The 115,343-nt window shown below is 53.2% G+C and carries 104 protein-coding genes, 1 tRNA gene and 1 pseudogene (1 of these 106 running past the window's edge); 56 read left to right on the top strand and 50 right to left on the bottom strand.

Going from position 1 to position 115,343, the window contains the following annotated elements; all coding sequences use genetic code 11:
• From nusB to CIK92_RS06480, 11 genes are all read left to right on the top strand, one after another.
• Positions 1 to 64, top strand: the 3' end of a protein-coding gene (nusB, locus tag CIK92_RS06530) for a transcription antitermination factor NusB (protein WP_094385929.1). It extends 890 nt beyond the left edge of the window; only the last 64 of its 954 coding nucleotides appear in the window; the start codon falls outside the window, past its left edge; its stop codon occupies positions 62 to 64.
• 46 nt (positions 65 to 110) lie between these two features.
• A complete protein-coding gene (gene yajC / locus CIK92_RS06525) occupies positions 111 to 431 on the top strand; it encodes a preprotein translocase subunit YajC (RefSeq protein WP_094388541.1) in 321 nt (106 codons plus the stop codon).
• A gap of 21 nt (positions 432 to 452) precedes the next feature.
• Positions 453 to 1,409, top strand: coding sequence for a YbbR-like domain-containing protein (locus tag CIK92_RS06520; RefSeq protein WP_254046016.1), 957 nt, complete (start codon positions 453 to 455; stop codon positions 1,407 to 1,409).
• Positions 1,406 to 1,972 (top strand): dephospho-CoA kinase, encoded by a 567-nt coding sequence (gene coaE / locus CIK92_RS06515; protein WP_094388540.1) that lies wholly within the window; start codon positions 1,406 to 1,408, stop codon positions 1,970 to 1,972. Before CIK92_RS06520 ends, coaE begins: the two co-directional genes overlap by 4 nt.
• Positions 1,973 to 1,980: 8 nt before the next feature.
• Positions 1,981 to 2,418, top strand: a complete 438-nt coding sequence (locus tag CIK92_RS06510) for a DUF5606 domain-containing protein (RefSeq protein ID WP_022310795.1) — start codon at positions 1,981 to 1,983, stop codon at positions 2,416 to 2,418.
• 88 nt (positions 2,419 to 2,506) lie between these two features.
• A complete protein-coding gene (locus CIK92_RS06505; protein ID WP_254046015.1) occupies positions 2,507 to 3,592 on the top strand; it encodes a TlpA disulfide reductase family protein in 1,086 nt (361 codons plus the stop codon).
• Positions 3,593 to 3,840: 248 nt separating this feature from the next.
• A complete protein-coding gene (gene rlmN, locus CIK92_RS06500; protein ID WP_094385933.1) occupies positions 3,841 to 4,884 on the top strand; it encodes a 23S rRNA (adenine(2503)-C(2))-methyltransferase RlmN in 1,044 nt (347 codons plus the stop codon).
• Between the two features lie 21 nt (positions 4,885 to 4,905).
• The gene (locus tag CIK92_RS06495; RefSeq protein WP_094388539.1) at positions 4,906 to 6,009 is read left to right on the top strand and encodes a PdxA family protein; all 1,104 of its coding nucleotides are present in this window, start codon (positions 4,906 to 4,908) and stop codon (positions 6,007 to 6,009) included.
• Between the two features lie 3 nt (positions 6,010 to 6,012).
• Positions 6,013 to 7,014, top strand: coding sequence for a lysylphosphatidylglycerol synthase transmembrane domain-containing protein (locus CIK92_RS06490; RefSeq protein WP_094385938.1), 1,002 nt, complete (start codon positions 6,013 to 6,015; stop codon positions 7,012 to 7,014).
• Positions 7,015 to 7,087: 73 nt separating this feature from the next.
• Positions 7,088 to 7,906 (top strand): Nif3-like dinuclear metal center hexameric protein, encoded by an 819-nt coding sequence (locus CIK92_RS06485; RefSeq protein ID WP_094388538.1) that lies wholly within the window; start codon positions 7,088 to 7,090, stop codon positions 7,904 to 7,906.
• Positions 7,907 to 7,913: 7 nt separating this feature from the next.
• The gene (locus CIK92_RS06480; RefSeq protein ID WP_094388537.1) at positions 7,914 to 8,729 is read left to right on the top strand and encodes a zinc ribbon domain-containing protein; all 816 of its coding nucleotides are present in this window, start codon (positions 7,914 to 7,916) and stop codon (positions 8,727 to 8,729) included.
• A gap of 223 nt (positions 8,730 to 8,952) precedes the next feature.
• Here the strand turns inward: CIK92_RS06480 and CIK92_RS06475 are convergent.
• The 3 genes and pseudogenes from CIK92_RS06475 to CIK92_RS06465 all read right to left on the bottom strand — a co-directional run.
• A pseudogene (locus CIK92_RS06475) lies at positions 8,953 to 9,675 on the bottom strand (TolC family protein); the annotation flags it as partial.
• A 97-nt stretch (positions 9,676 to 9,772) separates the two neighbouring features.
• A complete protein-coding gene (locus tag CIK92_RS14190) occupies positions 9,773 to 9,901 on the bottom strand; it encodes a hypothetical protein (protein ID WP_256387330.1) in 129 nt (42 codons plus the stop codon).
• 170 nt (positions 9,902 to 10,071) lie between these two features.
• The gene (locus tag CIK92_RS06465; protein WP_094388535.1) at positions 10,072 to 10,518 is read right to left on the bottom strand and encodes a type I restriction enzyme HsdR N-terminal domain-containing protein; all 447 of its coding nucleotides are present in this window, start codon (positions 10,516 to 10,518) and stop codon (positions 10,072 to 10,074) included.
• Positions 10,519 to 10,802: 284 nt separating this feature from the next.
• Between CIK92_RS06465 and holA the strand changes: the two genes are divergently transcribed.
• The 6 genes from holA (at position 10,803) to glmM (ending at position 17,338) form a co-directional block, all read left to right on the top strand.
• Positions 10,803 to 11,825: a DNA polymerase III subunit delta gene (holA, locus tag CIK92_RS06460; RefSeq protein ID WP_094388534.1), complete on the top strand. Its 1,023-nt coding sequence runs from the start codon at positions 10,803 to 10,805 to the stop codon at positions 11,823 to 11,825.
• Between the two features lie 870 nt (positions 11,826 to 12,695).
• A complete protein-coding gene (locus CIK92_RS06450) occupies positions 12,696 to 13,145 on the top strand; it encodes a helix-turn-helix domain-containing protein (protein WP_094388532.1) in 450 nt (149 codons plus the stop codon).
• Positions 13,146 to 13,263: 118 nt separating this feature from the next.
• Complete coding sequence (locus CIK92_RS06445) at positions 13,264 to 14,040, top strand: dihydroorotate dehydrogenase electron transfer subunit (protein ID WP_022310778.1); 777 nt, start codon at positions 13,264 to 13,266, stop codon at positions 14,038 to 14,040.
• Entirely contained in the window at positions 14,028 to 14,939 is a 912-nt protein-coding gene (locus CIK92_RS06440; protein WP_022310777.1) for a dihydroorotate dehydrogenase, read from the top strand. Before CIK92_RS06445 ends, CIK92_RS06440 begins: the two co-directional genes overlap by 13 nt.
• 361 nt (positions 14,940 to 15,300) lie before the next feature.
• Complete coding sequence (locus tag CIK92_RS06435; RefSeq protein ID WP_022310776.1) at positions 15,301 to 15,939, top strand: DUF4827 domain-containing protein; 639 nt, start codon at positions 15,301 to 15,303, stop codon at positions 15,937 to 15,939.
• 13 nt (positions 15,940 to 15,952) lie between these two features.
• Positions 15,953 to 17,338: a phosphoglucosamine mutase gene (glmM, locus tag CIK92_RS06430; protein WP_094388531.1), complete on the top strand. Its 1,386-nt coding sequence runs from the start codon at positions 15,953 to 15,955 to the stop codon at positions 17,336 to 17,338.
• Positions 17,339 to 17,557: 219 nt separating this feature from the next.
• Here glmM and CIK92_RS06425 read toward each other — a convergent pair whose 3' ends face one another.
• On the bottom strand, positions 17,558 to 19,012 hold the full coding sequence (locus CIK92_RS06425; RefSeq protein ID WP_094388530.1) for an aminoacyl-histidine dipeptidase: 1,455 nt from the start codon (positions 19,010 to 19,012) through the stop codon (positions 17,558 to 17,560).
• Positions 19,013 to 19,101: 89 nt separating this feature from the next.
• On the opposite strand from CIK92_RS06425, the gene CIK92_RS06420 reads away from it, so the two are divergent.
• The 4 genes from CIK92_RS06420 to CIK92_RS06405 all read left to right on the top strand — a co-directional run bounded on the left by CIK92_RS06420 (position 19,102) and on the right by CIK92_RS06405 (position 21,461).
• A complete protein-coding gene (locus tag CIK92_RS06420; protein WP_022310773.1) occupies positions 19,102 to 19,296 on the top strand; it encodes a hypothetical protein in 195 nt (64 codons plus the stop codon).
• Positions 19,297 to 19,343: 47 nt separating this feature from the next.
• The gene (locus tag CIK92_RS06415) at positions 19,344 to 19,955 is read left to right on the top strand and encodes an OmpH family outer membrane protein (protein ID WP_094388529.1); all 612 of its coding nucleotides are present in this window, start codon (positions 19,344 to 19,346) and stop codon (positions 19,953 to 19,955) included.
• Positions 19,956 to 20,092: 137 nt separating this feature from the next.
• Positions 20,093 to 20,740, top strand: a complete 648-nt coding sequence (gene nth / locus CIK92_RS06410) for an endonuclease III (RefSeq protein WP_022310771.1) — start codon at positions 20,093 to 20,095, stop codon at positions 20,738 to 20,740.
• A gap of 10 nt (positions 20,741 to 20,750) precedes the next feature.
• A complete protein-coding gene (locus tag CIK92_RS06405) occupies positions 20,751 to 21,461 on the top strand; it encodes a DUF2461 domain-containing protein (RefSeq protein ID WP_094388528.1) in 711 nt (236 codons plus the stop codon).
• 77 nt (positions 21,462 to 21,538) lie between these two features.
• Here CIK92_RS06405 and CIK92_RS06400 read toward each other — a convergent pair whose 3' ends face one another.
• Both CIK92_RS06400 and coaW read right to left on the bottom strand, forming a co-directional pair.
• Positions 21,539 to 22,450: an endonuclease/exonuclease/phosphatase family protein gene (locus tag CIK92_RS06400; RefSeq protein ID WP_094388527.1), complete on the bottom strand. Its 912-nt coding sequence runs from the start codon at positions 22,448 to 22,450 to the stop codon at positions 21,539 to 21,541.
• 22 nt (positions 22,451 to 22,472) lie between these two features.
• Positions 22,473 to 23,312 (bottom strand): type II pantothenate kinase, encoded by an 840-nt coding sequence (gene coaW, locus CIK92_RS06395; RefSeq protein WP_094388526.1) that lies wholly within the window; start codon positions 23,310 to 23,312, stop codon positions 22,473 to 22,475.
• A 253-nt stretch (positions 23,313 to 23,565) separates the two neighbouring features.
• Here coaW and CIK92_RS06390 point away from each other — a divergent pair, with 253 nt between their 5' ends.
• The 3 genes from CIK92_RS06390 to CIK92_RS06380 all read left to right on the top strand — a co-directional run bounded on the left by CIK92_RS06390 (position 23,566) and on the right by CIK92_RS06380 (position 27,276).
• Positions 23,566 to 25,830, top strand: a complete 2,265-nt coding sequence (locus CIK92_RS06390) for an inorganic phosphate transporter (RefSeq protein WP_094385967.1) — start codon at positions 23,566 to 23,568, stop codon at positions 25,828 to 25,830.
• A 134-nt stretch (positions 25,831 to 25,964) separates the two neighbouring features.
• The gene (locus CIK92_RS06385; RefSeq protein WP_254046014.1) at positions 25,965 to 26,660 is read left to right on the top strand and encodes a DUF4230 domain-containing protein; all 696 of its coding nucleotides are present in this window, start codon (positions 25,965 to 25,967) and stop codon (positions 26,658 to 26,660) included.
• Positions 26,641 to 27,276 (top strand): DUF4230 domain-containing protein, encoded by a 636-nt coding sequence (locus tag CIK92_RS06380; protein ID WP_254046013.1) that lies wholly within the window; start codon positions 26,641 to 26,643, stop codon positions 27,274 to 27,276. The genes CIK92_RS06385 and CIK92_RS06380 overlap by 20 nt, the downstream gene beginning before the upstream one ends.
• A 43-nt stretch (positions 27,277 to 27,319) precedes the next feature.
• Here the strand turns inward: CIK92_RS06380 and CIK92_RS06375 are convergent, their stop codons facing one another.
• On the bottom strand, positions 27,320 to 27,955 hold the full coding sequence (locus CIK92_RS06375; RefSeq protein WP_094388525.1) for a response regulator transcription factor: 636 nt from the start codon (positions 27,953 to 27,955) through the stop codon (positions 27,320 to 27,322).
• Positions 27,956 to 27,969: 14 nt separating this feature from the next.
• On the bottom strand, positions 27,970 to 30,528 hold the full coding sequence (locus tag CIK92_RS06370; protein ID WP_173823807.1) for a DUF5686 and carboxypeptidase-like regulatory domain-containing protein: 2,559 nt from the start codon (positions 30,526 to 30,528) through the stop codon (positions 27,970 to 27,972).
• 130 nt (positions 30,529 to 30,658) lie between these two features.
• On the opposite strand from CIK92_RS06370, the gene CIK92_RS06365 reads away from it, so the two are divergent.
• Genes CIK92_RS06365 through CIK92_RS06350 form a run of 4 tightly spaced genes read left to right on the top strand, consistent with a single transcriptional unit; the run spans position 30,659 to position 33,043 of the window.
• Complete coding sequence (locus tag CIK92_RS06365; RefSeq protein ID WP_173823809.1) at positions 30,659 to 31,129, top strand: phosphatidylglycerophosphatase A; 471 nt, start codon at positions 30,659 to 30,661, stop codon at positions 31,127 to 31,129.
• Positions 31,126 to 31,539, top strand: coding sequence for a GtrA family protein (locus CIK92_RS06360; protein ID WP_254046012.1), 414 nt, complete (start codon positions 31,126 to 31,128; stop codon positions 31,537 to 31,539). The genes CIK92_RS06365 and CIK92_RS06360 overlap by 4 nt, the downstream gene beginning before the upstream one ends.
• 4 nt (positions 31,540 to 31,543) lie before the next feature.
• Entirely contained in the window at positions 31,544 to 32,200 is a 657-nt protein-coding gene (locus tag CIK92_RS06355) for a CDP-alcohol phosphatidyltransferase family protein (RefSeq protein ID WP_094385973.1), read from the top strand.
• A 6-nt stretch (positions 32,201 to 32,206) separates the two neighbouring features.
• Positions 32,207 to 33,043, top strand: coding sequence for a phosphatase PAP2 family protein (locus tag CIK92_RS06350; RefSeq protein ID WP_094388524.1), 837 nt, complete (start codon positions 32,207 to 32,209; stop codon positions 33,041 to 33,043).
• A gap of 71 nt (positions 33,044 to 33,114) precedes the next feature.
• Here CIK92_RS06350 and CIK92_RS06345 read toward each other — a convergent pair whose 3' ends face one another.
• From CIK92_RS06345 to CIK92_RS06330, 4 genes are all read right to left on the bottom strand, one after another.
• Entirely contained in the window at positions 33,115 to 33,870 is a 756-nt protein-coding gene (locus CIK92_RS06345) for a head GIN domain-containing protein (RefSeq protein WP_158214749.1), read from the bottom strand.
• Between the two features lie 77 nt (positions 33,871 to 33,947).
• Positions 33,948 to 35,984, bottom strand: a complete 2,037-nt coding sequence (locus tag CIK92_RS14035) for a GH25 family lysozyme (RefSeq protein WP_254046011.1) — start codon at positions 35,982 to 35,984, stop codon at positions 33,948 to 33,950.
• Positions 35,985 to 36,027: 43 nt separating this feature from the next.
• Entirely contained in the window at positions 36,028 to 36,411 is a 384-nt protein-coding gene (locus tag CIK92_RS06335; RefSeq protein WP_144289359.1) for a hypothetical protein, read from the bottom strand.
• 168 nt (positions 36,412 to 36,579) lie between these two features.
• Positions 36,580 to 37,020 (bottom strand): hypothetical protein, encoded by a 441-nt coding sequence (locus CIK92_RS06330; protein ID WP_022310755.1) that lies wholly within the window; start codon positions 37,018 to 37,020, stop codon positions 36,580 to 36,582.
• A gap of 289 nt (positions 37,021 to 37,309) precedes the next feature.
• Here CIK92_RS06330 and CIK92_RS06325 point away from each other — a divergent pair, with 289 nt between their 5' ends.
• Genes CIK92_RS06325 through galE form a run of 8 tightly spaced genes read left to right on the top strand, consistent with a single transcriptional unit; the run spans position 37,310 to position 43,841 of the window.
• A complete protein-coding gene (locus CIK92_RS06325; RefSeq protein ID WP_158214748.1) occupies positions 37,310 to 37,762 on the top strand; it encodes a SoxR reducing system RseC family protein in 453 nt (150 codons plus the stop codon).
• Positions 37,763 to 37,767: 5 nt separating this feature from the next.
• Positions 37,768 to 38,616 (top strand): RnfABCDGE type electron transport complex subunit B, encoded by an 849-nt coding sequence (locus CIK92_RS06320; protein WP_094388573.1) that lies wholly within the window; start codon positions 37,768 to 37,770, stop codon positions 38,614 to 38,616.
• Positions 38,613 to 39,965, top strand: coding sequence for an electron transport complex subunit RsxC (gene rsxC / locus CIK92_RS06315; RefSeq protein ID WP_094388521.1), 1,353 nt, complete (start codon positions 38,613 to 38,615; stop codon positions 39,963 to 39,965). The genes CIK92_RS06320 and rsxC overlap by 4 nt, the downstream gene beginning before the upstream one ends.
• A gap of 4 nt (positions 39,966 to 39,969) precedes the next feature.
• Entirely contained in the window at positions 39,970 to 40,965 is a 996-nt protein-coding gene (locus CIK92_RS06310) for an RnfABCDGE type electron transport complex subunit D (protein ID WP_094388520.1), read from the top strand.
• Positions 40,962 to 41,567, top strand: a complete 606-nt coding sequence (locus CIK92_RS06305; protein WP_094388519.1) for an RnfABCDGE type electron transport complex subunit G — start codon at positions 40,962 to 40,964, stop codon at positions 41,565 to 41,567. The genes CIK92_RS06310 and CIK92_RS06305 overlap by 4 nt, the downstream gene beginning before the upstream one ends.
• Positions 41,568 to 41,573: 6 nt before the next feature.
• Positions 41,574 to 42,158, top strand: a complete 585-nt coding sequence (gene rsxE, locus CIK92_RS06300; protein ID WP_022310748.1) for an electron transport complex subunit RsxE — start codon at positions 41,574 to 41,576, stop codon at positions 42,156 to 42,158.
• Between the two features lie 3 nt (positions 42,159 to 42,161).
• Entirely contained in the window at positions 42,162 to 42,764 is a 603-nt protein-coding gene (rsxA, locus tag CIK92_RS06295; protein ID WP_022310747.1) for an electron transport complex subunit RsxA, read from the top strand.
• A gap of 39 nt (positions 42,765 to 42,803) precedes the next feature.
• Positions 42,804 to 43,841: a UDP-glucose 4-epimerase GalE gene (galE, locus tag CIK92_RS06290; protein ID WP_022310746.1), complete on the top strand. Its 1,038-nt coding sequence runs from the start codon at positions 42,804 to 42,806 to the stop codon at positions 43,839 to 43,841.
• Positions 43,842 to 44,091: 250 nt separating this feature from the next.
• On the opposite strand, the gene CIK92_RS06285 is transcribed toward galE, so the two are convergent.
• Positions 44,092 to 44,625: a 30S ribosomal protein S16 gene (locus tag CIK92_RS06285; RefSeq protein ID WP_022310745.1), complete on the bottom strand. Its 534-nt coding sequence runs from the start codon at positions 44,623 to 44,625 to the stop codon at positions 44,092 to 44,094.
• 384 nt (positions 44,626 to 45,009) lie between these two features.
• Here CIK92_RS06285 and htpG point away from each other — a divergent pair, with 384 nt between their 5' ends.
• From htpG to CIK92_RS06265, 3 genes are all read left to right on the top strand, one after another.
• Positions 45,010 to 47,064: a molecular chaperone HtpG gene (htpG, locus tag CIK92_RS06275; RefSeq protein ID WP_094388517.1), complete on the top strand. Its 2,055-nt coding sequence runs from the start codon at positions 45,010 to 45,012 to the stop codon at positions 47,062 to 47,064.
• Positions 47,065 to 47,393: 329 nt separating this feature from the next.
• Positions 47,394 to 47,470: transfer RNA gene (locus CIK92_RS06270), tRNA-Arg, on the top strand.
• A gap of 186 nt (positions 47,471 to 47,656) precedes the next feature.
• A complete protein-coding gene (locus CIK92_RS06265) occupies positions 47,657 to 49,075 on the top strand; it encodes an alpha-L-fucosidase (protein ID WP_094388516.1) in 1,419 nt (472 codons plus the stop codon).
• Here the strand turns inward: CIK92_RS06265 and CIK92_RS06260 are convergent.
• Positions 49,072 to 50,406 (bottom strand): NADP-specific glutamate dehydrogenase, encoded by a 1,335-nt coding sequence (locus CIK92_RS06260; RefSeq protein ID WP_094385996.1) that lies wholly within the window; start codon positions 50,404 to 50,406, stop codon positions 49,072 to 49,074. The genes CIK92_RS06265 and CIK92_RS06260 overlap by 4 nt on opposite strands.
• 210 nt (positions 50,407 to 50,616) lie before the next feature.
• Positions 50,617 to 51,003 (bottom strand): L-rhamnose mutarotase, encoded by a 387-nt coding sequence (locus CIK92_RS06255; RefSeq protein WP_094385998.1) that lies wholly within the window; start codon positions 51,001 to 51,003, stop codon positions 50,617 to 50,619.
• Between the two features lie 492 nt (positions 51,004 to 51,495).
• Between CIK92_RS06255 and CIK92_RS06250 the strand changes: the two genes are divergently transcribed.
• Complete coding sequence (locus tag CIK92_RS06250; protein ID WP_094388515.1) at positions 51,496 to 52,980, top strand: alkaline phosphatase family protein; 1,485 nt, start codon at positions 51,496 to 51,498, stop codon at positions 52,978 to 52,980.
• A 446-nt stretch (positions 52,981 to 53,426) separates the two neighbouring features.
• On the opposite strand, the gene rbr is transcribed toward CIK92_RS06250, so the two are convergent.
• Positions 53,427 to 53,969 carry a rubrerythrin gene (gene rbr, locus CIK92_RS06245; protein WP_094388572.1) on the bottom strand — a complete coding sequence of 181 codons (543 nt, stop codon included), beginning with the start codon at positions 53,967 to 53,969 and terminating at the stop codon, positions 53,427 to 53,429.
• A 172-nt stretch (positions 53,970 to 54,141) separates the two neighbouring features.
• On the opposite strand from rbr, the gene CIK92_RS06240 reads away from it, so the two are divergent.
• Positions 54,142 to 55,068: a hydrogen peroxide-inducible genes activator gene (locus CIK92_RS06240; protein WP_022310737.1), complete on the top strand. Its 927-nt coding sequence runs from the start codon at positions 54,142 to 54,144 to the stop codon at positions 55,066 to 55,068.
• Between the two features lie 159 nt (positions 55,069 to 55,227).
• Here CIK92_RS06240 and CIK92_RS13750 read toward each other — a convergent pair whose 3' ends face one another.
• The gene (locus CIK92_RS13750) at positions 55,228 to 55,383 is read right to left on the bottom strand and encodes a hypothetical protein (protein WP_158214747.1); all 156 of its coding nucleotides are present in this window, start codon (positions 55,381 to 55,383) and stop codon (positions 55,228 to 55,230) included.
• A gap of 177 nt (positions 55,384 to 55,560) precedes the next feature.
• On the opposite strand from CIK92_RS13750, the gene CIK92_RS06230 reads away from it, so the two are divergent.
• Together CIK92_RS06230 and CIK92_RS06225 are read left to right on the top strand one after the other, a co-directional pair.
• On the top strand, positions 55,561 to 56,421 hold the full coding sequence (locus CIK92_RS06230) for a formylglycine-generating enzyme family protein (protein ID WP_094388514.1): 861 nt from the start codon (positions 55,561 to 55,563) through the stop codon (positions 56,419 to 56,421).
• 19 nt (positions 56,422 to 56,440) lie between these two features.
• A complete protein-coding gene (locus CIK92_RS06225; protein WP_094388513.1) occupies positions 56,441 to 56,791 on the top strand; it encodes a hypothetical protein in 351 nt (116 codons plus the stop codon).
• 6 nt (positions 56,792 to 56,797) lie between these two features.
• Here the strand turns inward: CIK92_RS06225 and hemW are convergent, their stop codons facing one another.
• Positions 56,798 to 57,901, bottom strand: a complete 1,104-nt coding sequence (hemW, locus tag CIK92_RS06220; protein ID WP_094388512.1) for a radical SAM family heme chaperone HemW — start codon at positions 57,899 to 57,901, stop codon at positions 56,798 to 56,800.
• A 161-nt stretch (positions 57,902 to 58,062) separates the two neighbouring features.
• Between hemW and CIK92_RS06215 the strand changes: the two genes are divergently transcribed.
• From CIK92_RS06215 to CIK92_RS06205, 3 genes are all read left to right on the top strand, one after another.
• Positions 58,063 to 60,225, top strand: a complete 2,163-nt coding sequence (locus CIK92_RS06215) for a translation factor GTPase family protein (RefSeq protein ID WP_094388511.1) — start codon at positions 58,063 to 58,065, stop codon at positions 60,223 to 60,225.
• A 191-nt stretch (positions 60,226 to 60,416) separates the two neighbouring features.
• Positions 60,417 to 61,976, top strand: a complete 1,560-nt coding sequence (locus CIK92_RS06210; protein ID WP_094388510.1) for a sensor histidine kinase KdpD — start codon at positions 60,417 to 60,419, stop codon at positions 61,974 to 61,976.
• A 54-nt stretch (positions 61,977 to 62,030) separates the two neighbouring features.
• Positions 62,031 to 62,729 (top strand): response regulator transcription factor, encoded by a 699-nt coding sequence (locus tag CIK92_RS06205; protein ID WP_022310730.1) that lies wholly within the window; start codon positions 62,031 to 62,033, stop codon positions 62,727 to 62,729.
• 123 nt (positions 62,730 to 62,852) lie between these two features.
• Here CIK92_RS06205 and aroC read toward each other — a convergent pair whose 3' ends face one another.
• Together aroC and CIK92_RS06195 are read right to left on the bottom strand one after the other, a co-directional pair.
• Complete coding sequence (aroC, locus tag CIK92_RS06200; protein WP_094388509.1) at positions 62,853 to 63,926, bottom strand: chorismate synthase; 1,074 nt, start codon at positions 63,924 to 63,926, stop codon at positions 62,853 to 62,855.
• 31 nt (positions 63,927 to 63,957) lie between these two features.
• A complete protein-coding gene (locus tag CIK92_RS06195) occupies positions 63,958 to 64,608 on the bottom strand; it encodes a peptidylprolyl isomerase (RefSeq protein WP_022310728.1) in 651 nt (216 codons plus the stop codon).
• A gap of 126 nt (positions 64,609 to 64,734) precedes the next feature.
• Here CIK92_RS06195 and CIK92_RS06190 point away from each other — a divergent pair, with 126 nt between their 5' ends.
• Positions 64,735 to 66,891: a S8 family serine peptidase gene (locus tag CIK92_RS06190; protein WP_094388508.1), complete on the top strand. Its 2,157-nt coding sequence runs from the start codon at positions 64,735 to 64,737 to the stop codon at positions 66,889 to 66,891.
• A gap of 77 nt (positions 66,892 to 66,968) precedes the next feature.
• On the opposite strand, the gene CIK92_RS06185 is transcribed toward CIK92_RS06190, so the two are convergent.
• The gene (locus CIK92_RS06185; RefSeq protein WP_158214746.1) at positions 66,969 to 67,190 is read right to left on the bottom strand and encodes a hypothetical protein; all 222 of its coding nucleotides are present in this window, start codon (positions 67,188 to 67,190) and stop codon (positions 66,969 to 66,971) included.
• Between the two features lie 153 nt (positions 67,191 to 67,343).
• On the opposite strand from CIK92_RS06185, the gene CIK92_RS06180 reads away from it, so the two are divergent.
• Both CIK92_RS06180 and CIK92_RS06175 read left to right on the top strand, forming a co-directional pair.
• Positions 67,344 to 68,219: a M48 family metallopeptidase gene (locus CIK92_RS06180; protein WP_094388506.1), complete on the top strand. Its 876-nt coding sequence runs from the start codon at positions 67,344 to 67,346 to the stop codon at positions 68,217 to 68,219.
• 33 nt (positions 68,220 to 68,252) lie between these two features.
• Complete coding sequence (locus CIK92_RS06175) at positions 68,253 to 68,711, top strand: MaoC family dehydratase (protein WP_022310725.1); 459 nt, start codon at positions 68,253 to 68,255, stop codon at positions 68,709 to 68,711.
• 415 nt (positions 68,712 to 69,126) lie between these two features.
• Here CIK92_RS06175 and CIK92_RS06170 read toward each other — a convergent pair whose 3' ends face one another.
• Complete coding sequence (locus CIK92_RS06170) at positions 69,127 to 70,281, bottom strand: IS110 family transposase (protein ID WP_094384706.1); 1,155 nt, start codon at positions 70,279 to 70,281, stop codon at positions 69,127 to 69,129.
• A 234-nt stretch (positions 70,282 to 70,515) separates the two neighbouring features.
• Between CIK92_RS06170 and CIK92_RS06165 the strand changes: the two genes are divergently transcribed.
• Both CIK92_RS06165 and CIK92_RS06160 read left to right on the top strand, forming a co-directional pair.
• Positions 70,516 to 71,574 (top strand): OmpA family protein, encoded by a 1,059-nt coding sequence (locus CIK92_RS06165; protein WP_094388505.1) that lies wholly within the window; start codon positions 70,516 to 70,518, stop codon positions 71,572 to 71,574.
• A 90-nt stretch (positions 71,575 to 71,664) separates the two neighbouring features.
• Positions 71,665 to 72,432 carry an acyl-[acyl-carrier-protein] thioesterase gene (locus CIK92_RS06160; protein ID WP_094388571.1) on the top strand — a complete coding sequence of 256 codons (768 nt, stop codon included), beginning with the start codon at positions 71,665 to 71,667 and terminating at the stop codon, positions 72,430 to 72,432.
• A 9-nt stretch (positions 72,433 to 72,441) separates the two neighbouring features.
• Here CIK92_RS06160 and CIK92_RS06155 read toward each other — a convergent pair whose 3' ends face one another.
• The 18 genes from CIK92_RS06155 to CIK92_RS06075 form a co-directional block, all read right to left on the bottom strand.
• Positions 72,442 to 74,343 carry an ATP-dependent DNA helicase RecQ gene (locus CIK92_RS06155; protein WP_094388504.1) on the bottom strand — a complete coding sequence of 634 codons (1,902 nt, stop codon included), beginning with the start codon at positions 74,341 to 74,343 and terminating at the stop codon, positions 72,442 to 72,444.
• Positions 74,330 to 76,060, bottom strand: coding sequence for a single-stranded-DNA-specific exonuclease RecJ (gene recJ / locus CIK92_RS06150; protein ID WP_022310721.1), 1,731 nt, complete (start codon positions 76,058 to 76,060; stop codon positions 74,330 to 74,332). Before recJ ends, CIK92_RS06155 begins: the two co-directional genes overlap by 14 nt.
• Before the next feature lie 152 nt (positions 76,061 to 76,212).
• Positions 76,213 to 77,418, bottom strand: a complete 1,206-nt coding sequence (locus CIK92_RS06145) for an aminopeptidase C (RefSeq protein WP_094388503.1) — start codon at positions 77,416 to 77,418, stop codon at positions 76,213 to 76,215.
• A gap of 26 nt (positions 77,419 to 77,444) precedes the next feature.
• Positions 77,445 to 78,851 (bottom strand): aminopeptidase P family protein, encoded by a 1,407-nt coding sequence (locus tag CIK92_RS06140; RefSeq protein ID WP_094388502.1) that lies wholly within the window; start codon positions 78,849 to 78,851, stop codon positions 77,445 to 77,447.
• A gap of 665 nt (positions 78,852 to 79,516) precedes the next feature.
• A complete protein-coding gene (locus CIK92_RS13390; protein ID WP_144289358.1) occupies positions 79,517 to 79,738 on the bottom strand; it encodes a hypothetical protein in 222 nt (73 codons plus the stop codon).
• Positions 79,739 to 80,667: 929 nt separating this feature from the next.
• Complete coding sequence (locus CIK92_RS06130; protein ID WP_094388500.1) at positions 80,668 to 81,597, bottom strand: Abi family protein; 930 nt, start codon at positions 81,595 to 81,597, stop codon at positions 80,668 to 80,670.
• Positions 81,598 to 82,063: 466 nt separating this feature from the next.
• Positions 82,064 to 82,219, bottom strand: a complete 156-nt coding sequence (locus tag CIK92_RS13745) for a hypothetical protein (protein WP_158214745.1) — start codon at positions 82,217 to 82,219, stop codon at positions 82,064 to 82,066.
• Positions 82,220 to 83,444: 1,225 nt separating this feature from the next.
• Positions 83,445 to 84,335: a patatin family protein gene (locus CIK92_RS06125; RefSeq protein ID WP_094388570.1), complete on the bottom strand. Its 891-nt coding sequence runs from the start codon at positions 84,333 to 84,335 to the stop codon at positions 83,445 to 83,447.
• An 80-nt stretch (positions 84,336 to 84,415) separates the two neighbouring features.
• Positions 84,416 to 85,219 carry an RNA methyltransferase gene (locus tag CIK92_RS06120; protein WP_094386860.1) on the bottom strand — a complete coding sequence of 268 codons (804 nt, stop codon included), beginning with the start codon at positions 85,217 to 85,219 and terminating at the stop codon, positions 84,416 to 84,418.
• Positions 85,220 to 85,241: 22 nt separating this feature from the next.
• Entirely contained in the window at positions 85,242 to 86,570 is a 1,329-nt protein-coding gene (locus tag CIK92_RS06115) for a TolC family protein (RefSeq protein ID WP_094388499.1), read from the bottom strand.
• Between the two features lie 22 nt (positions 86,571 to 86,592).
• Positions 86,593 to 87,711, bottom strand: coding sequence for an efflux RND transporter periplasmic adaptor subunit (locus tag CIK92_RS06110; protein WP_094388498.1), 1,119 nt, complete (start codon positions 87,709 to 87,711; stop codon positions 86,593 to 86,595).
• A gap of 40 nt (positions 87,712 to 87,751) precedes the next feature.
• Entirely contained in the window at positions 87,752 to 88,999 is a 1,248-nt protein-coding gene (locus CIK92_RS06105; protein WP_094388497.1) for an ABC transporter permease, read from the bottom strand.
• A gap of 31 nt (positions 89,000 to 89,030) precedes the next feature.
• Positions 89,031 to 90,290 (bottom strand): ABC transporter permease, encoded by a 1,260-nt coding sequence (locus CIK92_RS06100; protein WP_094388496.1) that lies wholly within the window; start codon positions 90,288 to 90,290, stop codon positions 89,031 to 89,033.
• Positions 90,291 to 90,306: 16 nt separating this feature from the next.
• Complete coding sequence (locus CIK92_RS06095) at positions 90,307 to 91,017, bottom strand: ABC transporter ATP-binding protein (protein ID WP_094388495.1); 711 nt, start codon at positions 91,015 to 91,017, stop codon at positions 90,307 to 90,309.
• A 25-nt stretch (positions 91,018 to 91,042) separates the two neighbouring features.
• Complete coding sequence (locus CIK92_RS06090) at positions 91,043 to 91,405, bottom strand: GntR family transcriptional regulator (RefSeq protein ID WP_094388494.1); 363 nt, start codon at positions 91,403 to 91,405, stop codon at positions 91,043 to 91,045.
• Positions 91,406 to 91,418: 13 nt separating this feature from the next.
• Positions 91,419 to 92,234 (bottom strand): hypothetical protein, encoded by an 816-nt coding sequence (locus CIK92_RS06085; RefSeq protein ID WP_144007686.1) that lies wholly within the window; start codon positions 92,232 to 92,234, stop codon positions 91,419 to 91,421.
• 10 nt (positions 92,235 to 92,244) lie between these two features.
• Positions 92,245 to 93,087 (bottom strand): hypothetical protein, encoded by an 843-nt coding sequence (locus CIK92_RS06080; protein WP_144289357.1) that lies wholly within the window; start codon positions 93,085 to 93,087, stop codon positions 92,245 to 92,247.
• Positions 93,088 to 93,103: 16 nt separating this feature from the next.
• Complete coding sequence (locus CIK92_RS06075; RefSeq protein ID WP_022310217.1) at positions 93,104 to 93,928, bottom strand: ATP-binding cassette domain-containing protein; 825 nt, start codon at positions 93,926 to 93,928, stop codon at positions 93,104 to 93,106.
• Between the two features lie 78 nt (positions 93,929 to 94,006).
• Here CIK92_RS06075 and CIK92_RS13740 point away from each other — a divergent pair, with 78 nt between their 5' ends.
• A complete protein-coding gene (locus tag CIK92_RS13740; RefSeq protein ID WP_158214744.1) occupies positions 94,007 to 94,354 on the top strand; it encodes a hypothetical protein in 348 nt (115 codons plus the stop codon).
• A gap of 308 nt (positions 94,355 to 94,662) precedes the next feature.
• Here CIK92_RS13740 and pgk read toward each other — a convergent pair whose 3' ends face one another.
• A complete protein-coding gene (pgk, locus tag CIK92_RS06070) occupies positions 94,663 to 95,913 on the bottom strand; it encodes a phosphoglycerate kinase (protein WP_094388491.1) in 1,251 nt (416 codons plus the stop codon).
• A gap of 205 nt (positions 95,914 to 96,118) precedes the next feature.
• On the opposite strand from pgk, the gene queC reads away from it, so the two are divergent.
• Positions 96,119 to 96,778, top strand: a complete 660-nt coding sequence (gene queC / locus CIK92_RS06065; RefSeq protein WP_094387121.1) for a 7-cyano-7-deazaguanine synthase QueC — start codon at positions 96,119 to 96,121, stop codon at positions 96,776 to 96,778.
• 88 nt (positions 96,779 to 96,866) lie between these two features.
• Here queC and radA read toward each other — a convergent pair whose 3' ends face one another.
• Positions 96,867 to 98,270 carry a DNA repair protein RadA gene (gene radA, locus CIK92_RS06060; protein ID WP_022310212.1) on the bottom strand — a complete coding sequence of 468 codons (1,404 nt, stop codon included), beginning with the start codon at positions 98,268 to 98,270 and terminating at the stop codon, positions 96,867 to 96,869.
• Between the two features lie 94 nt (positions 98,271 to 98,364).
• On the opposite strand from radA, the gene CIK92_RS06055 reads away from it, so the two are divergent.
• Both CIK92_RS06055 and CIK92_RS06050 read left to right on the top strand, forming a co-directional pair.
• Positions 98,365 to 99,246, top strand: coding sequence for an ABC transporter substrate-binding protein (locus CIK92_RS06055; RefSeq protein WP_094388490.1), 882 nt, complete (start codon positions 98,365 to 98,367; stop codon positions 99,244 to 99,246).
• A gap of 25 nt (positions 99,247 to 99,271) precedes the next feature.
• Positions 99,272 to 101,503 carry a M48 family metallopeptidase gene (locus CIK92_RS06050; RefSeq protein ID WP_094388489.1) on the top strand — a complete coding sequence of 744 codons (2,232 nt, stop codon included), beginning with the start codon at positions 99,272 to 99,274 and terminating at the stop codon, positions 101,501 to 101,503.
• Between the two features lie 78 nt (positions 101,504 to 101,581).
• On the opposite strand, the gene thrA is transcribed toward CIK92_RS06050, so the two are convergent.
• From thrA to CIK92_RS06030, 4 genes are all read right to left on the bottom strand, one after another.
• Positions 101,582 to 104,017, bottom strand: a complete 2,436-nt coding sequence (gene thrA / locus CIK92_RS06045; RefSeq protein ID WP_094388488.1) for a bifunctional aspartate kinase/homoserine dehydrogenase I — start codon at positions 104,015 to 104,017, stop codon at positions 101,582 to 101,584.
• A 218-nt stretch (positions 104,018 to 104,235) separates the two neighbouring features.
• Positions 104,236 to 106,218 carry a transcription termination factor Rho gene (gene rho, locus CIK92_RS06040; protein WP_094388487.1) on the bottom strand — a complete coding sequence of 661 codons (1,983 nt, stop codon included), beginning with the start codon at positions 106,216 to 106,218 and terminating at the stop codon, positions 104,236 to 104,238.
• A gap of 166 nt (positions 106,219 to 106,384) precedes the next feature.
• A complete protein-coding gene (rpsA, locus tag CIK92_RS06035; protein WP_094387117.1) occupies positions 106,385 to 108,154 on the bottom strand; it encodes a 30S ribosomal protein S1 in 1,770 nt (589 codons plus the stop codon).
• Between the two features lie 248 nt (positions 108,155 to 108,402).
• Positions 108,403 to 108,798, bottom strand: a complete 396-nt coding sequence (locus tag CIK92_RS06030; RefSeq protein ID WP_094387122.1) for an FKBP-type peptidyl-prolyl cis-trans isomerase — start codon at positions 108,796 to 108,798, stop codon at positions 108,403 to 108,405.
• A gap of 321 nt (positions 108,799 to 109,119) precedes the next feature.
• Between CIK92_RS06030 and CIK92_RS06025 the strand changes: the two genes are divergently transcribed.
• Positions 109,120 to 110,421: an NCS2 family permease gene (locus CIK92_RS06025; protein ID WP_022310204.1), complete on the top strand. Its 1,302-nt coding sequence runs from the start codon at positions 109,120 to 109,122 to the stop codon at positions 110,419 to 110,421.
• Between the two features lie 34 nt (positions 110,422 to 110,455).
• On the opposite strand, the gene CIK92_RS06020 is transcribed toward CIK92_RS06025, so the two are convergent.
• The 4 genes from CIK92_RS06020 to CIK92_RS06005 all read right to left on the bottom strand — a co-directional run bounded on the left by CIK92_RS06020 (position 110,456) and on the right by CIK92_RS06005 (position 114,956).
• Positions 110,456 to 110,887 carry a BT0820 family HAD-type phosphatase gene (locus CIK92_RS06020; protein ID WP_094388486.1) on the bottom strand — a complete coding sequence of 144 codons (432 nt, stop codon included), beginning with the start codon at positions 110,885 to 110,887 and terminating at the stop codon, positions 110,456 to 110,458.
• 64 nt (positions 110,888 to 110,951) lie between these two features.
• Positions 110,952 to 113,456 carry a tyrosine-protein kinase gene (locus CIK92_RS06015; RefSeq protein ID WP_094388485.1) on the bottom strand — a complete coding sequence of 835 codons (2,505 nt, stop codon included), beginning with the start codon at positions 113,454 to 113,456 and terminating at the stop codon, positions 110,952 to 110,954.
• A 13-nt stretch (positions 113,457 to 113,469) separates the two neighbouring features.
• Positions 113,470 to 114,342 (bottom strand): glucose-1-phosphate thymidylyltransferase RfbA, encoded by an 873-nt coding sequence (gene rfbA / locus CIK92_RS06010; RefSeq protein WP_094387115.1) that lies wholly within the window; start codon positions 114,340 to 114,342, stop codon positions 113,470 to 113,472.
• A gap of 14 nt (positions 114,343 to 114,356) precedes the next feature.
• Positions 114,357 to 114,956 carry a sugar transferase gene (locus tag CIK92_RS06005; RefSeq protein ID WP_336385642.1) on the bottom strand — a complete coding sequence of 200 codons (600 nt, stop codon included), beginning with the start codon at positions 114,954 to 114,956 and terminating at the stop codon, positions 114,357 to 114,359.
• Positions 114,957 to 115,343: the final 387 nt, after the last annotated feature.

Genomic DNA, 115,343 nt, shown 5'->3' with positions numbered 1-115,343 from the left:
TCTGGTCAATACCGGCAAGCTGCTCAAGCCCATTGAGCCTGCCCATCGCAATGGTGGCAAATAATAATAGAAGAATAGTAACAACAATCAAAACATAAAAATAGACTAATATGAGTACACTTATCTTAGCTGCCCAGGGCCAAGGCGCCGGAGGCGGTATGGGAATGATTATTGTGTTGATAGCCATGTTTGTAATCATGTGGCTGTTTATGATTCGCCCACAGCAGAAGAAGCAGAAAGAAATACGCAACTTCCAGAACTCGCTGCAGGCCGGCGACCACGTGGTAACCGGTGGTGGCATTTATGGCACAGTAAAGAATATCAATCTGGAGAAGAATACGGTAGAGGTAGAGATTGCCCGCGGCGTGAACATCGTAGTCGATAAGAGCTATGTATTCGCCGATGCCAATTCTCCCATGCGCCAGGCATAAATGACGAACCTGAACCGTAATATGGCACATGTCAAGAACTTCTTGTTCGGTTTCGTCAACAAGGAGTTCTTGATTTTTTTGTTCTTTCTCGCGCTCAGCGGCACATTCTGGCTGCTGATGACGCTCAACGAGAGCTATGAGAAAGAACTCAAGATTCCCGTGTACCTTACCAATATACCCAAGAACGTAATCATCACGTCTCAGAGCACAGACTCTATCACGGTAACGGTAAGGGACAAGGGATTCTCCCTCTTGGCCTATATGACCAACAAGCAGAAACCCATCAACTTCAATTTCGAGGCGTCGGCCAACAAAGTGGCTGGCAAGGGCGTCATCACCTCGGGCGACATGATCAAGGCAGCATTCAACCAGCTGTTTGGCTCGTCGCGCGTCACTGGTGTGAAGCCCGACCGCATCGAGTATTTCTTCAATTATGGCGAGTCCAAACTTGTTCCGGTCAAGCTGGTAGGAAAGATTGAGCCCGAGAAGGCTTACTATCTTGCCGGCAAGAAGGTGATGCCCGAAAAGGTGACCGTGTATGCCCGCAAGGACATGCTCGACAGCATCAAGTATGTCACCACCGCCGATCTGAACATCGTCAATTTCAATGATACCGTAGAGCGGGTGGTGGAGTTGAAGCAGGTCAAGGGAGTCAAGACAGTGCCGGCGACGGTCAAGATAGTGCTCTATCCCGATATCCTCACCGAGCAGACCATAGAGGTGCCCATCACGGCAGTCAATATGCCCGAGGGCAAGGTGCTGCGAACATTCCCCTCCAAGGTCAGGGTGAGATTTTCCATCGGAGCCAGCATGTACCGCAATGTCAAGGCCGACCAGTTCAAGGTGGTGGCCGACTACAACGAGCTGCAGGCCCATCCGCAAGACAAGTGCATGCTCCATCTCAAGGCTTATCCTCACAACGTGTCACGATGCCATCTGGTCAGCCAGAAGGTTGACTATCTCATCGAACAGCAATGAAAATAGCCATCACAGGAGGTATAGGAGCCGGCAAGTCCTATGTGTGCCAGCGGCTTAGAGCCCGTGGCATCGCCGTCTACGACTGCGACAGCGCCGCCAAGAGGCTCATGGCAGAGTCTCAAGCTATCCGCGAAGGACTTATCTCTCTGGTGGGCCCCGATGTCTATAGCCAGGGACAGCTCCGCAAGGATGTGCTGACAGAGTTTCTGCTCCAGAGCGAGGCCAACAAGCAGGCGGTCAATGATGTGGTTCATCCCGCTGTGGCTGAAGACTTCATGGCTTCGGGCTACGACTGGCTCGAGAGCGCCATACTCTTCGACAGCGGATTTGACAGACGCATAGCGTTCGACCATGTGATATGCGTCACCGCTCCAGAGTCCCTGAGAGTGGAGCGCATCATGGCGCGCGACCATGTGAGCCGCGACAGAGCACTCGAGTGGATACGCCGGCAGATGCCCCAGCAGCGTATGGTCGAGTTGAGCCACTATGTTATCGTCAACGACGGTGTGCAGGATATAGACATTCAAATCAGTCAGATTAATAATAATATAAACAGATTATAAAGAAAACAATGGAAACAATTCTTTCGATTTCAGGCAAGCCAGGTCTCTACAAGCTGGTTTCGCGTGGTAAAATGAACTTGATAGTAGAAACCCTTGACGACGCTCACCGTCGTATGCCGGCTTTTGCCACCGACCGCGTGACCAGTCTGGCCGATATAGCCATGTACACCGATGCCGAGGATATCCCTCTGTGGCAGGTGCTCAAGAATGTAGGCGAGAAGGAGCAGAGCAAGCCTTGCTCTATCCATTACAAGAAGGCCACAAGCAAGGAGCTTCGTGCCTATTTTGCCGAGGTGCTGCCCTCTTACGATGAGGAGCGTGTACACGACAGCGATATCCGCAAGCTCATCCAGTGGTATGATATCCTCGTCAACAACGGCATCACCGATTTCGAGGCCGTGCTCGCTCCCACCGAGGGCGACAACGTGGATGACCGCGCCGAGTAAAGATGTATATATATAATAAGGTGTATCTCTCGCCTGTAGGCTGAGGGGCGCACCTTATTTAGTTTTAATCAATAGGAGGAAAACAACAATGAGAAAAATCATGATCACCCTCGTGGCTGCTTTTGCATGCACTGTAGCAGCTATGGCACAGGATGTAGAGTTCAAGGTTTCAGGCGTAGTGCCCCAGGGCACCGTCAAGGCAATGGCCGGCGAGTATGGCCGTGGCAAGACGATTTATACCGACAGCGTATGCGCAGGTGGCAAGTTCGCCATCGCCGGCAAGGCGCCCAAGGATGCCATCGTCGCTGTGGCAGTCTTCACCAAGGACGACCGCAACCTGATGTTCTTCATCAACGATGGCACTCCGCTCGCACTCGACTATACCAAGAACGAGTACAAGGGCTCTGCCCTCAACGAGCGTGTTGCCGCATTCTGGGTTTATATGAATGACTGTATGTCCAAGCAGTACAGCATGGATCGCGAACTGAAGGCTGGCAAGGCCACTCCCGAGCGCCAGAAGGAGCTGGAGGCCGAGTTGAAGCGTCTTGACAATGAGAGCAATGAGGTAATCTATAAGTTCTATCGCGACAACCGCGACAATGTGCTGCCTGCCGTCATCGGCTTGGAGTATTTCTACTCGTTCGACTACGACCATCTCAAGGAGTTCTGCGACCCCGCCACCGCTTATTTCAACCATCCCGCTATGATGCAGGCCAAGAGCAAGCTGGCTGGACTCGAGAAGCGCCGTACCGGTCTTACCTTCCACGACCTCACCATGCAGGATATGGACGGCAAGACTGTCAAACTGAGCCAGTGGGTTGGTCAGGGCCAGTATGTACTGGTAGACTTCTGGGCATCATGGTGTGGTCCATGCCGCCGCGAGATGCCTACCGTGGTAGAGGCTTACAATCGCTACCATGCCAGCAAGGGCTTCAATGTCGTAGGAGTTTCGTTCGACGACAAGCTCGACCGTTGGAAGGACGGCGTCAAGCAGTTGGGTATGGCTTGGCCTCAGATGTCAGACCTCAAGGGCTGGAAGTGTGCTGCCAACGAGGTCTATGGCGTAAGCTCCATTCCGAGCAATGTGCTCGTTGACCCCCAGGGCAAGATTGTGGCTTCCGACCTGCGTGGCAAGGAACTGCTGAACAAGCTCAAGGAAATCTACGGCGAATAACCATTCGTCACTACCGATAGCGTCAAGGGCGTGCCGGCGACAGAGAGTCATCTGTCTGCGGCACGCCCTTTGTCGTGGCAGCGGGGCGGTGTCCTGCAGCTATGGCAAACGCACGAGATAGTGAGACCCTTGCCTCTGGCGCCAGCCCCAAAGTCATCACGTTGGCGCCAGCGACGATAAAAAACAGCGCGCTTGCTTTGTTTTCTCTTTGGTTTGTAGTAACTTTGCATCATTAATTAATTACAGATATGGAAATGACCAAGACACCTCTTCTCGGCATGACCCTCTTGGAGCTCAAGGAAGTGGCTCGAGCATTGGGGATGCCTGCTTTTGCCGGCGGACAGATGGCCAAGTGGCTCTATCAGCGTCAGGTGAAAAGCATAGACGAGATGACAGATATATCCAAGGCCAACAGACAGAAGCTGGCCGAGGCCTACGAGATAGGAGCCCGTGCGCCCATCGACGAGCAGCGCTCGGTCGACGGCACAGTCAAGTATCTCTTCCCCACAGCCGAAGGCAAGTTTGTGGAGACGGTATATATTCCCGACCACGACCGCGCCACGCTCTGCGTGTCGTCACAGGTGGGATGCAAGATGAACTGTCTGTTCTGCCAGACGGGCAAGCAGGGCTTCGAGGGAAGCCTTACTGCCACCGATATACTCAACCAGATATACTCGCTGCCCGAGCACGACACGCTGACCAACATCGTGTTTATGGGCCAGGGCGAACCGATGGACAATCTCGACAATGTGCTGAGAGCCACCCAGGTGCTCACCGCCGACTACGGTTATGCCTGGAGCCCCAAGCGCATCACGGTGTCTTCGGTGGGAGTGCGCAACAAGCTGAAGCGCTTCATCGAGGAGAGCGACTGCCATGTGGCGATAAGCCTGCATGCGCCTACCCACGAGTTGCGCAGCCAGCTGATGCCTGCCGAGCGGGGTATGGGCATCGAAGAGGTCGTTGAGCTGCTGCGCAACTACGACTTCTCCCATCAGCGCCGCCTCTCGTTCGAGTATATCGTCTTTGACGGAGTCAACGACAGCATCGAGCATGCCCAGCAGATTATCACGCTGCTCAAGGGGCTCGACTGCCGCATCAACCTTATCCGCTTCCACCAGATACCCGAGGTCAACCTGCGGGGAGTCGACGACTCGCGCATGGAGGCGTTCAGAGACTATCTTACCGGCCACGGCGTGTTTACCACCATCCGTGCCAGCCGCGGACAGGACATCTATGCCGCCTGCGGACTGCTGAGTACCTCGAAGAAGATAGAAGAGATAAGGCACGAGTAGACACATATTAATATTATATATATGAACGACAACAGACGAATCCGTGTGGCCATCACCCACGGCGATACCAATGGTATCGGATACGAACTTATTTTTAGAACCTTTGCAGAGCCAGAGATGCTCGAGCTCTGCACCCCCATTATCTATGGGTCGCCCAAGGCAGCCGCCTTCCACCGCAAGGCCCTCGGCCTGGAGCCCACGGGCTATGCCGTGATAAGCCATGCCGGTGAAGCCAAGGACGGCAGGGTAAACCTGGTGGCTGTGACCAACGATGAAATCAAGGTCGATCTGGGTACACCGAGCGAAGAGGCGGGTCATGCTGCGCTGATGGCGCTCGACAAGGCGATGGTAGACTATAACGACCACCTCTTCGACGTGCTGGTGACAGCCCCCGTGAGCGCTGAGAGCATGAAGCGCGCCGGGTTGGACTTCCGCGGACAGATGCACTACGTAGCCGAGTGTTTCGCCGAGCATGCCCAGGCGATGAACATTCTCGTCAACGGCCGTATGCGCATCGGACTCATGACCGACAATGTGGCTGTCAAGGACATAGCCAACGCCATAACCCGCGAGACGCTGACAGAGACTATCAAGAACTTTGCCCAGACGCTGAAGCGCGATTATCGCATCTCCAATCCACGTGTGGCAGTGCTGGCCCTCAATCCCGAGCCCAGTACCGAAGAGAAGGAGACCATCAAGCCCGTCATCGAGGCGCTGGCTGAGCAGAAGGTCAATGCCTTTGGACCCTATACCGCCAACCACTTCTTCAGCAACAGCATGTACGACTACTTCGACGGCATCCTGGCCATGTATCACGACCAGGGTATGGCGCCATTCCTGGCACAGACGCCTGAAGGTGGGGTAGAGATAGCTTCCGGCTTGCCACTGGTGTGTGTGCAGCCCTTGCAGGATGCGTCGTTCGACATCGCAGGCAAGAACGAGGCCGATGAAACCGCTCTGCGCCAGGCTATCTATCTGGCCATCGATACCTATCGCAACCGCGCCATGTACGACGAGCCGCTTGCCAATCCGCTCCCCAAGCTCTATCACGAGAAGCGTGATGAGAGCGAGAAGGTAAGATTTGCCATTCCCAAGAAGCACGAGAACAGCGGCGCTGACAAGTAGAAGATGAAGAGCAGATACAAGAACGCCTTCCTGGTCTTTGGACTGGTGGTGCTGGCCGTGATGGTGTCACAGTTGGACTTTGCCGAAGTGTGGCGCGGACTGCAGCGGGCAGGCTACTGGTTTCCAGTGATTTTGGTATTATGGGCGTTGCTGTATCTGCTTAATACCGCCTCTTGGCTTACCATCATCCGCAGTCAGCAGGGCGACAGCCGCAATGTCAAGTTTGCCTGGCTCTACAAGCTCACCGTGTCTGGGTTTGCCCTCAACTACGCTACGCCTGGCGGACTGATGGGTGGCGAGCCCTATCGCATCATGGAACTGGCACCGAGGATAGGCACAGAGCGCGCCTCGTCGTCGGTGATACTCTACGCCATGACCCACATCTTCAGCCATCTCTGCTTCTGGCTGCTGTCGGTGGTGCTCTTTGTAGCCCTTTACCCCGTAGACCTGCCCATGGCCATCATGCTGGCGGCGGTCACTGCGGGATGCGGACTGGGCATCTGGTTCTTTCTCAGCGGTTATCGCCGTGGACTGGCCAACAGGCTGATGGCGCTCCTGCGTCACATACCGCTGCTCAAGTCGAGGGTAGGGCGGTTTGTCGAGACCCACAAGACCCAGCTCGACGCCATCGACATGCAGATAACGGCTCTCCACGGCCAGCGTCCGGCGTCATTCATACTGGCGGTAAGCCTTGAGCTGGCTTGCCGCATACTTTCTGCGCTCGAAATCTACTTCATCCTGCTCGTCCTCACGCCGTCGGTGAGTTATGGAGCCTGCATCCTGATACTGGCATTTACCTCGCTGCTTGCCAATCTGCTCTTTTTCATGCCCTTGCAGCTTGGTGGACGCGAGGGAGGATTCCTGCTCTCGACCACAGGTCTGGGCATGACCGCCAATGCCGCCATCTTTGTGGCGCTGCTGGTGCGTCTGCGCGAACTGGTGTGGACTGGCATCGGACTGATGCTCATCAAGGTGGCAGAGGGCAGGAAAAATAGTTATAAATAGTTAAAGCGCTATGAAAAAGCGCTTTATTCCATAAGAAATCACTAACTTTGTACTCTAAATATTACGATTTAGCGTGAAAATTATAGAAGTGGTTAATGCCCTTGAACGATTCGCGCCTCTGCCTTTGCAGGAAGACTATGACAATGCCGGCTTGCAAATAGGATTGACAGAAGCGGAGATTTCAGGGGCTTTATTGTGTCTTGACGTGACCGAAGAGACCGTGGATGAGGCCATCCGCAAGGGCTGCAACCTCATCGTGTCGCATCACCCGCTCATCTTCCGCCGGCTGCGGCGTATAGCGGGCGAAGATATGGTGCAACGCGTTGTGGCTAAGGCTATTGTCAATCACATTGTCATCGTGTCGATGCACACCAATATGGATGCCGCACAGGGCGGAGTCAACTTTAAGATTGCCGAGAAGATGGGGCTCAGCCACGTAGGTTTCATCGGCAAGACCCGCCAGGCCGAGGCTCATGGCGCATCGGCAGATGCCGACGCCATGGTGGCAGGTGGCGAGGGCGTGATGGGAGAGTGGGACGAGCCTATGGCTGCCGACGATTTCATCCAGATGCTCAAGCAGACATTCGGCGTAGAGTGCGTCATGGCCAACCAGTTGCTGCGCAGGCCCATACGCAAGGTTGCGCTGTGTGGCGGTGCCGGCGCGTTCATGCTCGACGAGGCCATAGCCCGCGGTGCCGATGCCTTTGTCACAGGCGAGATGAGCTATCACCAGTATTTCGGCCACGAGCAGGAGATACAGATTGCCGTCATAGGGCACTATCAGAGCGAACAGTTTACGACAGAAATATTCAAAACAATCATAGAGGAGCAGTGTGAGGGTGTGAAATGCGAAATTTCGGCCATCGACACCAATCCCATCATTTATTTTTAATACGATTATGGTAAAAAAATCACCTACTGAATTGACCGTAGAGGAGAAGCTGCAGGCGCTCTATCAGCTGCAGGTTACTCTGTCGGCTATCGACGAGAAGCGCGCATTGCGCGGTGAGTTGCCTCTGGAAGTACAGGACTTGGCCGACGAACTCGAAGGTCTCAAGACCCGTGTGGAGAAAATCGAAGGCGACATCAATGAGTTCCAGAGTGCCGTGACTGCCAAGAAGGGCGAAATAGCCAAGGCACAGGCAGGTATCGAAAGATACAAGGAGCAGCTCAACGACGTGAAGAACAACCGTGAGTATGACACGCTGACCAAGGAAATTGAATTCCAGTCGCTCGAGGTGGAACTCTGTAACAAGAAGATAAAGGATGCCATCATTCGCATCGACGAGAAGAAGAAGGAACTCGAGCAGACCAAGGAAATCATCGCCGACCGCACTGAGGCACTGGCTGAAAAGCGTGGCGAGCTCGACGAAATCATGCAGGAAACTCGCGACGACGAGGAGAAACTCAAGGCCAGAGCCCGCGAGCTCGAGGCTAAGATTGAGCCCCGTCTGCTGGCAAGTTTCAAGCGCATCCGCAAGAGTGCCCGTAACGGTCTTGGTATCACCGTAGAGCAGCGTGATGCCTGTGGCGGTTGCAACAACAAGATTCCACCACAGCGCCAGATAGATATCAAGATGCACAAGAAGATTATCGTATGCGAATATTGCGGTCGTATCATGATTGACAGCGAACTCGCAGGCATCAAGAAGGATGTGGAGGAAAAGCCCAAGAAGCGCGCTACCCGTAAGAAGAAGACCGATGACGCAGAGTAATCTCCTGTCGTCATTCATAACCATAACAATCCCTATCCGCAAGCAGCAGATAGGGATTTTTTGTACACTCAGCAGCATTATCTGACGGGAAATACCCTGGGTAAGCCCAATTCTTTAGCAGACAGCAATAGTGATGGGCATACCTGATGAAATATCAAAGCCGTTTCAGACTGATTGCTGAAACGGCTTTGAAGATATTTGGAGTTTTGATGATTTCCCTAAACTACCATCCACCACCCAGTGCCTTATACATCTTGACCATGGTGATTTGCTTGTCGCGGATGGCATTGCTCAGTCCTATCTGGGCATCGAAGTAACTACGCTGGGCGTCGAGCACATCCAAGTAGCCAATGACACCGTTGATGTACTGCAACTGCGCCAGTTCCATAGTAGCCTTTGAGGAGCGTTCCAGCTCGCGGCGCGACTCGTAGATTTCCTTGATTTTATTGAACTCAACGATGGCGTTGCGGGCATCCTTGAAAGCACTGAGCACAGCTTTTTCGTATCCATAGCAGGCCTGCTCGTAGGCTGCTTTCTGCGCTTTCAGCATGGCGCGGTTCTTGCCCATAGCGAAAAGCGGACCCAGCAGGTTGGCGCCGAGGTAGTGAATGGGCGACTTGAAGAAGTCTGACATTTGCTTGCTCTCCAACCCGTAATTGGCTGTGAGGGTGATGCGTGGAAAGAGGTTGGTAAATGCCATACCCACGGCAGCGTTGCTGGCAATTAGGCGTTGCTCGGCTTCACGCACATCGGGGCGCCGTTCCAGCAGAGTGGAGGGGAGACCCACTGGCAGTGACTCGGGCAACTTCACTTCTTCGGGAAGAATGGAGCGGTGTATTACCTGCGGATATTCGCCAGCCAAGAAGGCGATGTCGTTCTCCTTGACAGAAATCTTACGCTCTAACTCGGGCACCAATGTGGCTGTACGGGCGTATTCCACCTCTGCGCTGCAGGGGATGACCTTTGTGCTGCTGGAGATGACCTTTGTGCTGCTGGAGATGACCTTTGCGTTGCTGGAGATGACCTCTGCGCTGCGGGAGATGCTATGCAGTGATGTTGGAGGTCAGTTTGGTGGGTATGGAGATGATACTCTGTGGCGCTGGGATGATAGCTGCCGGCTCGTGTCGGACGGCACGGATGCGCGTCTTGTCCGATGCGGACACACGTTTCATACGATGCGGACTCACGTGCCTTACGATGCGCGTCGGCCATGACCATCACGGCGACGCTGTCTTAGTCCTCCGACTTGGGCAATGTCATTACGCGTTTTTGGGGCTTGGTTGGCGCGGTAATGGAGATAAAAACTGTCAAGAAAAATTACCGCTGTTTTCTTGCCGTTTTGTCATAAATTTTCATAATTGGGAATGTCTTCAAAGAAGACGTACTTCTGGCTGTCTGAATCCAGCTTGCAGCAGTAATGGGAGAGGCCGTTGCTCACCACCAGATAGTCGGCTTTGAGCAACAGGTTGTAGGCAAAGATCTGGTCAAAGGTCTGCTGGGTTATCTTGATGTGCGGGGCTTTGTACTCGACAATCATGCGTGGGCTGAGTTGGGTGGAGTAGAGCACGCTGTCGGCCCGCAGCGTCTTGGAGCCAATCTTCAGCTTGACCTCGTTGGCAAGCAGCGAGGCAGGGTAGCCCTTGGACTCTATTAAATAATGTATAAAGTGCTGCCGTACCCACTCTTCGGGAGTGAGCGCTACATATTTGCGGCGCAGAATGTCAAAGATGGTGGGCTGGGTGGGCGTTCCTCCCATGCGTACATCAAAAGGGGGCAGATTTAATTGCATATTATCTGATTTTTTAATGGTTTGTAGAGTGGTAAACGGGGAAAAAAAACAATTTGTTTTGTATTGCGCCCGATTTACATTACCTTTGTAGGTGAATGAGAGGGCTCGCGCTTTCATACAAAGGTAGTGTAAACCTGTGGAAATAACAAACAAATCGGTTGATTTATTTTCGGGGCGACGACTGCTGGACAAGAAAGCCGAAAAGCTGGGCTCTACGATAGCACAATCATTAACGACGCTGCCGGGTGCTGCCATGCGCCTTGTGGGGTCAGAAACAACCGATTATGGCAGTAAAAGAAACAGGAATCACTTATGAAGCCGTGATGCGCGACCTGGTGGCGCAGAATTTCGCGCCTGTCTATCTCTTGATGGGGGATGAACCCTATTTTATAGACAAAATCTCGGCGTATATCGAGGAACATGCGCTGCAGCCCGAAGAGAAAGACTTCAATCAGGTGGTGGCGTTCGGCTCGGATATCACCGCTCCGCAGGTGGTCGACTTGGCCCGCGAATTTCCGCTGATGGCTTCGCGTCGCGTGGTCATCATCAAGGAAGCGCAGGGCATGAAGAGTGGCGACGGACTGGAGAAGTATCTTGCAGCCCCGGTGTCTTCGACCGTCCTGGTGCTTTGCTACAAGGGTGGCAAAGCCGACAGGGGAGTGGTCGCCAAGGCCAAAGCCAAGGGTGTGGTCTTTGAGAGCAAAAAGAAGCGCGACTACGAGTTGCCGGCATTTGTCGAAGGATATGTCAAAATGCAGAAGGCGGTCATCGACCACAAAGCGGCTGAGATGATAGCCGACCATGTGGGCTCCGATTTGGCACGCCTCACCTCAGAGGTAGACAAGGTACTCATCTCTCTTCCCGAGGACAACCGGCAGATTACTCCGGAAGTGGTGGAGGAACAAATTGGCATCAGCAAAGATTTCAACATCTTCGAATTGAAAAATGCGGTGGTCGCCAAGGATGTTTTCAAGGCCAACCAGATTATGAATTATTTTGACAATAATCCCAAGGCTGGTTCGCTGTATGCAGTCGTGCCTCTGCTCTTTAATTATTTCCAAAATCTGATGATTGCCTTCTATGCTCCCGAGCGAACCAATGAAAATTCGGTGGCGTCGTTCTTGGGATTGAAGTCTCCCTGGGCGGCAAAAGAGTACATCTCTGGCATGCGCAATTACAATGCGATGAAGGTAATGCAGATTATCCACATGATAAAAAGTGTCGATGCAAGGAGCAAAGGTTTGGGCAATGTTTCGGCTACGGCTTCCGATTTGGCCAAAGAACTTCTGTTCTTCATAATGCACTGATTTCCGTTTTTTCATACCATCATTATAGCATCAAAAATGGGGCTTCGGCCCCCTTTTTGATGCCTTTTTTGACCGTTTTTGCCACTATTTCGCCCTGAAAACGCGGTTTTTGGACTTTTCTGGGCCGTTTTTCGCAAGTTTTGAAACCACTATTTTTTAGCCTTAAATGGCTGAAAATTATCTATTTAGGCAGAAATACCCTCAAAAATACTCGCATATTTGCAAACGAGCTGGACAATGGCTCGAAATATGCGATTTATTTGATTTTTTCGGTCATCAGGGTGGTCGCAAAGGTTGTCTTAACTTTTATTATCATATTGATTTGTAAATCTAAAAACATAAACTAAACAGCGGAAGTTAATGAATTTACATTTGAACATTATAATATTTATTACAAAGAACATCACGGGTGATTTAGATATGAATATTAATATGTAAAACATTCACAACTACAAACCTAACGCATATTTATGCGCCGCCAAAAATCAGCGCAAAACCTATGAAAAACAACGATTATTTGCGATATATTAAATCATTTTATGCCAAAAGGCGCCTTTACTATGCACCGAAACCGCATTAAGCGCTGATTTAGATGCATATATTAAGATGTATCATACTGAGAACCAATCTAAAGACAGTATTTGTTCAAGTGAATTACATGTATGTAAATATGGGAGTTAATATAGATTTATGAATATTAATTCCGGCATCAACAAAGATAAATCATATTTCAATAATCTTAATTTCTGATTTAATAATCACAATCATAAAATATCCTTTACTTTTGTTGTTTGTTCTAAAAAAATGCTTTAACTTTGTAAAACGTATAAAAATGGCCATTTTTGGCCCTCTTAAACCCATTAACAGAAAATGAAGGACAGAATTAAGCAGATTATGGAAGCCCAGAGGTTGACCCAACAGGAGTTTGCCAACACCCTCGAGTTGTCTCCCGCCACCCTCAGCAGCATCTTCAATGGTCGTACCAACCCTACCCTTAACATTGTCGACGCGATAAAGAAAAAGTTTCCTGCCATCTCTACCGACTGGTTGATGTTTGGCAGTGGTTCGATGTATGGAGACCATTCCGGCGACATTGCCCAGGGCCATGACTCCGCTCCCGATGGCGGTGAACAGGTTATCGATTTCGGTGACGCTCCTCAAACGGCTCCCACCCCATCGGCTGTCAATCGTGCCCCACAGCAGGGTCAACAGCCCACTGCTGTAGTGATGAAAAATATTTACAAAACACAACGCAATATCACCGAAATTCGCATCTTCTACGATGACCAGACCTGGGAAACTTTTGTACCCAAAAAGTGATTATTCGCAAAATAATAAGTAATTTTGCAACATATAATTATATGTACGCGCGTGAGACGCCTGACGGCGTCTTCACGTGTCATCATCAAATTGCAGTGTTACTTATAAAACTCTATTTATGAAGAAGGCTTGCTTGGACTTGACCGTAAGTTCCATCGACCACCTCAACGAGAAGTACGTACTCATCAAGTTGACTTCTCAGGACGCCATGCCGCCTATGGCGCCTGGTCAGTTTGTCGAGGTGAAGGTAGAAAAGTCTCCCAATACTTTTCTGCGTCGTCCTATATCCATTCACAATTTTGATGCCGAGACCAACGAACTTTGGCTCCTTGTCGCCCGTATTGGCGACGGTACCCGCCAGATGGGCGAGCTCCATGTCGGCGATACCCTCAACTGTGTCCTTCCTTTGGGCAATGGCTTCACCATGCCCGACACTGCCGACAAGCGTCTGCTTCTGGTTGGCGGCGGCGTGGGTGTGGCCCCTCTGCTCTATTTCGGAGCCGAGATAAAGAAGATGGGCGGCCGTCCCTCGTTCCTTCTTGGCGCTCGCACCAAGACCGACCTGCTCCAGTTGGAGCTTTTCGAGGCGCTGGGCGATGTCTATGTCACCACCGAAGACGGCAGCTATGGTGAGCGCGGATTTGTCACCAATCACTCGGTGCTGCAGACCACGCATTTCGACCAGATATCCTGCTGTGGTCCCAAGCCGATGATGAAGGCTGTAGCCGCCTATGCCACCAAGCACGACGTAAGCTGCGAGGTGTCGTTGGAGAATATGATGGCCTGTGGTCTGGGTGCTTGTCTGTGCTGTGTAGAGAAGACTATTGAGGGCAATTTGTGTGTATGTAAAGATGGTCCGGTGTTAAATATTAAGAAACTGTTATGGCAAGTCTAAATGTAAAGATAAATAACCTGGAACTCTCCAACCCGGTAATGACCGCATCGGGCACTTTCGGGTATGGATTGGAGTTTGCCGACCTCGTGCCTCTGCATGAGATTGGCGGCATTATCGTCAAAGGAACCACCCTGCGTCCACGCGAGGGCAACGACTATCCCCGTATGGCCGAAGTCGCTTCGGGTATGCTCAACTGTGTGGGTCTGCAGAACAAGGGTGTCGATTATTTTTGCTCCCACATCTATCCGCAGATTAAGGATATCGACACGCGGATGATTGTCAACGTCAGCGGCAGTACGCCAGAAGACTATGCCGAGTGTGCCGCCCGCATCGACGCCCTCGACAAGATACCTGCCATCGAGCTCAATATCTCTTGCCCCAATGTCAAGGACGGTGGAATGGCCTTCGGCGTGACTTGCGCCGGCGCCACGAGTGTGGTCAAGGCCGTGCGTGAGCGTTATCACAAGACGCTCATCGTAAAGCTATCGCCCAATGTGACCGATATTGCCGAGATAGCCCGTGCCTGTGAGGCTGAAGGCGCCGACAGCGTGTCGCTCATCAATACTCTCATGGGTATGGCCATCGACACCGAGCGCCGTTGCCCCAAGCTGAGTATCGGTACCGGCGGACTGAGCGGTCCTGCCGTCAAGCCTGTTGCCCTGCGCATGGTGTGGCAGGTGGCACGTGCCGTCAAGATACCTGTCATCGGACTTGGCGGTATCTCTTCGGCCCAGGATGCCATCGAGTTCCTTATGGCTGGAGCCACAGCCATAGAGATAGGCACAGCCAACTTCATAGACCCCGCCATCGCCTACAAGGTAAAGACCGGTATCAACGATTGGCTCGACAGCCATGGCTGTGCTTCGGTACAGGAGATTATCGGCGCCGTCAATGCTTAGACAGTGACTGCAGGCCGACTGGCTCTGCATAGTGGATAATGAATGATAGCAACCGTCAGCGGGCGACTCGCACGAGCGCTCTCTGGCGGTTTGCTTTTGATTATGGCCACCGCCACAACTCCGAAGGGCATCGCTCTGACTCCTCGGCTGACCATGCTCGGTGCCCTCGATATGATAAAAAAAATGAAAATCGTTGCCTCTGAATGAAAATTATGAAGAAATAGGGCGTTTTTCTTTTATTTTTGCTTAACTTTGCGCAGCTTTGAGCTTGTGTTATATGGCTTTGGGCTATGCCTCGTCATTGTGGCGGCGGTATATATTATAAATGTATAATCAATAATAGCAAATAGATTACAATCTGATGAAGCGTATTCAGTATATCATTTTATTGTTTTTGGGACTGAGTTTCTTATGGTCATGCAACGATACCGAGACCTATGCCGAGCGCAAGGCCAAGGAGCGCGCAGCCATAGGCAAGTATATTGCCGACTCGGCAGTAAACGTTATCAGCGAGGCCAAGTTCAAGGCCAATGGCTACAAGACCGACGTGTCTAAAAATGAATTTGTACTTTTCGAGAGCAATGGTGTCTATATGCAGATTGTGCGCCAAGGATGTGGCGAGAAGCTCAAGGATGGCGAGACCGCCTATGTGCTCTGCCGTTTCACCGAGCGCAACCTGCTCACCGACTCCATACAGCTTACCAACAATATCCTCTATTACTCTGACTATTACGACAAGATGTCAGTAACCAACACATCGGGCACCTTCACCGCATCGTTCGATACCAAGAAGTGTCTCATGTATCAGGTCTATGGCACCACCTCTGTACCTGGTGGATGGCTTGTGCCCTTTACCTACATCAATCTTGGGCGTCCGGAGAACGAGAACGAAGAGATAGCCAAGGTACGACTTATCGTACCGGCTGCCCAGGGACAGAGCTATGCGATGCAGACCGTCTATCCCTGTCTGTATGATATAACTTATAAACGCGGAAGATAACTTTTAAGTAATTATGACACTCATCAAATCCATTTCAGGTATTCGTGGCACCATAGGCGGTCACACCGGCGACACTCTCAACCCGCTGGACATCGTGAAGTTTACCACAGCCTATGCCACATTCATTGGCAAGACCAAGAAGACCAACAAGATAGTAGTAGGCCGTGACGCCCGCATCTCGGGCTCGATGGTCAATCGCGTCGTTTGCGGTACCCTCATGGGTATGGGCTTCGATGTCATTGATATCGGTCTGGCCACCACACCCACTACCGAACTGGCAGTGCGCATGAGCGGCGCCGATGGTGGTATCATCATCACCGCCAGCCACAACCCACGCCAGTGGAACGCCCTGAAGCTCCTCAATGCCGAGGGCGAATTCCTTACCGCTTCCGACGGTGCCGAGGTGCTCGCCATAGCCGAGGCCGAGGCTTTCGACTATGCCGACGTAGACCATCTGGGCCATTACACCAGCGACGACAGTTTCGACCAGCGCCATATCGACAGTGTGCTGGCTCTCGAGCTCGTTGACCGCGAGGCTATCCGCAATGCCCACTTCCGTGTGGCTGTCGACACTGTCAATTCTGTGGGTGGCGTTATCCTGCCCCGTCTGCTCGACGCTCTGGGCGTAGAGTATACCATGCTCTATGGCGAGCCCACCGGCGATTTCGCCCACAACCCCGAGCCTCTGGAGAAGAATCTCGGCGGCATCATGAGCGAGGTTGCCAAGGGCGGTTACGACCTGGGTATCGTGGTCGACCCCGATGTAGACCGTCTGGCCTTCATTCAGGAAGACGGCAAGATGTATGGCGAGGAATACACCCTCGTGACCGTGGCCGACTATATCCTGGACCATGTCAAGGGTGCCACGGTGAGCAATCTGAGTTCTACCCGTGCCCTGCGCGACGTCACCGAGCGCCACGGATGCAAGTATTATGCTTCGGCAGTAGGCGAGGTCAACGTCACCACCAAGATGAAAGAAGTGGGTGCCGTCATTGGCGGCGAGGGCAATGGCGGAGTCATCTATCCTGAGAGCCACTACGGTCGCGACGCCCTCGTGGGCATCGCCCTGTTCCTCTCGTCGCTGGCCCAGAAGAAACTTACCGTCAGCCAGCTGCGCGCCACCTTCCCCACCTATTATATCGCCAAGAACCGCATCGACCTTACCCCTGAGACCGATGTCGACGCTATCCTGGTCAAGGTCAAGGAACTCTATGGCAAGGAGGCCGATGTGACCGTAACCGACATCGACGGCGTGAAGCTCGACTTCCCCGACCGTTGGGTGCACCTCCGCAAGAGCAACACCGAGCCTATCATCCGCGTCTATAGCGAGGCTTCCACTATGGAGGCTGCCGACGCGCTGGGCAAGCGCCTGATGGACGTAGTCTATTCGATGCAATAAGCCGGATGGACTAAAGTGGAAACAGCAAGACTGTTTGACTTTACTATATAAGCCCACACCTTCAGCATGAACGGTGTGGGCTTTTCTGTAACCAATAAAAAAGACAGCAGACTTCACTTTGCGGAGGTCTGCTGTCATCGTTAGGCCGGTTGTCAGAATTGCTGTTGTGGTGGCATGGATGCCGGCAATTCCTCCCGTACCTATATTATAATATATGCTTTACTCGGGAATATTCTTGAGTATCTCGAGCAGGTGGTCCCATACCATCTGTACAGTGGGAATGAGCAGACGCTCATCGGGAGTGTGTACATAGCGCAGTGTGGGGCCGAAACTTACCATGTCAAGGTTGGGGTAGCGCTCTGAGAAGAGGCCGCACTCCAGACCGGCGTGTATTCCCAGCACCTTGGGTTCTTTGCCGAAGAGCTTGCGATAGGTCTCTGCGGTGATGTCCACCAGCTTGCTGTGTGGGTTCATCTTCCATGCAGGGTAGCCGTCGGTGGTTATCACCTTGGCACCGGCCAGACGGTAAGCGGCAGCCACGGTGTTGCACATGTTGTCGAGGTTGCTCATCACGCAAGAGCGCTGCGATGACAGTACCTCCACCTCGTTGTCGGTGGTCTTCACGGCGGCTACGTTGCTCGATGTCTCTACCAGCCAGTCGAGAGCCTCGTCCTGGCACATGGCGAAGACGCCGTTGTCTACAGCCTGCAGCGCGAAGATGATGTTGTCGCCTACAGCCTTGGTGATGACAGCTGCAGCGTCGGTGCTGGTGAGGGCAAACTCCATGGCGGTGTCTGTAACGTGGAACTCATCCTCTACCTTGGCTACGAATATGTTGAAGTCGGCCTTGACCATCTCTTTGTCGGCAGCGGGAACGGCGAATACCACCTTGCCGTCGCGTGGGATGGCGTTGTGCAGCTTTCCGCTGTTGAAAGAAACCAGACGCACGTCGGTCTTCTGCATCTCGGCATAGATGAAGCGGGTGAGCAGCTTGATGGCATTGGCGCGCTTCTTGTTGATGTCGTCGCCCGAGTGTCCGCCTACCAGGCCTTTCACGGCAGCTTCCATGAAGAAGTAACCGGCAGGTGTCTCTTCGCGCTCTACGCTGAACGTGGCGATGGTGCTACGGCCACCGGCACAGCTTACGAAGAACTGGCCCTCGTCCTCAGAGTCGAGGTTGATGAGATAGTCGCCGTTCATGAAACCCGACTTCATACCTATGGCACCTGTAAGCTGGGTTTCCTCGTCGCGAGTGAACACACATTCGATGGGGCCATGCTCGATGTCGTCGCTGTCGAGCACAGCCAACTCGATGGCACAACCTATACCGTCGTCGGCACCCAGTGTGGTGCCTTTGGCGCGCAGCCATTCTCCGTCTACATAAGTCTGGATGGCATCCTTGTCAAAGTCGAACTCGATATCTACCAGCTTGTCGCAAACCATGTCCATGTGGCTCTGCAGGATTACCGTCTTGCGGTTCTCGTGGCCGGGGGTGGCGGGCTTGCGTATCAGTACGTTGCCTGTCTCGTCGACTACAGTCTCGAGACCATGGCTTTTACCAAACTCTTTGAGATACTCAATCATCTTCTCCTCGCGCTTGGAGGGGCGTGGAATCTGATTGATTTTAGCAAACTGCTCAAACACGCGAGCAGGTTTTAATTCTACGTTACTCATTTTTATGATTATTTATTTTGTCCTTTAATCTAAAAACGCTACCTTTGTCAGCAGAAAGGTGTCAATGTGATGCTGCAAAATTAATTAAAATGATAGAAACTCTACTATTAAGCGTGTTAATAATTGCTATTGCACTGGCATTATTGTGTGTGAAGTTGCTTTTTCGCAAGCACGGAGAGTTTTCTTCCCAGCATATCCATGACAGCAAGGCGATGAAAGACCGCGGTATACACTGCGTGATGGACCAGGATCGTGAAGCCCGCCAGAAGGGTGGGGCATACTGATGCGAAGGCCGTCGCCGCTAACGATGACAATAAATACTATAACTGATATGAAAAAAAATCTGATGAAAACCATGGTGGCAGTCGCAGCACTGTCGCTCGCTATGACCTCATGCAACAAGAGTACCGCTAACGACGAAGCCCAGGCTCAGCCCGTAGCTCCCAGTAGCCTGAAGATTGCCTATGTTGAGGTAGACTCGATTATGTCGCAGTATAAGTTCTGCAAAGACTATTCGCTCATTCTTCAGAAGAAGGGCCAGAACATCCAGAATACCCTTGCTGCCAAGCAGCAGCAGTTGCAGGCAGCTGCTGCCAACTTCCAGCAGAAGGTTCAGCAGAATGCCTATACCCGTGAGCAGGCCGAGGGCATCCAGGCTGGTCTGCAGAAGCAGAGCGCTGACCTCGATGCGCTCAATCGTCGTCTTTCCAACGAGTTCCAGGCAGAGACCGAGAAGTACAACGCCGCTCTGCGCGACTCTATCCAGCACTTCCTCGCTGCCTACAACAAGGACAAGAAGTATAGCCTTATCCTGAGCAAGGCCGGCGACAATCTGCTCTACGCCGACAAGGCTTACGACGTTACTGCCGAGGTGGTTGCCGGTCTCAACAAGGCCTACAAGCCCACAGCCGCTACCAAGAAGGCCACCGAAGAGAAGAAATAATTAGATACTTACCTTAGTGGGCGCACCGCAAGGCACGTTCCACAATCCACGACGGAGTATGTAGAAACCGCCGCTCACGAGCGAAAGAGTTTTTCATACTCCGTTTGTTTTGCCCTTTATCCTACACAGATTTTATTATGACCCGTCAACAGCGTTACCAGCGTGTGCTCGATTATTATCGTGAAGCCATGCCCAAGGTTACCACCGAGCTCCAGTTTGGTTCGGCTTTCCAGTTGCTGGTAGCCACGCTCCTCAGTGCCCAGTGTACTGACAAGCGCATCAACCAGGTTACCCCAGCCCTTTTCTCCCGTTATCCCACCGCGCAGGCCATGGCCCAGGCCGAGGTCGACGATGTGCTGCAGCTCATCAGTTCGGTGAGCTATCCCAATGCCAAGGCCAACCATCTGGTAGCCATGTCGCGCCAGCTGGTCAGCGACTTCCATGGCGAGGTTCCCTCCGACCGCTCCCAGCTCATGACATTGCCGGGCGTAGGGCGCAAGACCGCCAATGTCATCCAGGCCGTGTGGTTCGGCAAGCCCACCATGGCTGTTGATACCCATGTCTATCGTGTCAGCCACCGTCTGGGCCTCGTTCCCCAGACTGCCAATACGCCTCTGAAGGTCGAGCAGCAGCTCATGCGCTATATCCCCGTCCAGGACATCCCCGATGCCCACCACTGGCTCCTGCTCCATGGGCGCTATATCTGTCGGAGCAATCGTCCGCTCTGTGGCGAATGTCCCTTCGATTCATTCTGTCCAAAAAGATTTGACGATTCAAAATTATAAAATAAGGATTATGAATACTAAACTCATACTTGGATTTCTCGATACCGTGGCTCGCAATAACAATAGACCTTGGTTCCTCGAACATAAGAAAGAATACAATATATGTAAAGCCGATTTTGAGGCCGATATCACGCGTGCCATTGCCGAGATAGCTACCATCGACGCCGAGGTGGCACATCTCACGGCCAAAGACTGCATCTACCGCTTCAACCGCGATACCCGTTTCAGTCCCGACAAGTCGCCCTACAAGCGCCACTTCGGTGCCATGATTTGTGCCAAGGGCCGCAAGTCGCTCCGCGGCGGTTACTATATCCATCTGCAGCCGGGCCACAGTTTCATAGCCATCGGCTCCTACTGGCTGCCCACTCCTATCCTTACCGCATGCCGCAACGAGATTATGGGCAACATCGACCTCTGGCGCAAGGCTGTCGAGGCGGGTCCCTTCGTGCGCTATTTCGGTTATCCCGGCGAGGGCGTGATGAACGACGACGAGATGAGCGACCGCGGTTTTGGCATTGCCATGCTCAAGACTGCCCCCAAGGGTTTCCCGCGCGACTATCCCTACATCGACTATCTGCGCATGAAGGACTACTGCTGCTGGAAGCGTGTGCCCGACAGTCTCTTCGACGCTCCCGACTGGCCCCACCAACTGCTCAAGTATTTCGAGGCTGCCAAACCCATGATGGACATGATGAACAGCGTCATCGACGATTACGAGTAGCCCTCCGTTGCGACGAGACATAAAAAAGGCTCTACCCATCAGCATGGGTAGAGCCTTTTCTATAAATGGCGTGTATGTTAGAAGCGCATCTTTACTACCACGGGATAGTGGTCAGAAGGATTGCGGCGTACACCCTCTTTGAGTTTTACATCCATAGGAGCGTTGGGTGATGGTTTGGCTTCATACATCTCCACATTGTCCCAGTAACCGTCGGTGCGGATGGCGTAGCGGTCCACTTTGAAGCTCTTGCTTACAAAGATGTGGTCGATACGGCTGTTGCTGCAGTTGAGCGGGTTGAAGTCGTTGAATGTGCCGTTGGTGGCAAAGCGATACTTGCTCACCTCGTAGCAGTCGTTGAGGAATCCGGAGTTGATGAATACCTGGAAGGGCTCGCTGCGCTGGTCTACGTTGAAGTCGCCGGTAAGGATAACGGGGTCGTTCTTCTTCATCAGTTCGCGCATCTTGCTCACGATGAGCTTGGCGCCCTCTCGGCGTGCTGTCACACCGATGTGGTCCATGTGGGTGTTGAAGAAATAGAAGGTATGCTTGGTCTTGAGGTCCTTGAAGTGGCCCCATGAGCACACGCGCTTGCAGGCGGCGTCCCATCCCAGCTCTGCCTTGGTGGGGTCTTCGGCCAGCCAGAACGTGCCGCTGTCCAGCAGCTTGTAGCGGTCCTTCTTGTAGAATACGGGCGAATACTCGCCGCCCTCCTTGCCGTCCTCGCGGCCTACGCCTACGTAGGCATACTCGGGCATGAGACGCAGCATATCGTCTATCTGCTCTTTCTTAACTTCCTGGCAACCGAATACGCCTGGGTCTTCAAACTGTATCTGCTGACACATATACACTGAGCGCTTCTCCCAGCCGTTGCCGTTCTTGGCATCACCGCGGTTGGCGTTGCGGATGTTGTAGCTGCACACTACCAGGTCTTGTGCCGAGGCCATGAGGGCCATCATGAGGCACATGACAATCAAAAAGTTTTTCTTCATTGTTATTATATGGTTTATAAGTTTACTCCTTGCTTTTCTTTCCCTTCACGTAGACCAGCGCGGCACCGATAGCTGTGCAGAACTCGCTGTACTCGGGGATGATGAACCGCACGCCAAACAGCTTCTCCATCGAGGGGAACACCGTCTTGCACTGAGGCAGTAGCGTGAGGTTGCCTATGAGCACATACTCCTTGATGCCGCTGCCAAGCGACGAGAGTATGGTGGTCGAACCGATGGTCTGCAGCACGGTGGTGATGATGCCCAGCGCGATGTCTTCCCGCGTGGCGTTGCTCTTGGCATTGCCGAAGAGGCTTGCGGTCGCGTCTTTGGGCAGTCCGGGCAGTGGGTTGGGGCTGATGTCGCCTATCTGCACATCTATATTCTTCAGGTCGCCCTCGTTTGCCAGCTTGTTGATGGTGTGTATGTCGTCGGTCTGGAGCATGATGCGCGAGAGTCCCATCAGGGTGCCTCCGCCCACACCGATACCTCCGATATGGCGGATGTCGTCGCCGATACACTGCACGAGCGACGTACCGGTGCCCATCGATACCACTATCATCCGGTCGATGTCGGTCTCGTAGCTGGCGCCCAGTCCGTCGGAGATAAACTCGTCGGCCTTGGCTGTGGGCAGACCATAGATGGGCGAGTCGATGTAAGCTGCGCCTACGCCAGTAATCATGACCTGTTCCACGTCGCTCAGACTGATTTTGTTGTCATAGAGATACTTGCCGAAGGCGCCGTAGAGCGAAGCCACCGGGTCGGTGGCCTTGATGCGCTTGGGCGCTACCACTTGGCCTTCGTCGTTAATTCCCACTATCTTGGTGGTACTTATGCCCACATCTATACCTATTACAATAGCCATTGTCCGGGTTGTGATTATTATGGTGCAAAAGTAGCCAAAAAAGCTGGATTATGAGCCCTTTGCGCCAAAAATGTATGCCAATAACCCAAAAAACATATTTATATATAGCATGGGCCCCACGCAATCGGCATGATTAGCCTTCGCAGACAGCCTGGCCGCGGTCTCTTTACATTTCACTCCATTGTCATAGTGCCTTAACACGATTGTAATAACTGTTGCCTACCTTTGCGGCAGTAAAACAAAAACAAGAAATATGAGTGCAATTTATTTTCTCATTGTAGTGTTTCTGCTCTGCTTGGCGCTGTTCGACCTCTATGTCGGCGTAAGCAATGATGCAGTCAACTTTCTGCAGTCTGCGGTAGGTGCGCGCGTTGCCGCCTTTCGCACCATTCTCTTTGTGGCATCTGCCGGTGTCATATTAGGCGCCGTGATGTCGTCGGGCATGATGGATGTGGCACGCCATGGCATCATGATGCCCAACCACTATGCCATGAGCGAGGTGATGGTGGTCTTTCTGGCGGTGATGGTGACCGATGTGATAGTGCTCGACGTGTTCAACTCGCTCGGCATGCCCACCTCTACCACCGTGTCGCTGGTATTCGAGCTCTTGGGAGCCGCTGCCATCCTCGCCGCTGTCAAGATGATGGGCGACGGCAGTCTGCAAATCAATGACCTACTCAATACAGACAAGGCGCTGAGCGTTATCCTTGCCATCTTCGTGTCGGTGGCTGTAGCCTTCGTCTTCGGTGTGGCTGTGCAGTGGATAGCTCGCTTGGTGTTCACCTTCCGTCAGACCGGTGGCGGCCTGGTGGCTGTGGCGCTCTTTGGCGGCATCGCCTTCACCGCTCTGGCTTACTTCATCTTCCTCAAGGGAATGGGTGGCTCGCCCTATATCTCTGAGAGCGTGAGAACCTGGATTGGCATGCACATCCCCATGCTGCTGCTCTCCATCGGCGGAGTCTCCACGGTGCTGATGGGCGTGCTCCATCTGCTGCGTGTCAATGTCTTCCGCATCGTGGTGCTCATGGGTACCTTTGCCCTGGCTATGGCATTTGCCGGCAACGACCTGGTCAACTTCATCGGTGTGCCTCTGGCTGGACTCGACAGTTATCTCGACTATTATAACAATGGTCTCTCTACGGGCGTGGCCCCCACCCAGTACATGATGACCTCGCTCATGCAGCCTGCCAAGACTCCCGTGGTCTTCCTGCTCATAGCCGGTCTGGTGATGATTACGGCTATGGCTACCTCGAAGAAGGCCAAGCGCGTGATACAGACCTCGGTAGACCTGGCCCGTCAGGACGAGGGCGACGAGATGTTCGGCTCGTCACGTGCCGCCCGCGCCATCGTGCGCACCGTGCAGAGTGTGAGCGACAGCGTGGGTGCTGTGGTTCAGCACATCCCGGTTGTCAATAAAATCAACCAGTGGATAAACCGTCGTTTTGCCCCCGTATCGGTCAAGTCCAACGATGCAGCTGCCTTTGATGTGGTGCGTGCAGCCGTCAACCTGGTGCTGGCGTCAATGCTTATCACCATCGGTACCAACTACGCCCTCCCGCTCAGTACCACCTATGTCACCTTCATGGTGGCCATGGGTTCATCACTTGCCGACCGGGCCTGGAGTCGCGAGAGTGCCGTGTTCCGCATCACCGGCGTGCTGTCGGTCATCGGTGGATGGTTTATCACAGCCGGTGCCGCCTTCATCGCAGCCGCCGTGGTTTGCGCCGCAATGTACTATGGAGGCTTGGCTGTGCAGATAGGTTTCATCGCCCTGGTGGTCTATATCCTCTTCTTCTCTGGCAAAAGCAAGAAACGTGGCGAGTGCGACGCCGACGGCAAAGACCTCTTCCGTCTGATGATGCGTGCCCAGGAGCCCGAGATAGTTTGGGATTTGCTCAAGAAGTATGTGCGCCACACCCAGAGCGCCATTACCGCCAGACTGCTCGATGACTATGAGATGCTCATTGATGGATTTGAGAGCAACCGTCCTTCGCCCCTGCGCAAGGTGATGCGCCATCTGCGTCGCGCCAAGCAGGAACTGCGCAACGTGCGCAAGCAGCAGCTCGTGGCGCTGCAGCGTGTGCCCATTGAGATGGCTATGGAGCGTAACACCTGGTTCCACGTGGGTGTCAATGCCAGCCAGCAGCTCATCTATTGCATGCAGCGTATGCTCGAGCCAATCAAGGAGCACGTGGATAACAACTTCACCCCTGTTCCTATGTATGTCTGCACCGAGTATCAGATGATTAAGATTAGAATCGTCGAACTGATGCGCGACACCGAGACCCAGATTTCCACAGGCCGTTTCGACCGCTATCGTGATACCCTTGCCGCTGCCGACCAGCTCAAGGACGAACTCTCGCAGTATCGTCATCGCCAGATAGACCGTCTGCAGGGTATCGAGGACAACGGCCAGCTGCAGGTAGGTATGCTCTATCTCAATCTGCTGCAAGAGAGTCAGCAGCTGTTGAGCAACCTGCGTCACCAGTTGCGTGCAGCCAAGAAGTTTATGGAGTAGCCACATACGCTATAATAATAGATATGGAGAGCGTGTTGCCCACTGACGGTGGGAGCACGCTCTCCATTTTTTTGTCGGTTTTCTTGGTCGTCCCCCGTGAATGCACTACCTTTGCATCGATATAGATAGTTAAGATGATGACAGTCATAAGATATATTCTCGCCCTGTGTGTCGCGACTGCCCTTGTGGGCTGCGATAACAGAGCTACACAGCCGGTGGCCGAAGCGGCTGAGCCCATCGACTCCATCCCCATGATGGTGATGCAGATACAGCAGTGTTCGCGCCTATATACCACTGAGTATAAGGTGCGCAAGATAATAACCCAAGACGACGAACAGGCGGTGAGTGGCAGGTTGCTTGGCCGTCCCTTCAGCGTGACTCTGCCCACTGGCAAGCGCTCGGTGGCTATTCCCATCGATGCCACCATCAAGGGCTATATAGACTTTGCCGACTTCTCGGCTTCCAATATCACCCGCAGTGGAGATAGGATTGAGATAGTCTTGCCCGACCCTCAGGTGGTGATGACCTCGACCCGCATAGACCACGACAATGCCAAGGAGCGCGTGCCCCTCTTGCGCACCCATTACACCGACGCCGAGCTCAGCGCCATTGAGCGTCGCGGCCGCCAGTCCATTATCAGCAGCATACCCCAAATGGGCATCATCGAGTCTGCCCGCGCCAATGCTGCCGCCCTGCTCATACCGATGATAGAGCAGATGGGCTTCCAGCGCGACCATATCACCATTACGTTCAGACAAGACTTCGGTCCTGCCGACCTTATCAAACGTCTTACCCGTCAAACCTCCGAACATGGTAAAGCAAGACAATAAGAAGAAATCATTGGCGCGCCGCATCCTCGGCGCCATTCCCGTCAATGCGTGGATAGCCTTCTTTGTGGTGGGGGGCATCGCCCTGATGCTGCTTTGGATGGTCTATGGCCCAGGCGAAAGCAATGTGGTCACCACAGAGCGCGTGGAGCGGGTGACGCTCACGCCTACGCAGATAAAGTCTATTGAGAGCATCGGCGAATGGGAGTTCCTCGCCGTCAGCGATGAAGAGATTGTCGATACGGTCTCACATGGATTCTTTGGCGATTCCGAACTGATACGCATCTATTATGGTACCCTCCGTATGGGTATCGATTTGCGTCAGGCCCGTAAGGGATGGATTAGGCTTGAGGGCGATACAGTCTGTGCCGACCTGCCTCCCGTCCGCCTGTTGGGCAATGAGTTTATCGATGAGGCCCGCACCCAGACCTTCTATGAGACCGGCACCTGGACAGCTGCCGACCGCAAGCGCCTCTACCTCAAAGCCAGTCGTATCATGCGTCAGCGCGTTGTCAACAGGGATAACCTGAACAAAGCCAGCCAACAAGCCGAAGCCCAGATGGACAAACTGCTTCATGCTATGGGTTTCGAGCATGTGCGCATCACTGTCGGCAAATGACAAAAGCAAAAGGACAAGCCCCGAGAGCTTGTCCTTTTGTGTTTTATATATAGTATTCAGCGCTGTCCACCAGTCCGGCTCTCAGCGCATAGCGTGTGGCTTCGTGGACATTGTTGACGCCTATCTTGCGGAATATGTTCTTGCGGTGGGTGTTGACGGTGTGGAAGCTGGAGTAGCGCTTCTCGGCTATTTCGCGTGTGGTGAGCCCCAAGGCGATGTCGCGCAGTATCTCTGTCTCTGTGGGCGTGAGCCTGTTTTCCTCCTGTGTGGTCTGCGTCGGTGTGAGCAGCATCTCTGTCATTCTCCTGCATATATACCTCCTGCCTTTTGCCACCTCTGCCAGTCCTTCTCGGATTTCTTCCAGGGGCGACTCCTTGAGCAGCACGCTGAAGCGGTTGTTTCCGGCGGCAGTCATGCGGACAAAGTCTACGCTCAGGTCTTCGCTGAACAGTACCCACGACGCCTGCGGGAAGCGCTGGTTGAGAATATGCAGTTCGGCAGCGTCGCCGATGTCAAACAGGGTGTAGTCGAGTATCACGATGGCGTCACCGTCGGCACGCAGAGCATCTATCAGTTCGGTTTTGTCATCGGTGTAGCGGTATTCATATCCCGCTTCATGACAGAGAAACATGAGTCCTGCCCTTGTGATTCCCTGTCTGTCTGCTATCAATATCTGCATGATGGTCTTTGTGTTTAGAACGACATGGAGAAACTGAATCTTATACCATTCTTCTTGACGTCGGGATTGTTGTTGTAATTGATTCTTCTGACGTAGTCGACACCGAAGAACTTGAAGATATTGTGTACGCCAGCCACCACTTCCATATAGGGCGTGTGGCTGTCCATGACGTGGCTTTCAGCAGGAAATCTGAACAGCAGAGGGTCGGCCGAGTTAACCATAGGGTTGTTTTTGTCAGTGAGCTTGCCAAACATGCCCTTGAAGCTGATGTACTCGCGCCACTTGAGATGGCGGATGAGCGGAATACGGTTGAGTACCTTACCGTTGAGGTCCCAACTGATAGACCAGTAGGCGTAGCGGTCATTGAGAAACTCCATATTGCGCATCATCGAGAACGTGTTCTCATGCTCAAAGTACGATACATTGACCGGTGGCATAATCAGCAGTGGGAATGGCACCTTGCTCCATTGTGCCCCCACGTTGAGGCGGTTGTCTATATATCCCCAACTGCCCATCCAGAACCGTTTGTAAATACTGGCTTCGGTAAGGTTGAGCTTGTATTGGCCACCCAGCATGTGTTTGAAACCTGCGGTATGACTGATGCCGAATTCGGGAGCGTCGAAGTTGACCGGCAGACGCTGTTGCTTGGTGTTGATGTATGTCTGGCCGGGGCAGTATTTCAGTCCGGCTTTCACCTCAGTGGTGCGGATTTGCGATACATTGCTACCGTCGACATTATTGATAAAGCTAAGATTGCCCGTAGGGCTGTTGCTCTCCGCCTTTATCTGCGCGCTCATCTTCAGACCCCAGTCGGTCTCGTAGTCGAAAGCCAGACGCTGACGGTTGTAGAAGTACATCTGCTCCACTTTCTGTACACGAAACGCCATGAACATGTTGTCCTTGTTGTGCAGGAGGTATTTGTCGGCGGGAGACATCACGTCGCGCGTAGTTTCAAAGATGATGTTACGCTGGGGAAATTCAAACGGAACATTCTTCTTGCTGTTGAGCGAGTAGGTAAGTTCCGAAGAATAGTAATGCCTGTTCGAGCGCGAACCATAGGCGTAGTATCCTTTCCAGAACAGGTGCGGATTGAGCTTGGCTGTCGTGCGGCCGCTGACACGGAAACGAAGGCCGTCGACGAAGTTGCTCGACACAATGGTATTGACTGGGCCGAAATCAAACTTGCTGTTCTTCTTGCTGCCGGTCTCGATGTAGTTCTCCATGAAGGCTTTCAAGGTAAACAATATCCACTTATAGTTGCGCGATTGCTCCATACGGTGGATAAATGCATCCATCGACGACTCACATTTGGTCAGTTCTACAGCACGGTACTGGTTCCAGAAAGCGTCGTCCCTAATCATGGCGTCGGCTTCATGCCGCGTGTTGGCACGGCCCTTGAATATCTTGTTGGGCAGTTTATCGAAAGCATAGTCACTCAGCCTCGTCGTGCGTATGCATACCACCTTGGCTGCCTTGGCTATGATGCTCAGCTCTGCCACCATGTCATCGGTCGTCAGCGCCCAGTCTCCATTGGGCAGACGGGTATATTCCTGTATTATCTTGATGTCGTCGATGAAGTTGACGTCACTCTTCTTGGGGATAGTCATGTTACACTTCTTGACATGCAGTGTCGAGTCGGCGAGGATATACAGGTCGCCCCTGAAGCCGAAGTCCTGCTGGTTGTTGGGGATGAATTGCAGGTGATAGCACAGGTCGCGGTCCACATACACTGTGTCCTCTATATAATAGCGGTAGAAGGAGATGGCTGTCTCACCGATAGGCGAGGTGAAGGGGTGTTGCAGCAGACGGATGTGGTTGTCATAGAGGTCTATGTCGGTAAACACGTCTTTGAGCATAGTATTAAGTATTTCGCCCGTCTGCAATACGTTGTTGATGCCATCACTACGTTGGCCCTTGATGATGGTCTTTGCCGACTTGGGGTCTTTGCGATACACATGCTGCGTCACCGTCTCGTCGACCGAGATGGGCAGGATGCGCTTGTGGTTATAGGGACTGGTCTCCACAAAGTCCACCAGCCACGGCGAGCGTTTGAAGAGCCCCTGCTCCAGGTCGCTGTCGCTGATGTCGTTGAGACCGAAGGTTATCTTCTGGTATTTGTTGAACTGGTAGTAGGGGTGGTTATCGAGATGGGTGCGCTTCTTGGCTGCGATGACACGACGCATGAGCTCCACGGCAGGGTTGTCCTTGCGGCGGTATTTGCCTCTGCGTGCCTTGACCACTATCTCGTCTATCTTGCGCGACTCCGATTTCAGCTTGATGGTTAACTCCTTGGTGGCGGCGTTGACGGTGATGGAGACAGGAGTGTAGCCTACCGAACTGAATGTCAGTGTCCAGCCCTCGTGGCGTTCGATGCTGAACTTGCCATCGGCATCGCTCGACACCGCCTTGTGCTGTCCCTTGTATGAGGCACTGGCGTAGGGTATCGGGCCGCCATCGTCGGCGTCCACTATTCGCCCCGTGAGCATCGCCTGTGCCATCATGGTGAGTTTTAGCATCACCAGCAATAGCACGAGGGTAGTCCTGCGAATTAAGAGTATGTTGTTGTCATCCATTTCTTTTACGTTGTTCGAAATACAAAGGTAAGCATATTGTTGGGATGCGAGAAAACTTTTTTGTCTTTTTATGTTTTTTTCGTTAAATAGCTTTTACATTATTTTTATAATCAGTACTTTTGCACTCATGATTAGACATATACCCTTTGTTCCTACCTTGATAGCCACGGGCTTTGGTTGTGGCTTCTGGCCGTGGGGCCCTGGCACCATGGGAGCCCTCTTTGCCACCTTGCTGTGGATGGGGGCATCGTTCTGGCTCGACGCTGTCTCTCTGGCGTGGGTCACGCTTGCTGCCGCTGTGGTCTTCACCGGCTTGGGCACATGGGCTACCCACAAGTTGCAGCCGTTCTGGGGCGACGACCCCTCCCGTGTGGTTGTCGACGAGATGGTTGGAGTCTGGATTCCGCTCATCGTGTGCCCCGCGGGCCACTGGCTCTATGCGGCGCTGGCGTTTGTCCTTTTCCGGTTTTTTGATATCGTCAAACCATTGGGCATCCGTGCCCTTGACCGTCGCCGTGGCGCTTTCTGGGTTATGGCCGACGATATTCTGGCTGGCATCTATTCTCTTCTCGTCCTGTTACTGGTGATATGGATGATATGAAGACACAGCTCGTGACTTTCTGCAAGGCAGAGGCTTCGGCGGTTGTGGCTTCGGCAGCCGACTTCGCCGTTACGCTGATACTTGCTGAGCTCCTGGGGCTATGGTATGTCTGCGCCACCTTCATCGGAGCCGTCACGGGAGGTGTGGTCAACTGCATGGTCAACTACCGATGGGTCTTCTCCGCACAGCGTCTGGGCAAGATGAGGCTTGCCCTGCGCTATATCGTGGTATGGGCGGGCAGCATAGGGCTCAATACGGGGCTTACCTATCTCGTCACCGAGCTCGCCGGTTGCAATTTCATCGTGTCCAAGGTGGTTGTGGCCTGCTTGGTGGCAGTCTTGTGGAACTATCAGATGCAGCGTTGCTATGTCTTCGCGTGCCGTCATGACAATATGGATAATAATCAATAGAAATATGAATTACAGAGATTTTCTTCAACGCGTAATCTACGTCATCATCAATCCCATTATCCAGGTTATGGTCAAGGTGGGCATTACCCCCAATATGGTGACCACCATAGGATTTGTGGGCAATCTTGCTGCCACCTCACTCTTTGTTGTCGCAGCCCTCATGGTCCGCAGCGGCGATACCGCCCAGGCCATGGAGATGGTAGGATGGGGTGGTGCCACGATACTCTTTGCCGGACTCTTCGACATGATGGACGGGCGGTTGGCCCGCGTCAGCGGCAAGTCTTCGGTCTTCGGCGCCCTGTGGGACTCTACCCTCGACCGCTATAGCGAGATGGTTTCGCTCTTCGGCGTCTCGGTCGTATTCCTTTACTGCGACTGGTTCTGGATGGGCATCGCCACCTATGCAGCCATCCTGGGTTCGGTGATGGTCAGTTATGTGCGAGCCCGAGCCGAGGGGTTGGGCATCGAGTGCAAGGTAGGACTCCTCCAGCGTCCCGAGCGTGTGGTCATCACCGCCTTGGCGGCTATCGCGAGCGGAGCGACCGGCAATCTGTGGTGGCTGGCTGGCGGTATGCTGGTCATCGCCGTCCTTGCCAATCTTACTGCCTGCTGGCGCATAGCCCATTGCTACAAAGTGTTGAACGCCGGCAAGAAGCAGTAACCCCCTATGTTCAGCATCTATATTCTTGTGGTCTATGTGGCGCTCGTTGCCCTCAGACCCACCCGCCGTGTGGCGCTGGCGCTGATGCCTTGGGTCATCTTCGCCTGCTCCTACGATGCCATGCGCCTCTATCCCAACTATATGGTCAACGACATCGACGTGCGCCAGCTCTATGATACCGAGCTCAGATGGTTTGGCATTGCCCTGTCCTCCGGCGAGACGGTTATTCCCGGCGCCTGGTTTGCCCAGCACCATCATGTCGTGGCCGATGTCATGGCAGGGCTCTTCTATCTGTGCTGGGTGCCTGTGCCCTTGGCCTTTGCGCTGTGTCTCTATTTCCGTGGCAGATATTCGGTCTATCTCCGCTTCTCCATTGCCTTCCTTGTGGTCAATCTGATAGGCTTTTGCGTCTATTACATCCATCCCGCCGCCCCGCCATGGTATGCTCTTGACTATGGATTTACCCCCGTTCTGCATACGCCGGGCAATATGGCGGGTCTCGCGCGCTTTGATGCCCTCACCGGGCTGCCCGTCTTCCATGCCCTGTATGGCCAGAATGCCAATGTCTTTGCCGCGGTGCCTTCGCTGCATGCCGCCTACATGCTGGTAGCCACTGTCTATGCCGTCCTGGGTCGCAGCCGCCGTTGGCTTGTCGCGCTCTTCGCCTTTATCTGCATCGGCATCTGGTTTACGGCTGTCTACACCTGCCACCATTACATCATCGATGTCTTGCTGGGCATCGTCACGGCGCTTGTGGGTGTGGCGCTTACCGAGTGGGTACTTGCCCATACAGCCCGAGGGCGCCGCTGGACCGACCGCTACATGTCGTGGATAAGGCGCTGACCCGCTACAAACCAAAAGACCATCTTCTCCGCAGTGGTGAAGATGGTCTTTTGGGTTATGATGATACATTCTTATCGCGTTTCCATCAGTTGTGAGGCATCGATGCTGCCCGAGCCGTTGGCTCTCCTGTTGAGGTGGCGTGCCGAACCTTTCAGCGTGATGTCGCCCGAACCGTATGTATAGGCGTTGATTACTCCGCAGCGTTGCGCCTTGACCTCGATGCTGCCCGAACCATAGAGCATGATGTTGGTATTCTTGACCCTGTCCTGCTTGATTTCGATATCGCCCGAGCCGCGCAGCCAGATGTTCGATGTGGCACAGCGCAGATAGTCGACTTCCACATCGCCCGAACCGCGCAGATTGACGGTAAAGTTGTCGCATATTACGTATTTCATGTCGGCATCGCCCGAGCCTACGATTTCTACCGTCAGGTTGTCGCTGTCTATCTTGCCCTTGGACTCGAAGTCGCCGCTGCCCCTAAGCGTTACGCCTACCAGGTCGGGCGAGGTTACATATACCTTGACATCATCTCCTGAGTCGAAGCTGAACATACGCGATCCGCTGTTGTAGCCTACTCTGAGTATGTTGCCCCTCACGTAGGTCGTGACGCGGTCTACCTCTTTGGCTTTTCCCACGACCTTGACGCTCGGTCTGTTGCCCTGGGTGTATACGATGTCTATACTTCCTACAGATTCTATTCTTGTGAAGTTGGGTACTCTACGCTGCGATACGGTGTTGCCTTCAGTTGCGTCAACGTGCTTTCCTGCTGCCTGCATGGCGGTGCAAGTCATCAGCGCCACCAGTGCCATAATGATTATTCGTTTCATATTTGTCATTGTTTTATTGGTTTCTGATTATTGGACGAACCATCGGCAGGAAAAGTTGCACCGATGCCGATTTTTTTTCAGCGTATGCAGTTTTGCTCCAGAAAGAGTCTGAACTCGTCTTTATAGCCGTTGAACACATTGATGTCTACCTCGCCCCTGATACCATTGACGCGGCCGTCGGCACACAGCTGCCAGTAGGCCAGGCGCACATCGGGCTTGTATTCGCCATAGCGTGCTATCCACACCGGATGGTTGCTGCGCACGTCGGGGGCGTAGGGCAGATAGGTGTTGACAAACATCTGGCTGATGTAGAGCACCGGTGCCACGCCCGAGCGCAGTCTTACCACCCTGAGCCATGCTCTCACCTCGCGCCAGAGGGCTTCGGGGCCGCCCATGCGTTTGATTTGTGCCGTCGAGGGTTCTATGTCGAGCACCGGAGGCAGGTCGCCCTTTGACAGGCGGGCGTGGCGCAGGAAGTGGCGTGCCTGTGCTGCTCCCGGAGTGGTGGTCGAGAAGAAGTGGTAACTGCCCACGTGTATATTGTGGCTTCGTGCCTGGCGATAGTCGGCTGCGTAGTAGCGGTTGCGTATGGAGATGCCCTCAGTGGCTTTGATGTACATGAAGGAGATGGGGTAGTCCACATGCCCGTTGATGCGCTTGCGGCTCGACGTGCCGAGATGGCTGATGCGCAGTCGCTGCCAGTCGATGCCGAATTTCTTCTTGCCTTTCTCGTGTTGAAATCGCGAGATGTCTATGCCATAGATGCGGTCAGAGGTATAGGTGAGGCGCTCGCCGCGATAGTTTCCGGATTCCCATTCACCTGCTTGCAGTGCCGTGTTGAGCCCCGTCTGATAGCCGAAACCTTCTCTGTGTCCGGCTTTCCAGCTGCCGCAGTATGTGCGACAGCCGTCATAGCAGAGAGTGCCGTGACCGTGGGGGCGCCCACGGCGGTCCATGTCGCCTCTGTACCAGTCGGTGCGGTGGCGGCTGATGCCGTAGCAGAGGGTGTCGGCATTGAAGCGTCCCCATAGCTCCACACTGTCGGGGCAGAAGATGAGGCCCTCGCCCTGGCGGCGACCCTTGACCCTATATCCGGCAGTGACCGAGCCATTGTCCTGGCGGCTGAGCCAGTAGCCGGTATAGCCGGCAGGTAGGGGACCGATGGGGGTGATACCCAGTCTGCGGCTGATGTTGAGCCTGTTGTCGCGTATGACGTGGCGGGCGTAAAGGTCGCGATAGGTGGTGACCAGTGCCTCTTCGTCCAGCATCCTCGGCCATGCCACCATGCTCACGGCCCTTGCGCTGTCTGGGGTAATGCTGTCTGTACGTTGCAGCAGCAGATAGCCTTGCCTGCTGCGCTCTGCCACAGCGTGCAGCGGGTAGCGCTGCCGTTGTTTTCCCTCTTTCACAATGGCTTCGTATCGGGCCTGGGTGGTAAACTTGGCGCCCGAGAGGTTGGCGAGTGCTTTGCGGAGGATGGATATGCGCTGAGTGATGATGGCCGTCTGGCGCTTACTGTCGCGCTGCAGCGACAGCAGTCTTTGCAGTTGTCGGTCCTGGCGGCGGTAATAGCGTGTAATGTCGTGATAGCCTTCGTCCTGCACGCCGTGTACCCGCAGATAGTATTTCAGATTGGCTGTCTCGCGGCGCTGCTCGTCGATGTTTCTCTTCAGGGTATAGCCGCCCTCTTCGTCGCCCCGATAGTAGTGAAGCATATCTTCGTAGAGTGCCAGCTCGCGGCGCAGGTGAAGGGCTGTGGCTGTGCTGTCGCCGCCATAGATGGGGCGGGCAATGGGAGTGGCAAGACTGCCGTGACAGGAGGGGAGCAACGCCCAACGGTTTACCCACACCGCCGGGGTGTAGATGGTATCGGTATAGGCAGGAGTCCATGTGTCGAAGTTGCGGTAGGGTCGCGTGGTGTCGCGGTCGTCGATGTTGCTGATGAGTGGCATAGACAGCGTGCCTACAGACAGCAGTGCGCAGCGTTGCTGCTCTATCATCGCCATGCAGCGGTGCTGGTCTTCGGGGGCGGGCAGGCTCAGCCACCATGCCGCTGCCGCTGCAAGTGCTGCCGCCGTCACGATGCCACCTATATATCTTATGGTTTTCTTCATCTCTATGTGCTATTGTCAATTGAAAGGCGAAATTATAAATAATTTATGAGAACGGACAACAAAACGCCATAATCTTTGTGCCCGATGTCGTGGCTGCCGCATTGGGCTGCACGTTGGAGCTGTACAGCGCATGGTCTTCCGCAGTCAGCGTTTGGTCTTCCGCAGTCAGCGCTTGGTCTTCCGCAGTCAGCGCTTGGTCTTTTGCAGTCAGCGCTTGGTCTTTTGCAGTCAGCGCTTGGTCTTCTGCAGTCAGCGCTTGGTCTTCCGCAGTCAGCGTTTGGTCTTTCGCAGTCAGCCAGACTCGCCGCCAGTCTCTCCCCGTCGCCCTGGCACACGGCATAAAGTGTATACCGTGCCGGCAATTCTCTGCGGCGACCGCGTTGGCGATGGTTTCAAACCCTGAAATGCTGAAATCGTGCTTTGCCATACTCGTTTCGTGCCCCGCATTTACCATTTCGCGCCCTGCAACGCAGATAAACCGCATCACGACGGTTTTCCCTTCGGCCTCCAATGGGCGGTCAGCAACCGACAGCCCCCACAACGCCATGACTGGCACTGTGGGGGCTGGTATCTTAAGGGCGGATAATGCTCCGGTCTATTCCTTCATCAGATTGTCGAAGAAGGAGTCGAGGTCTGAGTCGAGGTCCTTCATCAGGTCGTCGCCAATGATAACGGTATCGTCGTCGGCGAGATACAGGTCGGCTACGGTGTTGCGGTCGTCATCTTCCAGCACAAAACTGAAAGGCTTCATGATGCCCATCTGGTCGATGGTGTCGCTCATGCGCTTCAGCGTGTTGGTGAGCAGGGTGGTGACATGGGTGTAGAAATCGTCGTCGTTGCAGTCTATCCACTGTTCTACCACGCAGCGGTTGAGCTCCATGTCATCGTCGTCGAACGAGACCATCTCGCCGCTCTCAGGCGATACCTTGATGTGTATGTCTGTAATCACCGAGTTCTCGCTGTCAGTGGGAAACTTCTGTGCTGTTTTTCGGATGGCGCGCTCTATCTGTTGCACCGTTTGTTCTGTCGCTTTCATGCCGTAGGCTTTGTATTATTAGTTTTCCAGGGTACCGGCAGGCCGGCTCCATGGTGTTTATCTATATGCAAAGATAATGGATGTGGGATAAAACACAAAGAAAAAACCTAAGTTTTTTATCATTGTATGCAAAAATGGAATGAACAGGCGTGGGAAGGTCATCGTTTAATCAAAGTTTAACGCTCATTTAATGGCCAAAGTGTGTGGCTAAGTCAGAAAAAATAGTTAATTTTGCACACATTATTAATATATGGGCAATGTCGCCATTGCCTTTGTGTTTAGGATTGGTTTGACAACATCAGCAAGTTCATCCCCTAAGTCTGTCAATGCCGTCAGCAAGGAAGGCATAGTAGAACAGATAAGCCCGACAAACGTCAGCGTACGGGTAGTACGGTCGTCGGCTTGTGCCGGATGCGGTCTGTCGGGGCACTGCAACGCATCGGAGTGCAGGGAGACGCTCATCAGCGTACCCGTAGACAGATCGGTAGCCTGCAGCGTGGGCGACAGGGTGAGAGTTGTCACCTCTTCGTCATCGGTCAAGGTGGCTCTGGCATTGGGATTTGCAATGCCGCTGCTCTTGATGATGGCGGTATTTGGCGTCTGTAGGGTGATAGTCGCAAGCAGCGAAATGGCGGCGGCGCTGTACAGTCTGCTGGTTCTTATACCTTATTATATATTACTATACCTCTGCCGTAATATTGTGGGCAGACGTATCCAAATAAGCATTATTGAGAGACTATGAATGAAATGAACTATATTGTAGTGGCGGTGCTGACCCCCGGCGGGGTGGCTTTGCTGGCAGCAGTGGTGCTGTACATCGTGTCGCGCAGGTTTGCCGTCAAGGAAGACCCTCGCGTCAAGGACGTGCAGGAGTGTCTGCCTGGTGCCAACTGTGGCGGTTGTGGCTTTGCCGGATGTGCAGCCTTGGCAGAAGCGCTGGTCAAAGGCGCCGACAAGGGAAGTCTGGACGGACTGCGCTGTCCTGTAGGTGGCGACGAGGCTATGGGCAAGATTGCCGATGTGTTGGGCATAGCTGCCCAGGCTGCCGAACCTATGGTGGCGGTGGTGCGCTGCAACGGCAGTTGCGACAAGCGTGGCAAGGTGGCTGTCTATGAAGGTCTGCACACCTGTGCGGCTGTCAATGCTGCCGGAGCAGGCGAGAGCGGTTGTGGCTATGGCTGTCTGGGCTGTGGCGACTGTGCCGATGCCTGCCAGTTTGGTGGCATCGTCATCAATCCAGCTACCGGACTGCCCGAAGTCGATGAGCAGATGTGTACCGGCTGTGGCAGTTGTGCCAAGGCCTGTCCTCGCCACGTCATCGAACTGCGCAAGAAGGGCCCCAAGGGGCGTCGCGTCTATGTGGGCTGTGTCAACCAAGACCGCGGACCCATAGCCCGCAAGTCGTGTCAGGCTGCCTGCATCGGCTGTGGCAAGTGCGAGAAGGTCTGTCCCTTTGGCGCCATCACTGTAGAGAACAATCTGTCGTATATCGACTACAACAAATGCCGTATGTGTACCAAGTGTGTGGCTGAGTGTCCTACCGGTGCCATCGTCAAAGTCAATTTCCCCATAAAGAAGAAGGAGGCAGAAGCATGAAACTGCATACATTCAAGATAGGTGGCGTGCACCCGGCTGAGCACAAAATCACTGCCGACGTGGCCACCGTCCAGGCGCCGCTGCCCACAGAGGCCATATTCCCCCTCTCACAGCATATCGGCGCACCCGCCAAGGCTGTGGTAGCCAAGGGCGACAAGGTGAAGGTGGGTACGCTCATCGCCGAAGCCGGCGGATTTGTGTCGGCGCCCATCTATTCATCGGTATCGGGTACGGTGACCCGCATAGATAGCGTCGTCGATGCCACGGGCTACCGCCATCCCGCCATCATCATCAAGGTAGAGGGCGACGAGTGGGAAGAAACGATAGACCGCAGCGCGGCGCTCGAAACCCTGGACAAACACCCCGAACTCACTGCCGAAGAGATCGTGGCCCGCGTGAAGTGGGGCGGTATTACGGGTATGGGTGGTGCCGGCTTCCCCTGTCATGTCAAGCTCTGTCCACCGCCTACTGCCAAGGCAGAGTGCGTGATACTTAACGGCGTGGAGTGTGAACCCTACATCACGTCGGACTATCGGCTCATGCTGGAGCATGCCGACGAGATACTGGTGGGTCTCGACCTGCTGATGCGCGCTGCCCACGTAGAGCGTGGCTATATAGGTATCGAGGAAAACAAGCCCGACGCCATCCGTCTCTTGCAAGAGAAGACTGCCAACAGGCAAGATATAAAGATTGTGCCGCTGAAGATGAAGTACCCGCAGGGTGGCGAGAAGCAGCTGGTCGATGCCGTCATCAACAGACAGGTTCCGGCGCCGCCTGCCATCCCCGTCAGTGTGGGTGCCATCGTGCAGAACGTGGCCACGGCTTATGCCGTCTATCAGGCGGTGATGAAGCACAAGCCTCTCTTCGAACGCTATACCACGGTGTCGGGTCTGGCTATGGGCAAGTCGGCCAACTATCTGGTGCGCATGGGCACCCCCTTTGCCCAACTGGTGGACCTCTGCGGCGGTCTGCCCGAGGGCGACAACAAGGTGCTGGCCGGCGGACCCATGATGGGTAAGGCTGTAGCCTCGCTCGATGTGCCCGTATGCAAGGGTACCAATGCCGTGACCGTGCTCAGTGGCAGCGACGCCCATCGCGGCAAGGTGCAGCCCTGCATCCGTTGCGGCAAGTGTGTCGAGGTATGTCCTATGGGTCTCGAGCCCTATCTGCTCGCTACGCTCTCTGCCAACGATATGTACGACCGTGCCGAGCAAGAACAGATAGTATCGTGCATATCCTGCGGCAGCTGCCAGTTTACCTGTCCGTCACACCGGCCTATCCTCGACAACATCGTAATCGGCAAGGGTAGGGTGATGGCCAATATCAAATCACGTAATCAGAAGAAATAAGATAATGAGTAAATTGATAATATCCCTTTCGCCCCACGCCCACGGCGGCGACAGCGTAGAGCGCAATATGTATAATGTGCTGATAGCGCTGGTGCCGGCCCTGCTGGTGTCGTTCTATTACTTCGGGCTGGGCTCGGTGGTAGTCTGTTCGGTAAGCGTGGCGGCCTGTGTCTTCTTTGAGTGGGCGATAACACGCTATATGCTGCGCCGCCCCACCACGCTGCTCGACGGGTCGGCCTGCATCACGGGTCTGCTGCTGGGCATGAACCTGCCCAGCAATTTCCCCATCTGGATGATTATCGTGGGCGCACTGGTAGCCATCGGCATCGGCAAGATGACCTTTGGCGGACTGGGTTGCAACCCCTTCAATCCTGCCATCGTGGGTCGCTGTTTCCTCCTGGTCAGCTTTCCGGCAGCCATGACGTCATGGCCAGTGGCAGGACAGCAGATGGCGTACACCGATGCAGTGACTGGAGCCACTCCGCTGAGCCTGATGAAGACCGCCATCAAGACTGGCGACGTAAGCGTGTTGCAGGGCTTGCCCGACACGGTCGACATGTTGCTGGGCAATGTGGCCAATGGCTATGGAGCAGGCACCATAGGCGAGGTGTGTGCCCTGGCGCTGATAGCCGGACTGATATGGATGCTCTGGCGCCGCGTCATTACCTGGCATATCCCCGTTACCATTCTGGCCACCGTCTTCGTGCTGAGCGGGGCGTTGCATGCGGCCAATCCGGTCTACGCCCATCCTATGGCAGTGGTGCTGAGTGGCGGACTGATGCTGGGTGCCATCTTTATGGCTACCGACTACGTCACCTCGCCCATGACCCATCGCGGGCAGGTCATCTATGCCGTGGGCATAGGTGTGCTCACCGTGGTGATACGCAACTGGGGCAGCTATCCCGAGGGTATGTCGTTTGCCATACTCATCATGAATGCCTTTACGCCCCTCATCAACTTTTATGTCAAACCTAAACGATTTGGGGAGGTAAGCCGATGAAGAAGATGGAATCGACACTCACCAACATGATAGTGGTGCTGGTGGGAGTGGCACTGGTGACAGGATGTCTGCTGGCAGTGGTCAACCACATCACAGAGGGTCCGAAGGCTGCGCAGAAGACTCTGGCTCTGGCTGAGGGCATACGCACCGTGATGGGAAGCAGCGACGTGACGGTGAGCAAGACAGACACCGTATGTATGACGGTCAACGGCAAACCGACGGAACTGATAGTGCATCGTGTGGCTGGCGGCGGTGCTGCCGTGGAGAGCCAGACGATGGGATTTGGCGGTGACTTGCGTGTGCTGGTGGGCTTTGCCGATGACGGCACCATCACCGGTTATACCGTATTGCAGCACGCTGAGACGCCAGGACTTGGCGCCAAGGCTGCCACGTGGTTTCAGAAAGACGGCAAGGGAAACATCATCGGCAAGAAGGCCGTGAAGCCACTCGCCGTGAGCAAGGACGGAGGTGAGGTAGACGCCATCACCGCCTCGACCATCACCTCGAGAGCCTTCCTGAAAGCCGTAAACCAGGCGTATGCCGCCTATATGCAGCAGTCTGCCGACGCCCACACCGGCGCAACCAAAATAAAGAAAGGATAGACAACGATGAATCTACTCAATATAATCAAAAACGGCATCATCAAGGAGAATGCCACATTCGTATTGCTCTTGGGCATGTGTCCCACACTGGCTACCACCACAAGTGCTACCAACGGACTGATGATGGGTCTGGCCACGATGGCAGTGCTGATATGTACCAACTTTGTCATCTCTTGCATCAAGAACATCACCCCCGACAAGGTGCGCATACCTGTCTTCGTAGTGGTCATCGCTACCTTCGTCACCATTCTCCAGATGTTTATCGAGGCTTATCTGCCCGATGTCAACAAGAGTCTGGGCATCTATATCCCGCTGATTGTGGTCAACTGTGTGATATTGGGCCGTGCCGAAGCCTTCGCCTGCAAGAACACTCCGCTGGCGAGCATCGCCGACGGTGTGGGTATCGGTCTGGGCTTTGCCCTGGCACTGACTCTGCTCGGTGCCGTGCGTGAAATTCTGGGCGCAGGGTCGCTCTTCGGTTGTGCCCTCTTGCCCGAGACTACCAATATCCTGCTCTTTGTGCTTCCTCCGGGTGCATTCATCACCTTGGGTTATCTTGTCGCAGTGTTCAACCATTTCAAAAAGGCATAGACTATGGAATATATCCTGATATTCATCTCGGCGATATTCGTCAACAACATCATTCTCTCCCAGTTCTTGGGCATCTGTCCGTTCCTGGGTGTCTCCAAGAAGATAGACACCGCTCTGGGCATGGGTATGGCAGTGGCCTTTGTGCTCACGCTGGCTACCATCGTGACCTATCTTATCCAGTATGGACTGCTTGTGCCGCTCGGGTTGCAGTATCTGCAGACGCTGGCCTTCATTCTGGTCATCGCGGCACTGGTGCAGATGGTTGAAATCATCCTGCGTAAGGTTTCGCCCGCCCTCTATCAGGCATTGGGCATCTTCTTGCCACTCATCACGACCAACTGTGCGGTGCTGGGTGTGGCCATCCTCGTCATTCAGAAAGACTATACGCTGGCGGAGAGCATCGCCTATGCTTTCTCTACCGCATTGGGCTTTGCCCTGGCGCTCACCGTCTTTGCCGGAATGAGAGAGCAGATGGCTCTGGTGCAGATACCCAAGGGCATGCGTGGTATGGCCATCGTGCTCGTGGCAGCCGGCCTGCTGAGTCTCGCATTTATGGGCTTCGGCGGCGTGGATAGCGGTCTGAAGGCCGCATTGGGGCTCGAATAAACGGTAGAATAACGATTATTTATCATAACATCAAACAATATGAAACAGACAATTCTGGTAACAGGTGGTACTGGCTTTATCGGCTCTCATACCACAGTTGAACTGCAGCAGGCAGGCTACAAGGTAGTTGTAGTAGACAATCTGTCTAACTCCAATGAGAAAGTGCTCGACGGTATTGAGAAAATCACAGGCATCCGTCCTGCCTTTGAGAAGGTTGACCTCCGTGACAAGGAGGCTACAGAGAAGGTGTTTGAGAAATACCCTGACATCGAGGGTATCATCCATTTCGCCGCTTCCAAGGCAGTGGGTGAGAGTGTGCAGAAGCCTTTGCTCTATTATCACAACAATATCATCTCGCTGGTCAACCTGCTGGAACTCATGCCTAAGTATAATGTCAAGGGCATCATCTTCTCTTCTTCATGCACCGTATACGGTCAGCCCAAGCCCGAGAATCTGCCTGTTACCGAGCAGGCTCCTCACCAGAAGGCTACCTCGCCTTATGGCAATACCAAGGAGGTGAACGAGCAGATTATCCTCGACGATATCAACAGTGGCGCTCCCATCAAGAGCATCGTGCTGCGCTACTTCAATCCTATCGGTGCCCACCCATCGGCTCTCATCGGCGAGTTGCCCAATGGTGTGCCCAACAACCTCATCCCCTTTGTCACTCAGACCGCTATCGGTGTACGCGAGCAGCTCACCATCTTCGGCAACGACTATAACACTCCCGACGGTACCTGTATCCGCGACTATATCTATGTAGTGGATCTGGCCAAGGCCCATGTGGCTGCTATGGCGCGCGTGCTTGACAAGGAAACCGAGCCTATCGAGTATTTCAATATCGGTACAGGTAAGGGCAATTCTACCCTCGAGATTGTCGAGGCTTTTGAGCGTGCCACCGGCGTGAAGCTCAACTGGAAGTATGGTCCTCGTCGTGAAGGCGATATCGAGAAGATTTGGGGCGACTGTTCCCACGCCAATGAGGTGCTGGGTTGGAAGGCCGATACTCCTCTTGATGACGTCATGCGCAGTGCATGGAACTGGCAGCTCAAGCTCCGTGAAGACGGCGTGATGTAATAACTCTACGGGATAGACTCGTCCCTATATATTGCTTCTATACGATGATGCCTTGTCATTGTATAGAAGCAATTTTCATTTGTTGGTTGCCACAACTCGGCAATCCATTACGATGGTACGGGAACTCGGCGATGCTGTCATTATCATCATGGAGATAGGATGGGGTAGCGTCATTGTGATGCATACAAACGATAATAGGCTGACTTCCTTGCGGAAATCAGCCTATATCAATTTCTTTTCCGGTGAAGAATTAAGCCTCAGCGGGAGCCTCTTCGGTAGCTTCAGCCTGAGCAGCAGCCTCGGCCTCAGCCTTGGCAGCAGCCTCAGCAGCCTTCTTGTCAGCTACTTTCTTGGCGATAGCCTCGTTAATCTTCTTCTCCTGCTCGAGCTCCTTGGCAGCAGCTTCCTTCTTACCCTTTGCTACGTTCTCACGAGTAGTAGTGGTCTTCTGGTCCTTGCCCTGCTTCCAGGCCTCAAACTTCTGCTGCATAGCAGCTTCGTCGAATGCGCCCTTCTTTACGCCACCTTTGAGGTGCTTCATCAGGTAAACGCCCTCGCCCTTGAGGATGTTGCGAGCTGTGTCGGTGGGCTGTGCGCCAACCTCTACCCAGTAGAGTGCACGCTCGAAATTCAAATCTACAGTTGCAGGATTGGTGTTAGGATTGTAAGTACCAATCTTCTCAGTAAATCTACCATCACGTGGTGCTCTTGCGTCAGCGATAATGATGCTGTAGAAAGCATAGCCTTTACGACCGCCGCGCTGTAATCTGATCTTTGTTGCCATTTTTAATGTAAAATTATGATTAGGTTTGAATTTTATTGCTGCCATCACGTGACAGCGGGTGCAAAGGTACTACATCTTTTTGGAAAACGAAAGAAAATTAGTGGAAAAGTGATGGTTTTCATCGTATTTTTGTCTATTTGGGCTTTATGATTGCTGGGTTTGTGGCTATCAAGGCGGTTGTTGCGCGTGTTTTGAGTCATATCACTCGTAGCTGCTGGGGTAGGGCAATCAGCAGTCATCACTTTTCCTGCATCCCTATACCTTATTATATATATAAGGAGCAAGCGCAACACGGCAATATGATTTTATGGAGCATCCAGATGGCTGTGGCACGTTTTTTGCAAATGATTAAAGTGAACGAAACTTTATAAAATACATATAACTATGCAAAAAGGTAATATCGGAGTAACGACAGAGAACATATTCCCTGTCATCAAGAAGTTCCTCTATTCTGATCACGAGATCTTCCTTCGTGAAATGGTTTCCAATGCGGTAGACGCTACCCAGAAGCTGAAGACCCTGGCTGCCCAGGGTGATTTCAAGGGCGAGATGGGTGACCTCACCGTGCATGTAAACCTGGATAAGGACAAGGGTACGCTCACCATCAGCGACCGCGGTATCGGTATGACTGCCGACGAGGTTGACCGCTATATCAATCAGATAGCCTTCTCTGGCGTCAACGACTTCATGGAGAAGTACAAGGACAAGGCCAATGCCATCATCGGTCATTTCGGTTTGGGTTTCTACTCTGCTTTCATGGTAAGCAAGAAGGTAGAGATTGTTACCCGCAGCTACAAGGATGACGCCAAGGCCGTGAAATGGTCTTGCGACGGCAGCCCTTCATATACACTGGAAGAAACAGAGAAGGAAGACCGTGGTTCTGACATCATCCTCTACATCGACGACGACTGCAAGGAATTCCTGGAGAAGGCCCGCATCGAGTCGCTGCTCAACAAGTACTGCAAGTTCCTGGCTGTGCCCGTAGCCTTTGGCAAGAAGACCGAGTGGAAGGACGGCAAGCAGGTGGAGACTGCCGAGGACAATATCATCAACGACGTGGAGCCTCTCTGGACCGCTACCCCAAGTCAGTTGAAGGACGAGGACTACAAGAAGTTCTATCGCACGCTCTATCCCATGCACGATGAGCCCCTCTTCTGGATCCATCTGAATGTAGATTATCCCTTCCATCTTACTGGTATTCTCTATTTCCCACGCATCAAGAGCAATATAGAACTCCAGCGCAACAAGATACAGCTCTACTGCAACCAGGTGTTTGTGACCGATCAGGTCGAAGGCATCGTGCCCGACTTCCTCACTCTCCTGCATGGTGTGATTGACTCTCCCGACATCCCCCTCAACGTAAGCCGAAGCTATCTACAGAGTGATGCCAACGTGAAGAAGATCTCTACCTACATCACCAAGAAGGTGGCAGACCGTCTGCAGTCGCTCTTCAAGGCCGACCGCAAGGCTTTTGAGGAGAAATGGGACGACTTGAAGCTCTTCATCAACTACGGCATGCTGTCGCAGGAAGATTTCTATGACCGCGCCAAGGACTTTGCCTTGATGAAGGACACCGACGGCAAGTACTTCACCTTCGAGGAGTACAAGACCCTCATCAAGGACAACCAGACCGACAAGGATGGCAATCTGGTATATCTCTACGCCAACGACGCCACCGAGCAGTATTCATATATCGAGGCTGCCAAGGCCAAGGGTTACAGCGTGCTGCTGATGGACGGTGAACTCGATACTCCTGCCATCTCCATGTTGGAGCAGAAGTTTGAGAAGAGCCGCTTCACACGTGTCGATGCCGACATCGCCGACCGTCTTATCACCAAGGACGACGAGAAGAAGAACGAGCTGGGCGAGGATGAGAGCGCCAAGCTGTCAGATGTCTTCAAGACCCAGATGCCCAAGATAGACAAGGCCGAGTTCATGGTCGAGGTCCAGCCTATGGGCGAGAATGGACAGCCTGTACTCGTCACCCAGAATGAATATATGCGTCGTATGAAGGAGACCAGCAAGTATCAGCCTGGCATGAGTTTCTATATGCAGATGCCTGATTCGTATATGGTAGTACTCAACAGCGACCATCCGCTCATCAAGCGTGTACTTGACGAGACCGACAAGGCTACCGCAGATGCTCTGAAGCCGGTTGAGGCCGAATTGCGTGGTCAGGAAGCTCGTCTGGCTGCCATCAATCAGAGCCAGAGTGGCAAGAAAGACGAGGAAATCAGCCAGGAGGAGAAGGACGACAAGGCCAATACGCAGAAGGCCATCAACGACCAGCGCGCCAAGAAGACCCAGATTCTGGGCGAATACGCTGCTGGCAATGAGGTGGTACATCAGCTCATCGACTTGGCATTGCTCCAGAACGGCATGCTGAAGGGACAGCGTCTGAATGACTTCCTCAAGCGTTCGGTTGACCTGATTAAGTAATCGAATTATCTATATTTCTTTTTAGAGAGTCGTATCTGTAGTGGATACGACTCTTTTTTTTAGGTTCGCCGTGGTCACCAGGGCGCAGATTGTCGTTTCCGGTCTCTGGGTGCAGTTCCTATGTGGCGAAGCCAGGTTGCGCTCGGCAGACATGGCCCGGGCAGTCATTATCGCCAAATATGGGGTAAAATATGGCCGAAAACAGGAAAAATGCAGTTTTTTGAAAAATAATTGGGGAAATGTTTGGCGGTATAGGAAAAACTCTGTACCTTTGCACTCGCAATTAAGGAACAAGGTTAGCCTACTACTTAAGAAGCAAAGAACGGAATGGTTCCGTAGCTCAACTGAATAGAGCATCTGACTACGGATCAGAAGGTTGTGGGTTTGAATCCCGCCGGAATCACCACTAAGGACTGAGGTTTTCTCAGTCCTTTTTTTATGTCCGCACGCAAGGCCGCATTTCTTCTTTTTGGGGTGGCCGCCGTTGTTGTCATTGTGTCATGTGCCACAAGCGAAATAGCAAATATTGCAGGCGCGGTATTGGCTTAATTGTGTAATTTTGCAACAGTAATACTTAACAATACCAAACCTAATGCGAAAAATCAATACATTGCTGACTATCTGTGCGGCGGCGTCGATGCTCCATGCGCAGCCCCGCATCAACCCCGATGATTACAAGATAGACGCTGCCGACGTGCAGCGTGCCGAGAAGCTCATTGCCGCTCCGGTGCCCGACGACGTGGTGATGCCTACGCGCCATCCTGACGCCCAGTGGTACCCTGGCGCGGCGCTCGGCCTGTTTATGCACTGGGGCATACACAGTGTCGACGGCATCCAGCCGTCCTGGAACATGATAAAGCACTACCGCTATGGCGGCAAGCGTTATCACAGTCCCAAGCGTTATTACCGGCTTGCCCGCAAGTTCAAGCCCACCATTCTTCCCGACAGTTTCCTCACGGCAGCCCATGACGCCGGGTTCACCTATGCCGTGCTTACCACCCGTCACCACGACGGCTATGCCCTCTGGCCATCCAAGTATGGTATAGGCGTGCGCCACGACTTGCCCGGCCGCGACCTCGTGCGCGAGTATGTCGATGCGTGTCGTGCCGCCGGACTCAAGGTGGGCCTTTACTTTTCGCCCCGCGACTGGCATTATCCTGAGGCAATGGCGCCATGTGAGTTTAATGTCAGAACCCGAAGCAAGGTACCAGCCATAACCGACAGCGTGGCCAATCGCGCGAAGTATGTAAGGTTTGTGGGATATGTGATGCGCCAGCTGGAAGAACTGCTGACGGGCTATGGCAAGATAGATCTGCTGTGGCTCGACGGTATGGGGTGGCGTGGCATCGCTGAGAACAACACCGAGAAGATATACAGTTGGATCAGAACCATGCAGCCCGGTATCGTCATCAACGACAGATGGGCCAACCTGGTAGATCCCGACAACCCCGATGGAACCAGCGTGCGCATAGGCGACCTCACCACGCCCTTTGAGTGTGGCGAGCCTACCTATATCCCATCGCCCTGGTGGGAGGTGCAGGACCTGTGGACCTATGGTGGCGGCTGGGGCTACGACCGCAAGGAGAAGTTCCGCCCTATGGCCTGGTTCTTCAACCGCTTGGCTCAGGCGCGTTCCCTTGGTGGCAACTTCTTGGTCAATGTGGGTCCCCGGCCCGACGGCGACATGCCGCGGGAGTTCTATGCCAAGATGGACAGTCTGTCGCAGTGGATGGAGTATGGTCGCGAGTCAATCTTCGGCACCGGCATCACGCCCGGCCCCGAGCTCTGCAACGTCAAGCTCACCTCGCGCGGCAGCGATACGCTCTATGCCCATGTAATGCCAAAGGGCAGCAACCAGGTCAACCTGATTACTGCCCGTAAGCCTGCCAGTGTCACTGTCTTGCGCACTGGCCAGAAGTTATCGTTTATCTATCGCGACGGCCACCTTTACTTTGCGGTGCCCAAGGAGCAGCGTCTGCCCATGGACGAGGTGGTGCGCATCTTGTTTTAGACTATGCCCTGTGCCATCATGGCTCGTGCAACCTTGAGGAAGCCGGCTATGTTGGCACCCTTCACGTAGTTGATGTAGCCATCGGCCTGTGTACCATATTTCACACAGTTGGCGTGGATGTCGTTCATGATTTCGCGCAGCTTGGCATCCACCTCCTCGCGCGACCAGCGCAGACGCTCCGAGTTCTGCGTCATCTCCAGTCCCGATACTGCCACACCGCCGGCATTGCTTGCCTTGCCGGGGCAGTAGAGGATTTTGGCATCCTGGAACACCTTGATGGCCTCGGGAGTGGTGGGCATGTTGGCGCCCTCGGTTACGGCTATCACGCCGTTGGCCACCAGTGCCTGCGCAGCCTCTTCGTTGATTTCGTTCTGGGTGGCACAGGGTGTGGCGATGTCGGCCTTCTCAAACCAAGGCTTGGCGCCCTCCACGTATTTCACGCCGTACTTCTCGGCATATTCGCGTATGCGGCCACGCTCTATATTCTTGAGTTCCATGATGTAGTCGAGCTTCTCGCGGTCTATTCCGTCGGGGTCGTAGATATATCCGTCCGAGTCAGAACAGGTGACGGGCTTGGCGCCGAGCTCGAGCAGTTTCTCCATAGTATATTGTGCCACGTTGCCCGAACCCGATACGAGCACCGTCTTGCCGGCGAGCTCTATGTTGCGCGTCTTCAGCATGTTCTCGAGGAAGTAGATGTTGCCGTAGCCCGTGGCTTCGGGACGGATGCGCGAACCGCCAAACTCCTGACCCTTTCCTGTGAGGATGCCACAGAACTGATGGGTTAGCTTCTTGTACATACCAAACATATAGCCCACCTCGCGGCCACCCACGCCGATGTCACCTGCCGGAACGTCTTCGTCGGGACCGATGTGGCGGTAGAGTTCGAGCATGAAAGCCTGGCAGAACCTCATCACCTCGGCATTGCTCTTGCCGCGGGGCGAGAAGTCGCTGCCGCCTTTGCCGCCGCCCATAGGCAGGGTAGTGAGCGAGTTCTTGAAAGTCTGCTCAAAAGCAAGAAACTTGAGAATAGACTGGTTTACCGATGAGTGGAAACGAATGCCGCCTTTGTAGGGGCCGATGGCGTTGTTGTGCTGGACGCGGTAACCCATGTTGGTCTGCACATTGCCTTTGTCGTCGACCCAGTTTACGCGAAACTGGATGATGCGATCCGGAACACAAAGGCGCTCGATGAGGTTGGCCCTGTCAAATTCGGGGTGCTTGTTGTATTCATCCTCAATGGTGGCCAAAACCTGGCTGACAGCCTGGATATACTCAGGCTCATTTGGAAATCTTCTCTTAAGATTTTCCACAACATCCGTAGCTTTCATTCTGTTAATGTTTTAAGTAAAAATGTTAACCTTGATACAATTTCTCTCAATCTTTTGGGCAAAGTTATACATTTTTACTTAAAAACCGCACAAATTGTAATGAAATTTACGAAAAATGTTGAAAAAAGTAAGGATTGTCATCATTATCCCCACTTCTTCCAACCATTATGCCGCTAAGTCTGCAGCCGTTTCTACGACCGTTGCCAGTCATCAGTCTTCGTACAGATAGAAGAAACGCTCCATCATCTGCCACTTCTCGTCAGAGGTATCGCCCTCCTTGCACTTTTGGAAACGGCCGACAAAGTTTTCCCACTCCTGCTGGCGAGGCAGCTGGGCAAGTCTGGCCATAGCCTTGTCCCAGTCGAAGTCGAGGGGAGTCTCTACGATCATCACCTCGCGCGTACCTATAATATATAGTTCCATCTCCAGGATGCCTACTTCCTGTATTCCCTGCTTGATTTCGGGCCAGAAGTCCTCGCGCGAATGAGCTTTCCGATAGCTTGCCAGCGACTCAGGGTCGTCCTTGAGCTCCAAAATCTGAACATAACGCTTTACGGGTTGGCCGAAGCGCTTTACGATATATCCTTCCGTCATCATAGTTGTTGTTATGTAGTTATTAATTGCCTTTTATTGATATAACGCAAGTCCTCGATTTTTATTTTGACCGAGGTCAACAAAAGTGGGATTTCATACCATTTTAGTGCGAATTGTTTGGACTGTGTGCGCAAACAGCGTAACTTTGCACTCGATAACAAAAGGATAACATTAACAACTTAAAAAAGAAAGGTAAAAAGATTATGTTGACATTAGGATTTGTAATGATTATCGCAGTCGCTTTGGTTAAGGCCATCAGTTTGGGTCACAACCTCGACATGGGCAAGTAAGCCCCTTGCGAAGAAAGGTAAAACACCATTGGTGTTACAATTATAATAATTTAGGTGGAAAAGGCCTGGTTTTGAAAGAAACCGGGCCTTTTTTGTCAAATTTCTATGGCCTGATATGTTGATTATTCTTACCTTTGTATCCGATTTCGGCATGTGGCCGGACTTTTTCTCTACAAACAATTAACAAACAATAAAACAAGTTACAATGAAAAGATTGATTTCTTTCTTGATGATGGTCTTTGCCTGCACCGCGACTTTCGCCCAGGTAGAGCGGCCCAAGCTCGTGGTAGGCTTCGTGGTCGACCAGATGAGATGGGATTACCTCTATTATTATAATGACCAGTTTGGCGAAGGCGGCTTCAAGCGCCTGCTGCGCGAAGGTTTCAGCTGCGAGAACACCATGATCAACTATGTGCCCACCGTTACCGCCATCGGCCATTCATGTATCTATACTGGCTCAGTGCCCGGCCTCAACGGCATCGCCGGCAACGATTTTATGATTGCCGGCAAGAAGATGTACTGCGTGTCCGACTCCACCGTGCATAGCGTGGGCTCGTCGAGCAGAGAGGGCAAGATGTCGCCCCGCAACCTCCTTGCCACAGGCATCGGCGATATGCTCAAGATAGCCACCGACTACAAGGCCAAGGTCTTTGGCGTTGCGCTCAAGGACCGCGCAGCCATCCTGCCCGCAGGCCATGCTGCCGACGCCGCCTACTGGTGGGACACCTCGGCAGGACACTTCATCTCCAGCTCCTATTATATGGACAAGCTGCCCGAGTGGGTCAACCGCTTCAACAAGACCGTGCGCGTGAAGCCTGGTACCGACATCAAGTGCAGCCCCGAGGGTGTCACCAAGACTTTCCAGATGGCCAAAGCCGTGCTCGACAATGAGCAGCTGGGTCAGGACGATGTCACCGACATGCTCGCCATCAGCATCTCTTCGACCGACATCATCGGCCATGCCTATGGCACCCGTGGCGCCGAGAATAAGGCTGCCTATATGCGTACCGATGCCGAGTTGGCAGACTTCCTCGCCTATCTCGACCAGAAGGTGGGCAAGGGCAACTACCTCTTCTTCCTCTCCGCCGACCACGGTGGCATGCACAACGCCAATGTGATGAAGGAGCACAAGATACCCGCCGACGGCTATGCCGCATGGAACGAAATCAAGTCGCTCAACGAGGCCTTCCGCACCAAGTATGGCATCGAGACCGTGGCGCTCATGGCCAATGCCAACCGCATCTACCTCGACCACGCTGCCATCGCCAAGGCAGGACTCCAGCTCGACGCCGTGAAGAAAGAGGCTGCCGACTTCCTGGCCCGCAACCCCAAGGTACACATGGTAGTCGACTATGCCAATGCCGTCAACACCAGTCTACCACAGCTCATCCGCGAGCGCATCGTCAACGGATGGAACCCCGAGCGCAGCGGCGACCTCTTTGTGGTGCCCAAGCCCCATCATGTCGATGGCGTGGTTACCCCCGAATACCGCGGCACCAGCCACGGCGTGTGGAACCCCTACGACTCACACATCCCCATGGTATTTATGGGATGGAAGGTGCCCCACGGACAGACCTCCACACCTACCCGCATCGTCGATATCGCCCCCACCGTGTGCGAGATGCTGCATATCCAGATGCCCAACGCCTGCATAGGCGACGCTGTCAACGAGATAGTTAATCCCAAATAATCCCTGTTTTAGTTTCACCCCATCAAGCCACTCACCCATGCCGTGAGTGGCTTTTTTCATGCCCGCTGCCGTAGACCTGTCTGCCCCTGTCTTCGAGCCGTCAGTTCCCGACCTCTACGCCGATATTCCCGGTCTTCATTCTGTCATTCCCCGATCCGCCACGCATGTCCACAACTTCTCCGCCACCACCCCTAAGTTTATCTCAAAGCATGAAATGCAGAAATCATGGCGCGCAATAATCAAAGCAAACCACGAAACAATAAAATCCAACCACGAAATACTTCCCAAAGCCATCATCACCACCTCTTTCCGTGTGGTGGGATGGGGGAGTGGGGCGGCGGGAATGATGGTTGTAGTGACGACAAAGCCCAGGACTGTGGGGAAAAATCCTCGACAGTCCTGGGCTGTTATCCTCTTGGTCTCGCCTTGCGGCAGAGGGCCATTGCTTAATAGTTCTCGGCCTTGAGCTCGAAGTAGCTCTGCGGATGGTTGCACACGGGGCATACCTGGGGAGCCTGCTTGCCCACTACCACGTGGCCACAGTTGCGGCATACCCAGATGGCGTCGCCTTCGCGTGAGAATACGAGGGCGTCCTCGATGTTCTTCAGCAGCTTGCGGTAGCGCTCCTCATGGAGTTTCTCGATGGCAGCCACGCCGCGCATCTTGGCAGCTATCTCTGTGAAGCCCTCTTCCTCGGCCTCTTGTGCCATGCGGTCGTACATGTCGGTCCACTCGTAGTTTTCGCCCTCGGCGGCAGCCTTCAGATTGCTTCTGGTATCCTTTACGGCGCCACCTTCAAGGTACTTGAACCACATCTTGGCGTGCTCTTTCTCATTGGCAGCTGTCTCTTCAAAGATGGCAGCTATCTGCTCGAAGCCGTCCTTCTTGGCACGTGATGCGAAATAGGTATATTTGTTGCGAGCCATAGACTCACCTGCGAAAGCCTCCATGAGGTTCTTCTCTGTTTTGGTTCCTTTAAGTTCTTTCATAATCATTTCTGTTTTGTTTGTTATTCTGGATGCAAAGTTAACCATATATCCGACAGCCTCCAAACGTTTTTTTCTATCTGCCCATAGAAAAAATCTATAATAGTGTGCTCTGCCGTTGATTATTTTATTAACTTTGCCCATACAAATGATAATTTTAACGCGTAAATAGGCCATGACATTACAACAGATGGAATATATTGTGGCGGTATATCGGCTTCGCCATTTCGCCCGTGCCGCCGAGCATTGTGGCGTCACCCAGCCCACGCTGAGCGCCATGATACAGAAGTTGGAAACCGAATTGGGCGTGAAGATATTTGAGCGCTCGTCGCAGCAGGTGATACCCACCGAGATAGGCCGCAAGGTGGTAGAGCAGGCATGGAAGGTGCTGGTGAGAGCCAACCGCATCCACGACATCGTGAACGAAGAGCGCCAGTCGCTGGCAGGCACTTTCAGTCTGGGTATCCTGCCCACCATAGCCCCATATCTGCTGCCTCGGTTCTTCACCCGTCTGCAGCGCGAGCACCCCGAGGCCGATATCCGCGTGATGGAGATGAAGACTGCCGACATCAAGCGTGCCCTCAACCGGGGCGAGCTCGACGCCGCCATCCTGGTGAGCCTCGACGATATGGACCACTATGTGCAGACACCGCTCTTCTATGAGCAGTTTCTGGCCTACGTGTCGCGTGGCGATGCCCTCTTCTCCCACAAGGCCATCAAGACCAGCGACCTGAACAACGAGTTCCTATGGCTGCTCGAAGAGGGTCACTGCTTCCGCGACCAGCTGGTCAAGTTCTGCCAACTCAAGTCGGCCGACAGCAGCAAGAAGACCTATTCGCTCGGTAGTATCGAGACCTTCATGCGCATGGTGGAGGGCGGCCAGGGTGTCACCTTCATTCCCGAGCTGGCTCTCGAACAGCTCTCTCCGGCTCAGCACGAACTGGTGCGCCCCTTTGCTCTGCCCATACCTGTGCGCGAGGTGGTGCTGCTTACCACGCGTGCCTTTGTGCGCCACTCGGTGCTCAATCTCATTGCCGACGCCGTGCGCCGCAGCGTGCCCCAACGTATGCTCCAGTTCAATAATACCGAGCAGAGGGTGTAGCCGCAGGCCTGCACCTGATGAAGAAACGATTAAAACAGATGATTATGGAAAATATTGCTGTCCGGTAAAAATCAAAATAGCATAAAATCTCGCCCGAAGCCCAGTAAATCTGACTTCGGGCTTTCTTTTTCCAACAATAAGCCCCCTTAATCGAAAAGATTAGGTGGTGGCGGCGCTTTTTGCGTCTCTTTTTGCAAGAATATCATTCCATGTTTTCTCGGGTTCTTCCATGAAAGCGATAAAATCGACATAGTACATGAGCTTGAATCCAACCATGGTAACAACCAGCGAGAATGCACTGTATCTGTTTCTCACCGTCTTTGGGCTCGTGCGTCTGCCCCATAGCGCATTCCCATTATCGTTATGTGAGTGTATTGTTTTTTTTACTATTATGTTGGCGGTTATGAGAAGCATTGTGCAATTATTCCCGAATAATAGACTGCTTCATCATTTTTTTTTGTACTTTTGTCCTCGTCTTTTAATACATATAGGATGAAAACAGTAAGAAGCATGATGGCGATACTGGCACTGGCCGTATCGATAGAAATGGGGGCACAGGGCATTATACGCCCTAAGACCACGCCTGCTCCGAATGTTACGCATACCACACCCTCAAAGTCTAAGACACAGAAGCGTACGGTGCAGACCCGAAAGAGTGGGCCGTCGCGTAAGCAACTGCTGGATCAGGCTGTACATGATATGGTACGCGTAGAGGGCGGCACCTATACAATGGGACTTACCAAGGGTATGCAGGATGCAGTAGGGTGGGCCTCGCCGGCTCATAGAGTTACGGTAAGCTCTTTCTTTATCAGTAAGTATGAGGTGACTCAGGCGCTGTGGCGTGCCGTCATGGGCAGTAACCCTTCGCGGTTTAAGGGCGACAACAGACCTGTGGAGCATGTGAGTTGGGATGACTGCCAGCTGTTTCTGTCGCGCCTCAGAACACTTACCGGCTACAGTTTCCGTCTGCCCACCGAGGCCGAGTGGGAGTATGCCGCACGCGGTGGTAACAGGTCGCGTGGCTATGTGTTCAGCGGTAGTGACAACCTGAATAATGTGGCCTGGTACAAGGGCAATAGCGACATGACCACCCACGATGTGGGAGGCCTGGAACCCAACGAACTGGGGCTGTATGACATGGCAGGCAATGTGTCTGAGTGGTGCAGCGACTTTATGGGCGACTATACCGCCAGTCTGGCCGTTGACCCCAAAGGACCGGCTACGGGCGATTTCCGCGTGGTGCGTGGCAATTACTGGAATGGTGCGCAGATAGGGTGCTATATATGTGCCCGAGGCTCGGCAGTGCCCGATTCGCGCCATACTACGGGGCTGAGGCTTGCACTGTCAGAGTAGCGTTGCAAAAAGATAGATTATGGAAAAAGAATTTGAAGACTTCTGGACCGCTCATAGCAAACAACTCATTGCGCGAGCCCCCAAGCGCTGGCAGGAAGAGCGAACCCATAGCTTGGGGATGAACACTCTGGGCGACTGGCTGCTCTGGATAGTGCCCGTGGGCGTGGTGGTGTGTCTGATGGATTACAAGTTTGTGGCGAGCAGCCTGGTTAACTTCCTTATCTTGCTCGTCATCTGCGTGGTGTGCGTGGTGGTGTGCCAGATGGTGCGTCCCTATGTCACGGGCAAACGCAGCGTGGCCGAAATAGACAAGGAAATCAAGCAATACTACTACGAGCAGTATCGCCGCGACGGAAAGATAGAACTGTAAGGATGGCTATATCCGCATCAGTTCGCTCATGATGCTGTCGGAGAGGTAGATGCCGCTGCGGGTGAGGTGGAGCCGGTCGTCGTCGACAGCCAGCAGGCCGCGGCCGATGTGTGGTCTGGCGGCGTCGAGGGCAAACTGCCGGTCTTCGGGCGAAAGGTGCTCGAGCTGCAGCCCCTCTCGCGTGCGTAGAGCAGTGGTGATAAGGTCGTTGTAGTGGGTCTCGGCATCTATCGTCTCGTATTCGCAGGGGCGAATGCCATCTTCTATCGAGCTGATGTAGTCGTCCAGACTGGCTGTATTCCAACTCCTTGTATTTCCGTCATACGAGTGCGCGGCTGCACCTACGCCTATGTAGGGCGTGTCGTGCCAGTAGCTGCTGTTGTGGCGGCTTCGGAAGCCCGGTAGGGCAAAGTTGCTTATCTCATAGTGTTCATATCCGGCAGCGGTAAGCCGGTCGATAAGCACGTTGTACATGTCGAGCGACAGTTCGTCGCTTATTTCTTTTATCTTCCCTTGTTCCAGATACCGGTAGAGCAGGGTACCCTCTTCATACATCAAGGAGTAGGCCGACAGGTGTTGGGCGCCGAGAGCGAGAGCATGGTCTATGTCGCTCTCCCAGTCGGCCAGAGTCTCGTCGGGAAAACCGAACATGAGGTCTACGCTGATATTGCCGATGTTCAGCCGATGCAGTGTCTCTACAGCCCGTGTCACCTCATCGGCAGTGTGGCGTCGGCGAATCAGGCGGAGCCTGCTGTCACTGAAAGTCTGGGCTCCCATACTTACACGGTTTACCTGTGGCGGCAGGCGGAAACCTGCGCGACACACGTCGTCGGGATTACATTCGATGGTGACTTCGGCGTCGTCGCTCACCCTATACCTATTATATATATAGGAGATGAGTCTGTCGAGATTGCCGGCAGAGAGCATGCTGGGCGTACCTCCCCCCAGATAGATGGTATCGATGCTGTCGGCAGAGGCTTGGCGCATGTCAAGTTCGTGGCACACGGCGTCGATATAACTATCTTGGATATCAGCACGTGTGGTACTGTAAAAGCCACAGTAGGCACAACGCGATGCACAGAAAGGTATGTGAATGTATAAACCAGCCATAATTGGCGCAAAATTAATAATAAGTTGAAAAAAAATGAAGATTTTTGCCGTTTTCTTTTGGTGTTTCTCCTAAAATATATAACTTTAGCATCGATAAGGGCAAGTGTATCGCAACACATGCCATGACTAAGAACATTACTAACAACTTAAATCTTTTTGATATGAGAGTATATCAAACAAATGAAATCAAGAACATCGCGCTGCTTGGCAGTGCGGGTAGCGGCAAGACCACGCTTGCCGAGAGTATGCTTTTTGAAGCTGGAATCATCAAACGTCGTGGTACTGTGGAAGCCAAGAATACGGTGAGCGACTACTTCCCCGTAGAGCAGGAGTATGGCTACTCTGTATTCCCTACAGTATTCCATGTAGAGTGGAACAACAAGAAACTGAATATTATCGACTGCCCCGGTTCCGATGACTTCGTGGGTGGCGCCATTACTGCCCTCAACGTTACCGACCAGGCCGTGATTCTCATCAATGGCCAGTATGGTCCTGAGGTGGGTACACAGAATAACTTCCGTTATACCGAGAAGCTCAAGAAGCCCGTTATCTTCCTTGTCAACCAGTTGGATTCAGACAAGTGCGACTTCGAAAATATCATCAACAGCATGCATGAAATCTATGGTAGCAAGTGCGTACAGATACAGTACCCCTTGTCTACCGGTCCTGGTTTCAATGCGCTTATCGATGTGCTCCTGATGAAGAAGTACAGCTGGAAGCCCGAGGGTGGTGCGCCCATCATCGAGGACATTCCTGCCGAGGAGATGGACAAGGCTCTGGAGCTGCACAAGGCTCTGGTCGAGGCTGCTGCCGAGAACGATGAGTCGCTGATGGAGAAGTTCTTCGAAGAGGAAACCCTCACCGAGGACGAGCTGCGTGAAGGTATCCGCAAGGGTCTGGTAACCCGCTCTATCTTCCCTGTATTCTGCGTATGCGCAGGCAAGGACATGGGCGTTCGCCGACTGATGGAATTCTTGGGCAATGTAGTTCCCTTCGTAAGCGAGATGCCTAAGATGCACAATACCCGTGGTGAAGAGGTTGAGGCCAACGCCGCCGGACCAGAGAGTCTGTATTTCTTCAAGACTGGTATGGAACCCCATATCGGTGAAGTGTCTTACTTCAAGGTTATGAGTGGTTCGGTTAAGCCTGGTGACGACCTTACCAATGCCGACCGTGGTTCCAAGGAGCGTCTGGGTACCATCTATGCCTGCGCCGGTGCCAACCGTATCGCTGTAGACCGTCTCGAGGCTGGCGACATCGGCTGTACCGTGAAGCTCAAGGATGTCAAGACCGGCAACACGCTCAACGGCAAGGACTGTGAGTGGCGTTTCGACTTCATCAAGTATCCCAACTCCAAGTATTCGCGTGCTATCCGCACTACCAATGCCCAGGATATGGAGAAACTCATGGTCGCCCTGCTCAAGATGCGTCAGGAAGACCCCACATGGGTGGTAGAACAGAGCAAGGAGCTGCGCCAGACCATCGTTCACGGTCAGGGAGAGTTCCATCTGCGTACGCTGAAGTGGCGCCTGGAAAACAACGAGAAACTGAGTGTAGTCTTCGATGAGCCCCGCGTGCCTTACCGTGAGACTATCACCAAGAAAGCCAAGGCCGAGTATCGTCACAAGAAGCAGAGTGGTGGTGCCGGACAGTTTGGTGAGGTTCACCTCATTGTCGAGCCTTATGCCGAGGGTATGCCCGATCCTACCGTGTTCAACTTTGGTGGTCAGGAGTTCAAGATGAACATCAAGAGCCGTCAGGAAGTAGATCTGGAGTGGGGTGGCAAGCTCGTATTCCTCAACTCGGTTGTCGGCGGTGCCATCGATACTCGTTTCATGCCCGCTATCCTCAAGGGTATTATGGACTGCATGGAGCGCGGACCTCTTACTGGTAGCTACGCCCGTGATGTACGCGTAATCGTTTATGATGGCAAGATGCACCCGGTTGACTCCAATGAAATCTCATTCACCCTGGCTGCCCGCCACGCTTTCTCTGATGCGTTCAAGAATGCCGGTCCTAAGATTCTGGAGCCTATCTATGACCTCGAGGTTTATGTACCGTCAGACTATATGGGCGATGTGATGAGCGACCTGCAGGGACGTCGCGCCCTCATCATGGGTATGGACTCAGAGGCTGGTTACCAGAAACTCCAGGCCAAGATTCCATTGAAGGAGCTCGCCAACTACTCTATTTCTCTGAGTAGTCTTACTGGCGGACGTGCCTCGTTTACCACCAAGTTCGCCAGCTACGAACTCGTGCCCAATGATGTTCAATCCAAGCTGATTGCCGAGCATGAGGCAGAGCAGAAAGACGATGACGAATAACAGAGTATAAAATCCGAAAATGATGGAGGGAATGGGTAAAGCCATATCCCTCCTTTTTTTTATCCTATCCGTCATCACGATAATTACAAATGCGTAAGTAATCTGTGTATTTATAGTTAATAATGTTAAACACGATGTAAATAATTAACCTTTTAATGTTAACGTTTTAAGTATTTACGTATATTTGCATTATGAAAAAGAAAACAATATGGACCATAGCAGTCATCATGGGCGTCAGCTTCCTGATTCTGCTTTTCCTACAGCTCAAGTATATCCAGGAGATGGTGGATATGAAGAAAGAGCAGTTTGACGAGAGTGTCAACCGTTCTCTCTATCAGGCCTCGCGCAATTTGGAGCTTAACGAGACCCTGCGTTATCTTGAGAAAGACGTCAACGAGACTGAGCGTAAGGCCTTCAAGAAGGACTCTGTGGGCACGCGCTCCGGCCATCCCGACGCTACAGTGCAGCAGTCGCATCAGTATGCTGCCGTGGGCAAGGACGGAACTATCTACACCTCGTTCGAACTCAAGACCATATCATCCAATCCTGCCACCAAGCCCAAGGGAATGATTCTCGAAAACGACAAGGGCAGCATCTCCGAGGCTTCGAGGTCGTTGCAGGAGATTGTCAAGAACCGCTATGTCTATCAGAAGGCGCTGCTCGACGAGGTGGTGGTGTCTATACTCTACTCGGCATCAGACAAACCGCTGAAGGAGCGCATCAACTTCAAGCTGCTCGATCAGGACCTCAAGGCAGAGTTGATGAACAATGGCGTCAACATTGGCTACCATTTCACCGTGTCTACCCAAGACGGTCGCGAGGTCTATCGCTGTCCCGACTATTCCGACGAGGGAGAAGAGTACACCTACACCCAGATACTCTTCCGCAACGACCCGGTCAGCAAGATGGGAGTTGTCAAGCTGCACTTCCCCGATATGAACAGCTACATCTACTCGTCTATCCGCTTCATGATTCCCAGTGTGATCTTCACCGTGGTGCTGCTTATCACCTTTATCTTCACGATAGTCACGATATTCCGCTCGAAGAGATTGTCTGAGATTAAGAATGACTTCATCAACAATATGACCCACGAGCTCAAGACGCCTATCGCCAGCATTTCGCTTGCGGCGCAGATGATGAACGACCAGAGTGTCACCAAGAGCGAGACCATGATGAAGCATCTGTCGGGAGTGGTGCAGGACGAGTCCAAGCGCCTGCGCTTCCTCGTGGAGAAGGTGCTGCAGATGAGTATGTTCGACCGCAAGAAGGCTGTGTTCAAGAAGAAGCACCTCGACCTCAACGAGATGGTCGAGAACATGGCCAACTCGTTTACCCTGCGCGTAGAGCATACCGGCGGAAAAATCTACACCGAGATTGAGGCTGTCGACTCTGCCATCTATGTCGACGAGGTGCACTTCCAGAACGCCCTCTTCAATCTGATGGACAACGCCGTGAAGTATGGCAAGCCCGAGAAGCCGCTCAATATCTATCTGCGCACATGGAACGACGATACCCATCTCTGCTTCTCCGTGCGAGATACCGGCATCGGCATCAAGAAGGAAAACCTGAAGAAGGTGTTTGAGAAGTTCTACCGCGTGCATACCGGCAACGTGCACGATGTCAAGGGCTTCGGTCTGGGACTTGCCTATGTCAAGAAGATTATCGACCTGCATAATGGCACCATCAAGGTAGAAAGTGAAGTGGGCAAGGGTACCACCTTTACTATCAAGTTGCCAAAGATAGAAGATTAATCAATCACAATTATCAATAGAAACAATATCAATAATCATTTAAACAATACAACTATGGACGAGAAGTTGAAAATTTTGCTTTGCGAAGACGATGAGAATTTGGGAATGTTGCTCCGTGAGTATCTACAGGCCAAAGGTTATCAGGCAGTTCTCTGCCAGGATGGTGAGGTCGGCTACAGAGAGTTTGCCAAGGGCAAGTTCGACATCGCCGTTCTCGACGTGATGATGCCCAAGAAAGACGGATTCACCCTGGCCCAGGAGATTCGTCAGGCCAACACCGAGATTCCAATCATCTTCCTTACCGCCCGTGCCCTCAAGGACGATATCCTCGAAGGTTTCAAGATTGGTGCCGACGATTATATCACCAAGCCATTCTCTATGGAGGAGCTCGTGCTGCGTATTGAGGCCATCCTGCGTCGTGTCCATGGCAAGAAGGCCAAGGATGCTACCGTATTCCGTATCGGCCGCTTCGTGTTCGATGCCCAGAAGCAGCTGCTCACCATCGGTGAGAAGCAGACCAAGCTCACCACCAAGGAGAACGAGCTCCTGGCTCTGCTCTGCGCCCACTCCAACGAGATTCTGCAGCGCGACTTTGCCCTCAAGACCATCTGGATTGACGACAACTACTTCAATGCCCGCTCGATGGACGTGTATATCACCAAGCTGCGTAAGCATCTGAAAGACGATGACCAGATTGAGATTATCAACATCCACGGCAAGGGCTACAAGCTCATCGTTCCCGATGCCGATTAAGGCTTGACGCGTAATACATAGAAAAAGGTTCTTCTGCTTGCCATTGGCAAAGACAGAAGAACCTTTTTTCGTATCCTTATGAGTCATGTTGGGCGCCACGTTTGCCGTGTTCCGCCCGATGTTCTACAAGTGTGTGGTCTTGTTGACCAGATAGCAGTCGAGTATCACCATGGCAGCCATAGCCTCCACCACCGGCACGGCGCGTGGCAGCACGCATGGGTCGTGTCGACCTTTGACCTCCAGTTGCGTAGCATTGCCGTCGGTGTCTATTGTGGCTTGCGGTCTGAGCAGTGTTGCCACAGGCTTGAACGCCACACGGAAACAGATGTCTTCGCCATTGCTTATGCCGCCCTGTATGCCTCCGCTGTGGTTGGTAAGGGTCACGTGGCTGCCGTCGGGATCAAAGAGGTCGTTCACCTCGCTGCCTCTGTGTGAGGCCATGTCAAAGCCGTCGCCATATTCAAAACCTTTGACGGCATTGATGCTCAGCATCGCACTGCCCAGTTGGGCGTGCAGTTTGCCGAACTCTGGTTCGCCCAGTCCGGCAGGACATCCCTCGACCACACAGGTAATGACGCCACCGATGGTGTCGCCGTCGCTCTTTACCTGCATGATGAGCTCTTCCATCTGTGCCGCTTTGTCGGCATCCGGACATCTCACGTCGTTGTCGTCAGTGCGTCTGAGGTCGTATCGGTGATAGTCGCGGTCCAGCGCTATCCCTCCTACCTGCGAGGTATATGCCGTGATGCTTACCCCTATCTGCTTGAGCGCCAGCATAGCCAGCGCGCCACCCACACAGCGGCTTATCGTGACCCGCGCCGACGAGCGTCCGCCCCCACGATGGTCGCGTATGCCATACTTATTATAATAGGTATAGTCGGCATGCGAGGGTCTGAACACACGGCGCATATTGTCATAGTCATGCGAGTGCTGGTTGGTATTGCGCACGATGAATCCGATGGGCGCACCGGTCGATTTGCCCTCAAATACACCACTGAGTATCTCTACCCGGTCGCTCTCGTTGCGCTGCGTCGTAAGCTGGCTTTGACCCGGACGACGACGGTCCAACTGGTGTTGCACGAAGTCCATGTCGATGTCTATCCCAGCCGGAAAACCGTCGATGACACCGCCTATCGCTTCACCATGGCTCTCGCCGAAGGTGGTGAGGCGCAGTATGTTTCCTATTGTGTTGCTCATGTTGTGGGTGGTTTTGTTGCCTATTGGCCTATTAGTGGTTGTGGTGTCCGCCTCCGCAGTGGCCCTCGCCTCCGCAGTGACCTTCTCCGCCACAGTGACCCTCACCGTCGCAGTGGCCGTCGCCGCAACCGCCGTCACCACAGTGACCGCCGCAGCCGCCTCCGCAGTGTCCGCCACATCCGCCTTCACCGCTCAGCATGCGTGCCATCTGCTCTATCTCGGCATTGGTGGCAGGACGCGACTCGTGGATGGTACCCTTGAAGTTGAGCGTCATACCAGCCAGTGGGTGGTTGAGGTCTATGCGCACCTTGTCGCTGCCGATGCTTACCACGCGTCCGAGGAAACGGTTGCCGTCCTCGTTCTGCAGCGGGACGATGGCTTCGGGGTAGATGTTCTTGCTGTCAAACTTGCCGTCGACGCTGAATATCTGCTTGTCCAGTTCCACTACGCGTGTGTCTACATGTTCGCCATAAGCTCTGTCGGGAGAGAGCACGAAGTCGAAGTCGGCACCCTCTGCCAGACCCACGAGATTGCTCTCAAAGTCCTCGAGAGTGGTTCCGAAACCGCTGAGAAACACAAATGGTTTGTCTTTAGCTGTCTCTTCTATCAGTTCCTGCTTGTTGTCGGTGATATCATAGAGCTTGTAGGCCACGCTGATATACTTGTAATCCTTTTGTTCCATTATTATTTAAGTATTATTGTTTGCTGTTCATGCAAAGGTACTAAAAAAACAGGGGTTACGGGGCTTTCTCCTTGATTTTTTTGACTTTGGCTTGCGTGGCTCGTTTATTTTCATTTATTTTGCAATATGAAGCGAACCGTATTTATGTTTTTGCTATGGGTCATGGTGACGGCTGTCTATGCCCAGCGCCCCGATTTTACCAAGATGTCTGCCATGGTGCGCTCGCTGGCTCTCGACGCCTCTTCATCGGCAGCCCGCGTGCAGGGCGTGGGTGCCCATGCGGCCTCGTGGCTTTGCGCCTTTGTCGAGATTGACGGCGACGGAGCCGCTGTGCTCGACTCCTGTGGCGGCGAGTCGCTTGCCCGCTTTGGCAACATCCACATCGCCCGCATCCCCGTGGGCAGCATCGCGCGGCTGTCTTCGCTTCCTAAGGTCAAGCGCATCGAGGCCAACCGTTCCCACCGAGCCACCCTCGATACGATGGCGGTCATACTCCGTGCCGACAAGGCCTACCGTGCCGAGTCTTTGCCCCAGGCTTTTACCGGCAAAGGCGTAGTTGTAGGCGTCCAGGACATAGGCTTCGACTATACCCATCCCACCTTCCTCGATACCCTCAGCCACCGCTGCCGCATCAGTTCGGTGTGGGACATGCTCGCTGCCGACGACGGGACTATGCCCGTGGGCGCCACCTATCATGGCGCCGATGTGCTGGCTTGCCGGCATTCGGCCGATGGCAACGACCAGACCCACGGCACCCACACCACGGGCATCGCTGCCGGCAATGGCTACCGCTCGGCCTACCGCGGTGTGGCCTACGAGAGCGACATCTGCCTTGTGGCCAACGCCACGGGCGACAATGCCTCGATGATACCTCCCGAGCGGCTCAATCTCTACACCTATGCCCTTGATGCGCTCGGGTTCAAGTATCTCTTCGACTATGCTGCCGAGCGCGACATGCCCTGTGTGGCGTCCTTCAGCGAAGGCTCGGGCCAGGACTTCCGTGGCGACGACCGTCTCTATTACCAGGTGCTCGATTCGCTCGTTGGCCCTGGTCGTATACTCGTGGCTTCGGCGGGTAACGACGGCCTGGTCAAGACCTACTTCCACAAACCGGCGTCGCTGCAGAGCGAGGGGTCGTTCTTGCGGTCAGAGGGCGACCGTGTGTCGTTCATGGTTCGTGGCAACCGGAGTTTCGAGGTGCGCCTGGTGTCCTACGGCGACACGCGCGACACGCTGCTCATCTCCTCGCGCCAGGTGACTGCCGACACGCTGCGCCTCGAGCAGTGGTGCGGCATGAGCGTCATGGCATGCGCCTATCCGTCGGCCTACGAGGCTGCCGACACGGTGATGGATGTCTCTCTACGCCAGACCGACGGGCGCCTGCTGTCGGTCGAGATTGTGGGCGAGGGCACCGACGCCAGTTTCTACAAGAGCCGTGGCACCCTCATCACCAATCCCGCCAACCCCAGCCTCGCTGCCGGCGAGTATAGCCATAGCATCGGTTCGCCCGCCAGCTCGCCGGCAGCCATCTGCGTGGGCTCTACCGCCTATCGCCAGGACATTTACACCTACCTCGGCGCCCATCGCGTCTACGACATGGGGCACGACGGCGAGCGCACCCGCACCTCGTCGATAGGCCCCACGGTCGACGAGCGCATCAAGCCCGATGTGATGGCTCCCGGCACCAACATCGTCTCCTCGTACAGCAGCTACTATCTCGAGCACCATCCCTCGGCGTGGGATATCGTCAACTCAGACAAGGAACACTTTGACTTTGAAGGCCGTACTTATGCCTGGAACTACAATTCGGGCACGTCTATGTCTACCCCCGCTGCCGCTGGCGCCATCGCCCTGTGGCTCCAGGCTTGTCCTACGCTTACCCCCGACCAGGTGCGCGAGCTCATTGCCGCCACCTCCCGTCGCCACGACCCGTCGCTCGACTATCCCAACAACTATTATGGCTATGGCGAGATAGATGTCTATGCCGGATTGCTGCGCCTGCTCGGCTTTACAGCCATCCCCGATGTGTCGCAGCGTCAGGCACAGGGCGTGGCGATACGGCCCGTGGGCGATGGGGTAGAGTTGAGGTTCGACTCTGCTCCTATCCACACCTTTGTGGTCAATGTCTATGGGGTTGACGGCCGCCGCGTGGCTTCCCACAGACTCGCGCCCGAGGGCTGCAGCTATCTCATCTCGCTGGCTGGCGCTCCCCGTGGCGTCTATGCCGTCCAGGTCAATACCGGCTCTCGGGCTACGACGGGTTCCCAGCTCATCAGACACTAAATCATCATTTTTGGGTATTGCACATAGCGTCAGAAAGCAGTACCTTTGCAACTGGATGAAAGTTTGATCGTAACCACTTAGATCATGATGTTTTGTATAATTGTAGAGAGGAGAGGCGTGACAGTGGTCATGCACTCTCCTCTAATCTTTTTCCCCCTTTCTCCCGTCCTCCCATTCCTGCCCGTGGCCGTAGAATAATTGGTTTCAGACTTTGCAACCATCGTTTCCAGCTCTGCAATCATTGTTTCCAACCTCGCAATACTTAATTCCCACCCCGCCTTCAACCTCTCTGCCATCAATGCGGTTTTGTGGCGTGTGGCGTAGTGCGCACACGTTTGCGCCTGCTTGCCATACCAGCCCCGAGGGCGCATGGGGGAGCCAAAAAAGTGGCATTTTGTTTGGCATATTCGTTCTAAATGGTTACTTTTGCGCCAGTATAAGAAAGGAATTTTATGAAACAGCTTAAAGTGATGCTGCTGGTATGGGTTGTGGCCCTCTTGGCAGCATGCGGCACCACGCGCACGGTGCCCATTACCGGTCGCAAGCAGAGTCTGATGGTGTCCAATCAGGAGATAATGAGCCTGAGCAACAAGGAGTACAACCAGTACATGCAGTCGGCCAAGAAATCGACCAATGCCGCCAATACCGAGATGGTAGTAAGGGTAGGCAAGAAACTGGCTACTGCCGTAGAAAACTACTTGAGAAACAACGGTATGGCTGCCGAAGTGAGTGAATATAGCTGGGAGTTCAACCTGGTGCAGGACAAGAGCGCCAACGCGTTCTGTCTGCCTGGTGGCAAGATAGTGGTCTTCGAGGGACTGCTGCCCTACACCAAAAACGAGAATGGACTTGCCATCGTGCTGGGTCACGAGATAGCCCATGCCGTGGGCAAGCATAGTGCCGAGCAAATCTCCAAGCAGATCAAGCAGCAGTATGGTACCCAGCTGCTCAGCAGCGTGCTCAATGCTGCCACCGGCACCAATGTGGGCAGTTATGCCGCCGTGCTGGCTCAGCAGGGTCTGAAGCTGCGCAATCTGAAGTACAGCCGCGACCATGAGACCGAGGCCGACCACATGGGACTTATCTTTGCGGCTATGGCCGGCTACAACCCGCAGGAAGCCATCACCTTCTGGCAGCGCATGTCGGGCGGCAAAGGCAATCAGGACGATTTCCTGTCAGACCACCCTTCCGACGCAAAGCGTATAGCCGCGTTGCAGCGCGATATGCCCGAGGCGCTCAGATACTATGAGGCCAGCAAGCCCAAGACTCTGAGAATCTCTACGTCGACCAAGACAAAGACCACCACCACTACCAAGCACAGGAAGTAATACACATTATTAATATATAATAACGACAAGACTATGTTGGAAATTAATTCTTATGAAGAGTTTGCCGCTCACTTAGGCGAGGAAATTGGTACCTCTGAGTGGCTTACCGTCGACCAGGACCGCATCAATCAGTTTGCCGATGCCACCCTCGACCACCAGTGGATACATGTAGACGTAGAGCGCGCCAAGGCCGAGAGCCCCTACAAGAGCACCATCGTGCATGGTTATCTTACCCTTTCGCTGTTGCCCTACTTCTGGAACCAGATTATCAAGGTCAACAACCTGAAGATGCTCGTCAACTATGGCATGGACAAGATGCGTTTCGGTCAGGCTGTGCCCGTGGGCAGCCGTCTGCGCATGGTGACCAAGCTGCACGAGATAGCCAACCTGCGCGGTATCTGCAAGGCCAGCATCGCCTTCAAGATTGAAATCGAAGGCCAGCGCAAGCCCGCACTTGAGGGCATCGCCACCTTCCTCTACTACTTCAACTGATAACGAAGCGGCAGTCAACAGGAGTTCCCCATCCGTCATCACGAGCGGAAGGGGAACTCTTTTTGGTTCAATAAGTCGTGTGAATTGGTTGTTTATTACTTTTTTGTGTCTTCTCATGTCGATTTTCGGGAAAACTGTTTGCAGCCATTCACTTTTTTTATATCTTTCCTCTATAAAACCTAATAGATTTCCGGGTAAGGAGTAACTAAAACAAAGGACTTTGGCCAAGTATTTCTTAAAATGGCACATAACATCCCACACCCACGTTTACGCGGATGTGGGGGATTATCATACTTTCCTCTTCGAGCTCAAGGCTCAAACAGGCTTCCATGGCCACCCGTGGGATAAGTTAATTTGCCAGCGAGGTCAGAACCATCACAAAGATAATAGCCTTTCCATGAGTGGTATATCGTTGTCACCCGTTTGAAGCGGACGATTGACGATCTTGTTTTTGGAAGTCAACGTAATCCGTCTTGTCGTGGATTACATGCCATGCGGCAACTAATAACTTTCTAGCCACAGCCACAATGACCTTCATCTTGTTTTTCTTTCTGACTTGCGTCTGGTAGTAGGAGAATCTGCTGAAAAAACAGTCCTTTGTCCTGCTTGCAGCCCATGCGCACTGAATGATGTTCTTACGCAAATAGACATTGCCGTGAGTTATGCGACGTGACTTGAACTTCCTGTTGGACTCGTCGTTTCTCGGTCTCAGCCCACTCCAAGCTGCAAGGTGGTTGGCCGTTTCGAACTTGCTCATGTCCCTTCCGATCTCTGCGATCAATGATGTGGCCGTACGCTCCCTTACTCCTGGTATGGTCTGCAACCGTCTCAACTCGTCAGGATATTTCTCCTGACATATCTCCAACATTCTCTCAAGGCACTCCTGCTTGTGTTCCTCGGCCAGGTCAAGCTCCTCACGCAACTGCCTGAGCACGTCTATCTCCGCTTGTGATACGACACCGGTCAGCGAGGCCAGTATTGTTTCCCTGCCGTGATGTTTGATGATGCGACCGTGGATTTCCTCAATCAGAATCTCCGGGTCTGTCACACCCTCGGATATTTTCCGCACCACGTCCTTGTAGCTCTTACAGTCCACGTTGGACACATAATTGCCCAGTCGGATATTGCATCGCTGCATCACGGCATCAAGTTTGGACAACTTGCGGACGATTTCCTCGTCAAGGTCGAAGATACGTCTGTCGTACTGGCGGAGCTGCTGTATATCCTCAGGTGGCACGAAACTGCTACTGATAAGATTTTTCATCGTGCACTCGGCAATCCATTGTGCGTCAGCAACATCGCTTTTGTGTCCGGGCAGCTGTTTGATGAAATAAGGGTTGACGAGCTGCAGGTGAAAATGGGGCGCAAGTATGCGCCAAATGGGAATCCAGTAGACGCTCGTACTCTCCATGGACACTTTCTCCACATGATGGGCGAGCAACAAATCACGCATCTGATGCAGTTGAAATGTTAAAACTCCGAAAACTTTCTCGATTAATTCGCCATTCTCGCTCAAAACACAAAGATATACACTATCTTTGTGAACGTCAAGGCCGCATACTGATCTCATAAGCCTAACTTTTAGAGGGTTAAACATTAAGACCTCAAAGATAATAAATAATTGTGACTTAGAGCACGCAAAATAGGATTGAGCGTATGTCGGCCTTGATTTTCCATGTTGTCGGCTTTTCGGGGAGGAAATCTATTAGGTTTTTTATCTCAACTGGCTTATAACTCGGGAATTTTATCTAAATTTGCTATCTCGACCAATAACAACAATATAAATCTAAAATAAGACGTAACAATGAAAAAGCTGGTTTTAATGTTCGCAGCCGCACTGCTGGCAGTTTCAGCATCGGCTCAGACAGTCTCGGAAAGCAAGTCTTCTGATAATTTCTATCTCGGTGTCAACGGTGGAGTCATCACCGCCACCCATCCATCGACCATGGGGGCAGCCAACCATTGCTGGCTTCGTGATATCACTCCCAATGCCGGTCTGCGCTTGGGCCGCTGGTTTACTCCCGTATTCGGTTTGGCTCTTGAGGGCAATGCCTATTTCAAGAACCTGCATCATGGCAATCTCCAGAGTACACTCGTCAACAGCATGAACACCTCGCTGCTGGCTACCATCAATCTGAGCAACTGGGCTGGTGGCTACAAGGGCGAGCCTCGCTGCTTTGAGCTTATCCCCGTAATGGGTCTGGGATGGGGACACACCTTCGGTTCGCCCACCAAGGACTGGAAAGCCGACGTGCTGACCTCCAAGTTTGGTGTGGACTTCGCCTTCAACTTCGGAGCTAACAAGGAATGGCAGTTCTATGTTGAGCCTTCTATCAACTGGGCTCTCAACGGCAATGGCTACCAGGGCGTGGCTTACAATGTCAACAAGTCTGGCTTCCAGCTCAATGTAGGATTCAACTACAAGTTCAGAAACTCCAATGGTACCCACAACTTCGCTCTTGCCCAGCTGCGCGACCAGGCCGAGGTCGATGCACTCAATGCTCAGATTAACGACTTGCGCGGCGAACTTGCCAAGAAACCTAAGGAGGTGGTCAAGGAAGTGGTGAAAACACAGGAAGTACAGGTGGGCAACCTCGTGTTTGTGACCTTCGCACAGGGCAAGCAGAACCTCACCGATGAGGCCAAGGAAGCCCTCAACACCATAGCCGAAGGCAAGCACGTGCAGGTAGTAGGTACTGCTTCGCCCGAGGGCTCCAAGGCGTTCAACAAGAGACTCTCGCAGGGTCGTGCCGATGTCGTGGCCGACTATCTCAGAGCCCGCGGCGTCATCGTCGACGAGGCTACCGGCAAGGGCGTGCAGGGAGTTACCTCCAATCGCCTGGCTATCGTATATATCAAGTGACAGTTTGACTGCGCAGATAATAAAAAAATCTCTGGTATCGTTGGGTGCCAGAGATTTTTTCGTTAATTTTGTTGCGTAAAACGTATGAATATGGAACAGACCAAAATAGCAAAATACAAGTTCTTGGCAGAGCCCTTCCACTGTGATTACTCCAATCATCTCTTCATGGGACATCTGGGTAATCATCTGCTCAATGCTGCCGATTTCCATTCCACCGAGCGTGGCTTTGGTATGAATTATCTTATGCCGCGCCACAAGACATGGGTGCTGTCGCGACTGGTGATAGAGATGGACGAGATGCCTTCCTCGTATGACGACTTCTATGTAGAGACTTGGGTCGAGAGTGCCATGCGCTACTTCACCTCGCGCAACTATGCCATCTCTGCCGCCGACGGCCACATGCTTGGCTACGGTCGCAGCGTGTGGGCGATGATTGATACCCAGAGCCGTCAGCCCACCGACATCTTCAGCATCCACGATGGTGCCATCAACAACTATATAGACAAAGACTATCCCTGTCCTATCGCCAGCCCGTCGCGGATAAAGATGGGTGATGAGGCAGTGAAGGTGATGGAACTCAAGACACGCTATAATGATGTCGATATCAATGGCCATATCAACAGCGTCAAGTATATCGAACATGTGCTCGACCTGTTTCCCGTCGATTGGTACAAGTCTCATTTCCTGAAACGCTTTGAGATAGCCTATGTGGCTGAAGCCCATGGCGGCGATGTCCTGACTTTCTATCAGGAGCAAACTGCCGACGGCGCTTACCGCATACGCATCACCAAGCGCGCCGACGATGATGCCACAGAGACCGAGGTGGCTCGCGGCAAGGCTGTGTTTATAGAAAAATAATGAGGGGAGTCAATCCTTGTTGAGGCAGATTTGACAGCCGTTGACAAGGATTATCTCTTCAGACACCAGTTCGGACAAAACCTGTTCGAACTGTTTTTTAGGAATCTGCAGATCACGCAGAATAGTAATGTGATGGGGCTCTCCGTCGGCCAGTTGTTGCAGGATAAGCTCGCGAGCTGTCTTCTCCTGTTGCTTGGTGACGCGTCCGTAGTGGTCTGCACACACATCGCAACGGTGACAATCGTTCTTGTTTTCTTCCCCGAAATATGCCATAAGCTGCCGGCTGCGGCAAGTCTCATCGTTCTCGATATAGGCTATCATTGCCTCGATACGCTCGATGTAATTCTCCTTTCTTTCCTCGTATACCTCTCTGGGCAGGACCACCTGCTCTGGGTCTACGCGGTCGGTAAGGTAGGTGATGTAGGGCATCTTGCGCTGTGGGATGAAGTGTACGATATGCCGCTGCGAGAGCATCTTGAGTATGGTGTAGACCTGCTCGTGCTCGAGTCCGCTCTGCAGGGCTATCAGCGACAGGTCGATATAGGCATAGTCGGTGAAGAGTCCGCCGTAGCAGCGCAGCAGCGCCGTGATGACCTTCTCTTCCATGGGCGTGCCCTCGTGCAGACGGTATAGCTCGTCGCGATGAAGCAGAAACATGATGCGGGCACGGGCGTCGGGGTCGGTCTCGTAGATGATGTAGCCGGCGCGCTGCAGGATGCGCAGGGCGGCATCGGTCTGGATGGGGTAGTGGTGGTAGATGTGGCAGAACTTGTCTATCTCGAAGGCACCGGTAAATCCCTTGCCGCTCTCTATGCCTATCTGGAAGTAATAGGCCAGATGCTCGTAGACACTGCTTATGAACTCCTTCTCAGGGAAATTGTCGGCGATGCGCTTCTTCAGCTTCACCTTGTCGCTCGTGTCGTAGAGCAGCACGGCATAGGCACGCTGGCCGTCGCGTCCGGCACGTCCGGCTTCCTGGAAGTAGGCTTCGATGGAGTCGGGACAGTCGTAGTGGATGACCAGACGCACATCGGGCTTGTCGATGCCCATGCCAAAGGCGTTGGTAGCCACTATCACCCGCCGTTCGTCGTCCTGCCATTGCTGCTGGTTGCGGTCCTTGATGGCGGGGTCGAGTCCGGCATGGAAGTGGTTGGCACTGATGCCGGCGTCGGCGAGCATCTTGGCTATCTCCTTGGTGCGCTTGCGGCTGCGCACATAGACGATGGCACAGCCCTGCACGGCTCTGAGGATATGCAGCAGCTCGTGGTCTTTGTCGGTGGTATTGCGCACGATGTAGCCCAAGTTCTTGCGCTCAAAGCTCATGCTGAACACGTTGTGTTCCTTGAACCCCAACTTGTCTTGGATGTCTATCACCACCTTGGGCGTGGCGGTGGCTGTGAGCGCGAGGATAGGTACATTGGGCTTGATGCTGCGTATGTCGGTAATACGCAGGTAACTGGGACGGAAGTCATAGCCCCATTGGCTGATGCAATGGGCTTCGTCGACGGTGATAAAACTAACGTTGATGTGCTTTAGCTTGGTAAGAAAAAGCTCGGAAGAAAGACGCTCGGGCGATACGTAGAGTATCTTGGTGGAACCGAAGATGCAGTTCTCGAGTGTCACGATGATTTCCTGCCTGGACATGCCCGAGAAGATGGCGGCCGAACTGATGCCACGCTTCTGCAGGTGCATCACCTGGTCCTTCATCAGGGATATAAGTGGGGTGATGACGATACAGACTCCATCCTGGGCCAAGGCAGGCACCTGGAAGGTGATGGACTTGCCGCCACCGGTGGGCATCAGGCCCAAGGTATCTTTGCCCGAGCCGATGCTTTCGATGATGGACTCCTGTATTCCTCTAAAAGATGTATAGCCCCAGTATTCTCTCAGTATGTCGTCATACCTTTTCATCCTCAGCAGGGCGTATGTCTTCTATCTGTAACTGGATGGCGTTGTGCTTGAAGACATTGTCCTCAAGCGTATAAGCGATGTCAAAGCTGCGCTTTGACTTGATGTAACGTGCCGATGCGCTCTGGCCGAAAGCTATGCCCTTGACCACATTGCTCGACTTGGAGTCGACCAGCTCGAGCTTGATATGCTCCTGCTCGCGGCCCACGACCTTGCTGGTGCCATAGTCGTAGACATTGAGGGTGCAGAAGAGGGGCTTGGGGTTGCCTGGGCCGAAGGGTGAGAATTTCTTCAGGTCGTTGTGCAGGCGCTTGGTGATATCCTTGAAGTCGATGACTGAGTCTATCTTCAGGTTGGCTTCGGTCTGCTCGGGCAGGATGTGGTCGTCTACATACTGCTGGAACGCCATGCGGAATTCCTTGATGCGGTCCCATTTCAGCGTAAGCCCCGTGGCATAGGTGTGGCCACCGAAGTTGACCAGCAGATGGCGGCAACTCTTGATGGCAGAATAGATGTCAAAGCCGGTGACGCTGCGGGCAGAGCCGGTGGCATAGTCGCCGTCGCGGGTAAGTACCACGGTGGGACGGAAGTAGATTTCCGTAAGTCGTGAGGCAACGATGCCGATGACGCCTTTCTTCCAGTTCTCGTCGTAGAGCACAATGCTCGACTGGTGCTTCTGGTTCTCCAAGCGGGCCACAATCTGGTTGGCTTCCTCGGTCATCTGCTTGTCTATATCCTTACGTTGCTCGTTGTATTCGTTGATGTGCTTGGCCATACGCAGAGCCATGCCAAGGTCTTTTTCCACAAGCAAGTCCACACTTTCGCGGCCGTTCTCCATGCGTCCAGAGGCGTTGATACGCGGACCAATCTTGAAGATGATATCGCTCATCGACAGCTCGCGGTTGTTGAGTCCGCAGATATCGATGATGGCTTTGAGTCCTACGCTTGGGTTCTGGTTGAGCTGCTTCAGACCGTGGAAGGCGAGGATGCGGTTCTCGTCGACTACGGGCACGATGTCGGCAGCGATGCTTACGGCACAGAGGTCGAGTAGGGGGATGAGGCGTGAGAAGGGGATGCCGTTGTTCTTGGCAAAGGCTTGCATAAACTTGAAGCCTACGCCGCATCCACACAGGTCTTTGAAGGGATAGGGGTCGTCCTCACGCTTGGGGTTGAGGATGGCCACGGCATCGGGCAGCTTCTCGTCGGGCACATGATGGTCGCAGATGATGAAGTCGATACCTTGCTCTTTGGCATAGGCTATCTCGTCGATGGCTTTGATGCCACAGTCGAGGATGATAATGAGCTTCACGCCCTGCTCCTTGGCATAGTCTATACCTTTCTTGCTTACGCCATAGCCTTCGTCATAGCGGTCGGGGATATAGTATTCGATGTTGGAATAAAACTGCAACAGAAACTTATAGACCAACGCTACGGCTGTACACCCATCTACGTCGTAATCGCCATACACCAGTATGCGCTCCTTGCGGCCCATGGCATCGTTGAGCCTGTCTACGGCGATGTCCATGTCCTTCATCAGGAACGGATTGATGAGGTCGGCAAGCTGGGGGCGGAAGAATCGCTTGGCTGCCGACTCGGTGGTAATGCCACGCCTAATCAGCAGCAGGGTGAGAATGGGGCTCATGTTGAGCTTCTCACCCAATTCCTTAGCAGCCTGTTCCTCTTCGGGTGTAGGATACTTGTAATTCCACTTAAAGTGCATTATATCGTTCTTTTATTATCAATAGAATGGGGGCCAAGTCTGGTATAGACCTTATTTGAGCCCAAAGTTACAAAATAAATACAAAAAAACGGCAGTTTCTCATCTAAAAATTTATGAGAAGCTGCCGTTTATGTATTTATGCGCTATGGTTCTTAGATGCCCATTTTCTTACGTATATCCTTGGGGATGGCATTCTTGTTGACCATAAAGTCCATGGTGTTGGCCACGATGTAGTTTTTGGTCATGTACCAGATACCCTTGTATTCGCCGGACTCGCCCCATGAGTTCTTTACCATATAGTATTCCTTGCCGTTCTGGTCCTTGGCGATACCGAAGATGAGCATACCGTGGTCGTCGGTCAGCTCCCAGTTGTCAAAACGCTGCTGGCGCTGCTCCTGTGTAGGCACAAGCTCGGGCACGTTTACACCGAGAGAGTCGATGAGGTTGGTCTTCTTGGCCTTGGGCAGCTTGAGCCAGTGTGCCATATCGCTGCCTGCGAGGCTTTCCATCTTCTTGGTGTCATAGAAGTAAGCCAGACCCTGACGGGTGAAGCCCTCTTCAGATACATCGCCACCCCATGCTACGGTGTAGCCGTTCATGATGGCGTTTTCGATGATGCGGGCCATGTCGTCGATAGGCACGTTCCATGACTGTGGGTTGCGCCAGTTGTCCTGCACCTCAACGGCAAACTGTGTCCAGAAGGGGTGGTGGGTATAGCTGGTTACGGTCACGTAGTTGTTCCAGTCGAGACCCAGGCTGGCAGCAAAAGTCTTGGGAGTATAGTTCTTGCCTTCGTAAGTGAAGTTCTCAGGACACTTGCCGAGGTAGGCATCGAGGATGCCCTGCAGACCCACCTTCCACTGGTTTGACAGTTTCTTGCTGTTGCTGGTGGCAATAGCCTTGACATAGGGAGACAGCACGGTGAAGAACTCGTTGAAGTTGTTCAGTGAGTCGCCATACAGACTGCCGGGGAAAGGCATGATGCCCTGGGGGATGATACCATAGTTCTGGATGCAGTACAAGGGGTCGTAAGCCGAACCGCCCTGAGCAAACTGGCAGTCGCCATGCAGACGTACTACCTGGATAGCACGGTCCATATAGGTCTTGTTGGTCACGAAGCTCTCTTCCAGGTCGTAGACCTTGCCGGTAGCCTTGAGGATTTCGGCCTCAAAGTAACTCAGGGTAGAGTAGTTCCAGCACGTACCCGAACGGTTCTGGTCCTTGATACTTGTAATCTTATTCTCCTTGACCACAGTGAATACGGGCTTGTTGGGATTTACCTTCTCAGCCTTCTTCTCCTGTGCGTTTGCGCCCAAGGCCACCATAGCCACGAGCGCCATCATCATGATTTTTTTCATTTCTTGTTGTTTTATGATTCTGTTGATTATTGTTTGTTTTCAGCCATATATGCTTCTACATCCTTGGGATGATAGGGGATGCGCTCGTTGCCCAAGAAGCGGGCACCGTCGGCAGTGATGAGCAGGTCGTCTTCGATGCGGATGCCACCAAAGTCCTTGTAGGTCTCCAGCTTGTCAAAGCAGAGGAAGTCCTTGCAGTGTCCCTTGGCGCGCCATTCGTCGATGAGGGCGGGGATGAAGTAGATGCCAGGCTCGTCGGTCACTACAAATCCTTCCTGCAGACGGCGTCCCATGCGCAGACAGTTGGTGCCAAACTGCTCGAGGTTGGGGCGGGTCTCCTCGTCAAATCCCACGTTCACCTGGTCCAGGTTCTCCATGTCGTGTACATCCATACCCATCATGTGGCCCAGTCCGTGGGGCAGGAACATGGCGTGGGCACCTTGGCGCACAGCCTCTTCGGTGTCGCCTTTGGCAAGACCCAGTTCCTTCAGACGGTCAAAGATGAGGCGGCATACGGAGAAGTGTACGTCGGCATACTTCACACCGGGGCGTGCCACCTCGAGGGCATGGTCGTGGGCTGCCTCTACGATAGAGTATATCTCCAACTGGCGCTGGCTGAACTTGCCGTTCACGGGGTATGTACGGGTGTGGTCAGAGCAGTAGTTGTTGATGGTCTCGGCACCGGCGTCACAGAGCACGAGGCGTCCGCTTTCCAGCTCAGCCATCGAGGGGTTGCCGTGCATGATCTCGCCGTGTTGCGAGAAGATGGTGGGGAAGCTGACCATGGCGCCATACGAGTGGGCGATGCCGTCCACCTGACCGCCGATATACTTCTCGGTCACGCCTGGACGAGTCAGTCTCATGGCGGTGGTGTGCATCTTATAGCCTATCACCGAGGCGCGCTCCAGCTCTTCTATCTCCTGCTGTTCCTTGGTAGAACGCATCTTCACCACAGCCTTAATCAGCTCCATCGATGCCGATTCCTTCTGCTGGTTGGGATGTATGCCTATCAGGTCAAACAGCTGCAACTTGATATCATATCTGTAGGGAGGCAGGAAGTGGATGGGGCGCTTCTGGCTCAGTGCAGCGTTGCAGATGGTCTTGAGCTCTTTCATCGGAGCCCAGTGTTCCACGCCCACCTGTGCAGCCATGTCGGCCACGGTGTCTACCGAGCCATACCACACGATGTCCTCTATGTCAATGTCGTTGCCTATCAGCGTTTCTTTATCTTCGTCCAGGTCTATCACGCCCACCAGGCCGTCGCGTTGCTGACCGAAATAATATAAGAATGTGGAGTCTTGACGGAAGGGGTAATACCCGTTGTTGGGGAAGTTGGCTGGCGAGTCGTTGTTACCAAACAGGATGATGATACCACTCTTGACCAAGCGTTTCAGCTCAGCCCTACGACGGATATATGTTTCTTTGCTAAACATTGTATTATGTGTTATTTGTTGTCCTATAATCCATATCATTCAGGCGGCTATCCGCCTATGAATTACAAAGTTAATGATAATGCGCAACGTAACCAAACAAAAACGGGGAAAAATCACTTTTGCTATATATATAATAAGGTATATGGGGGAAACCACCAACAGACGCCCCTCTCCGCAAGCAGCAGCAACTCCTACAGAGTTGCCAAAGATGCGTACCTACAGCAAGTTATAATGTCCTAACCCACAGCAAGATAGGACTCCCGCCACTTGGGGAGGGTTTGGGGGAGGGGCTTCTCCGCGCACCCCTGGCAACTCTGACGGAGTTGCGATTTCCCAGCCCAGGGTTGCGGGCGAAGCACGCTACCCTGGGTAAGCGCCCCCACTAATATAGCTACTCTGTAAGAGTTGCGTTTAGCCGAAGGCGTTACTTGTCGTGAATATACCATCACAATAATCTACAAAAAGATTTGTGCCTTTTCAGGGCTTTGCCCTTTGCGTCCGTGTGTGTCGGATAATATCTCGAGAGCAGGCTCTCGGATATTCACCGCCACACCCATCCGCGCCTGCCTGATGGCAGGCTGAAAAGTCACAAATAACAAAAAGTCCGCCGTTGGCGGTAAAAAAAGTCCGGCTAACGCCGGTACAAAAAATGATTACCATATTTTTTATCGGCAGGAGTCAAACAGATGGAATAACACAAGCAGCTGTTTTTTTACCGCCAACGGCGGCCTTTTTTTACGGCCAACGGCCGCTTTTTGAACCATGCCGGCTGTTGCCGTCATGCAAAGCATGGCGTTGGGGATGGTGGCGACGACAAGGAGGAAAACTCGTTTTCTGACTGGCGTCACCGACAACCCCCAAAAGGCGAAGCCGACAACAGCCGCCATGGCTTTTTGTGTTTATATCAACCTATATTATGTCCTGCTGCAGGTAACGCCTTCGGCTAATCGCAACTCTTTCAGAGTAGCATTGATTTGTAGTGATTTGCACCCAGGGTAGAGGCGCTTTGCCCCTCAACCCTGGGCTATGAAATCGCAACTCCGTCAGAGTTGCCAAGGGTGCGTACCATCCACGATGGGCTAACCCATCATTGGATGCGCACCACACACCATTCCACCATTGGGTGCATATCATCCATCATGGTTAGTCCATTACCGCCCAAATATATTTGACCATACACATCGGAAAATGGTGCGCACCCCTGGCAACTCTGACAGAGTTGCGTTTCCCCAGCCCAGGGTTGCGGGCGCAGCACGCTACCCTGGGTAGCTACCCCCACTAACTAGGCTACTCTGTAGGAGTTGCGCTTAGCCGTAGGCGTTACTTGTGTGTTTCCATATTCCTTGAATAAGCCATCACAATAAACGACAAAAAGATTTGTGGCTTTTCAGGTCTTCGCCCAATGCGTCTGTGTGTGTCGGGAGATATCTCGAGAGCGAGCTCTCGGATATTCACCGCCCCCCCCATCCGCGCCTGCCTGGTGGCAGGCTGAAAAGCCGCAAATACAAAAGTCCGCCGTTGGCGGTAAAAAAAGTCCGGCTTGCGCCAGTAGAAAAGTGATTACCTTATTTCTTGTCGATATATAACACCTCTTCTTCCTTGCTCTCTTCGGTGAACCACTACAAGCAACTGTTTTTTTTACCGCCAATGGCGGACTTTTTGAACGGCCAACGGCCGCTTTTTTTACCATGGCTTTTTGTGTTTATATCATTAGCTTATTAAATCCAAATCAGCCTAATGACCGTTTTGTGTTTATACATCCCGCTTTCTACCCATTCAAGGAAAAGCCTTTTGTGCAAATCATCACAAACGGCTTTTACCTCCATATTGGATCGTCCTTCCAATTTCCGATAAAACCAAGCCTTTGATAAGGAATGTTCTGATTGGCACTTATCAGATCAAGAATCTTATTTTTTATTTTATTTCTGGGGCAGACAGCATTGCAGAGATACAGCATTGCCACGATGAAGCCGTATGGCCTGTTCTTCTGATTTTCTGTCAATGGTGAGTTTAGCCATTTGCCACGTAAGCCTCTTGGATTGGTTACTTTCTTTCCAAACGTTCTGTTCCATAGTCTGGAATGGTGTGCCACAATGTTACGCATCAGAGAAATCGCCTCAAGCCAACCTGTAAGGTCTTTTGCTGAGTAAAGTCCAAAATCGTTGGCTATTGCGGAACGCTGCGGAAGCTGCGATTTAAGGTTTTTACACATCTTGGAAAGAGTACCGAATGTTGCCACCTCTATTATCCTCCACGCATCCGGATTGTCACCGTCAAAAGACTCCTCGTCCCAGTTGGGATGACTGTCTATATATTCTTTGGCAAAAGGCTCCGTACTTCTTCCAAATTCATATTTTAAGTCGTAAACGAAATCTTCATGGTAATCACTGTTCTCAAAAAGGGAGGAGTCCAAATACCATAATCCATTACCTGCGGCTTGTGACATATGGTTAATCACCTTTGAACGCAATGCCACTTCTATTATTTCTATTGCGTCAAAAAGGATGAGGCGCAGCTGATGGTCGAAATCATACCGCCGGATAACATCACTAAAGGTGGTTCCTTCAATGAAATCTCCATCTGTATCTGCATCCAGTAAGTCTCTCCAATAATATTTCAGACGGAAATAGCTGATACGCGAGAAACACTCCTTGGCCTTACGCTCTTCATCATCTGAGAAATTCATGCCCTTGTCACGAAGCAAGCGTATCTGTTCTTCTATATTATGCGGTTTCTGATTTACCATACCTGTTTTATAAAAAAAAGTGACCCGCCTGCAGGTCTCCGGGATGCAGACGGGTTCTGTTATCTTTGATTTGGTATAAACCGAGAATCTTCTTTTTCGGGTGTAAAGTTAGCAATAAAGTCTCAAACAACCAAACTTTTTTCAAGGAAAATATGAAGTTAAAGGAATGAAGGTAGCCAACCGATAAGCCCATCCCCATTCCTGCTCAAGGGGCGGGAGTTCCTTCACCGCTGAGTTTTAGGGCATCACAAAGAAGCTACAAAAAGATTTGCGCCTTTTCAGGGCTTCGCCCTTTGCGTCTGTGCGTGTCGTGTAATATCTCGAGAGCGAGCTCTCGGATATTCCCCGCCACCCCCATCCGCGCCTGCCTGATGGCAGGCTGAAAAGTCACAAATGACAAAAAGTCCGCCGTTGGCGGTAAAAAAAGTCCGGCTAACGCCGGTACAAAAAATGATTACCATATTTTCTATCGGCAGGTGTCAAAAAGATGGAATGTTGACTTCACGGCTGATGGCGTTCCGCAGTCTGCATAGTCTTGTTGGAAAACTATCGAACCACGGCCTTTTCCTCTAAGTCTCATTTCTATCTTGTTTACAGTGCTTTGGCTTGATGTTTGTGCCATATTTTTGAAACCTTTTTATTATATTTTTGGTTCTTGTTCGTCTGCAATGATATGGTATTTTCTTCTAAACACCAACATTATTATTGATTATCCGTTTTTGAAACGCATTTTTGGCAAACTCGCAATAGGTCAGTCTATCAATTTCACCAATTCATGTAGGAGTTGTGTTTAGCCGTAGGCGTTACCCGTAGCAAGTTATAATACACTAACCCACAGCAAGACGCCCCTTGGGGAAGACCTGGGGAGGGGCTTATGCAATGGGAAAGAGGCCAAACAGGAATGTTTTTAGATACAATCCTTGCAGAAAATCTCAAAAAGGTGTATAAACCGATAGGGCAAAAATCTCAAAAAGGTGCGAATAATGTTATTATGAAAAGAAGGATATATTAACACCACCTTGATTGAAAGGAGTTTTGCACCGGTGACCAAATGGGCTGCGTCACTATTGTTTGAGCCCTCCCTATGTTCTCCCCAAAGGAAATGATGTTAATGTCTAATGCCTTCACCCACAGCAAGATAGAACTCCAGGTTCTTGGGGATGGCTGGGGAGGGGCTTCTGGTTGTACACCCCGCAAGCAGCAGCAACTCTGACGGAGTTGCGTTTCCCCAGCCCAGGGTTGCGGGCGAAGCACGCTACCCTGGGTATGCGCCCCCACTAATATAGCAACTCTGTAGGAGTTGCGTTTAGCCGTAGGCGTTATTCTCAGTTGGATTTTATCACAATAAATAAGCAGAAAAAACTCGCTGCGGTAACGCCTTTGGCTAAGCGCAACACTTACAGCGTTGCTATCATTTTTTCTCACGGCACCCAGGGTAGAGGCGCTCCACGCCTCAACCCTGGGCTATGTAATCGCAACTCCTACAGAGTTGCCAAGGGCGCGTACCATCCACTACAAACTCCATCTCGAATTTCACCCAGGTAGTTGGGATGATGATGACGTCTCTTGTAGAGAGGTTTATGGCTTGTCCATGGAAGAGATGTCCGCAAGCAGCAACTCCTACAGAGTTGCCTAGGGTGCGTACCATGCACTACAAACTCCATCTCGAATTTCACCCAGGTAGTTGGGATGATGATGACGTCTCTTGTAGAGAGGTTTATGGCTTGTCCATGGAAGAGATGTCCGCAAGCAGCAACTCCTACAGAGTTGCCAAGGGTGCGTACCATCCACTACAAACTCCATTTCAATGCTCTCCCCAAGCAGGAATGTGTTAATGCAGAACAGGCTCAGCCACAGCATGATTGAACTCCCGCCCCCTGGGGAGGGTTGGGGAGGGGCTTCATCTCCTTGCAGAACTTATCGCCTAAGGCGTAGCCTTCTTCGTATAGGGCTTCCAACTTGTTGGTGTCTTTCTCTATGCGGTCTACCTCCAAGGGGCGCTCGGGACGGATGCAGACCACCTGGCCTGCGTCTTCGAGCTGCTCCACGTATGCCAACTGCTCATTATACACCTCTATGCGGCGGCTTAGGGCTACGCGCAGACGAGGGTAGTTCTTGTAGATTAAATGGGGAATCTTGTGGTCACGACCCTTCTTGCGGTAGCCACGGTTGCGGGTGAGTATCAGTACGTTGTTCTCATACCCGCGTTCCTGGGCGCGGCGCAGGGGGATGCTGTCGACGATGCCGCCATCGAGCATGGGGATGCCGTCGACGGTAACCATCTTGCTCACATAGGGCAGGCTGCTCGACGCCATCACGATGTCGAGCGCACGCTGGCGGTCGTGGTCTTCGGTGAGATACATGGCGCGCCCAGTCAGACAGTTGGTGGTGACCATCTCAAAGTTGGCCGAGTGCTGGAAGTATGTATCAAAGTCGAAGGGTATCAGCTCGTTGGGGAAGGCATCATAGAGTAGCTTGCGGTCGAAGATGCAACCCTGGGTGAGCAGGTGGCGCAGCCCTACATAGTGGTAACGGGCAAGAAAGTCGATATTGGATATGCGCGCACGACGCAGTTGACGGCTGAAGTAAGACATGCCATTGCAGGCACCAGCCGAGACCGCCACCGCATAAGGGAAATAGAGTTGATGCACCATGAAGGCGTCGAGCACACCACTGGTAAACACGCCGCGCATGCCGCCTCCTTCCAATACCAGTCCTGTCTTGTCGTTTATAGTCATAATCATCTAACGTATATCTGTTTGCAAAGTTACACATTTACCCCGTAAATGTGCAACAAATGCCCAGAAAACTATCGCCGTTACCGTTTTCTTAACTCCCAGAACGCCACAGCCGAGGCGGCAGCCACGTTGAGCGAGTCCACCTGGTGCGACATCGGGATGCGCACCACGTAGTCGGCATCTTCGATGGTGGTGTGGGGGAGTCCGTCGCCCTCGGTGCCCAGTACGATGGCCAGCCGCTCCACCTCGGGCAGCCTCGGGTCGTCGATGCTTATCGAGCGGTCTGTGAGCGCCATCGCTGCGGTCTTGAACCCGTAGTCGTTGAGCTGTTGCACGCTACCCTCAATCCAAGTCCAGGGGATGAGAAACACCGAACCCATCGACACGCGCACCGAGCGGCGGTTGAGCGGGTCACACGAGTCGGTGGTGAGCGCGATGGCGTCGATGCCCAATGCCGCTGCCGACCTGAAGATGGCGCCGATATTGGTGGTGTCGACCACGCCGTGGATGACCGCGATGCGATGTGCCGTGCGGCAGATGTCGGCTATCGTGGGCAGAGCCGGACGCTCCATGGCGCACAGCACTCCCCGCGTGAGCGTATAGCCCGTGAGCGATGCGAGCAGGTCGCGGTCGCCGGTATAGACAGGCACCTCGTCGCCGATGCGACTGATGATTGCTGCTGCATCGCCGTCGATGTGGCGCCGCTCACAGAGTAGGGCTGTGGCGCGATAGCCCGCATTGAGCGCCACATGGATTACCTTCGGGCTCTCGGCGATGAATATCTCTTTGTCGGTGTATCGCCCCGACCGCAACTGCGCCTCGGTGAGGCTGCTGAAGACTTCCACTCCGGGGTGGTCGAGTGATGTGATGTTGATGATAGGCATAATGCTGATGGTGGGATAAAGATTAGAAATCGAGTGCCTTACCGCTGTAGAAGTTGAGCAGACTGGTCTGGTAGAGGTATTCATAGCGGGCCTGAATCTGTTCGCTTTGCGCTCTGAGCAGATTGTTCTTGGCCTCGTTGAACTCCGTGATGCTGGCCTTGGCGTTCTCATATTTTGCCTGGGTCAGCTTGAAGGCTTCCTCGTTGCTTGCCACAGCTTCGCGGCTGCTGGCATACTTGCTCTCGGCAGCACGCGCGTTGTAGTACACCTGCTGTATCTCTTTGTAGAGCGACTTGCGCACATCGTCGAGCTTCAGCCGCTCGGTGTCGCGGTTTATCTCGCTGCGGCGTATGTTGTTGCGCGTGGCAAAGCGGTTGAAGATAGGGATGCTCAGACTCAGTCCTACATACTGGCTGAAGTTGTTTTTGAGCTGCTTGGCAAATCCGTCTGCCTCGTAACCGCTCGTCTTGTAGTAGTTGCTGCCCAAGCCGCCGTTGAGGTTGAGCTGGGGATAGCGCGCAGCCTTGGCTATCTGTATGTTGTAGTCGGCGCCCTCCACGCGGGTCTGCTGTGCCCTGACCTCGGGCTTCACCGCCATAGCCTTGGCAAAGATGGCTTCGGGCGAGGCGATGTTGCCTGGCGCGGGAGTTATGCGCTCGATGTCGGGACGCACGATGGAGAAACCCTCGGGCGATGGCAGCTCCAGCAACTGCGACAGTGAGAGCAGCGCCATCTGGTAGTTGTTGGCGGCGGTGGTCACCGTGAGCTGGCTCTGTGCCATCGTGGCTTTCTGCTGAGCCAGCTGGGCCACGCTTGCCTTGCCGTTGTCCACAAAGCCCTGCATCCTTACCACCTGCATCGAGTCGATAGACACCTGGCGCTGCGCTACGGTCATGGCCTCGGCGGCATTGAGCACCTCGATGTAAGCCTTTGCCACATTCATGCTCAGGTCGTTGCGCGCCTTGTCCAGGTCGGCATCGGCAGCGTCCAGATTGAGCTGGCTCAGCTTGATGGTGTTGCGTGTGCGGAAGCCGTCGAAGAGCGATACGGTCGACCCTATCGTAAACGACGTGCTCGATGTGCTCTTGTTCTCATACGTGTTCTGCGCCGTGAGTCCGCGGCCGAACGAGAAGTTCTGGGCTGCCGAACCGTTGAGGTCGGGCAGACGGCTGTTCTTGTCTGTATTCAGCTGCAGAGCCTGCAACTCGCGCGTGTTCTGCATCTGCTTTACGCTGATGTTGTGGGCTATGGCGTAGTCCACACACTGGCGCAGCGTCCACGCCTGCTGAGCTTGCGCAGTGCCTACGCCCATGCAGGCGGCGACCACTGCCATGATTATCCTTGTCGTCATACTCGTTGTCTTTTATGGGTTATCATTCGTCGTTGCCGGCTGCGTCGGCTATAATCTGCGGGCCGCGCACCTTGTCCTTGAGCGAGAGTCCCTTCTTTACCTCGATGTTCACGCCGTCGCTCAGTCCGGTCACCACGGCATGGCGCTCATAGGTCTTGTCCTTGCCTGTGCCCTTGATGAGATAGACGAAGGTAGAGTCGCCGCTGAACTCTATGGCGCTCTCGGGTATCGACACCACGTGCTTGGCTTCTGCCAGCACTATCTCGGCATTGGCGCTGTAGCCCGAGCGTATCTTGCCGCTCTTGATGCTGTGCACGGCAGCCTTTACCTCAAACTGGTTGGCGCCGTTGTTCTCTGTGGCTTTGGGCGAGATGTACTCGAGGGTAGCGTCAAACCTCAGGTCGTGCAGTGCGCCTATCGTTATCTTCATCGGCATGTTGTCTACCAGACTACCCACCTCGGTCTCGTCTATGTTGCCTCTGAAGATGAGGTCATTCATATTGGCCACGGTGGCTATGGTCGTTCCGTCGTTGAAGGTGTTGGCCAGGATTACCGAGTTGCCCACCTTGACGGGGATGTCCAGTATCACTCCCGAGATGGTAGAGCGTATCAGCGTCGAGCTGGCTTTGGCATTGCTGCGCGATACGCCGTCGCGCACCACCTCGAATGCGTCCTGTGCCGCCTTGAGTTCCTCGTTGGCCTGGTGCAGCGTCTGTCTTATCTTGTCGTATTCGTCGGCGCTCACCAGCTTCTGCTTGTAGAGACTCTCTTCACGCGAGTAGTCCACCTGCGCCTGCTTCTGGTTAATCTCGGCCAGCCTTACCCTCGACTGGGCACTGCTCAGCTGACCCATATCGGGTATCACCTTCACGCGGGCTATCACCTCGCCGGCCTGCACATACTGGCCTGCTTCCTTGTAGATTTCGCTGATGATGCCGCTTATCTGGGGCTTTACGTTTACCTCGTTGCGTGGCTCTATCTTGCCTGTTATCACCGTGGTCTTCATGATGTCGGTGGTCACAGGCGTCAGCTCGCTGTACTCGATGGGTGCGGGTTGTGATTTCTGATAGAGAAACACGAAGGTAGCGATAAACACCAGTATGATTACCGCTGCCACAATCAGTTTGGAATACTTTTTCATATTTGTTCTTTCTTTTATTGTTTACGTTGTTGTGATGCTTTTAGTTCTCGCGCATGGCGTCTACGGGCTTGATGCTCATGGCTCTCCATGCCGGAGCCAGACCCGCCAGCGCGCCGAGGGCACATACCACTATGGTAGAGAGGATGGCAGTCCAGAAGTCTATCTGGAAGTGGGCCATCACCATGCCGTCGGTGGTGCAAGCCATCTCCACGAGTTGCAATATGCCCACGCCGAAGAGTATGCCGCTCATGCCCGCCACGGCGGTGAGCACGATGCTCTCGGCGATTATCTGCGAGAGTATCATCTTGGGTGTGGCTCCTATGGCGCGGCGTATGCCTATCTCGCCGGTACGCTCCTTGACGGTCACCATCATGATGTTGCTCACACCGATGGCACCCGAGACGAGGGTGCCTATGCCCACGAGCCAGATGAGGAAGTTCACGCCCTGGAACAGGCTCTCCAGCATGGCGTACATGATCTCGGTATTGAATATGGTGACGCCCTCGGTGTCTTCGGGCGAGATGGAGTGGGCGCGTGCCAGCGTGGTGCGTATGCGGTCGGCTATGGTGCTCATCACCACGCCCTTCTTGCCCGTTACAGCCATCAGGTCTACGGCGGTACCACGGTTGTAGACCTTGCGCAGCACCGATTCGGGCATCGTGATGGTCTCTTCGGCACTGCCGCCGAAGTTTACCGCATGTCCGGAACTGTAGTTGACGCCCACCACGCGGTAGTAGGTCGAGTCTACACGAATGGTCTTGCCGCAGGGGTCACCTCCTTCGGGAAAGAGGCTCTTGTAGATTTGCTTGCCTATGACACAGACCTTGCGCTCCTGCTTCATGTCGATGTCATTGATATAGCGGCCATAGTAGAGTGTGGGTGCAGCCACACGGGCATAGTCGGGGGTGACGCCCATGGTGGATGCGCTGAAGGTGTTGGTGCCACGGGTAGTGGTGCGGCGTCCGCCGAAAATCATGGGGCTTATCACGTCGAGCTCGGGCACCTGGTGGCGCAGTCTTACGATGTCCTTGGTGTCCATGCTCCATTCCCTGCCCTTGTTGAAGCCCCGGTATGCCTTGGTGGTGGGCTGTGCCCAGATGACCGACGCGTTGGTGGCAAATCCCGCGAAGTTGTTCTGCAGCATTTCCCTGAGCCCCTGTCCGCCACCGCTCAGCGCGATGAGCATGAAGACTCCCCAGAACACGCCAAAGCCCGTGAGCAGACTGCGGCTCTTGTTGCGCGTGATGGTGTCGAGTATCTCCTTGTATGTATCTAAGTCTAATCGCATATTGGTCTTGTAGAGTTGTGTAATCGGTTGTCTATTCGGCTCTCAGCGCCTCGATGGGCCTGATGCGCGAAGCCTTGATGGCGGGTATCAGACCGGCTATCGTTCCGGCGATGATGATGGTCAGGGTAGCCTTGATGCACACGTCGAGCCCCACGGTGGGGTCTACAAACATCGTGGCCCTGAATATGCCTGAGTCCATCACCATGTGGCCCATGGTGGCGTCCATATACTGATTGGTCAGTATGCCGCAGAGCATGCCGATGTAGCCGAAGACAGAGGTGATGATGATGCTCTCGGCGATGATGAGCATCAGTATGTCCTTGGGGCGCGCTCCGATGGCCTTGCGTATGCCAAACTCGCGGGTGCGCTCCTTGACGGTGATGAGCATGATGTTACTCACGCCCACGATGCCGCTCAGCAGCGTAAACAGGCCCACTATCCATAGTGCAGTGCGTATCATGCCTATGCCCTGGGCCATGGTCAGACTGTCGGTATAGCGGTTCCACATCCAGAGGGCCTGCTCGTCGTCGGGGGATGCCTGGTGGCGCAGATTGGTACTGGCGCGGTAGTTGGCCTCAAACTTCTCGTTGTCCTCCTTGGTCTTGAGGTTCTTGATGGAGAACTCGATGTTGCCCACATTGTCGCCTTTGGCATAGATGGCTTTCAGGGTAGTGAAGGCGGTGAAGAGTTCGTTGTTCTTGCGTGACTCGTCGTCCTTGGTGATGCCCACCACCTTGAACGCCAGACCATTGATGTTGACATTCTTGTCGATGAGCGACCGATAGTCATGACAGAGCTCCTTGGCCTGACTGCGTGAGAGCACCACCACCTTGCGGCGCTCTCTGAAGTCGGGCTCGTTGATAAACCTGCCAGCCAGCATCTCGGTCTTGTTGATGTTCACGTGGGTGGGGTAGATGCCGACGAGATTCTGGGTTGCCACATAGTTCTCGCCGTAGGCTACGGTGACACCGTACTGGCTCAGCACGCCGCCCACGTGGTCTACATGCTGGGCATAGTTGTCGCCGGTAATCGCCAGGTCTCTGTCGTTGAGGGTTATTTCCCGTCCCTCCTTCAGGCCTTTGTACGCCTTAGATGTGTAGCCGGGCATCACCACCATCGAGTTGGTGATATACTTCTCGCTCCGCTCCATCTGGGCGTTGATGAGACCGTTGCCCGCGCCCAGCAGGAATATCAGCATGAATATGCCCCATGCCACGGCAAAGCCGGTGAGCGCTGTGCGCAGCCGGTTGCGCTTGGAGGTGCTCCATATTTCCTTGATTAGTTCGCGCATGATGCTTGTTGTCAGGTTATTTCACATAGTCCTTGGCCACCAGGTGGTGGTCGCTGTTGTCTTCGATGCTGCCTATCACGCCGTCCTTGATGTGTATCACCTTGTCGGTCTCGTTGGCTACGCCGCTCTCATGGGTTACGACCACGATGGTCATGCCGTCGCGCTCGTGGAGCTCCTTGAGCAGGTCCATTACCTCCACGCTGGTCTTGGAGTCGAGGGCGCCGGTAGGTTCGTCGGCGAGTATAATCTGCGGTTTGGTGATGAGCGCACGGGCTATGGCCACACGCTGGCGCTGACCGCCCGACAGCTCGTTGGGGTAGTGGTTAGCCCATTGGCTCAGTCCCAACCGCTCCAGATACTCCATCGCCAACTGGTGGCGCTTGCGTCTTCCCACGCCCTGATAGAACAGTGGGAGCTCCACGTTTTCCACCGCCGTCTTGAAGGGGATGAGGTTGAACGACTGGAAGATAAATCCTATCATGCGGTTGCGGTATTCGGCAGCACGCGTCTCGCTGAGGTCCTTGATGAGCACCCCGCCGAGCCAGTATTCGCCCGAGTCATAGTTGTCGAGGATGCCCAATATATTTAATAAGGTGGACTTGCCCGAGCCCGAGGCTCCCATGATGGAGACAAATTCGCCCCGCTCGATATTGAGGTCGATGCCCTTGAGCACGTGCAGCGGCTGGGCTCCCTGGTAGGTCTTGTTTACATCTTTGAGTTGTATCATCATAATGTCTTAGAGGGTTGAGGGGTTAGCGTTTGAGCAGACTGGCCAACTCGTCGCTTACTTCGTCGAGAGAGATGCCCAGCAGCGACATCTGTCGCGCCATTTCGGGCAGCCGCTCTTTCATGAACTCGCGCTTGCGGGTCTTCTGTATCTGGTCCTTGGCGCCGGGAGAGACAAAGTAGCCCAGCCCACGCTTGTTGTAGATTACGCCTTCTGCCGCAAGCAGCTCATATGCCTTGACGGCGGTATTGGTGTTGACCTCGAGCAGCACGGCATACTCGCGCACACTGGGTATGCGCTCGTCCTCGTGATATTGGTCGGCCAGTATCTCGTCGCTCAGACGCTCGGCTATCTGTATGTATATGGCTTTGTCGTTGTTGAATGTCATAATCGTTGTGTCTTTAGAGATTGGTCATTCGGTTGCAGTCTACCTGCAGCCGGCAGAATATGCGGTAGGCCATGATGTGGTTGAAGATGGCCAGTGCCACAAACAGGGTGGGGAACACCGTGTTGATGCAGCGTAGGCTGATATAGTAGGAGAGGTCTGCCGTACCCATCATATAGGCCACGATGCCCAGGAGGACAACGAAGAAGATGCACATGATGGGCTGGGCGTGCTTGCGGAATATGGCTCCACCCAACAGACAGCACGAATGAGCCCAGACGAAGCCAAGCCAGAACACCCAGCCCTCGCTCTTGAGCGTATAGTGGTCGGTGTTGATGGTTATCGCCGGCTGGAAATCGCTGCTTGCAGCCATCACTATAAACGACTGCCTGAAGCCGGGATAGACTATCAGGTTGATGAGATACTGGGCGATGTCGGCCACCACGATGGCCATCGCTGCAGTGAGCATTATGCCGAGGGTGACATAGCCCATGCGTGCCATGTACTTCTCGGCGTTGGACGCTGGCAGCATGAGAAATGCTATGCGTGTGGCTCTGGTTCTGAACGAACGGAAGATGAATGTGGCGCCGACCAGCACGACCATCAGGAATACCGAGCAGATGCCGAAGCTGCCGGCGTAGGTGAGCATCTCTTCCGCCGTGGCGTCGTCGGGCAGATGGTGCATGCGCAGGTCTATCAGCTTGCTCATCTGCATGAAGGGTATGGTCATGGCGATGACCGTCACGGTGAATATCTTGATGAGCTCGTTTCGGTTTTGGGCGATGTCGTTCATTATCACCATCGCCATGCGTTTGGGAGCGAATGTTGTCATATATTGTTCATTAGAGATTGGTAAACTTGTCGCAGATTATCTGCATACGCTTGAAGATGCGGTAGGACCCTACGTAGTTGGCTATGCTCAGCCCGATTAGTATTGCGGCCACGGCGGTTGTCGCGCCGACCGTCGGTTTAGGGGAGAGAACTCTCGGAAGGATGCCGATCTCGGGTGCCGTATTGCTGGCGAAGATGAGCAGCATCAGACTCAATGCCACGCAGGCTGTGGGGTGGCGGCGCAAGAGGGTGCCGCCCAAGGTGCAGTAGGAGTGCAACCACAGCAGTCCGCTGTAGGTAACAGTCATCGCTGCGATGTCGTCTGGGAGGGGCAGATAATCTGCCAACTGCTGCTTGCCGCTGCCTGTGATGAAGCAGCATATCATCTCCCATAGGCACGAATGGTGGATGCCGGGATGGAAGATAAAGCTGAGGGCAAACTGTATGACATCGCCCACCACCAGGGCGGCGGCAAATGTGAGCACGCTGCCGAGAGTGATGTGGATAAAGCGTGTGGCATATTTCTCTGCATGACTGGCGGGCAGCATCAGGTAGTGCTCGCGCATGGGTTTGGTCTCCATGCTGCTGAAGATGAGGGTGCCCATGGCGCAGAGGAATAGCGGAAGAACTCTTAACGCGTTGGCGATGACAAACGTGCCCACCATGTCGGGCAGTCTGCTTATGCCGTTGGCGCAGATGTCTTGGCGCTGTAGGAAGGTTAGCATGAATGTGTACTCTACGCCCAAGGCGGCAGAGAGTATCATGCCGATGCGGAGTGTCTGGCGCCGGCTGTTGGTCCAGTTCCAGCGGAGCAGCATACATAGCCTGTCGAGGCTGAAGTTATGGGTAGTCATAATGGTGGGGGAGAGCTCAGATGAATAGTTTGTGATTGATGGCACCATCGAACAGCAGTTCGAGGTCTACGGGGGTCTCTGCCATGCCCTCCTCGCGGTGGGCTATCACGGCGCAGCCCTGGAGGTTGGGTTCGGCATAGACCACGTCGCTGTCGTCGGCGTTGGTGGGGCGCTGCTCAAAGCGGTAGTGCTGGCAGATGTCGCTTATCGAGGCGTCGAGCAGCACTTCGCTATGGTCGAGTATGACCACGTGGTCGAGCAGCGACTCTACATCGTGAACCTGATGGGTAGAGATGATGAGGGTGCGGTCGGGAGTCATGTGGCGGGCTATCACACGGCGGAAGAGACTCTTGGACGGGATGTCCAGACCATTGGTAGGCTCGTCCATCAGCAGCAGGCGCGTGCCGGTGGCAAGGGCAAAACTCATATATACCTTCTTCTTCTGTCCCATGGACAACTGGCCGAGATTGGGGTCGCCATTGAGCTCAAATTCAGCAAGACACTGGTCCAGTACTTCTTGTGAGAAGTTGGGATAAAACCCTCTATTGACCTTCACATAATGGCTCAGCCGGATGTGGGGGAGGTCGTACTCTTCGGGCACGATAAACATGTTGCTCAGCATTTCGGGATGGTGGAGACAGGAGTTGCTCCCGTCTACCAGCACTTCACCCTCAGAGGGGCGCAGCATGCCGCAGATGAGATAGAGCAGAGTAGACTTGCCCGTGCCGTTCTTGCCCAAGAGGCCGTAGATGTTGTTCTCTTTCAGCTGGAGGCTGAAGTGCTCGAATACCTTGTGCTTGGTGCCAGGGTAAGCGAAGTTGATGTTGTTGACTTGTATCATATCCTTAATATCAGTTGTTTTATCGTTACCGAGTTTATCGTGTTTCAGTGTACCATTGTAGTAGTACACTGCAAAGGTATGTTGAAAGTTCCAAAGTACAAAGACATCACCCTATTATTTTCCGTATTTAACACAATATTAACACTTGGCACCCTCAAACCCATCTTCACCACCCCCGCGCCAACCTTCACCACCGCCGCGCCCACCTTCACCATCTCCGCACCCACCTTCACCACCCCCGCACCCACCTTCACACCCCCCGAGCACACGCTCGCCAAATTTGTGACCATCTCCAGCAGAATTATGATGACCTTCAGCAAATTTATGATGACCTCCAGCAGAATTATGATGACCTCCAGCAAAATTATGATGACCTCCAGCAAAAATGTGACTACCTCTACTCTTCTCCGCGAGTATATTCGTTAATCTCTGTGACCACCATCCCAACTCTCCAGACCCTCTCGGGCGGTTCGTAACGTTTGGTGCGGAAGCGCGCGTTGTTTGAAACGGATATTCGTATCAAGCGGTGCGGAAGCGCGTGCCGTAAGATACGCGTCGCCAACCGTGGTTGCCACGGCGGCAAAGACATGAGAAACAATGACATGGATGGCTGCCTGCGATGTAGGGGGAATCAGAGGTGGAGCGGGACAGACTGCAGGGATAAAGAAAAGGCGGAAAGGTCACTCTGCGACCCTTCCGCCTGATATGATACTAATGATATAGGATATGCTGGTTTAGCCCTCGATAGCAGCTACGCCGGGGAGCACCTTACCCTCGATGGCCTCGAGCATAGCTCCACCACCGGTAGATACGTAAGATACCTTGTCGGCCAGGCCGAACTTGTTGACAGCTGCAACAGAGTCACCGCCACCTACGAGTGAGAATGCGCCATTCTCCTGGGTAGCCTGAGCAACATACTTGGCAATCTCGCCAGTACCGTGAGCGAAGTTCTCCATCTCGAATACGCCTACAGGACCGTTCCACAGGATGGTCTTAGACTCGAGGATAATCTTCTTCCAGTGCTCCAGACTCTCCTCAGAGGCGTCCATACCCTCCCATCCGTCGGGGATGTTGAAGATGTCTACCACCTTGCGGTTGGCGTCGTTGGCAAATCTGTCGGCAGCAACGGTAGCTACAGAGAGGCTCAGGTTTACACCCTTCTCCTTGGCAGCAGCCATTACATTGAGTGCCTCGGGCATGAGGTCGTCCTCGTGGAGAGACTCGCCGATGTGGCCACCCTGTGCCTTGATGAAGGTATAACCCATACCACCACCGATGATGAGGTTGTCTACCTTGTCGAGCAGGTTCTTGATGACACCGAGCTTAGAGCTTACCTTAGAACCACCGATGATGGCGGTGAAGGGGTGCTGGGCGTTCTTGAGCACGTTGTCGATGGCTGTTACCTCTTTCTCCATGAGGTAGCCCAGCATCTTGCTGTCGGCGTCGAAGTAGTCAGCGATAACGGCGGTAGAAGCATGCTTGCGGTGAGCTGTACCAAAGGCGTCGTTAACATATACATCAGCGTAAGAAGCGAGCTTCTTGGCGAACTCCTTCTGGCGAACCTTCATTTCCTTCTTGGCCTCGTCAAACTCAGGTGTACCCTTCTCTACGTCTACAGGCTTGCCTTCCTCCTCGGGATAGAAACGGAGGTTCTCGAGCAACAGTGCCTCGCCGGGCTGGAGGGCAGCAGCAGCCTCGCTGGCGTTACCGCAGTCGGGAGCAAACTTAACCTCAACACCGAGAGCGGCGCTTACGTTCTTTACAATCTGACCCAATGAAAGCTCGGGCTTAACCTTGCCTTTGGGCTTGCCCATGTGGCTCATCATGATGAGGGCACCACCATCGGCAAGTACCTTCTTCAAGGTGGGCAGAGCACCACGGATACGGGTGTCGTCGGTTACGTTGCCATTCTCGTCCAGTGGCACGTTGAAATCTACACGGACAATTGCCTTCTTACCGGCAAAGTTGAATTGATCGATTTTCATTTCGTTTGTATTTTAATGATTGGTTATATTATCTGTATGCAAAGTTAGTGCTTTTTTTGATGATAAAGTCATTACACCTTAATAATTTTATACGGATGGGGCAAAAAAGTAGTGCCCTCGATGATGAAACCAAAAATAATCGGGAACAAAACGATGGTATTAACCATTTATTGTCTAATTTTGCAGGGTGATAACAATAAGCAATATGAACAAAGATTCTGTTTTGATAGTAAGTGGAGGCATGGACAGCATCACCATGCTCTATGAATACAAGGAGCGTATAGCGCTGGGTATCTCGTTTGATTATGGCAGCAATCACAATGCGCGTGAGATTCCCTTTGCCGCCATGCACTGCGAGCGCTTGGGCATCAAGCATATCGTAATCAATCTGGGATTTATGCACCAGTATTTCAAGAGTTCGCTCCTGGAGGGCGCCGAGGCCATCCCCGAGGGCAACTATGATGAAGAGAATATGAAATCGACCGTTGTGCCCTTCCGCAATGGCATCATGCTCTCGATAGCGGCAGGTGTGGCTGAGTCGAACGGGCTGAAATATGTGATGATGGCCAATCACGGCGGCGACCACACCATCTACCCCGACTGCAGACCTGAGTTTGTCAGCGCCATGTCTGAAGCTACGCGGCTGGGAACCTATCCCGGCATAGAGGTGCTGGCTCCCTATACCGGGATTACCAAGAGCGACATAGCCCGCCACGGCAAGGCGTTGGGCATAGACTATGCCGAGACCTGGAGCTGCTACAAGGGTGGCGAGCATCACTGTGGCAAGTGTGGTACCTGTCGTGAGCGCATCGAGGCTCTGGCCGATGCCGGCATCGAAGACCATACCGTCTACGACGAAGAATAACGGGAGAGGCGTATAAACAGCAAGAGCACCTTGGGCTATCCATTACGGTATGCCCAAGGTGCTCTTGCTGTTGTCGGAGGTGAAGGCTCTATCCGAAAAGGACGCGCAGGGCTTCTTCGACCTTACGCACGGGATGGAGCTTGATATTGTATTTGTGTGGGTTGACGCTCTTCAGATTGAGGGCGGGGATGACGATGTCGGTAAAGCCCAACTTCTCGGCTTCGGCGATGCGCTGCTCTATGCGGTTGACGGCACGCACTTCGCCGCTGAGCCCCACCTCGCCACACATGCACCATCCAGCCTCGATGGGGGTGTCTACGTTGCTGGACAATACGGCGGCAATCACGCTGAGGTCCATCGCCATGTCAGTGACTCTCAGTCCGCCGGCGATATTGAGAAACACGTCTTTCTGCATGAGCTTGAATCCCACCCGCTTCTCCAATACGGCGAGCAGCATGTTGAGTCGGCGCTGGTCGAAACCCGTGGCCGAGCGCTGGGGAGTGCCATAGGCTGCCGACGAAACCAGTGCCTGGGTCTCCAGGAGGAAGGGGCGTACGCCCTCGATGGCTGCACTGATGGCTATGCCTGACAGCCCCGCGTGGTCCTCGGTGAGTAACAGTTCTGAAGGGTTGCCCACCAGACGCAGACCGTCTTGCTCCATCTCGTAGATGCCCAGTTCGGAGGTGCTGCCAAAGCGGTTTTTGATGCCGCGCAGGATGCGGTACATATAGTGCTGGTCGCCCTCAAACTGGATGACAGCATCTACGATGTGTTCCAGCGTCTTGGGGCCGGCGAGCGAACCCTCCTTGGTGATGTGTCCGATGAGGATGACCGGTATACTGCTGGTCTTGGCAAACCGCAACAGTGAAGAGGCGCACTCACGTATCTGAGTCACACTGCCAGGGCTTGACTCGGCGTCGTCGGTGGATATGGTCTGTATCGAGTCGATGATGACCAGCTGGGGCTTGACCTCCTTGATGCAGGCGAAGATATTCTCGAGCGACGTCTCGCAGAGTATGCTGATGTGGTCGAGGGCACTGTTGCCCTTGCCGATACGCTCGGCGCGCATCTTGATTTGGTGCGGGCTCTCCTCGCCAGACACGTAGAGTATATCCATATCGCTCATGCGTAGGATGGTCTGCAGGGTGAGGGTAGACTTGCCTATACCGGGCTCGCCACCCAACAGGATGATGCTGCCGGGCACAATGCCTCCACCCAATACACGGTTGAGCTCGCTGTCGTGGGTGTCGATGCGCGGGTCTTCCTTGGCGGCGATGTCGCGGAGTCGCAGGGCATGGCTGTGGCCCTCGCCCACGCTGCGGTGGGCATTGAGCGTCTGCGCAGCCGACTTGGCGGCAGTGGTGCCCGTATCGGCTGAGATACGTATCTCTTTGAAAGTGTTCCACTTGTGGCAATTCGGACATTTTCCTATCCATTTCGCCGATTCCTGTCCGCACTCCGAGCAGACGTACGCTATCTTGTCTTTGGCCATTGTCTTGTATATTGATTACCACAAAAGTACTAAGTTTTTTTATTGTATCAAAAAATATTGCTACTTTTGCATATAAATAAATATGTGAATACAGATGAAACATAAACCAATATTCCTGCTTGCTGTCATTGTCTTGCTGTCGGCTTGCGGCCAGTCGTATGAAGAGAAAGTAAGACTCAGCCGGGCAGAAAGAGCCCGATTGGCGCAAGAGGAAGCGGCTGCGCTCAAGGTGGCGGTGCTACCTACGCTCGACTGTATGCCTGTGTATCTGGCCAAACAGAAACACTGGTATGACAGCACGCAAGTGGACTTGAGGCTGAAGGTGCGTAATGCGCAGATAGACTGTGACACGGCGCTCAAAGGCAAAAGCGTGGAGGTGGCAGTGACCGACCTGAAGCGTGTGGAGCATATGACCAAGCACGGGGTGGGGCTTCTGACGATGGGGCCTACCGATGCCTACTGGCAGTTGATAGCCAACCGCACGGCGCGTGTCAAGACGGCGGCGCAGTTGGGCGACAAGATGGTGGCGATGACCCGCTACTCGGCAACCGATTATCTCACCGACAAGGCCCTCGACGGTGTCAAGACCTCTGCACCTGTATTCAGGGTGCAAATCAATGATGTACTCATAAGGCTGGATATGCTGAAAAACAACGAAATGGATGCCATGTGGCTGACAGAGCCACAGGCCACGACAGCCAGGATGTTCAAGCACACGGTAATCGAAGACAGCCGGAAAATGAAGGAACATCTGGGTGTGGTAGTGACAGGTGCCCATCTGATGAAGGACAAAAAGCGCGTGAAGCAGCTCACCGCGTTTGTCGAGGGATATAACAGAGCCTGTGATTCGCTCAACCACTATGGCGTAAAGCATTATGCCGACCTGGTGAAGGCGGTCTGCCATACCGATGGCAAGACCATAGACAGGCTGCCCAAGTACTCTTACCCGCACATCGCCCTGCCCAAGCAGCGATAAGCAATCACTCTAAGACACAGTGGCTATGGATAATGCCATACAGACAATACTGAAAGATTTCAACGCTCATCGGCGGCTTTCAAACACATTGACCCGCCTGTCAAAGTTGATAGAACAACAGACATTGTATGCCTTTTCGGGTGATGTCGATGAAATACGCCGCAACTATGGCCTGATGCTCGACTTCATGCGCCGTGGATATACCGACGAGCGTCGCAATGACTTGTATGACGAAATGATTGGCAAAACCTATAGGCTAATCCAGAACATACAGGTAGAACTCAAGAAAAAAGACAATCCTTCCTATCATGACGCCGCCTATCGGCTGGCGTCCAGTCGCATTGATTTCGACCCTGACGCTATCAGGCAGCGGTTGGAAGACCATGTGGCTGATATGGCCATGCTCTCGCTCGAGGCGCCCGAGAGTCGGGAAGAACATCGGCGGCAGTTGCTGCAGGCGCACGATGCGTATATGGGGCGCCTGTTTGACCATATCCTGCTGTCCAACCAGTGGAATGATGCCGACGCGTCGTTCTACAGGATGCTGCTCACCTCGCCCGCCATCGATACGGTGGATGCCCAATGGATAGTGGGTGCCATCATGCTGGCCTGCGTCAATGTCTTCGACCTGAAGAAACTGGAGGTGCTGGCGGCGGTCTATGTGGCTGATGTGGCTGAAAGCGTGCGCCAACGGGCACTGGTGGGCTGGGCCTTGTCGCTCGATGGCAACCAGACGCTGATGGTGGAAGGCCAGAAGCGCACGGTGGATATGATAGTAGAACACGACAAAGGCGTGGAGCATCTCAAAGAAATGCAGATACAGCTCATGACCAGCGTCAATGCCCTGTATGATGATGAGTGTATCAAGCGCGATATCATGCCTACGCTGCTCAAGCAGGGGAATATGGATTTGGCCCAACTCTCCAAGGATATCACCCAATCGTCTGACCTTCATGACATCCTGCATCCGGAGGATTCGGAAAACATGATGAGTGAAGTGGAGACGGTCATGAACCGAATGAAAGAGATGGCAGCCAAAGGGCGGGATATCTATTATGGCGGTTTCTGTCAAGCCAAGCGCTATAGCTTCTTCTCCAAGTTAAGCCACTGGTTTGAGCCGTTCTTCTGGGACAACCCATCTGTAGACTCGGGAAGCGCAGAACCGGAAGATGCCCATGAGGTGATAAAGAGCATGCTCTCTGCACTTCCTTTCTGCGACAACGACAAATACTCTTTTGTCATCTTGTGTTCCAAGATGATGACCCAATTGCCCGCTAATCTGCGCAAGGCAATGATTGAAAACAAGGGCGGCGTCATGCCGATGGCTGCTGAAGACATGACATCGGCCTCGTTTATCCGCCGCAATTATCTCCATGACCTTTTCCGTTTCCATCAGTTGTATGCGATGAAGGACAACTTCGTCGATTGTTTCAGGATGCGTCAGCGGCCTGATGTGGTCAATGTCTTCGTTGCCGACGACCGTCTCTTCGGCGACACGGATGGTTATAAGGAAATGTGCTATGACGCCTTGCGCTTTATGGATAGCATGGACACGCGCAAGGACGAACATTATCACACCACAGTGCTGACTCTGCTTGCAGCAGTGCCAATGCCATTGAGACTGTCTGACCGTCTGTTTGTCGCCCACTACCTGTGGCAGCATGGCGACAAGGCTACGGCTGCGACGATGTATGATGTGATGGTGGCCGAATATCCCGACAACGAGTATGTGCTGCGTGGCGCCGCCCATAGTCGTCTGGACCGCAAGGACTATCTGGCAGCACTGAGTTGCTATGACCGTCTGGCAGGCATCCATGAGGACAATGTGAACTATCTGCTTAACCGCTCTCTGTGTCTGGTGATGTCGGGCAGGGTGGAGGAGGCGATGCCGACATTGCACAAACTGTACTACAACAATCCCGACAACATGGATGTGGTGCGTGTGATGCTGTGGGGCATGATGAACCAGGGCAACAGTGAGCAGGCTGTGGCTGAGTATGAGAAGCTATGTGCCAAATGTCCTGACAATGCCGATGACCGTCTGAACTATGGGTACAGTCTGTGGTTGTCGGGACGAGTGGCAGAAGCCGTGGAGGTGTTCAGAGCCTATCTCGCTATGGCAGGCAGGCGCGACAAGGGTATAAGCCGTAGCATCTACTCCTCGTTTGAGGCCGACATAAACTTGCTGCAGAGTCAGGGCATCGACGAGACCGCCATGCACCTGATGGCCGACGCGGTGGATGTGCGTCCAGAGTAATCGACACATACATATATATACGCTAAGAGGGTACAAAGTGATTGGCTTTGTACCCTCTTAGCGTATAGTGACTACTAATCAGATGTTGGCTATAGACATGATGTTGGCAAAGACTCCGGCTGCGGTGACCCCGGCGCCGGCTCCATAGCCCTGTATAAGCATGGGGAACTCCTTGTAACGCTCGGTGGTAAGCATCACGATATTGTTGGAGCCCTGCAGATTGTAGAAGGGATGGCCCTTGGCCACCTCTTTGAGAGAGACCTTGGCCGCACCGTTCTCCATCTCTGCCACGAAGCGCCAACGCTTCCCCTCGGCTTCCAGTTGCTGACGCTTGGCTTCAAACTGCTTGTCCAAGGAGGGCAGCTTGGCCCAGAAATCATCGGTACTGCCCTCAAACATCTGCTGGGGGATAAAGAGATGCTTCTCTACGTCGGCCTGCTCTATCTGATAGCCGGCTTCGCGGGTGAGGATGACCAGCTTGCGTATCACGTCGGTGCCACTGAGGTCGATACGGGGGTCGGGCTCAGAATAGCCGTTCTCCTTGGCCAATCTTACGGTCTCGGAGAATGGGACGGTGGCAGACAGTTCGTTGAAGATGTAGTTGAGCGTGCCACTGAGCACCGCCTCAATCTTGAGTATCTTGTCGCCCGAGTTGCGCAGGTCATTGATGGTGCCGATGATGGGCAGTCCGGCGCCCACATTGGTCTCAAAGCGATAGATGACGCCACGCTCCAGCGCCGTGTTCTTCAGTCGGATATAGCTCTGATAGTCTGACGAAGCCGCAATCTTGTTGGCGGCAACCACATTGATGTTGTGCTCGAGCAGGGTCTGGTAAATCTGTGCCACATCCTTGCTTGCGGTGCAGTCGACGAACACGGAATTGAAGATGTTCATTCCCAATATCTTCTCCTTCAACAGTTCTATATTGCTTGGCGATGACTGTTGCAGCATCTCTTTGTAGTGGCTGAGATCCAGTCCGTCGCGGTCGAAGATGGCATTCTTGGACGAGGCTATTCCCACGACATTGAGCTTGAGGCGCGAGTGCTCCTTGAGTTCTTCATACTGGCTGCGTATCTGCTCGATGAGCATGCTGCCTACGGTGCCGATACCGCAGATGAAGAGGTTGAGCACCTTATAGTCGGACAGGAAGAACGAGTCGTGCAAGACGTTAAGCGCCTTGCGCAGAGATTTGCCTTGGATGACAAAGGAGATATTGGTCTCAGAGGCTCCCTGGGCACAGGCGATGACAGAGATACCGCTACGTCCCAGCGTGCCAAACAGTTTGCCCGCCACGCCAGGCGTATGGCGCATGTTTTCGCCGACGATGGCCACCGTGGCAAGTCCGCCTTCAGCGTGCATGGGAAACATGGCTCCGGTCTCTATCTCCTTGGCAAATTCGCTGTTCAACACGTTGACAGCCTCTTCGGCATCGGCGTCGCGGACACCGATGGAGGTGGAGTTCTCGGATGAAGCCTGGGAAACCATGAACGCGGAGATGCCACCGTTGGTCAGTGCGGTAAAGATGCGCTGGTTGACACCGATGACGCCAACCATAGACAGACCAGCCACAGTGATAAGCGTGGTGCCACTGATGCTCGAAATACCCTTGATGGGCTTGAAGTCATTGGCTATCTGCTGCTTGATGATGGTGCCAGGGTTTCCGGGGTTGAAGGTGTTCTTGACCTTGATAGGGATATTCTTGACGCAAACGGGGTAGATGGTGGGCGGATAGATAACCTTGGCGCCGAAGTTGCAGAGCTCCATTGCCTCGATGTAGCTGAGCTCGCTGATGGTATAGGCGTTCTTGATGACGCGCGGGTCGGCGGTCATAAAACCGTCGACATCGGTCCATATCTCCAGTACGTCGGCATCGAGCGAGGCGGCGATGATGGCGGCGGTATAGTCGGAGCCGCCACGACCCAGATTGGTGATGTCGTGGGTGTCGCGGTCGCGGCTGATAAAGCCGGGCACGATAGAGATGCGCGAGAGGTTGGCAAAGGTTTCGCACACACGCTTGTGGGTCAGGTCGCTGTCCAGAATGTGGCGGCCGTTCTTCTGCTCGGTGACGATGAAGTCGAGGGAGTTGACACGGCGGGCTCCGCGTATCATGGCTGCAACGATGTGGGAGCTGATGCGCTCGCCATAGCTGACGATGGTGTCGTAAGATTTCTTGCTGAGGTCGTGGACCAGATAAACGCCGAAGAAGATGCTCTTCAGCTGGTCTAATAATATATCAATGGTAGCAAAAAGCTGCTCGCGTGCGGTGTTGTCAGTAATGACGGTGTCAATCATCATGTAGTGACGGTCAACGATTTCATCGAATGACTGTTTCCACTTGTCGTCGCCGTTCTCAGCCAGTTTGGAGGTGGAAATCAGTTTGTCGGTGATACCTCCCAACGCACTGACGACGACGATGACGGGCTGGCGTTTGGCTTCCTTTTCAACAATGCTTTTTACACTCAGAATACTCTTGACGGAACCTACTGATGTACCGCCGAATTTCAATACTTTCATATCCGGTCAATATGTTTATGTGGTTATTATTGTGCATCCCCGTTACGAATGGGGCGGTGCAGAACTTGGGTACAAAGTTACAGAAAGTCTTGGGCAGGACAAAGGATATGACCATGTTTTTTTGCTTCGTGAACAGTTAATAGAAGTTTATATACGCATCGAGGGAACTGTCTCGTAAAGACGGTTCCCTCGATGATAGTCGTAATATGTATTGCTGCTTATCCGTTCATGGCAATCAAGAACTCGTTGTTGTCCTTGGTTCTTACCATAGTATCGTGGATTTCGTTCATAGCCTCGAAAGAGTTCATGTCGCTGAAATGCTTGCGCAATACCCACATGCGGTCGAGCGTAAACTGGTCTTGCAGCAGGTCGTCGCGGCGTGTGCTTGATGCCACCAGGTTGACGGCAGGGAAGATGCGCTTGTTGCTGAGTGAGCGGTCGAGCTGCAACTCCATGTTGCCGGTACCCTTGAATTCCTCGAAGATAACCTCGTCCATCTTGCTGCCGGTGTCGATGAGAGCGGTGGCAATGATGGTGAGCGAACCGCCGCCTTCGATGTTGCGCGCGGCTCCGAAGAAACGCTTGGGCTTCTGCAGGGCATTGGCGTCGACACCACCGGTGAGCACCTTGCCAGAGGCAGGGGAAACGGTGTTATAGGCGCGGGCCAGACGGGTGATGGAGTCGAGGAAGATGACAACATCGTGGCCACATTCGACCATGCGCTTGGCCTTCTCGAGCACGATGCCGGCTATCTTGACATGGCGCTCGGCAGGCTCGTCAAAGGTAGAGGCGATAACCTCGGCATTGACGGTGCGGGCCATGTCGGTAACCTCCTCAGGACGCTCGTCGATGAGCAGCATCATGAGGTAGGCCTCGGGATGGTTGGCTGCTATGGCATTGGCGATATCCTTCATCAGTATGGTCTTACCCGTCTTGGGCTGGGCCACGATGAGGGCGCGCTGTCCCTTACCGATAGGAGAGAAGAGGTCTACTATGCGGGTAGAGAGGTTGGTCGTGGCGCGGTCGCCACAGAGTGTAAATTTCTCGTCGGGGAAGAGTGGGGTAAGGTGTTCGAACGGGATGCGGTCTCTGACTTCTGCGGGCTCGCGTCCGTTGATTTTGTCTATGCTGGTAAGGGGGAAATACTTCTCGCCCTCATGGGGTGGACGTACATGGCACTGGACTACATCGCCTGTCTTCAGTCCGTAATGCTTCACCTGGGCGTTGGAAACATAGACATCGTCAGGAGAAGAGAGGTAATTGTAGTCGCTTGAGCGCAGGAAGCCGTAACCGTCCTGCATAACTTCGAGCACGCCATTGGCAGTGATGATGTCGGAGAAGTCGTATTTGGTAACATTCTCCTGCACGGGCTGCTGGTATGACTGTACGGTATTGTTGACGGGGGTAGTGGGATTATCGAACATGTCGTAGGTGGGCACGACACCTTCGTCTTCGATGGGCAGGTCGTGGGTGATGATGAAATCGGTGCCATCACCGGGGTCGCCTTCCCATACGTCGTTGGTAACCATCGGGCTGTTGTCGATGTTCTCGTTGTGGGCGTTGATTTTTGCCTGCAACTTGGCTATCAGTCCTTCGCTGTCGCCCTCTTCTGCAGCGGGCTGGTCGCCCATGGCAAACTGGGCTTCGGGAACGAAGTCGGCTTGCTCTGCCTGGGGCTCTTCTACCTGCTCGGGAGCTTCGGGCTCACTGGCCTGGGGAGTCTCTGCCTGAACAGCAGTAGCGGGCTCCTCGGTAGCGGGCTCGTCCTTTACGGGTGTTTCTTCTGAAGGAGTGGCTTCCTCAGCCTCTTTCTTGGTGGTCTTGCGTGTGCGACGCTTGGGCTTCTCGATAGGCTCTTCATCAGCCACGACTGGAGTCTCGGCGTCTTTGTTGAGCAACTCTTCGTTGGCAAAAAGTCCGGGTTCTTCCTTGTGGGTGTTGATGTTTTTCTTCAAGTCGAAGTTCTCGCCTTCTTTCCCATTCACGGTATATACTTTGTCGCTTTCCTTCTTGATGATGCGTGTTCTACGGCGTTTGGCTCCAAGTGGATTTTTATTGCCTTCGTCTTCTGCCTGCTTGTCCAGAATGGCATAGGCGAGGCTCTCCTGGTCGCTGTTGCCTGTGGTCACAGCACCCATGCTGTGCGCAATATCCAACAGTTCAGGAATAGCTTTTGCTATCAGTTCTTCTTTGCTATACATATATATTAATATGTGATGTGGTTATATAAAATAATGTTTCAAGGGATGAAACATTCTTGGTACATCTTAAATGTGTCTGCAAAGTTACTAATAATCGTTGGAATAAAAAAGAAAGCCCGCAAAAATTTTGCGGGCTTTCTTTATTTTTTAATGGGTTAGGCTGATATTACTCGCCCTTCTCCATCTTCTGCTTCAGTTCGGCCAATACATCGAGGTCGCCGAGTGATGTGCTGGCAGCAACGTTGTTGATAACAGGAGTGTCCTGCTTCTTGGCAGCGTGCTTGCGTACGGGCTTAACCTCTTCCTTCTCATCCTCGAATGTACGAGAGTGTGAAAGGATGATGCGGCGAGAGTTCTTGTTGAACTCGATAACCTTGAATGGGAGTTCCTCACCGAGCTTAGCCTGTGAGCCGTCTTCCTTAACCAAGTGCTTGGGAGTAGCGAAGCCTTCACCACCCTCGTTGAGAGTGATAACGGCACCCTTGTCCATCATCTCGGTAATCTTGCCCTGGTGTACAGAACCTGCAGTGTACAGAGTCTCGTAAACATCCCAAGGATTCTCCTCGAGCTGCTTGTGGCCGAGGCTCAGACGACGGTTCTCCTTGTCTATCTCGAGCACAACAACCTCAATCTCAGCGCCTACCTGTGTGAACTCAGAAGGATGCTTAACCTTCTTGGTCCAAGAGAGGTCAGAGATGTGGATAAGGCCGTCAACACCTTCCTCAAGCTCTACGAAGATACCGAAGTTGGTGAAGTTGCAAACCTTAGCGGTGTGCTTGCTGCCGATAGGATACTTGGTATCGATGCTCTGCCATGGATCTTCCTTGAGCTGCTTGATACCGAGGCTCATCTTGCGCTCCTCGCGGTCGAGGGTCAGGATAACTGCCTCTACCTCGTCGCCTACGTGCAGGAAGTCCTGAGCAGAGCGGAGGTGCTGGCTCCAAGACATCTCGCTAACGTGGATAAGACCTTCAACGCCGGGCTGAATCTCAACGAATGCACCGTAGTCAGCGATAACGACTACCTTGCCCTTGACGTGGTCGCCTACCTTCAGGTTGGCATCCAGAGCCTCCCATGGGTGGGGAGTAAGCTGCTTCAGACCGAGAGCGATACGCTTCTTCTCCTCATCGAAGTCGAGGATAACAACGTTGATCTTCTGGTCGAGCTCTACTACCTCGTGAGGATCGCTTACGCGGCCCCAAGACAGGTCGGTGATGTGGATGAGTCCGTCAACACCGCCGAGGTCAACGAATACACCATAAGAGGTGATGTTCTTAACAGTACCCTCGAGTACCTGACCCTTCTCAAGTTTAGAGATGATGTCCTTCTTCTGTGCCTCAAGCTCGGCCTCGATAAGAGCCTTGTGAGAAACAACCACATTGCGGAACTCCTGATTGATCTTGACAATCTTGAACTCCATGGTCTTGCCTACGAATACATCGTAGTCGCGTATTGGATGAACGTCAATCTGGCTACCGGGCAAGAATGCTTCGATTCCGAATACATCAACAATCATACCACCCTTAGTGCGGCACTTGATGTAGCCCTGAATAACCTCGTCGTTAGCGAGAGCCTCGTTAACACGGTCCCAGCTCTTGGCCAGGCGTGCCTTCTTGTGAGACAGAACCAACTGGCCCTTCTTGTCCTCCTGGTTCTCAACGTAAACTTCAACCTTGTCACCTACCTTGAGGTCGGGGTTGTAGCGGAATTCAGAAGCGGGAATGATACCATCGCTCTTGTAACCGATGTTAACGATAACCTCTTTCTTGTCAGCAGAGATTACGGTACCTTCTACTACCTGATGCTCTGTAACCTTGTTGAGGGTCTCGTCGTAAGCCTTCTGAATGTCGTCAATGTTTGAGCCTGCATTAGTGCCATTCTCAAACTCGTCCCAATTGAAGTCTGCCAACGGCTGTACGTTCTTAAAATCTGACATAAAATTAATAAATGAAATAAATAAAAAAGTTAGACATTATGTTAATTAACTCGATGATAAGGTGAGTAAACACCAAATCGGTTGCAAAATTACTAATTTTCAATGTGAAACGGGGAACTATATCCGTTTATTTGTTCGCGATTTTGGTTTTTTTAACAATGATGGTGCCGATGATGGCCATGATGGTCTCCGAAACAGGAGGGTTGGCCATTGGTCAGACTGCCTTGATGGGGCAAAAGTGGCTTGTATCAGCCGATTCCCAAGAGTTCAATCTCGAAGATGAGGGTAGAACCGCCAGGGATTCCGGGTTGGGAGAATTTGCCGTAGCCCATCTCTGCCGGGATGTACAGTTCCCACTTGTCGCCGACGACCATCTGCTGCAGTGCCACAATCCAACCGTCTATTAGGTCGCAGAGCCTGATGGCCAGTGGCGTGCCGCCATAACTCGAGTCGAAGGTATGACCGTCGATGGTGGAGCCGCGGTAGTGGGCTGTGATGATACTTCTGGGTGAAGGATGGGTAGTGCCTTCTCCGCTGTGGATGATGCGATAGTACACACCGCGCGGCAGCTGGAGTACGCCTTCTTCGCGGGCTTTGTCTTCCAGCCATGCCTTGTTTTTCTCTATGTATGCTCTCTTTGCCATAATGAATGTTTTTTCGACTGCAAAGGTATACATAATAACAATCATATTGGCATAAAAGTCAAGAATAATAGTGGCTAAGGTGCTGAAGATGGCGGCTTTGCGATAGAGAATAAGGGCCACAGGTAGTTGGAGCTGCGCTGAAGGTGTGGGGGCGGAAGAGTGAAACGCCCGTCATATAAAATAAGGTGGAAATGAAGCGCCAAGTAGCAGGATAAGTGGTTTTTATGAATATTCTTGGTTATACTTTTGCCTGTTTTGGCGTTTCTTATTATTTTTGCATCATCATTAAGCAGATGTATAATCCTAATTTATAGTGAATTAATGAATATTTTAACCAAAGCCCTTGGATTTGATAGTGCCAAGGCAAGTGTGCGCACGGAGGTTGTGGCCGGCGCTACCACTTTTCTGACAATGAGCTACATCCTTGCTGTCAATCCTGCAATTCTGGCCACTACGGGTATGGACAAAGGCGCTCTCTTCACAGCCACAGCCCTCGCGGCGGCCATTTCCACCCTGTTGCTTGCGTTCATGGCCAAGTTGCCGTTTGCCCAAGCTCCAAGTATGGGTCTCAATGCCTTCTTTGCCTTTACCATGTGTCAGGCTATGCACCTGTCGTGGCAACAGTCGTTGGCGGCATTGGTTGTAGAGGGCGTAGTCTTCATCCTCATCACGTTTATGAACGTGCGTGAGAAGATTCTGGACAGCATCCCTCGCAACTTGCGCTACTCCATTTCGGCGGGAATAGGTATGTTTATAGCCTTTATCGGACTGAAAAACGCCGGCATCGTGGTGGCCAATCCCGACACCTTTGTGGCTTTGGGCAATTTCACCCCCGAAGCTATCCTGGGTATCGTGGCCATAGTGCTGAGCGGAGTGCTCACAGCCCGTAGAGTGAAGGGCGCTCTCTTCATCGCCATCATCATCGCTACTCTGGTAGGTTTGCCGATGGGCGTGACGGTGATGCCTGATGGGTGGCTGCCTGTGTCGGAGCCCCACTCGGTAGCGCCGATTTTCTGCCAGTTTGATTTTGATGGTTTCTTCAATATCAATATGCTGGTGGTCATCTTCTCGCTGCTTATCATCAATATCTTTGATACCGTGGGTACGCTTGTGGGCTTGGCGGAGAAGACTGGTGTGGTGCGCCCCGACGGCTCTATTCCTCGTGTGAAGGAAGCCATGCTCAGCGATGCCATCGGTACTACCTGTGGAGCCATGTTGGGTAGCAGTACCGTCACTACATATATCGAGAGTGCTTCGGGTATAGCCGAGGGCGGTCGCACGGGTCTCACCTCACTGGTTACCGGATTCCTGTTCATCGCAGCCCTCTTGCTGTCTCCGCTTTTCCTGCTCATTCCTTCGGCTGCCACAAGTGGTGCCCTGGTTATGGTGGGCGTGCTGATGATTGACTCGGTGAAGAAGATAGAACTCAATGATGTCACCGAGGCTTTCCCCTCGTTTATCACTATGATTACGATGGTGTTGTGTTATTCCATAGCCGATGGCATCTGCTTGGGCATCTTGAGCTATGTAGTGATGAAGGTATGTACTGGTAAGTTTAAGAATATAAGCGTCACGCTGGTGATACTCTCGCTCCTGTTTATCCTGAAGTTTGTAGTGGGATAGACAGAGGACGATATAAAAAAAGAAACATTGGTGGTTAGAATTGCCACCAATGTTTCTTTTTTTGTGTTTCGTTTTCTCCTCTCAGGCTCCTGCGCTCTTCGCGCATGATGTCGTGCCATGTCTTGTTGTAGTGTATCATCTGGTAAATCTGTCCCCAATCGGGCAGACCGCCGATGTTACGGTCGTCAATCCACATGTCTACTTTCAGCTTGCGGGAGAAGTGATTGTTCCATTCTTGTCTTTCTTCGGGATAGTCTTTGTTGATGGCGTAAAACTCAACGCCACGCTCGCGGCACCAGTTGACGGCTTCGTCGAGAAGCGCACCTTCGCGGACAGTCCACAGTATCAGTTTATGATGCTCCTTGATAAGCATCTTTAGCGTCTCTGTGGCAAACGGAAGTTCTTTGCCAATCTTCGGATACTCGTGGGTGACTATCGTTCCATCAAAATCTACGGCTATTGTCATAGTCTCTTATACCTATTATATATATACGCGCGTGAGGAGGCCGGCGGCGGACCCGCCAAGCACCTTAGTGCTTGACGGAGTCGTCGTTGGCGTCACCATAGTGACTCTTGCTGTAATTGCCATAAGAACCATATGAACCATACGAGCCCTTGCCATATCGGCCGTATCTGCCATAGTGTCCGTATTTGCCATACTTGCCATAGCCATAGTAGTAGCCATACTTCTTCTTGGTCATGTCTACGCCGTTGAGGACAATGGACATGTTAGGCAGCTTCTTGGTTTCCGAAAGTTCGTTGATGAGGTTGAAGCTCTCCTTGGCGGTATAGTCGGCGCGGCACATGTATACCGTGGCGTCGGCTACGCGGCCAATCTGAAGCGTATCGGTAACCAGACCCACAGGGGCGGTGTCGATAAGGATGTAATCATAGTGATCCTTCAGTTCGTTGATAATGTCGTCGAGGCTCTTGCGGGCTACCAATTCTGCGGGGTTGGGAGGAATGGGGCCAGCCATGAGCAGCTCCAGATTGCTGTTTACCTCTGAAGGCAGTATCTGCTTGCTGATGTCGGCCCAAGTGGGATGCTCCTTGACCAGAAGGTTGGTAATACCGTGTACCTTGTCATTAATCTCAAACAACTCGGCCAGTCGGGGCTTGCGGATGTCGAGTCCCACGAGCAGTACCTTCTTGCCCAGCAGTGCGAAACTGATGGCGAGGTTGGCGCAGTTGAAGGTCTTGCCTTCGCCCGAAGTGGTGGAGGTGAAGAGGATGACCTTCTCGTCTTCCTTCATCATAAACTGCAGGTTGGTACGCATCGAACGGAAAATTTCTTCCATCATATTGTTCTTGTTCTCGTGTACCACGATGTCGGCCTTGGTCTTGGCGCTATCGCTGGCCACAGCAACGTCGGCGATGATAGGCAGCTTGGTGAGCTTCTCCACGTCGTCGTGTCCCTCAATCTTGTAGCGCAACAGCTGGATAAGGAAGAGCAGACCGGCGGGAATACCGATACCCAATACAAAAGAGATGAGCAATATGATGCTACCCTTAGGACTGATTTTGCCCAATACCTCGGGAGTGTCGATGAGCTTGCCTTTGTCCACGGTTGATGCCAGAGAGATGGAGTTCTCTTCGCGCTTCTGCAGCAGCATCACATACAGGGCAGACTTCACTTCCTGCTGGCGGCCAATCTGTGTAAGGATGCGCTCCTGCTCTGGAGTCTCAGTCATCTTGCCAGAGTTGCGGTTCAACTCGCTCTCAATCTTGTTGAGCTGCATCTCGGCATTGAACTTGGCCTGGTTCATGGCCACGCTGATGCTGTGGCGGAGCTCGTCAAGCTGATTGGTAAGAGGGATGACGGTGGGCGAAGACTCAGAGGCGCCATTGAGCAGACGGCTGCGATTGAGAGAAATCTCATTGTATTTCGTGATGAGCGAGGTTACGGCTACATCGGCGATACCCACATTGGCAGGCAGCACGGCGTAGTCCTTGCTCGAATTCATAGTCTCGCGCAGGCTGTTGATAAGTTCAACCTGCATCTGGGCCTCAGACAACTTCTGCTGGTATTGGCTTGCGTTGAGTACGTTCTGGCTTGCATTGAGCTTGATGTCAACCAGCTGGTTGCGCTTCTTGTAGCTCTCCAGAGACCCTTCGGTGCTGCCCAGCTCGGCGTTGAGCTTTTCGATACGGTTGTTGATAAACTCCTCGGTACGGCGAGCCACCTCATTCTTGTCCTCATTGGCCTGGCGGTTGTAGACTACGGCCAGCTGGCGCAGATAGTCGGTAGCGCGCATAGGCACTTCGTCGTTGAGTGTGAGCTTGGCGATGGTGGTCGTCTTGGATGTGGGAGATACGTTGAGCGACTTCTGATACTTGTATGACATCATGTGGGGAGACACGATAACTGCCTTCATGATGTCGCCTTCGCGCATCTGGGGGCAGGCATTGCGTGAGAGGGTAATCACACCTACTTTGGTACCGAAGGTGGCTGGCAGGTTCTTGAATTTCTTGTCTATCTTGTATTCCACGCCCTTGGTACCCTCTACGAGAGGCTTGGTGTAGGTGCCTGTCACGTTGTACTGTCCATTCTCATACTTGATGGTCAGCTTCACGGGAGCCTTCAGCATCTCCAGGTGAGTGGGGTCTACATCCACATTGACGGGATTGTTGTGGTAGGCTATCTGTGCCTTAATCTTACCTTTTATATAATAGGTAGTGTAGAGCTTCAGGTCTCTTGCTGCCTGTTCGGCCAGCAGACGCGAGGTGATGATCTCCATTTCGTTGTCAAAACCGTCACTTGCCTCCATGAATCCCAGGTTGGCTGCCTGGGCAATGCGGCTGCCGGTGCGGCTGCGTGCATTGTTGTCATCATTCTTGATGAGCATCTTGGTGGTGGCTTGATAGACAGGTGTGGTGTAGCGCAGATATACGGCTGCGATTCCTACACAGATAATCACAGAAAGTAAGAACCATTTCCAATAGAGTACGGCTATCCGGATAACATCTTGATAGTTCAGCGAACTCTTTTCCTGGTCTCGAATTTCTTCGGGCATTCCATTTTTTACGTATTCCATTTTATTTAAGTTTTTATTTTGTCAATGATAAGAGATATTGTCCGTATTGGTTTTTGAGCATGGGCTTGGCCAGTTCTCTGAGCTGGTCAGCGTCTATCCATCCCTGCTTGTAGGCGATCTCTTCGAGACAAGCCACCTTGAGGCCCTGACGTTTCTCTATTACCTCGATGAAGGTACTGGCCTCGCTCAGACTGTCGTGGGTACCGGTGTCGAGCCAGGCGAATCCGCGCTGGAGGGTAAGCACCTTCAGCTGATGGCGGTTGAGATATTCCTGGTTGACGGTAGTAATCTCGAGCTCGCCGCGAGCACTGGGCTTGATGTTTTTGGCTATCTCTACCACGCTGTTGGGATAGAAGTATAGTCCCACAACGGCGTAATTGCTCTTGGGATGCTGTGGCTTTTCCTCGATGGAGAGGCAGTTGCCATCGGCGTCAAACTCAGCCACGCCATAGCGCTCTGGGTCGTTGACGTAATAACCGAAGACGGTAGCCATGCCGTCTTGCTCTACATTGGTGACACTCTGGTGGAGCAGGCCACTGAAGCCGGCTCCATAGAAGATGTTGTCGCCAAGGACGAGGCAGACGGAGTCATTGCCGATAAACTTCTCGCCGATGATGAAAGCCTGGGCCAGTCCGTCGGGGCTTGGCTGCTCGGCGTATTCAAACTTGACGCCCAGTTCGCTGCCGTCACCGAGCAGTCGGCGGAAGCCTGGGAGGTCGTAAGGGGTGGAGATGATGAGAATCTCGCGTATGCCAGCGAGCATCAGAGCCGAGATGGGGTAATATATCATCGGCTTGTCAAAGATAGGTATCAGCTGTTTGCTAATGCCTTTGGTTATGGGGTAGAGGCGAGTGCCTGAACCGCCAGCAAGTACTATACCTTTCACCTTGTTATTTCGTTTTAGATATTATTCTGTCTTCTCTTGCAGAAAGTGACTACCACTGTGCGATAGAGTATCCATAGGTCTAATCCTATTGACCAATGCTTGATGTACCATATGTCGTGTTTCACTCTCTCTGCCATTTGCCACACCTCGGGAGTTTCTCCGCTCAGTCCCAGCACCTGTGAATATCCCGTAATGCCGGGCTTGCAGCGATGACGGTCCATGTAGTTGTCTATCAACTGGGTGTATTTTCTGGTGTGGTAGAGCATGTGGGGGCGTGGGCCGATAATGCTCATGTCGCCCTTGATTACATTGATGAAATTGGGGATTTCGTCGATATGTGTGCGGCGCATGAAACTGCCAAAGGGGAATATGCGTGGATCATTGGCTGTGGCCTGAAGTGTGTCGCACTCGTCATTCAGACGCATGGTGCGAAACTTGTAGCATACAAATGTCTTGCCGTCAAGACCGGTGCGCTCCTGCTTGAACACTATGGGGCCGCGGCTCTGCATCTTGATGATTAGCGCGATGATGGGCAGGAAGGGTAGGGAGATGATACATACCAATAGACCAGCAAACAAGTCGAATGTACGCTTTATGGTTCTGTTGGACAGCATTAACAAGGGATTTTTCTGGTCCTCTGCTATTGCTTCAGTTTTAAGGGTGTTTTCGACTGTGCTTATATGTTGTGGCATGTTGTATGGTTTTTGTTTCTGCGGCATCGATTATGACCATTGTGCAGCTATGGCAATAGCATGGGCTTATATCGTGCGTAATCTATGCAAAGGTAATATAATAATTCGGATTTCTCCTTATTATAATTAAAAAAAATATTCATCGTCGGCCATTTTTTTTGATGGCAGGAAAAACCCATGGTGCGATTGCTTTTCTATCTGGTTGGTCTCATGCAACTTTAAGTTGTGCATTCGGTTCCCCTTATGAGTTTCACGGAGAGGCCATGGGAAGGCCAGCTCAGTGCCTGCCGCTGCGATACATTGGTATTA

Source organism: Prevotella sp. P4-67 (assembly GCF_002251325.1).
In the GTDB taxonomy this organism is placed as follows: domain Bacteria; phylum Bacteroidota; class Bacteroidia; order Bacteroidales; family Bacteroidaceae; genus Prevotella.
Note: the sequence above shows the minus strand (reverse complement) of the source record. Positions and strands in the feature narration are given on the sequence as shown.

Excerpts from the sequence above, each read along its gene's own strand:
- yajC (WP_094388541.1), top strand. The coding sequence starts at position 111 with ATGAGTACACTTATCTTAGCTGCCCAGGGCCAAGGCGCCGGAGGCGGT.
- CIK92_RS06520 (WP_254046016.1), top strand. The coding sequence starts at position 453 with ATGGCACATGTCAAGAACTTCTTGTTCGGTTTCGTCAACAAGGAGTTC.
- coaE (WP_094388540.1), top strand. The coding sequence starts at position 1,406 with ATGAAAATAGCCATCACAGGAGGTATAGGAGCCGGCAAGTCCTATGTG.
- CIK92_RS06510 (WP_022310795.1), top strand. The coding sequence starts at position 1,981 with ATGGAAACAATTCTTTCGATTTCAGGCAAGCCAGGTCTCTACAAGCTG.
- CIK92_RS06505 (WP_254046015.1), top strand. The coding sequence starts at position 2,507 with ATGAGAAAAATCATGATCACCCTCGTGGCTGCTTTTGCATGCACTGTA.
- rlmN (WP_094385933.1), top strand. The coding sequence starts at position 3,841 with ATGGAAATGACCAAGACACCTCTTCTCGGCATGACCCTCTTGGAGCTC.
- CIK92_RS06495 (WP_094388539.1), top strand. The coding sequence starts at position 4,906 with ATGAACGACAACAGACGAATCCGTGTGGCCATCACCCACGGCGATACC.
- CIK92_RS06490 (WP_094385938.1), top strand. The coding sequence starts at position 6,013 with ATGAAGAGCAGATACAAGAACGCCTTCCTGGTCTTTGGACTGGTGGTG.
- CIK92_RS06480 (WP_094388537.1), top strand. The coding sequence starts at position 7,914 with ATGGTAAAAAAATCACCTACTGAATTGACCGTAGAGGAGAAGCTGCAG.
- CIK92_RS14190 (WP_256387330.1), bottom strand. The coding sequence starts at position 9,901 with ATGAAACGTGTGTCCGCATCGGACAAGACGCGCATCCGTGCCGTCCGA.
- CIK92_RS06465 (WP_094388535.1), bottom strand. The coding sequence starts at position 10,518 with ATGCAATTAAATCTGCCCCCTTTTGATGTACGCATGGGAGGAACGCCC.
- holA (WP_094388534.1), top strand. The coding sequence starts at position 10,803 with ATGGCAGTAAAAGAAACAGGAATCACTTATGAAGCCGTGATGCGCGAC.
- CIK92_RS06450 (WP_094388532.1), top strand. The coding sequence starts at position 12,696 with ATGAAGGACAGAATTAAGCAGATTATGGAAGCCCAGAGGTTGACCCAA.
- CIK92_RS06445 (WP_022310778.1), top strand. The coding sequence starts at position 13,264 with ATGAAGAAGGCTTGCTTGGACTTGACCGTAAGTTCCATCGACCACCTC.
- CIK92_RS06440 (WP_022310777.1), top strand. The coding sequence starts at position 14,028 with ATGGCAAGTCTAAATGTAAAGATAAATAACCTGGAACTCTCCAACCCG.
- CIK92_RS06435 (WP_022310776.1), top strand. The coding sequence starts at position 15,301 with ATGAAGCGTATTCAGTATATCATTTTATTGTTTTTGGGACTGAGTTTC.
- glmM (WP_094388531.1), top strand. The coding sequence starts at position 15,953 with ATGACACTCATCAAATCCATTTCAGGTATTCGTGGCACCATAGGCGGT.
- CIK92_RS06425 (WP_094388530.1), bottom strand. The coding sequence starts at position 19,012 with ATGAGTAACGTAGAATTAAAACCTGCTCGCGTGTTTGAGCAGTTTGCT.
- CIK92_RS06420 (WP_022310773.1), top strand. The coding sequence starts at position 19,102 with ATGATAGAAACTCTACTATTAAGCGTGTTAATAATTGCTATTGCACTG.
- CIK92_RS06415 (WP_094388529.1), top strand. The coding sequence starts at position 19,344 with ATGAAAAAAAATCTGATGAAAACCATGGTGGCAGTCGCAGCACTGTCG.
- nth (WP_022310771.1), top strand. The coding sequence starts at position 20,093 with ATGACCCGTCAACAGCGTTACCAGCGTGTGCTCGATTATTATCGTGAA.
- CIK92_RS06405 (WP_094388528.1), top strand. The coding sequence starts at position 20,751 with ATGAATACTAAACTCATACTTGGATTTCTCGATACCGTGGCTCGCAAT.
- CIK92_RS06400 (WP_094388527.1), bottom strand. The coding sequence starts at position 22,450 with ATGAAGAAAAACTTTTTGATTGTCATGTGCCTCATGATGGCCCTCATG.
- coaW (WP_094388526.1), bottom strand. The coding sequence starts at position 23,312 with ATGGCTATTGTAATAGGTATAGATGTGGGCATAAGTACCACCAAGATA.
- CIK92_RS06390 (WP_094385967.1), top strand. The coding sequence starts at position 23,566 with ATGAGTGCAATTTATTTTCTCATTGTAGTGTTTCTGCTCTGCTTGGCG.
- CIK92_RS06385 (WP_254046014.1), top strand. The coding sequence starts at position 25,965 with ATGATGACAGTCATAAGATATATTCTCGCCCTGTGTGTCGCGACTGCC.
- CIK92_RS06380 (WP_254046013.1), top strand. The coding sequence starts at position 26,641 with ATGGTAAAGCAAGACAATAAGAAGAAATCATTGGCGCGCCGCATCCTC.
- CIK92_RS06375 (WP_094388525.1), bottom strand. The coding sequence starts at position 27,955 with ATGCAGATATTGATAGCAGACAGACAGGGAATCACAAGGGCAGGACTC.
- CIK92_RS06370 (WP_173823807.1), bottom strand. The coding sequence starts at position 30,528 with ATGGATGACAACAACATACTCTTAATTCGCAGGACTACCCTCGTGCTA.
- CIK92_RS06360 (WP_254046012.1), top strand. The coding sequence starts at position 31,126 with ATGAAGACACAGCTCGTGACTTTCTGCAAGGCAGAGGCTTCGGCGGTT.
- CIK92_RS06355 (WP_094385973.1), top strand. The coding sequence starts at position 31,544 with ATGAATTACAGAGATTTTCTTCAACGCGTAATCTACGTCATCATCAAT.
- CIK92_RS06350 (WP_094388524.1), top strand. The coding sequence starts at position 32,207 with ATGTTCAGCATCTATATTCTTGTGGTCTATGTGGCGCTCGTTGCCCTC.
- CIK92_RS06345 (WP_158214749.1), bottom strand. The coding sequence starts at position 33,870 with ATGAAACGAATAATCATTATGGCACTGGTGGCGCTGATGACTTGCACC.
- CIK92_RS14035 (WP_254046011.1), bottom strand. The coding sequence starts at position 35,984 with ATGAAGAAAACCATAAGATATATAGGTGGCATCGTGACGGCGGCAGCA.
- CIK92_RS06335 (WP_144289359.1), bottom strand. The coding sequence starts at position 36,411 with ATGGCAAAGCACGATTTCAGCATTTCAGGGTTTGAAACCATCGCCAAC.
- CIK92_RS06330 (WP_022310755.1), bottom strand. The coding sequence starts at position 37,020 with ATGAAAGCGACAGAACAAACGGTGCAACAGATAGAGCGCGCCATCCGA.
- CIK92_RS06320 (WP_094388573.1), top strand. The coding sequence starts at position 37,768 with ATGAACTATATTGTAGTGGCGGTGCTGACCCCCGGCGGGGTGGCTTTG.
- rsxC (WP_094388521.1), top strand. The coding sequence starts at position 38,613 with ATGAAACTGCATACATTCAAGATAGGTGGCGTGCACCCGGCTGAGCAC.
- CIK92_RS06310 (WP_094388520.1), top strand. The coding sequence starts at position 39,970 with ATGAGTAAATTGATAATATCCCTTTCGCCCCACGCCCACGGCGGCGAC.
- CIK92_RS06305 (WP_094388519.1), top strand. The coding sequence starts at position 40,962 with ATGAAGAAGATGGAATCGACACTCACCAACATGATAGTGGTGCTGGTG.
- rsxE (WP_022310748.1), top strand. The coding sequence starts at position 41,574 with ATGAATCTACTCAATATAATCAAAAACGGCATCATCAAGGAGAATGCC.
- rsxA (WP_022310747.1), top strand. The coding sequence starts at position 42,162 with ATGGAATATATCCTGATATTCATCTCGGCGATATTCGTCAACAACATC.
- galE (WP_022310746.1), top strand. The coding sequence starts at position 42,804 with ATGAAACAGACAATTCTGGTAACAGGTGGTACTGGCTTTATCGGCTCT.
- CIK92_RS06285 (WP_022310745.1), bottom strand. The coding sequence starts at position 44,625 with ATGGCAACAAAGATCAGATTACAGCGCGGCGGTCGTAAAGGCTATGCT.
- htpG (WP_094388517.1), top strand. The coding sequence starts at position 45,010 with ATGCAAAAAGGTAATATCGGAGTAACGACAGAGAACATATTCCCTGTC.
- CIK92_RS06265 (WP_094388516.1), top strand. The coding sequence starts at position 47,657 with ATGCGAAAAATCAATACATTGCTGACTATCTGTGCGGCGGCGTCGATG.
- CIK92_RS06260 (WP_094385996.1), bottom strand. The coding sequence starts at position 50,406 with ATGAAAGCTACGGATGTTGTGGAAAATCTTAAGAGAAGATTTCCAAAT.
- CIK92_RS06255 (WP_094385998.1), bottom strand. The coding sequence starts at position 51,003 with ATGATGACGGAAGGATATATCGTAAAGCGCTTCGGCCAACCCGTAAAG.
- CIK92_RS06250 (WP_094388515.1), top strand. The coding sequence starts at position 51,496 with ATGAAAAGATTGATTTCTTTCTTGATGATGGTCTTTGCCTGCACCGCG.
- rbr (WP_094388572.1), bottom strand. The coding sequence starts at position 53,969 with ATGAAAGAACTTAAAGGAACCAAAACAGAGAAGAACCTCATGGAGGCT.
- CIK92_RS06240 (WP_022310737.1), top strand. The coding sequence starts at position 54,142 with ATGACATTACAACAGATGGAATATATTGTGGCGGTATATCGGCTTCGC.
- CIK92_RS06230 (WP_094388514.1), top strand. The coding sequence starts at position 55,561 with ATGAAAACAGTAAGAAGCATGATGGCGATACTGGCACTGGCCGTATCG.
- CIK92_RS06225 (WP_094388513.1), top strand. The coding sequence starts at position 56,441 with ATGGAAAAAGAATTTGAAGACTTCTGGACCGCTCATAGCAAACAACTC.
- hemW (WP_094388512.1), bottom strand. The coding sequence starts at position 57,901 with ATGGCTGGTTTATACATTCACATACCTTTCTGTGCATCGCGTTGTGCC.
- CIK92_RS06215 (WP_094388511.1), top strand. The coding sequence starts at position 58,063 with ATGAGAGTATATCAAACAAATGAAATCAAGAACATCGCGCTGCTTGGC.
- CIK92_RS06210 (WP_094388510.1), top strand. The coding sequence starts at position 60,417 with ATGAAAAAGAAAACAATATGGACCATAGCAGTCATCATGGGCGTCAGC.
- CIK92_RS06205 (WP_022310730.1), top strand. The coding sequence starts at position 62,031 with ATGGACGAGAAGTTGAAAATTTTGCTTTGCGAAGACGATGAGAATTTG.
- aroC (WP_094388509.1), bottom strand. The coding sequence starts at position 63,926 with ATGAGCAACACAATAGGAAACATACTGCGCCTCACCACCTTCGGCGAG.
- CIK92_RS06195 (WP_022310728.1), bottom strand. The coding sequence starts at position 64,608 with ATGGAACAAAAGGATTACAAGTATATCAGCGTGGCCTACAAGCTCTAT.
- CIK92_RS06190 (WP_094388508.1), top strand. The coding sequence starts at position 64,735 with ATGAAGCGAACCGTATTTATGTTTTTGCTATGGGTCATGGTGACGGCT.
- CIK92_RS06180 (WP_094388506.1), top strand. The coding sequence starts at position 67,344 with ATGAAACAGCTTAAAGTGATGCTGCTGGTATGGGTTGTGGCCCTCTTG.
- CIK92_RS06175 (WP_022310725.1), top strand. The coding sequence starts at position 68,253 with ATGTTGGAAATTAATTCTTATGAAGAGTTTGCCGCTCACTTAGGCGAG.
- CIK92_RS06170 (WP_094384706.1), bottom strand. The coding sequence starts at position 70,281 with ATGAGATCAGTATGCGGCCTTGACGTTCACAAAGATAGTGTATATCTT.
- CIK92_RS06165 (WP_094388505.1), top strand. The coding sequence starts at position 70,516 with ATGAAAAAGCTGGTTTTAATGTTCGCAGCCGCACTGCTGGCAGTTTCA.
- CIK92_RS06160 (WP_094388571.1), top strand. The coding sequence starts at position 71,665 with ATGGAACAGACCAAAATAGCAAAATACAAGTTCTTGGCAGAGCCCTTC.
- CIK92_RS06155 (WP_094388504.1), bottom strand. The coding sequence starts at position 74,343 with ATGAAAAGGTATGACGACATACTGAGAGAATACTGGGGCTATACATCT.
- recJ (WP_022310721.1), bottom strand. The coding sequence starts at position 76,060 with ATGCACTTTAAGTGGAATTACAAGTATCCTACACCCGAAGAGGAACAG.
- CIK92_RS06145 (WP_094388503.1), bottom strand. The coding sequence starts at position 77,418 with ATGAAAAAAATCATGATGATGGCGCTCGTGGCTATGGTGGCCTTGGGC.
- CIK92_RS06140 (WP_094388502.1), bottom strand. The coding sequence starts at position 78,851 with ATGTTTAGCAAAGAAACATATATCCGTCGTAGGGCTGAGCTGAAACGC.
- CIK92_RS13390 (WP_144289358.1), bottom strand. The coding sequence starts at position 79,738 with ATGGCGGCTGTTGTCGGCTTCGCCTTTTGGGGGTTGTCGGTGACGCCA.
- CIK92_RS06130 (WP_094388500.1), bottom strand. The coding sequence starts at position 81,597 with ATGGTAAATCAGAAACCGCATAATATAGAAGAACAGATACGCTTGCTT.
- CIK92_RS13745 (WP_158214745.1), bottom strand. The coding sequence starts at position 82,219 with ATGGCACAAACATCAAGCCAAAGCACTGTAAACAAGATAGAAATGAGA.
- CIK92_RS06125 (WP_094388570.1), bottom strand. The coding sequence starts at position 84,335 with ATGACTATAAACGACAAGACAGGACTGGTATTGGAAGGAGGCGGCATG.
- CIK92_RS06120 (WP_094386860.1), bottom strand. The coding sequence starts at position 85,219 with ATGCCTATCATCAACATCACATCACTCGACCACCCCGGAGTGGAAGTC.
- CIK92_RS06115 (WP_094388499.1), bottom strand. The coding sequence starts at position 86,570 with ATGACGACAAGGATAATCATGGCAGTGGTCGCCGCCTGCATGGGCGTA.
- CIK92_RS06110 (WP_094388498.1), bottom strand. The coding sequence starts at position 87,711 with ATGAAAAAGTATTCCAAACTGATTGTGGCAGCGGTAATCATACTGGTG.
- CIK92_RS06105 (WP_094388497.1), bottom strand. The coding sequence starts at position 88,999 with ATGCGATTAGACTTAGATACATACAAGGAGATACTCGACACCATCACG.
- CIK92_RS06100 (WP_094388496.1), bottom strand. The coding sequence starts at position 90,290 with ATGCGCGAACTAATCAAGGAAATATGGAGCACCTCCAAGCGCAACCGG.
- CIK92_RS06095 (WP_094388495.1), bottom strand. The coding sequence starts at position 91,017 with ATGATACAACTCAAAGATGTAAACAAGACCTACCAGGGAGCCCAGCCG.
- CIK92_RS06090 (WP_094388494.1), bottom strand. The coding sequence starts at position 91,405 with ATGACATTCAACAACGACAAAGCCATATACATACAGATAGCCGAGCGT.
- CIK92_RS06085 (WP_144007686.1), bottom strand. The coding sequence starts at position 92,234 with ATGACAACATTCGCTCCCAAACGCATGGCGATGGTGATAATGAACGAC.
- CIK92_RS06080 (WP_144289357.1), bottom strand. The coding sequence starts at position 93,087 with ATGACTACCCATAACTTCAGCCTCGACAGGCTATGTATGCTGCTCCGC.
- CIK92_RS06075 (WP_022310217.1), bottom strand. The coding sequence starts at position 93,928 with ATGATACAAGTCAACAACATCAACTTCGCTTACCCTGGCACCAAGCAC.
- CIK92_RS13740 (WP_158214744.1), top strand. The coding sequence starts at position 94,007 with ATGTTGAAAGTTCCAAAGTACAAAGACATCACCCTATTATTTTCCGTA.
- pgk (WP_094388491.1), bottom strand. The coding sequence starts at position 95,913 with ATGAAAATCGATCAATTCAACTTTGCCGGTAAGAAGGCAATTGTCCGT.
- queC (WP_094387121.1), top strand. The coding sequence starts at position 96,119 with ATGAACAAAGATTCTGTTTTGATAGTAAGTGGAGGCATGGACAGCATC.
- radA (WP_022310212.1), bottom strand. The coding sequence starts at position 98,270 with ATGGCCAAAGACAAGATAGCGTACGTCTGCTCGGAGTGCGGACAGGAA.
- CIK92_RS06055 (WP_094388490.1), top strand. The coding sequence starts at position 98,365 with ATGAAACATAAACCAATATTCCTGCTTGCTGTCATTGTCTTGCTGTCG.
- CIK92_RS06050 (WP_094388489.1), top strand. The coding sequence starts at position 99,272 with ATGGATAATGCCATACAGACAATACTGAAAGATTTCAACGCTCATCGG.
- thrA (WP_094388488.1), bottom strand. The coding sequence starts at position 104,017 with ATGAAAGTATTGAAATTCGGCGGTACATCAGTAGGTTCCGTCAAGAGT.
- rho (WP_094388487.1), bottom strand. The coding sequence starts at position 106,218 with ATGTATAGCAAAGAAGAACTGATAGCAAAAGCTATTCCTGAACTGTTG.
- rpsA (WP_094387117.1), bottom strand. The coding sequence starts at position 108,154 with ATGTCAGATTTTAAGAACGTACAGCCGTTGGCAGACTTCAATTGGGAC.
- CIK92_RS06030 (WP_094387122.1), bottom strand. The coding sequence starts at position 108,798 with ATGGCAAAGAGAGCATACATAGAGAAAAACAAGGCATGGCTGGAAGAC.
- CIK92_RS06025 (WP_022310204.1), top strand. The coding sequence starts at position 109,120 with ATGAATATTTTAACCAAAGCCCTTGGATTTGATAGTGCCAAGGCAAGT.
- CIK92_RS06020 (WP_094388486.1), bottom strand. The coding sequence starts at position 110,887 with ATGACAATAGCCGTAGATTTTGATGGAACGATAGTCACCCACGAGTAT.
- CIK92_RS06015 (WP_094388485.1), bottom strand. The coding sequence starts at position 113,456 with ATGGAATACGTAAAAAATGGAATGCCCGAAGAAATTCGAGACCAGGAA.
- CIK92_RS06005 (WP_336385642.1), bottom strand. The coding sequence starts at position 114,956 with ATGCTGTCCAACAGAACCATAAAGCGTACATTCGACTTGTTTGCTGGT.